This is a genomic window from Micromonospora sp. GCM10011541 (assembly GCF_042650725.1).
Classification (GTDB): Bacteria; Actinomycetota; Actinomycetes; order Mycobacteriales; family Micromonosporaceae; genus Micromonospora; species Micromonospora sicca.
The window spans coordinates 168,769-282,177 of record NZ_JBHSBP010000009.1 but is presented as its reverse complement, the minus strand read 5'-3'; the positions used below and the strand labels follow the sequence as shown (position 1 = coordinate 282,177).

The window sequence follows — 113,409 nt, the reverse complement described above, 5'->3', positions numbered from 1 at the left end:
CGTACCCGCTCGCTCGAAGGAGGTCACTCGCGGCCGTGCGGAGCTGGGTCACCATCGCGTCGCCGTACGAGTTCAGGCCTCGTGCGCGGGCCTGGCCGGCCAGGCGTGCGGCGTCCAGGACCGCCTGGCGTGTCTGCTCCGGTGGCTGGCCCCGCCGGGTTTCCTGATGCAGTAGCTGGACCGCCTGGGCGAGCCGCTCCAGGGCGGCAATGAGTTCCTCCGGTGCTGGCTCGTCGTACTGCAGGCTGGTGGTGGCCCAGCGGACCAGCTCCCGGCACTCGAGCGCCACCCGGTCAAAGTGCTGCATGCCACGCCGGTAACGCTCCACATCCTGTCGGCGACGCCAGCGCGGCGGCGAGATGGTCACCACCTCCTTGGCACCAGCCAGTGCCTCGTGCAGCCGGGCGAGGTCGGGTTCCATGCCGCGGAGTTGGTCGAGTGCCCGCATCGCGCGGTCCGGGTCGCGCTGTCTCAGTGCGTGTGCGATCTCCCGAAGCTGCGCGCCGAGCGTTTCGACTACCGGTGCGGCGGTGCGGTCGAGAACGCGCATCGGGTTGATTGGCAGCAGAAGGGCGCCTACCACCAGCCCCACGACGCTGCCCACCACGGCGTCGAGGATCCGGGGCAATTCGAGGTCTCGTGAGGTCGGTGACAGCGTGGCGATCAGTACCGCGGTACTGCCGGCCTGGGCCACCACCGCGCCACTTCGTCCGGTCAGCAGCAGTGCGACGGCGATGGCCAGCGTCACCACCAAGCCGATCTGCCAGGGCCCGAACCCGATGTAGAGCACCAGAAGATCGCTGAGTAACAGGCCCAGCCCGACGCCGAGCATCAGTTCGAACGTACGTTTGGCACGCTGCCCGAGGGCGGCGACGATCGTGCCGACCGCCGCGCTCGGCGCGAAGACCGGCGCTGGCCTGTCCAGCACCTCGTGGGCGATCGCCCAGGACAGCGCAGCAGCGAGCCCGCACTGGACGGCGACGACCAGGATGATCTCGAGGTGTCGCAGCCGTAGCCTGCCGGCCTCACCACCGCGGCGTCGGGCCCGCGCCGTCATGTCCTTGGCCTGCTCGGTAATGGTGTCGGGGCCGGGCCGGTCGTCCCGATCAGCGCCCATGACCGGAGTTACCCCGCTCGTTTCTTCCGAATCCCAGGGCTCAGCGGGTTTGTCGTCAGCGGGCAGCTCGGCATCAGAGCGACTCGCACGCGCGATGGCACCGGTCTGAATGTATTCCTCGCCTTCGTGAGCTCACGCGGCTCCCACCACCTTCGGGTAGGTCTCGGACGGGTCCCGCGACAGCGCGGCCTTCAGGGCGACGCTGTCGGCGTCGGCGAGGACCTCGAGCCGACCGGCATCGACCCCGTCGAGGGCAGCCCGGGCGACATCCTCGGGTCGGTTCTTGGGCACGTCAAAGCCTGCCATCATGTCGGTGTCCGTGCTGGCCAGCACCAGCCCTGTCACCTGTGTGCCCTGCGAGGCCAGCTCGACCCGGACGCCGTTGGTGAGTGCCCACAGCGCAGCCTTCGACGCGCCGTAGCCGTTGGAGTGCTCGTATCCGAGCCACGCCATGACCGACAGCACGTTGAGGATTGCGCCGCCACCGTTGGCCGCGAGCACTGGCGCGAACGCCCGCACGACCGACAGTGTCCCGAGGTAGTTGGTGTCCATTTCCCGGCGGATGTCGCTCAGGTCTCCGGTCACCAGGGGCGCGTACGTGGTTACGCCCGCGTTGTTGATGAGCAACGTCGTATCGGACGCGACGCGGGCGGCTTCGGCGACCTGCTCCGGGGTGGTGATGTCGAGCCTGAGCGGTACGACGCCGGGAAGATCGATCTGTTCGGGGTGGCGTGCTGCGGCGTAGACCTTGGACGCGCCCCGGTCGACGAGTTCTTGAGCGAGAGCGCGGCCGATGCCGCGGTTCGCGCCGGTAACGAGGGCGACGGATCCTTCGATTTGCACGGGAATTCCTCCATGAGTCAGCCCGGCGGGCTCGGCGGGGCCCCAGGACCGGGACGCGATATACGCTAGAACCTGACGTTGGCGTCAAGGGCAAGTCTGGTGTGAGGAGGGGAACAGTGCGTATCGGCGAGGTGGCGGCCGCGGCGGGCGTGAGCACCCGGGCGCTGCGTTACTACGAGGAGCACGGCCTGCTCAGCTCACAGCGCAGCCCGAGCGGGCAGCGGCACTACAGCGAGGACGCGGTCGAGCGGGTGCGCTGGATCCAGGCGCTCTTCGCCGCTGGCCTTTCCAGCAAGGCGGTCGTCGAGCTGCTTCCGTGCGTCCACATCGGGATCGCCACCAGCGCGATAATCGAGCGTCTCGAAAAGGAGCGCGCCCGCATCGACGCCCAGGTACGCGACCTGTCCGCTACCCGCGACCGGCTCGACGAGATCATCGCGGCCGCTCACGACCACCATCGCTGACCCGCCCGCGACAGGTCTCACGCTCAGGTCATCGGACCCCTCTTCGAGAAGGCGCTCACCCAGACGTCGGCCCTGGGCGACGGTGACCTGCTGATCGTCCTCTCCCACCCGATCGCGCTCGTCGTGCTCGCCCTGGCCGTCCTGTTGGTCGCCGGACCGACGCTGGCGAGGTTGCTACCGCGCAACACGCCGGCCGAGGAGCGCGAGCCCGCCGGTGTCTGACGGACCGTCCCGGGATCGCGGGCAGCGATCCCGGGACGCACCCTTGGGTCGTAACCCGTAGCGGTGTCCGGACTGACCTGATCCGCTGACGTGACCTGACTCGTCGCCCGACAGGCTCGCCGGAGAGTGCTGGCAGGGCTCAAAGCCAGGGTGGTGGGCCCTCGAAGGTGAGGGTGTGCACGTCGAACAGGACCGCCGCCTCCACGCCCAGCGCCGGCCCGCCCTGGCGGGCCGCCCAGGTGAGGAACGGCCCGGGTTCGGGGCCGGCCACGCCCAGGCCACTGGTGTACTCGGCGTGCGCAGCTAGCGAGGCGATACCGCGCTGCAGCGGCGCGCCGGTGACGTCCACGCCGTGCGTGGGGCGCTCGGCACCGGCGAAGCAGACGTAGCGCACGCCGCCCCAGGGCGGTAGCCCCTCGTCCACCAGTTCTGGGAAGATCCACCGGTTGCCCGCGTCCCGGGCGGCGTCCAGCGTGGCCAGTCCCACCGCCCGGTGGTCGGCCTGGTTGGTCATACCGCCCACCATGCGGACGGTGAAAGCGCCCGAGACGATGACGTCGGGACGGTGCCGGCGGATCGCCCGCGCGATGTCGCGGCGCAGGCCTGGACCGTACTCGACGACGCCATCGCGGTGGTCGAGGAACTCCACGACCTCCACGCCGACCTCCCGGCCCGCGGCGCGCTGCTCCTCCTCGCGCAACGGCGCGGCCTGGTTCGGGTCCATGGCGTCGATTCCTGCCTCGCCCCGGGTGGCCAGCAGGTAGGTGACCTGCTTGCCCTGCGCGGTCCAGCGGGCGATCGCCGAGGCCGCGCCGTACTCGATGTCGTCCGGGTGTGCGACCACCGCGAGGCAGCGGTCCCAGTCCTCCGGCAGTGCCGGTAGAAGCTCGTCCACGGTCCACACCGTATCCGCCTGCCGCCGATCAGTCACCGGCCGTGTCGGCAACACTGACATCCGTCCAGCAGGCGATAATGAGCGGGTGGATCCCAGCCGGCTGCACCCGCAGGCGCGGGCGGCGATGCAGGTCCAGCAGCGTGTCCCGCTCACCCGGGCGACCCTGCCGGCGGCACGGCTCAGCATGGTCCAGGCGACTCCGGCCGAGGTGGGCAGCGGACCGGCGATCCGGTCCGTGGTGACCGTCGACGCCGGCGGCGTGCCCGCCCGCCTCTACCGCGACGGCGATCACGACGCGATGCCGGTGGTCCTTCATGCCCACGGCGGGGGCTGGGTGATGGGCAGCGTGGACACCCACGACGGGCTGTGCCGGCACCTGGCGGCCGCGTCCGGCTGGGCCGTGCTCTCCGTGGACTACCGGCTCGCCCCCGAGGATCCGTACCCGGCCGCGGTGGACGACATGGCGCGCGCGCTCACCTGGCTGCGCGGGCCCGGGGCGGCTCGGCACGGCCTCGACCCGGCCCGGATAACGGTGGCCGGTGACTCCTCGGGAGGGCACCTGGCGGCGGTGACCGCTCGGCGCGCCCGGGATGCGGGCATCCGTCTTGCGGGACAGATCCTCATCTGCCCGGTCATCGACCCCGCGGCCGACTATCCGCCCCTGGACGAGTACGGCCTCGACCGGGAGGAGATGCGGTTCTTCTGGGACGCGTTCGCCCCACCCGGCGTGGACCGTACCCAGCCGGATCTGGACCCGCTGCGGGCCGACCTCACCGGCCTGCCCCCCGCCGTGGTCATCACCGCCGAGCTCGACCTGTTGTCCGCCGAGGGTGAACGGTACGCGGCCAGGCTGCTGGCGGCCGGCGTTCCCGTCACCGCGACCCGGTACCAGGGGCTCATCCACAACTTCCCGCGAAAACTTGCCCTGTTCGACGCCGCCCATATCGCCCTGGCCCAGTTGACCGCCGCGCTGAACCGTTGGTGAAAGGGTGCGGACATTGCGGGTGTCGAAAACCCTATCCGGGCAGGTCAAGCGAAGATCAGTCGAGTGGGATGGCGCCGCGAAGGCGCAGCCCGGGTTGGAAACCGGTTCGTGTCGATCCTCGGACACCAATCAGAGTAGAAGCAAAAGGGCCGTTGACCTGGCGTTACTCAGGTGAGCGGCCTTGATCGTTTCTCGGGCTGTTGCCGCCTGGGCTCACTGTGGGCTCACCAACCTGGACGAGGATCGCCCACGGCGGTGGACGACGTCGGCCGCCGAGTCGCCGCCGAGAACCGGGCAGGGCCAGGGCCGGGTTGGCGGGTACGTACGGGCGGTGTGACATCCATCGCCCGTGGGTAGGCCCGGGTGAGCCTGAGACGTTGTCCGGCACATGCCGGAGACGGATGTGGTGGTTATCGGGGCCGGACAGGCGGGGCTGTCCAGCGCGTACCACCTGCGCTCCTCCGGTCTTGACTTGGCCGTCCTGGACGCCAACCCGGCACCCGGCGGGGCGTGGCAGCATCGGTGGCCGACGCTGCGCATGGCGACCGTGCATGGGATCTTCGACCTGCCCGGCATGCGCTTCACGCCTCCGCCGCTGGACGAACCAGCCGCTGACGCGGTGCCGGCCTATTTCGCCGCCTTTGAGAGGGAATTCGGCATCGACGTGCAGCGGCCAGTCGCCGTTACGGCCGTCCGGAACGCTCGCGACGGACGACTCCTGGTCGAATCCGACAACAGCACCTGGATCACCCGGGCACTGATCAACGCCACTGGAACGTGGACCAGGCCGTTCGTGCCGTACTACCCGGGACAGGAAACGTTCCGCGGGCGGCAGCTGCACACCGCCCACTACCGGGGGCCGGCGGAGTTCGCCGGGAAGCGGGTGGTTGTCGTCGGGGGCGGAACGTCGGCCGTGCAGCTCCTGGTCGAGATCGCCGACGTCGCGGCGACGACGACCTGGGTCACCCGCCGGCCGCCGGTGTTCCGGGACGGGCCGTTCAGCCCGGACTACGGACGCGAGGTGGTCGCCAAGGTGGAGGCACGGGTACGGGCCGGACTGCCCCCGGGAAGCATCGCCAGCGCCAGCGAGCTGTCGTGGACACCGCAGCTGCTCGAAGCCCGGGAACGCGGTCTCCTCCTACGCCGGCCGATGTTCGACCGGATCGTCCCCGACGGCGTCCAGTGGCGCGACGGCGCGGCACAGGACGTGGACGTCATCCTCTGGTGCACCGGCTTCCGCCCGGCGCTCGACCACCTGGCCCCGCTGCGGCTGCGAGGGCCCCGCGGCGGCATCGTCGTGGACGGCACCCGGGTGGTCGCCGACCCCCGGATCCACCTGGTCGGCTACGGGCCGTCCGCGAGCACAGTCGGCGCGAACCGCGCCGGGCGGGCAGCGGTCCGCGAGCTGCGCGCGCTTCTGGCGCCCGCCCCGGCCTGACCGAACGGCGACGGTGGATCCGTCAAGGACAGGTGCGGCTGGCGACGGACTGGACCTGCGCGCGTTCGGGCAGGCGCCCGACACAAGCCCTGTAGGTGCCGAAAACACCGTCCGGGCAGGTCAAGCGCGCGTCGTTGTTATTCGTGGTGGAGGCCGCCGAGTCGGTCTCGTCGTCGGATGCTCGGGCAACCCGGTCGGGCGTGTCAGGCCCAAGCAGAGTGGCTGTCAGCCGAGCGGGATGGCACCGAGAAGCCGCCATCCGCGTTGGGAATCGGTTAGTGTCGATCGATCCTCGGTCACAACTTAGTACATGATCCACCGTCTGGGCCGGGACAGCCAGCACCAGCGGGACCCGTCAGCGGGTGATCCGCCGGGGCCGGCCGGGCGCGCCGCCCGGCTTCGGCCGGTAGGCGGGTAGCCCGATGGCGATGGCGAGCATGCAGGCCGCACGGGTGTCGAACGCATCCGAGACGTCCTGGTCGCAGAAGGTCAGGCCGGTGCCGCCGTGACCGAGGGTGAAGGCGGCCAGTTGCAGGCGGCCGGCGGCCACCTCCGCCTCGAACTGGGCGACCCGGTACCCGCGCTCGCCGTACCCGCCGAGCACCTGGTCGAGATCGGCGCAGGCGAAGTCGGTGTACGCCGAGTCGCCGCCGAGCGGCTGGTCGAGGCAGAGCCCCTGGCTCAATGTTCGAACCTTGGGATCCGGCGCCGGCCGGCGCAGCTGCGGCGGGCCGTCGACCTGCTGGTACAGGCCCGGCTCCGTGCCGTGCACCGCGTGGACTGCGACCTCGTGGGAGAGCAGGGTGGTCCCGGTCGGGATCGCGTCGGCGGGGACCGCTCGGGTCGCCGCCGCCATCGCCCAGTGCAGCAGCTCGGCGGGGGCGAGTTGGCGGCGCATGCGCCGGGTGGAGCCGCGGCGCAGGATGACCGACTCGATCGGCTCGCTGCCGGCCCCAACCGGTGCATCGACGGTGTCGGTGGCGCGGGGCAGGCCCGCGACGGCGGCCGCCCGCCAGCCGGTCACGTCGTCGCCCGTGGTGAGCTCACCGGCCTGCTGCACCCGGTTGACCAGCGGGAAGTCGACCGGCGCGGGGGAGAGCGGCGTCGGCGGGAACGGCGGCGGAGGTAGCTCGACCGGCTCGGCGGCGGCGGTCGCGGCGGGCCGGCCGCAGGTGATCACCGCCACCGGGACCTCCGTCACGCCGTCGACGCCGAGCAGGCGAGACACGGCGGCGTCGACGAAGCCTAGCCGTACCCGCGCCGGTAGCCCGTGGCCTTCGGCGACGGCGAGCAGATTCGCCAGCATTGTCCCGGCGTCCCAGTAGACGTGCCGCCAGCCCCGTTCGGCGTACTTCCACGCGGTGCGCCACGGGAGGCCGGTGACGACGAGGGCGAGCGGGCTGGCCGCGACGTCTGGGTCGGCGGTGGCGTCGGCCAGCGCCCGGCGGTGGTCCCCGGCCGCGAGTACCTCCAGGCCGAACACCTCCGGCGCGAAGTGGTACAGCCCGGCGTCGAGCCCGGCCACCTCGCCGGCCACCGCGTACATCTCGAGGGGGTGAAGATTGCCGGCGGAGGGGGCGGCCCTGAACCAGAGGTTGTCTCCGGCGGTTCGGGTGACGCCGGCCGAGTAGAACAGCAGTCGGGCGAGGAGTTCGCCGTCGATGGTCGGGTCGCTCGGCGGTACCCGTCCGGACAGGGTCGCCGCGGCCGGCGCCCCGGTCGGCGGCAGGTCGCGGGGCAGGGGGTGCATCGGCGCCCCGAGATGGCGTTTGAAGGGCTGGGGCCGGTTGCTCGGGTCCATTGGGACGAACCCCGGGACACCCGGCGGCCGGCCGCCGCGACATTGGTTCGTTTGGTGGTGGTAGAGCCGGGTCACCTCGCCGGTGCACATCCGCCGGGCATACCCGCCGGCGCCCGGCGTATGCCCGAACGAGCGCGGTGCCGGGCGCGGCAGCCGTCCGCGGCCCGCACCCGCCGCGCAGCCGTCTTATCTCGGTGCTGTCGCCGGGCGCTGCGGCAGGCACACCTCCCAGCCGGAGGTGGTGAGGTTCGGCACCGGAATCCGGTGCCAGTCCTTGGCCCAGTCGGGCGGGGCGGAGCCCTCGACCAGCAGGGCGAAGCGTCCGGTCGCCGCGGCGTGCCGCAGCTGCGCGATGCTCGCGTTGCGGTTGTATCCCCGGTCCTCCAGCGCACGGCAACCCGCGTAGTAGGCGATCGGGATGGCCTCGTGGCCGGAGATCACGCACGGCGGTCGCACCCCGTGCGACCGCAGGGTCTGGACGAGGCGGGCCCAGTCGCCGCGGCTGCGGACCTGCTCCGTCACGACGTGGTGCAGGATGCCGGCCTGGATGGCGAGGTGGCCGGCGAAGCCCAACGCAACCACGGCGGCAACGACCCGCCGCCACTGACCGACGGCCGTGGAGAACAATGCGGCGAGCCCCGGGATGGCGCAGACCAGAGCAACGGCGTAGGCCGGCAGCAGGAACCGGGGTGCGGAGTATCCGATCAGGAACAGGTACGGGAAGGCCATGGCGGCGGCGACCACGAATGGCAGCCATGCCGTCCGTGCCATGCCCGCCAAGTGAGCCGCCCGGACAGCCAGTGGCACCAGCACCGCCAGCGCCAGCCACCACAGCACCGCCGGCCACCGCACGGGGCTGTCGCACGGGCGGCACAGGATCGGCCCGTCCAGGGTGCTGATCACGTGCCCGAGGGAGAACTGCAGCTTCGTGCCGCCCTGCACCTGACCGGCCTGACAGATGCGTTCCAGGAGCCCGCCGTAGCGCAGCTCGGCCTCGACCGCCCACGGTGCGCCGCCCAGCGCGAGGCCTGCGACCACCGCCGCGGTCAGCCGCCACCGCCGGAACGCGGGCACCGCGACGGCGGCGGCGAGCAGCGGGGCCCGAGCCAGAAGGCGTCGGCCGGACGCATCAGGGCGGCCACGGCGAGGGCGGCGACGAGCCCGAGGTACGCCCCGGGCCGGGCTGGCTCGGCCGTGGCCAGCAGGAAACATCCGACCGCCGCCACCGCCGCCACCGCCGCCACCGCCGCCATCGCCGTGTAGTGGTTGGGCATTGCGGCGTTCGCGTAGAACAGGGCGGTCCAGAGGCTTGCGTACAGCCCGGCGGCGATCGCGGCGGCGCCGGGCCGCCGGGACACCCGCGACCACACCCAGAACGCCAGCCCGAGCGACGCCGCCGCGGTAACGGTGAGGAACAGCCGGAGGACCACGGTGGAATCGAGCCAGGACGCTACGGGCCACACCAGCAGGGTCACGCCCCGGGCGCGCGGTGCGCTCATGAACGCCGGCGGCGCATGGGTGCCGTGCTGGCTCACATAGTCGACGTTTTTCGGTGATCTTGCACCACACGCCACTGGCACCGCCAACGACTGGGCGGCGTCGCCTCACCTCTAACGTGCCGAAGTGGGGTCACACGGCGGCGCGCTGGCGGTAGCGGGCCATTTTGTCGCGGCTGCCGCAGACCTCCATGGAGCACCAACGGCGGCTGCTAGCCCGCGAGGTGTCCAGGTATAGCAGCGTGCACGTGTCGCTGGAGCATTTCCGCAGGCGGTTGGCGTGGGGGCCGGCGAGCAGGTCGACGCCGTCGCGAGCCACGGACGCCAGCAGCCCGCCGGCGGTGGGTTCCACGAGACGTTTCGCCAAGCCGTCCGCCGTGAGCCGGACCGCGGGTGGCGCCTTGGCCGCCCAGCGGTTCACCACATCGATGGCTCGCCGGTCCAGCGGTTCCTGGAAGACCCGGCCACGCATCAGCCGGTAGAGGGCTTCGCGCAAGTCACGGGCGCTGCGGAGGGTCGAGGCGGAAACCGGCACGGTGATGTCGGCCAGACCCGCCTCGATGAACCAGCGCGCGAGGTCGGCCGGGGCAGGGATGCGTTCGACGCTGGGGTCGCGCCACCGCAGGCCGTGGGTCGCGGTGAAGTCGACCGAAACCCGCCCGCCGACGAACCGGAAGGCCGCCTCATCCTGAAACACCGCTCGATGATACCGGTTCAACCGGTATCACAGATCACTCCACGCGCGCTGTTGAGTTACCGGCTCGACTAGTAACGTCTCGACGCATGAGGATTCTTGTCGTCGGGGCGGGCGCGACCGGAGGCTACTTCGGCGCCCAGCTCCAGCAGGCCGGCCGGGACGTCACCTTCCTCGTCCGACCCAAGCGCGCCGACGTGCTCCGCGAGCGCGGGCTGCGAATCACCGGCCTGGGGACCGAGACCGTGCTCATGCCACGGCTCCTGACCGCCGCCGAGATCGACGGGCATTACGACGTCGTTCTCGTCTCGGTGAAGGCCACCGCGCTGCCGGCGGCGATCGACGACGTCGCCGCTGCGGTCGGCCCGCGTACCACGGTGATCCCGTTCTTGAATGGCATGGCCCACATGGACGCGCTGAACGAGCGGTTCGACGTGGACGCCGTGCTCGGCGGCGTAGTCCGCGTCCTCACCACGCTCGACGCCGAGGGTGACATCGTCCGGCTGGGCACCCTGGCCGATATCCTCATCGGCGAACAGCAGGGTGGCACGTCGCAGCGCGTCGAGCAGATCGCTGAGGTGCTGTCCGACGCGGGCTTCGACTTCTCCGTCTCGCCGGACATCCGCGGAGCCATGTGGCACAAGTGGGTCTTCATCAGCACGCTCGGCGCCCTCAACGCCCTGGTACGCGGTTCGGTGGGCGACGCCGTGGCAGTCCCCGGAGGCGACCGCCTCGGCCCGCAGATCGCAGCCGAGGCCGCGGCCGTCGCCGCAGCGGCCGGGTATCCGGTGCCGAAGCAGGTCCTCGACAACGTCCAGGCCTTCGTGACCCGGCCCGGTTCGGCCGACACCGCCTCGCTCTACCGGGATCTGATCGCCAGGCAGCCGACCGAGGCCGAGCAGATCTTCGGCGACCTCACGGCGCGGGCCCGTGCGCTCGGCGTACCCACTCCTCTGCTGGACGCCACGACGGTGGCTCTGCGCGTGCACGAACAGCGCCTCAGCTGCGGATAGTGTGCTGTCATCCAGGCTCAGCCGCCGCTTGGCCTACGTCTGTCGCCCCTCGCTAGGGGGTCAGACGTCGCGCCAATGATGCTGTCTGTGGCGGTGCTGGGGCGCAGAGCAGCGCCATCCAACGGTTCGGAGTACGGGTGTCCTGCGCCTACCTGGCCGGTACGCCCTCACGAGCCTGATCGGCGGCGTCGCCGTCCATAGCCTCGGGGCATCGCCTGCGTGCCAAGGTCGAGATCCTGCCGGCCCTTATGACTGGCGCCGCCGTACCGATCCGCAACCAGGGCACGGCGAGCGGCGGATCCCCGGCGCAAATGACCGGACCCGCTCCGACAACCGAGCCACCCTCGCTGAAGCCCTCCATGCTCGACCTTTGCGTGGACCCCCTACGGCTACCGCTAGTGGAGGCGCTTCTCTTTCCATCAGCAAATCCTTGAGGTGCCAGCTACTTCGCTTGCGTCGCCCCATCCCTCATGCAGCAACCGCTAGCCGTTGCCCGGATGCGAGATGTGTGTTGTGTCCGAGCGGCGACCGGCACTCAGATCTGGGGGATGACGTGCTGGGCGAGTTCGGTGAACTTGCTTTGCGGCACGATCGTTGGGCCGGTGAACAACAGCAGTCGCAGCTCCTTTTCGTAGGGCACGGCGACGGCCAGCACCCGAGCGCCGTCGCTCTCATAGGTAACGGCGTCCGTGCCAAGATCTTTGATCCTGGTCGTCTTCGCGCCGCTCCCGTTGGCGATGGCGTCGATCGACTCTCGCACGGTGTCGGCCCGATCCGGGTTGACCTGCACAATGAAGGAGAGTGCTTCCTGGCCCTCGCGGCCGTAGGCACAGGAGTACCTGCGCCTTGTATCGGTCTCGTCGACCGGCTGTTCCTTGGCGCTCAGCTTCGTGTCGGCGGATCCGCCGAGCACCTTCACGGTTATTTCGGCGGGCAGCAGCTTGCAAGCAGAGGTGATCTCCGCGAGCCGAGCCGGTGCGCTGACTTGCGGCGCGCTCGACGTTGGCGCTTCCCAGGCAACCCCAGCATCCGCCTGCTGCCCGCCACTGCCGCAGGCCGACCCGGTGAGCAGCACCGCTGCCATCGCCGCGGCCATCTCGGCCGAACGACGGGTCCTGCCTCGCTTCATCAACATCGTGCACCTCCTGATCTTCAGGGGGCTGACTCTAACGAGTTCGACCTGTGGGAACAGAAGGAGTTTGTGGCAATGCTCACGAAATTCCCCAATGGCTCCGAGAGTCCACGATCACTGCCGAGGGATCGCACGTGAAAGCCGCTCGCGAACGCCTCTGGCAGCGGCAGAAGCGGATGTTTGCAAGGGTGCGTCTCCGTGTGCGTTGCGCTTCGCCTCGATAGCCCGCTTCTGTCGATCGTGTTGCCGCGTTCTGAGGGGAGCGGCACGAGCGTGGGCAGGAACCCTTCCTACTTGTCGTGCTGTCGGCGCACCATCTCGCTGATCCAGATGGGCGCGAAGGGAGACGTGCAGTTCGGGGGAGTCGGGTAGTCCTTGAGCACCTTCAGGCGCTCACCGATGTCGATTGCACGGGCGCGGTGCTCGGCGTGCTCGATCCCGATCTGAGCCAGGCAGTGGTTCATCGCCCACTGCAGGCGGTCCGGGGCGTCTTTCATCTCCGACTCGATGACGTCGAGCAGTCCTGCGAGGTCGAGGCCCTCGGGCTTCTTGGCCACGCGTTCGGTGGTCAGCGCCCAGCCGGCACTCGCGACCACTGGATCCGGATCGGCGGACCAGGCCAGGCGCAGCTGTTCGGAGTGCGGGTTCTTTTTCACCACGTAGTTCACGAGCCAGTCGTGCACCTTGGGGGTGCGTGCTTCGCGCAACATGACGTCCAACTCGTCACGCTCGAACGCCTTCGGGCGGCAGATCAGGATCGCCAGCAGTCTCGCCGCGGTGTCATCCGTCTCCCAGAGCTGACACGCGAGTTCCTGCTGCGTCCTCAGCCGCTTCGCGAGCGCACGCAGTTTGCTGAGGTTCACACCGTGATCGTCACCGTGTTTCTCGTTCACCTCGCGTGTCTTCGGGTCCTCAAGCTCGGCCAGCTCGGCCATCACCTCGGCCACCGTCGTCTCGGCCACCTCAGCCTCCTGACCATCACGTGTGAGATTCAGCCTACGAGGAAAGCACGGGTGAACCAGGTGATCAGCAAGCGCATGGTCAAGGCCACTATCCGCTATTCGATAAAGTCGCGCGGTCAGCGGCTAGATGTATTGCCCGGCACCGTTGTTGATGCGGCTGATGGGTGGTTGGCCGCCGGGTGAGGTGTGGCTGCGGTGGTGATTGTAGGTGTGTAGCCAGGAAGGTAGGGCGTCGGCGCGGTGCTGGTTGCTGGTGAACGGCTGGGCGTAGGCCCATTCGTCGCACAGGGTCCGGTTGAAGCGTTCGGCTTTGCCGTTGGTCTGGGGCCGGTAGCGGCGGGTGAAGCGGGCGTGGGTGCCGAGGGCGGCCAGGGCGTCGCGCCAGGCGCCTGCGCGGCGGTAGGTCAGGCGTTGTCGGTGATGACCTGTTCGATGCGGCTGATGCCGTGGGCGGCGACGTGATCGGCGGCGCGGCGCAGGAAGCCGGCACAGGTGTCGGCTTTCTCGTCGGGGTGGATTTCGGCGTCGGCGAGGCGGGTGTGGTCGTCGATGGCGCGGTGGACGTAGTCGAAGCCGACGCGGCCGCTTCAATCGTTGCCGGGGTCTTGCCGGGCAGCCGGCGGGCGACGCTGGGCCGGTCGCGTAGACCGGCCTCACCCTCGGCCCGCCAGCGGGCCAGCCATTTGTAGCCGGTACCGAATCTGCCGAAAGTAGTGCGCTCGGCGCGGGCTAGCTGACCCGGCGCTGGACGCGCCACAGGCCGACCGCCGCGAGCAGCGCGCTGATACCGAGATGCAACGCCAGTTCGATCCATTGGAAGGGCCAGAAGCGCCCGTTGGGCTGGTAGGCCATGTCGACGTGGAGGTCGAGCTTGCCGAGACACACCGCAGTGTCACCGAACCTGCCGGTGGCACCAGTCTTCGGGGCGTTGTTGAAACACTCGTCAAAGGCGGCGTCGGACAGCTGCCGGCCGTCAGGTGTCAAGAGCCTGCTGGTGTTCGTGACCCAGGCGTCCGGTATCTCTACCCCTTTGACGACCGGCCCGCCGGTGATGCTGCCCAGCGCCCGGGCCTGGTTGATGGTGTCGGCACTCATCGATACGGTGACCCGCTCGGCGGGCATGTAGTTCGGTCGCAGCAGGTTCGGTACGGCGACCTGCACCGCGATCACGGCTAGGAACACCATCGCCATCGCCGGCAGGGTGCGGCGTACCAGCAGCCCGGTGACGGCGCCGAGCGTGAAGCCGAAGACGGCGTACCCGATTGGCGCGACACCACGCGCGCCGAACAGGATCGCGCTGAACCGGTCGCCGGCCACCTGGTCGACCGGAACCGCTGCCCACGTCAACAGCGCGCTGAGCGTACCGGCGACGGCCATGCTGGCAAGGCCGAGGACCGTCAGCTTGACCGCGAGCCAGCGGCGGCGGGGCACACTTTGGTTCCACACCAGCCGATGGGTACCGGTCTCCAGTTCCCGAGCGATGAGCGGCGCGCCCCAGAACGCACCGACGAGCGCGGGTACCAGACCGAAACCGGCGGCGAGGAACAGCATCGTCTGCCCGTACTGGCTCGGAAGCTGGGATGTGTCGCGCACGGCACGGATGTCCCCGCCGAGGCGCACCAGGTAGATGGCGGTCAGGACCAACAGGAACGCTCCGACGAGCGCCTGGATACGGAACTGCCGCAAGCTCATCCTGATCATCGCGCCACCGCCGCACTCGCGCGGGGCGCGGCACCCGCTCCGGCGGCCCGCGACATGTAGGCGAGGACCAGTTCCTCCAGCGTGACCGGCTCGGCGTCCCGCGCCGCGGCACCGTCCCGTGCCGCCGCATCGCCCCGGACCAGGGCGCGGCCACGCTCCGCCCAGATAACCTCGACCGCGGCGGCCATCCTGGCCGGATCGCCAGCGATCCTGTGGTGCGAGGCGAGCAGATCCCGTACCGGACCGGCGATCTGGATGCGCGAGTCGCAGAGTACGACGAGGTAGTCACAGACCTGCTCGACATCGCTCAACAGGTGCGAGGAGAGCACGGCACTGGCGCCGAGTTCGCCCACGAACTCCACGAGACCGCGCATGAAGCCTTTGCGCGCCAGGGGATCCAGCGCGGCGGCCGGTTCGTCGAAAATGAGCAGCTCGGGTCGTTTCGCAGCGGCGATGGCCAACGCGAGCTGCGCGCGCTGGCCGCCGGACAGCCGGCCCGCCTTCTGCGCCGGGTCGAGGCCGACCTCGGCGATGCGCCGCTTGGCCAGCGCCGGGTCCCAGGACGGGTTCAGCCAGGCACCCATCCTCAGGTGGTCGGCGATGCTGAACGAGGCGTACACCGGAGTGTCCTGGGCGACGAAGCCGACCCGGGCCAGGTGCGCCGCGTTGGCTGCCGGTCTGGACCCGAGGACGGACAACGTACCCGCAGTCGGTGCGAGCAGGCCGCAGGCTAGCTGGAGGAGTGTGGACTTACCGGCGCCGTTCGGGCCGACAAGCCCGACGACATGCCCGCGCGGGATCATCAGGTCACAGTCAGTCAATGCCGTGCGGCGGCCGTACCGTTTGGTCAGCCGCTCGGCGTGCAGTACGAGTGGTGTTTCCATAGGCTCATCCTGCGAACGGCGGGCGCGCCGGGCATCGGTCCAAAGCAGGGGCTGGTGCGCAGACGACCCTACTTTTGACCGGTTCGCGCGAGCCGGCGATTTCCTAGCGTCCTCGGCATGAACACGACACACCGAACGGCAATGAACGCGGTACTGGGGCTGGTCTTCGTCACCGGGCTCGGGCTCACGGCGTATCTGATCGCGGACAGTTGGGGCGGGCTCAATTGGTTGTTCGACTTCGTGGCCGGGGTGGTTGCAGGGCTGCTCGCGCTGCTGCGCGGGCCGCAGCGGACCTGGCCGGTGGCGGGGGGACTCGCGGTCGCGGCGGTGGCGATCGTGGTGGCCCGGGTCGCCGACCTGCCGCAGGAGCCTGGACCGGTCACCGCGCTGGCGCTTGCCGTACTCGTCGGCTCGGGGATCCGGACGCTGCCGGGACCGCGCGCCGCGGCCGTTGCGGCCGGCGGGTTCACGGTGGTGGTGGGCACCTGGCTGACCGCGCTTCCGGACGCGGCGGGCTTCACCGTGGTGACCGTCGTGAACACGGTCACCTGGTTGGTTGCCGTGGCGCTTGGGATCGCCCTGCGTGCGGCCGGGCGGGCCTCGTAGCTTGAACAGGGTGAGCATCTGGGACCGGCTGTTCGGGGTCGCGGCCACGGCGGGACTCGCCGTGGTCTTCCTCGCCGCGATCGGCATTGAGGCCGTTGCGATCGCGCAGACGTGGGGCGCCCGGTACTGGCTCGCGGGCGGTGCGGCCGCCGTCGTGGTCTGTGTGTTGACGCTGGTACGGCGGCGGCAGCGGGCGTGGGCGGCTGTCGCCGGTCTCGGGACCGCTGGACTGGCCATCGCGGCGGCCCGGGTGTTCCACCTCCCGACCGAGCCGGGACCGGCCATGGCGCTGGCGCTCGCCGTACTCGTCGGGTCGGCGGTGCGCGCGCTGCCTGCCGTACCTGCTGGTGCGCTCGCCGCCGGAGGGCTCGCGGTGGTCGGCGGCGCCTATCTCGCCGCCCGGCCGCAGTCCTCGGGCGCCTCGGGGGTCGTGGCGATGAACGCCGCGGCCTGGCTCGGCGCGGTCGGGGTCGGGCTGGCGCTGCGGCTGCTGGACGACCGGGCGGCGGCCACCGCGGAGAAAGTACGCCGGGACGAGCGGCTGGAGCTGGCCCGGGAACTGCACGACGTGGTGGCCCATCACATCACCGGCATGCTGATCCAGGCGCAGGCCGCCCACGTCGTCGCGCGTAAGAACCCGGGGCAGGTGGCAGGGTCGCTGACCGGGATCGAGGCCGCCGGCACCGAGGCGCTGCGCGCCATGCGCGGCGTGGTCGGGCTGCTACGCGACGTTGAGGACGCGCCGCCCGCCTCGGCCGGGCCGGAACAGCTCGGCGTACTCGTCGAGCGCTTCAACCGGCAAGGCCCGCCGGTGCGCCTACGGGTACCCGACGAGAGCGCGGCATGGCCGCCGGAGGTGACCAGCACCGTGTACCGGATCGTCCGGGAGGCGCTGACGAACGTGGCCCGCCACGCGCCGCACGCCCACGGCGTCACCGTCACCGTCGACCAGAACCCCGCTGGCGTCACGGTCGAAGTGGTCGACGACGCGCCGCCGGGCCCCGCCCGCGCCTTTCCCCGCGGCGGGTACGGCCTCATCGGCATGCGCGAACGCGTCGAAACCCTCGGCGGTACGCTGCACACCGGTCCCCGCCCCGACGCCGGCTGGTCGGTCCTGGCCACCCTGCCTATCCACGATGGACTGTCACGAGGACGATCCGCGTCCTGCTCGCCGACGACCAGGCGATGATCCGTAGCGGCCTGAAGCTCATCCTCGAAGACCAGCCGGACATCAGCGTCATCGCCGAGGCGTCAGACGGTGTCGACGCGATCGCGCAGGCCCGCCAATTGCGTCCCGACGTCTGCCTGGTGGACATCCGGATGCCCCGGCTCGACGGCATCGAAGTGACCCGGGCATTGGCCGGGCCCCGCGTACCCAACCCGATGCGGGTCATCGTGGTCACCACGTTCGACCTCGACGAATACGTGTACGGCGCGCTACGCGGCGGCGCGGCCGGCTTCATCCTCAAGGACGCCGGCCCGGCCCTGCTCGTCGAGGCGGTACGCGCCGCCCACAACGGCGATGCGCTCGTCTCCCCGTCGATCACCGTACGGCTGCTACGCCACCTGACCACGCCGAAACCAGAACCCGACAAGTCGCTGCCGTCGTTGTCGGAACGCGAAATCGAGGTGGTCCGGGAGATCGCACGCGGCCGCACCAACCTGGAGATCGGGGCCGAGCTGTTCATCTCCCTGAGTACGGTCAAAAGCCACGTCTCGACCATCCAGACGAAACTCCGCCTACGCAACCGCACCGAGATCGCCGTCTGGGCCTGGGAGCACCGGATCGTCGAAACCGCTTGAACGGCAGACAAGCAGCGGCATCGCGCGGACGGATGGGAACTGCCCGACGGACCTCCACTCGGGAACGGACCTGGTGTCCGTCTCAGTATCCGGATCTGCCGCCAACCGCGTCACCCAACGTAGGTGCATGGACGCTGGTGTTGACATGCTGGGTGAGAAGTGGACCCTGCTGATCCTTCGAGAGGTCTGGTACGGCGCAGCCCGCTTCAGCGACTTCGAACGCATCTTTGGGATGCCCCCGCAATCTGCTCGCTGAGCGGCTCCGCAAGCTCGTCGAGCACGGCATCCTGTCCACCGAGCCATACCAGGAGGCAGGCTTTCGCAGCCGACTCCGGTACGTGATCACACCCAAGGGGACCGATCTGGCGCCGGCAGTGCTAGGACTGATGCAGTGGGGCGACCGATACCGCGCCGACTCGGCGGGCCCGGCCATCATCACCCGCCACGACAGGTGCGGCGCCCAACTCTCCGTGCAGGTCCGATGCGAGCACGATCACCACGTCCAGGCGAACGACACCCAAGCCGCACCTGGCCCAGGCTTTCGAATGAAGGCGGACCAGTGATGCGACCAGCGCTGGACAGGCGCGCGCCGGATCTACTCCCATCCGGTCTGGACGTCGGCGCCGAGCCCGACGGCTCGACGTCCAGGACCTGCCTCACTCGTTGAGCGAGGTGGCGAAATCCGGCCACAGCAGTCGGCGGGTGGTTGGGATGGGAGATCAGGATTGGGTGCGGCAGAAGACGAGGCGCGTTCAGCCAGGAGTGTCGAGCGAACAGAGACGTTCAGCGACGCGGTGCTCGCCATCATCATCACCCTGCTCGTGCTCGACCTGAAGCCGCCCCAGATCAGACCCGGCCACCTGTTGCGGGGGCTGCTCGAAGAATGGCCGGCGTACCTGGCGTACGCCACGTCGTTCCTCAACCTGGCAGCGATCTGGCTGGCACATCGCTACGTGTTCGAGCGCATCCGGGCGACCAGCCCGCCGCTGAACTGGGCCAACCTCGCCATATTGTTCAGCTCAGCGCTGGTACCCTTTCCGACCGCCGTGGTCGCCCGATTCCTGAAGGCGGGCAATCAGGGCGACATCCAGACCGCAATCGCCCTCTATGCCCTCGTCGGCGCCCTGATGCTAATCAGCGCGTGGATCTTCTACCAGTACGCCGTCCGGCACCCCGAGTTGATCCATGCGGGCGGCGGCAAGTACCTCCGGCAGGAGCGGACCAAGGCACTGATCGGCACCGCGCTCTTTCTCGGTGGGGGCCTACTCGGGTACGTCTCCCCTTGGATCGCGTTTGCGCTCTTTCTCGCCGTACCCCTCTACACCGGCATCACGACCCCTCGCTAGTACTCCAGCCGTAGATCTTGCTCTGGGCAGGTCCGGCAAGTGAGACGGCACAGGCAGCGTCCATCACGGGTTGCTGTGTACCGGTCAATGGTCGAAGCGCAGATGATGCGCGGTGAGTGGATTGGCCTTGAGCGGGCGCGGATCACGCTGGGGACCATGTGGAGCGGTGGATCACCCAGCAGCCGAGCCTGCGCCCCCGGACTGCGGCGCTCTACCGATGGCTGCTCGGCAAGCACATCGCGCCGTACCTGGGCGCAGTGGAGCTAGGCCGGTGGACAAGCCGATGACCCCGGCTAGGCCTCATCAGAGGCGTCGAGTGGCTTGCGCCAGACCGACACGTGGCTCTCGCTGTCGGACGTGAAGGGCGCCCCGTCCCAGTCCGCCACACGCTGCTCCAGCGTCAAGCCGGCCAGCCGCGCCATGAGGTCGCACTCGGCGGGCCAGATGTAGCGGAAGTTGCTGTAGCCGTAGCGCGTGCTCCCATCGTCCAGCCGCCGGTAGTGGTGAGAGGTCCCCTGCTGCGTGACCATGTCGTAGGTGTCGAAGCCGACGTGCCGGTCGGTCACCTCGAACGGCACCGCCGACTGCCCCGGGGGGAACCACCGGATGCCCGGCACCCACAGCTCGACGACGAAGCGACCCCCCGGCGACAGGTGCCGGGCGGCGTTGCGGAAGCACCGCACCTGCTCGTCCTGGGTGCACAGGTTGCCGATGCTGTTCCACACGACGTACACGAGCGAGAACTGGCCGGGGACGGTCGTCGTGGCCATGTCACCGATGACGACCGGCAAGTCCTCCGCGGGCACCTTGCGCCGCAGCCGGTCGGCCATCGGCTGCGACAGCTCGATCCCGGTCACGGAGATGCCTCGGGCGGCGAGCGGGATCGCCACCCGGCCCGTGCCGATCGCGAGCTCCAGCGCGGGGCCGGAACCCGCCAGCCGTGCGAGGAAGTCCACGGCGGGGTCGAGCACGTGGGGTGCAAACATCTCGGCCGAGATGTCGTCGTACCGCTCCGCGGTGTCCTCGTCCCAAAGGTCGCTGCTCGTCACGGGCACGAGCCTGCTTGCCTCCCTGCGCTCACGCTACCCATTTACGAAGGGGCGGCGTGCGTCCACTTGGGCAAGCTTGGTCACGCCATCCAAACTCATTCGTTCATGCCGCTGACCGCGCGACTTCGCCGGACGTAGTGCGGCGATGTAAGGGTGGCTTTGGGGGCCCATGGCCCTCGAGCTCAGGACCTAACTCCCGGTCTCGGATGATCGGTCGGCCGTGAGACGCCCGAGGAGCTCGACGAGTCGGGTGAGGTCGGCGGTCGACCAGTCCTGCGTGCGGGTGTAGAACTCCTTGCCGCGCTCCTCGAGCGTTGCCGAGACCCGTTGCCGACCTTCTGGGCTGAGTCGGACGATGATGCTGCGCCGGTCGTCCGGGGCCGGTGAGCTGTCCAGCAAGCCGAGTGATCGCATCTTGCCGATCAGGCTGCTGGTGGAGCTGCGGTCCATTCCGACGGCCTCGGCGACCTCGCTGGGCCGTGCTGGCCCGAAGGCGTAGAGCCAGCGCGCGATGTGGAACGCGGCCGGTTGCAGGTGCGGATGGAAGTGCGCGGCGCTGCGTTCGCTCAACGCCCGGGTCGCGCTGATGAGGGCGTTGATCCGCTCACCGAGAGCCAGCTCGATCTTGTGCCGGCTCTCGTCCACGGGTGAGGTAGTTTGCATATCTCCACCATATCAGGCTACGGTAATGGGCATCGGCAAACTACTTCGAGCGGAGATGGTCGTGGCCACGGCTCTTCGTCGTATCATTGTTCCGGCTGCAGATCCAGCATCTGTCAGCAACCATGGTCGGTGTGCGGCAAACCGCCAGCCGTCTTGGGCCACCCTCGGAGTCGCCGTGCTCGGCAGGTTCATGGCCGTCGCCACCAGCGCACACTTCAGCGATCTTCTTGACCACTCGGGTCTGCCTACCGCGCTGACCCCGGCCGCTCAAGCGATTCGGCAGGGACCGCCGTCGCTGGCGGCGTCGCGCCGAATCCCGAGGGAGCCACCCCAACTCGCCGCCGCCCTGACCGACTACACGAACATGTCGTTCCTCGCCGGCAAGCAGACGACCCTGCTGGTCGGCGCCGTCATATAGCCGCTGCCGCGCGCTCATTGCCCTGGCCGTTCGCCGGCGCGCCCGCCATCAGCGGGCCGCCGACGCCGTCGAGGCCGACCACCCCTTCGTCACCGGATGACCCAGCGCCGACAAACCTTGGAACAGGACCGTCATGGAACCCACGATCGTCGTCACCGGCGCCACCAGCGGACTCGGCCGCCTGGCCGCCATCAAACTCGCCCAACAGGGCGCCCGCATCATCATCACCGCCCGCAGCCAGCAGAAGGCGGAACAGACCTGCCAGGAGATCGGCACCGACCGCGTGGACGCATTCCTCGGCGACTTCACCCGGCTCGACGACGTCCGGCGTATCGGCCACGAGATCGCCGACCGCTACGACCACATCGACGTACTCGTCAACAACGCCGGCATCCACGCCTTCCAGCCACGCACCACCCCCGACGGCTACCCCGAAATGGTGGCCGTCAACTACCTCGCCCCCTGGCTACTGACCCACACACTGCTGCCCGCACTTCAGCGAGCCCCCGCCGCCAGGATCGTCAACGTCGCGTCCGAAGCTTCCCGCCGTCACGGAACGCTCCGGATCCCGCAGGATCTCACCGACACAAGCCCGTTCAGCGCGCGCGGGTCATCCGAGCGCTACGGCAAGACGAAACTGCTCGACATCATGTTCACGATGAAACTCGCCCGCCGTCTCGCCGGCACCACCATCACCGCAAACTGCCTCGACCCCGGCTTCAACACCACCGGCCTCGGCCGCGAGCTCCGCTTCGCTGGCATCCTCCGAAAGGTCCTCACCCGGCTCAGGATCGGCGACCCCGCGCGCGGCACCGGCCTCATCGTCGCCCTCGCCACCGACTCCCGCTTCACCGGACGCACTGGCGGCTACTACACCGTCCGCGGAACCCGCCAGATTCAGCCCACGCCACCAGGGAACGACCCGAGCGCGCAGGCCCAACTCTGGTACGAAACCCAGCAACTCCTCGAACCCGTAGCCAGGTAGGCCTCGGCGGCGATGCGCGCGCCCCAACCGTGAGGAACCGCGTCCCGCACGGGTTGACGTCGATGAGGCAGCGGTCGTCGTCCCCGATGCGGGGCCAGGGCGCCGGGAACCGGGCGGCGGGAGCGTCGTCGCCGGCGAGGAGCATATCGAGGCCGTACGCCGACAGCTCGTCGTCCCGGCGGATCACGACGAGCCGGCGGTGCGGCCACCGCTGGACGGCGGGCGTGTCCGCAGTGTGGGCGACACCCGGTACGCGAGGAGCGTTCGCCGGCACGCGGAAGGACGCCACGAGGCGAGGGCTGATGCTCAAGGAGCATCCTGCCAGCCCTCTACGACAGTGCGGCCCTCGAGAGTGCCGCTCAGCGGGCCTTCTTCGTCGCCCGCTTGCGGGGCGGCGTCAACAGGTCGGCGACCGCCGCGATCGCGGACGGCACTATGCGGTAGTACGCCCAGACGCCCCGCTTCTCGCGCTCGAGCAGGCCGGCCTCAGTGAGGATCCGAAGGTGATGACTCACGGTCGGCTGGGAAAGACCAAGCGGCGCGGTGAGGTCACTCACGGACGCCTCGCCCTCCGGAGCGGACTGGATCAGACTGAGCAGTCGCAGCCGGGCCGGGTCGGCGAAGGCCTTCAGCACTCCCGCGAGCCGCTCGGCATCGGCACGCTTAATCGGCTCGCCAGCAAGCGGCGAGATAGCAGGCATAGTCGTTTTCGTAGTTCCCACGTCTTCCATCGTTCCACCAACACCATCGATGGGCCGGTGGAACCGGAACCAGTACCCCGATGGCGACCGCGAGGCCGGATGCGAGGAGGGCTGGGGGCCGGGGCGGCGAGGTTACGAGCAGCCGCTGCCCATTCTCAAGGCGTCATGCACGCTGGGACCGCGTGACACGTTCGTGTCAGCGTCGCCACCCTGATGTTGGAACAGATGTGCGAGCGGGGATGAAGACCGATAGAGGACGGGTCGTTGCAACCTCGTGGGCCGAGGGCGTCCGCTCGTACGGCGACGGAGTGACGATCGATCTGCGTACGGCGAACAGCGAGCTGCTGCGCACCACCGGATGTGAACCGGGCGACGCGAACCGGACGGTGCGCCAGGCGGCCGGCGCGGGCGAGGCGGAGCTTCCCCGGCCGATCTGCGGCTGTACCGGCCGCCGCCGCAAACCCCACGCGGAAAGCTCCAACAACAACCGGTGCAGCCGATTGATGGTCTGCGTCCGTGCCCGGCCAAGCTCGTCGCGGCGGTCGACCAGCATCCCCATCACGACCAGGTCCGCATCGACCTGAACCGACACGAGATTCGGGGTGCGCAGCGCGACCATCGCGACTGCGCATCCACCGGGTCGGTCTTGCGGCCGTTGCCGGTGGCGAACACCGGCACCTGCGCCGACAGCTTCGCCGGCACGTCGAGCGCCGTCTCACCGTCATGCACCAGCCGGTGGGCGACGTGCTAGGAGAGCACCTACTTCGATCAGGCGCCGTAGTCCTTCGGGTGCGTCGGTGCTGGACACCTAATCGGTTGGCACCTCACCGCCTAACCGCATTACCGTGCCGGCCGTGCCCATCCATGATGACGAGATCCGAGCCACCGTCGGGCAGGTGCGCCGCCTGGTGGCGGCCCAGTGCCCGCAGTGGGCCGACCTTCCCGTGACACCCCTACCCGACGAGTGGGAGGGCACCGACCACGTACTCTTTCGGATCGGCAACGAACTCGTCGCCCGTATGCCCAAGATTGCCTCGGCGGTCGACCAGGCCGATTCCGATGCGCGGTGGCTGCCCTTGCTGGCCGCCCACCTGCCCGTGCGGATTCCAGTTCCGCTTCAGGTGGGCGAGCCGGGCGCGGGGTACCCGTGGCGGTGGACCGTGGTGCCGTGGGTCGTGGGGAACACGCCTCCCAGGCTTGGCTGCGACGACGTACGCCTGGCCCGCGATGTGGCAGCCTTCGTTCGCGCCCTGCACGGGGTGGACCCGGCCGGCGGTCCGCTCAAGCCACCGGGTTCCCGCGGGTCCGCCCTGCTCCACGCCGATGAAGGCGTCCGCCGTGTGCTGCCCCGGCTCGCCGAACATGACGACGGCTTCGATGTGACCGCGGCCGAGGCGGCCTGGGACGCCTGCCTGGCTGCTCCTGACTGGGACCGGGACCCCGTATGGATCCACGGTGATCTGCAGCCGGGCAACCTGATCACCGACCGCGGCCGACTGGCCGCGGTCATCGACTTCGGCGCACTCGGTGTCGGGGATCCGGCGCCGGACGTGGCTCCGGCGCTATGGACCTTCACCGGAGCGGCCCGAAAAGCCTACCGAGAGGCAATCGAGTACGACGACGCCACCTGGCGCCGCGCCTGCGGCTGGGCCCTCGCACCGTCACTGACCGGCATCGACTACTACCGGCACACCTTCCCGCGAATGGCCGAGCACGGCCGCCGAATGGTCCGCGCAGTGATCGCCGAACTGGCGTGAGTGCCACGACCAGCCGACTGGCTACGCGCTGTGCGTGTCCCCACAGCTGAGACTCCGATCCCATCGACAGTGCGCTGACCAGCGCTTTCTGCTCGGTGACCTCTGCGGCGGGCCCGAAGAGGTCAGGTCGGCATGAACGCGGCGAGCCGACGGGCGGCCTCGGTGAGGCGGTTGCGGCCGGGCGTGGCGGCGAGCGCGGCCAGGCCGGGCAGGTCGGCGGAGTGGCCGCCACGAGGAGCGGCGTTGGCGGCGAGGTCGACGAGGTCGGCCAGACCAGGGCGCGGTCCGGCGGGCAGGAGGACCGGCAGCGCCGCGGACGTCACCTGCCAGACCGTATCGCGGGCGCCGGCCTTGAGCGCCTCGGCCAAGGGCTGGACGATCCGCTGCAGCACGATCCGGTCTGCCGTGGCGAGTGTCCCTACCTCCGCCCCGATACCCGTGCTGTCCCAGCCCGGGCGGGCGGCGAGTTCGATGAGCGCGTCGCCGGCCGCTAGCCGCACGGTTTGCCGGTGGTTGGCGAGCGCGTACGCCATGGTCAGGGACATCGCCGGGCCGGCCGGGCCGTCGGCCGCCGCGAGCCCCGCGAGGAAACCCGTGCCGGGGTTGCCGCGGTCCACGATGGCGGCGGCGAACGGCTGGAGGTGCGCGGCCATTGCCTCGCGGTGCGACGGTGCGATCATCGGCCACAGGGCCACGGCTGTTGCGTTCCGGGCGGACCTGGCCCGGTCGGCCGCGCTGCGCGGATCGGCGAGTTCGGCCGGCAGGCCGGCCGGGTCCAGCATCGCGATCCGCCGGCTGGAGACGTACGGTTGGTGCCCGACCTCCTCGACCCAGGTCCGCGGTTCGGCGGGAGTGGCCAGCCAGCCGGCGAACCGGCGGCCGGCCGGCGAGACCAGGCGCGCGGCGGTCGCCCGGGAGTACCGCTCGGGCGTCCGCGAATCGTGCCACGCGATGTTCCAACCGCGCTGTCCCCGTGGCCAGCCGGATGAACGAAAGTCATCCCCAATCCGGGGTGTTCGGCAATTCGTCTGGTGCGCAAGATGATGCGCGTAGCCGCGCCGCCACTGAGGACACACGAGCAAGAATGGTGACATAGGGCCGGCGGGCAGATGGTATTCGAGCCGCAGGCGCAGCAAGTAGCCGAGATGAAGGCGTCGCCGGCTCGCTGTCGACCGGACGTAACCTTCACGTTGCGCGGCTGGACCACCGACAGCTCCTGGTCCGTCGTGTATGTCCGCTTCACGCTGAGCGACCTGGAGCATCTCTCCGTTGGGAAGATCCTCGTGCGAGAGCCTGGCACAGAGCCGAGAGTGGTCGGCGAGCCCGAGTTCGACGCGTTGATCTGTGACTGACACCTGCTGGTCAGCGTCCGCTCATGGCCGCTGTCCGTCGCGTTGGTAGCGCCTGGCGCCGTGCGCTGTCATGCCGAGACGAGGATCTGGGGGCGGGACCCGTAGCAGTGCCGGGACAATCGTACGGGTCTCCGAGCGATTCAAGCAGGTTTCCGGCCCCAGGACGAGATCATGGGCGAGGTGGCGAGGTCGAGAAGCCCCGCCGCGACGTTGTCGAGATGCCGGTCGACTTCTTCGTCGGTAGCCAGGCCGGCGGCGACCAGCCGGTCGCGGACCTGCGCCACGGTGGCCTGCTCCAGCAGGGTGCAGCCAGCGCCGGTCATCGGGAAGAAGGCGTCGGCTTCGACGTCGACGAGTCCCGCGCCGCGCAACAACCGAGGCAACGTGCGCCCGTAGGACAGGTCGACACCACGCTGAGCCATCAGCGTGCGGAAGTCGCGCTTGAGTTTGTTGGCCAGCTGCTGGGCCGGTCCCGACTCGTCCGGGCAGACCAGCGGCTGCATCATCGGGTCGGCCTCCTCCACCAGCAACCAGCCGCCGGGCCGCAGCGCCGAGATCATGGCGGCAAGCGCCGCGGCACGCTGTGGAACGTGCACCAGGACGAGGCGCGCGTGCACCAGGTCGAATCCATCCCCTGGCGGCGGCTCGACGCCGACGTCGTGGCGGCGGATTTCGTAGCCGGCGTCGGCGGCAGCGGTCATCCACGAGACGTCGATGTCGGTGGCAAGCACGTGCCCCGCCGGGCCGACGCGCGCGGCGAGCCAGGACGGCACGCTGGGGCCTCCGGCGCCGACTTCCCAACACCGCCAGCCTCCCGCGATGCCGAGCGCGTCGATGTGCCGAAACGTGGAAGGGTTGAACAGCGCCGCCAGGGCGCCAAAGCGAGTCCCCGCTTCCGCCTGCTGATTGTCGAGCAGATAACCGCTGTCATTGGCCACGTCCGCATCATCCCTCTCGCTGATGTCCGCGTTGGCGCGGACTCGTGGTTCAGGTTCGAGTGGTTGGATGACGCCGCGACGCTCCATGAGCAGGACCGAGCAGGTTGGCGCCGACGCCGTTGCAGACGCCCCAGTCGTTCGACTCGAGCATGGCGGTCTCGACGGTTGAGGATGGGCCGATCGGCCGGTCAGGCCGGTGGCTCGGGGACCAGAAGGTAGTTTCCCTGTCATGAGTGAGGACACCTTCCGCTCGGTGGAGATCGAGCGCACCAGCCTGGGGAAGTACGTCGCGCGGAATGTCCGCGGCGGATCGTTGTCGATGGGCACGGGCGAGGACGCCAGCTTCACGCCGGTGGAACTGCTTCTGGCTGCCATCGGCGGCTGCACTGCGATAGACGTGGACCACATCACCAGCCGCCGCGCCGAGCCGACTCAGTTCTCCGTCGAAGTCACTGGCGACAAAATCCGGGACGAGGTCGGGGGAAACCGGATGCAGAACCTCAGGGTCGAGTTCACCGTGACATTCCCGGTGGGCGCGGACGGCGACCGGGCGCGCGAGGCGCTGCCCCGGTCGCTGCAGCAGTCGCACGAACGGCTCTGCACCGTCTCCCGTACCGTCGAACTTGGCACTCCCGTCTCGATCGTCGAGGCTGCCGGTTCCACCGGGGACTGAGGTCTCCGGGCGTCACCCGGGATTTGCGGGCGGCGCGTTCGATCTCATGGAGCGAGTGCCCGCCCAGTCCGCGGCTGCGTCGCCGGTCGCGGCGGCTGCCCTGGCGCTGACTTCGGCTCGACTATGACGGCCCAATTGTGGCAGTGGTCGTTCACCGGCCGACCGCCTTCTGGCTGGCGGGGATGAGCCGCTCTGGTGCCGGCGGAAGGTCGTGGCGCCCGGCGTCCAGGTCGGTGAGGTCTCCGGCGGCGTTGATGAGGCCGATGTGCGAGAACGCCTGAGGAAAGTTGCCCAGGGCTTCCCCGCTGTACGGGTCGATCTGCTCGGCGAACAGGCCCAGGTCGTTGACCCGGTCGGCGAGCCGCTCGAAAAGCCGCCCGGCCCGGTCGCGCTCGCCGGCCAGCGCCAGGCAGCTGACCAGCCAGAAGGAGCAGATCACGAAGCCGGCGGGGTCGCCCTGCCAGCGGCGCAGCAGGCCGTCGTGGGACAACCTCTCCTCGATCATCCGGATGGTGGAACGGATTCTCGCGTCGTCGGCGGGAAGGAAGCCGACCATCGGCATCAGCAGCACCGACGCATCCAGTTCATCGGTGTCGAAGGCCGCGGTGAATGCCGCCTGCCGGTCGCTCCAGCCCCGGGTCAGCACGGCTCGTCGTACCTCGTCCCGTGCCGCTGCCCACCTGGCGACGTCCGCCTCGGATCCCAGGTGAGACCCGAAGCGGACGGCTCGGTCCAACGCCGTCCAGCACTGCACCTTCGACGACACGTAGTGGCGTTCGGCGTCGCGTGCCTCCCACATCCCGGCGTCCGGCAGGTGCCAGTCCCGCGCGGCCCGCTCGGTCATCGCGCGCAGCAGTTGGCGGATGTCCGGCGGCATCGGGTCGAGGTGCTCCCGCATCAGCCAGGCAGCGCTGAGCGGCTCACCGTGGACGTCGTTCTGCCGTTGTCGCCAGGCGTCGTTGCCGACCAGTACCGGTCGGCTGCCGGAGAAGCCGGCCAGGTGCTCGAGGTGGTGTTCGGTGAGGTCCCGTTCGCCCTCCACCCCGTACATGATCGGCACGATGCCCTCGTTCATGCCCATCGACCGTGTCAACCACCCGACGTGCAGGTTGAGCTCGTCGGCGCAGGCCACGCGCCAGAGCGCCTCCAGGGTGAAGCTGAAGTCGCGTACCCAGCCGTAGCGGTAGTCGTAGTTGCGCTCGCCGCCCAACTCCTCGGGCAGGGACATCGTCGGGGCGGCCACCACGGCACCACTGGGCCGGTAGGTCATGCCCTGCACCACCAGCGCGCTGCGTCGCACCTGCTCCGGGTAGAGGCCACGGTAGTCGTGCAGGCCCATCCAGGAGCGCCAGCCTGCGACGGCATTGTCGATCACCTGTTCGGCATCGAGCACCGCTGGCGGGCCGGCGCCGTACGCCGGCGCGTACCCCAGGGTGAAGTGACGCGTCTCGCCGGCTCGTACGGTGAACGACCCGAACGCCTCCCCGACCTCGCACACCAGTGGGATGGACGCGCGCAGATCCAGCCGGGCCGACGCGGCACTGGCGACCAACGCGTCGTCCTGCCGTACCAGCTGGGGGACCATCCGGCCGTACTCGAACCGTGGCCGGTAGTGCAAGCGCAGCGGGACCTCGCCGGAGAGTCCCCGCACTACCCGGGCCAGCACCCTCGGCGAGTGCAGACCGACCTCATGGCCCCGCGCACCCGGTTCGAGGGCCAGCGCGTCGGTCACCGCCACGCTGCCCGTCGCGGTGGTGAAGACGGTACGAAGCACGAGCGTATCGGTCAGGTAGGCCCGGTCCGTGCTGAACCTACCCTCGGGACGGATCACCCAGTGCCCGGCGTCATCATCAAGCAGGCGGGCGAACACCGACGGAGCGTCGAAGCGCGCAGGACACCACCAGTTCACCGACCCGGTGCGGTCCACCAGCACCGCGCTGCGACCATCGGCCAAGAAGCCGTGCTCCGCGATCCGTCCGCACCCCATGGAACGGACTACCCGAGCGGAACGCAGTGACACCGCCACGTCACGCCTCCCTCGAACCGCAGTCCAAGCGTGAAAGCGCACCTGGCTTTGGCCGCCGGACCGGTCCTGCGGCCCAGCGACGGGCGGGGCGCCGTGCCGGGCCGGTCCAGCCGACGGGCGCGCCGCCGGCCACCAGCTGGCGGGCAGGGTACGCCGGCAACGGCAGAAGTCCGGCCGTCCCGTCGGTCAGGCCGGTGAGCTATCGCCACGCCGTCGGACCCGGCCGGGACCTCCCGACACCGCACCGATCCTCAGACCCCTCGGCTGAGTGCCGGCCGGCACACCCGGCGGGGTCGGGGTGCGGGCCGACGCTTTCGGGTGCCAGACTGCGAGGCCGGGGCGACCAGGCGGGACACGTGCGGATCGGTCCGACCGTCGGAGGCCGTGAGCCGGGAGGGAACGCATCGTGGGTGACCAGACCAAGCCCGAGCCGGAGCCGCAGGCCGTGACCGCGGCGATCGACCCTGCCGTGCCACCGAGTGGCCCGGGCTGCGTGGAGTGCGAATCCTCCGGCGGGTGGTGGTTCCACCTGCGCCGCTGTGCGGCCTGCGGCCACGTCGGCTGCTGCGACTCTTCGCCGAGCCAGCACGCGACCGCTCACGCAGCCGCGACGGGTCACCCGGTCATCCAAAGCTTCGAACCCGGCGAGTCGTGGTTCTGGGACTACTCCAACGACCAGTTCTACGGCGACGGGCCGGAGCTGGCCGAGCCGCACTGGCACCCGCTCGACCAGCCCGCCCCCGGTCCCCGGGGGCGGGTACCGGAGGACTGGAAGACCCGGCTGCACTGACTGTGACCTGCCGGTCCGGTCAAGTCCCCGGACCCCGATGGTGTCCGGGCACGGACCTCCGGCCCGTACACCGCCCGACCGGCGCCCCGGTCGCCTCGCCCACGCGACGACAAGATCAACGCAGCCTGCATCTCTTGCTAATCGCGCGTGATTATCTCCGCGGCCTCGATCTGCGGTTACAGCAGCCACCGCCGGATGCCGCGCCGTCCGTCCCGTGCGACCTACGGAGGTCGGATAGTTCGGGGTAAGTCGGCACATGCAGGCGATCCGCCGCTGGCGAACGCCTGAACCAGCCAGCCTTGACCCAGAGCGCTCGGGCGAGAGCGAGATCGGGTCCGCTCATCTGCCGCCGACCGGGTCCGGCTGGGGCGTGGCTCAGACCCGGGGGATCAGCACGCTCAGGCAGGTGACGCAGCCCTCGAGCTTCTCGTACTCGCCGATGTCGACGATGACCGGCGTGAAGCCGAGGTCCGCTACGAGCGCCGCGGTGCGCGGCGCCGACGCGGCCAGCAGCACGAGGTCGTCACCGAGTGGCACGACGTGGCAGCCGGCCTCCTCGTCGACCGTGCGCATGGGCTGCCGGAGCGCGGTCGCGTTGAGCAGTTCCGGCAGCGCGAGCAGGGTGCCGTCGGGCAGTGCGGTCACGGCCGACTTGAGATGCAGCACGTCGCGCAGCGGGACCGGGATTACCGTGCGCCCGCGGGTCGCCAAGTGGGCGCGCAGCTGGGCGAGGCCCTCGCCGTTGGTGCGGCCGCCTCGGCCCACGTACACGGTGGTGCCGATTTGCAGCACGTCGCCGCCGTCCAGCGTCCCGGGGGCCTCGATGCGTACGACCTCCAGCCCGGCCTCGCGTACCGCCTTCTCCGTGCCGGGGATCTCCGGACGGCGCTGTGGCGCGCCCGGCCGTGTGATCACCGCCAGGCCATCGCAGACCACGACGGTGTCCTCGACGAACACCGAGTCGGGGCAGTGATCGGCGGGGGCGACCTCGCGCACCTGTTAGCCGGCCTCGGCGAGCGCGGCCCGGTACGCCTCGTGCTGACGCCGGGCCTGCGCGACGTCCACGTCGCTGCGCTCGATGTGGGTGACCAGCCCCTCGGCCAGCCGGTCGCTGGGTCGCCGGACCAGGGCAATGCCTTGCGTCATGCCACCAGTCTGCATGCGCCTGTCAGCCAAGCTCAAGCAGGGCAGGCAGCAGCTCGCGCTGCGCCCGATTGAGGAATGCAGAACTGCCGCTCGTTGCCGCCCTGCACGAGGCGACGTTCAGCTGCGTCCGACGCACCGCTCCCACCTCCTGCTCGGGTCCTGTCTCCACTCGTCAGAATGCGTGCAGGGGCCGCCCGCGGAACAGCGCCCGGTAGGAGACACAGCATCGCCGGCTTCGGATCCCACCGGGAACGGCTTGGTCGTGACAACCGCCGCCTCCGAGGTGGCTCGATCGAGGTGTACGCCGGGAGCCGGCATCGGTCGGCGCTCCGCCCGCTTCGCGATTCGAACTTTGTCTGGGAGCGGTTCGACGGCTGACTGAGTGACGATCGAGAAGCACCAGGCCGGACGTCGGTGCCTGGATGGTGGCGGTGTGTCGGCCGGGGGAGAGGGCTCGGGCGAGCCACGGGTCGAGTTGTTCGAGGATGTGGTCCTCGCGATGCCTTCGGGGCCCCAGCCGGGCGCGCTCGGCTTGCCGGAGAAGCCGGAGCCGGGCATCGACGGGATCACCAGGAGGGACCCGGGTCAGCACGCCCCCGGCCTAGAAGGCCATCAAGACCATCCGGAGAGATCTCAGGGCCGGGCATAATCATGCTCTGGACCGTATAGAAATTGGGGCCGAACCTCCGATTGGCCGCCGTATTGTCTAGGCAGCCACCCAACTCCGGAGGAGCGCCCATGGCCCTGCCCGTCGTCCACTCGCTGCCTCGGCAGATCCGCGAGTACATCGTCGAGGGGATCGTCAGCGGGCGCTGGAAGCCGGGCGAGCGGATCGTGGAACGGCGGATCGCCGTGGAGCTGGAGGTCAGCCAGACGCCCGTCCGGGAGGCGCTGCGCGAGTTGGAGGTGCTGCGGCTGATCGAGTCCGCACCCAACAAGGGCGTACGGGTACGCAATCTCTCCGCGGCCGACCTCGAGGAGATCTATCCCGTGCGTGCGGGCCTCGAGCAGATCGCCGCTTCGCTTGCCGCGCCACGACTGGGCAAGGACGTCTCCGTCCTGGAGCCCGAGGTCGCCGCGCTTCACGAGGCCGATCGCAGGAGTGATGCCGAGGCCCAGGTACGTCATACGGTCGCCTTCCATCGGGAGTTGGTGCGCGCATCCGGGAACAGCGTGCTGCTGCACACCTGGGAGTCACTCGGTATCGAGGTCTGGACGACCCTCTCCATCCGGTGGCTGGGCACCCGCCAGCAGTCGTACGCGGAGGAGCACGAGGCCATCGTCGAGGCCTTTCGGCGACGGGATCCCCGGGTCGACGAGTTGGTCAAGGAGCATGTGCTCGGTTGTGCACCCCAAGTCTGATTTCGCGGCCTGGGATGCGACTTCCGTGGCCACTGGAAAGCTTGCTCGCGGCCCTTTGATCGATCATCGATCAGAACTATAGTGGCATCGGACCTCCATCGGCCCGAGCTGTCCCGGCCGGCAGGTCCCCTGTCTCACCGTCTCGACCTCCCGCTCAGCGGACGAGAGGTCCGGAACCGTCGGAAGGCGGCGACCATGACCGACATCGGGCGAAAGCAGCCAAGCGCACTCGATCAGATCCCGGACCGCGACCCCGAGGAGACCGCCGAGTGGGCCGCCTCTCTCGACGCCGTCACCGCGGCAGCCGGCCCGCACCGCGCCTCGTACCTCCTGCGCCGCACTCTTGAACACGCCGAGGGCTCCGGGCTCGCGCTGCCGAAGTTGCTGGAGACCGAATACATCAACACCATCCCGACCGCCGCCGAGCCGGATTTCCCCGGCGACGAGGAGATGGAACGGCGCATCACCGCCTACAACCGGTGGAACGCCGCCGCGATGGTGACCCGGGGCAGCCGCTACGGACTGGGCGGCCACATCGCCACCTTCGCCTCCGCCGCCTGGCTCTACGAGACCGGCTTCCAGCACTTCTTCCGCGGTAAGGAGGCCGACGGCTCCGGCGACCAGCTCTACCTCCAGGGCCATGCCTCCCCCGGCATCTACGCCCGCGCCTTCCTGGACGGACGGCTCACCGAGGGCCACCTCGATCGGTTCCGGCAGGAGGCTGGCGGCGATGGCCTCCCCTCCTACCCGCACCCGCGCCGGCTGCCGTGGCTCTGGGAGTTCGCAACGGTGTCGATGGGCCTGGGCCCGCTGTCGGCGATCCACCAGGCGCGGTTTAACCGCTATCTGCAGCACCGTGGCATCAAGGACACCTCCGCCTCGCGGGTGTGGGCGTTTCTCGGCGACGGCGAGATGGACGAGCCCGAGTCGACCGCCGCACTCGCCCTCGCTGGTCGCGAAGGCCTGGACAATCTCACCTTCGTGATCAACTGCAACCTGCAGCGGCTCGATGGACCGGTGCGCTCCAACTTCAAGATCGTCCAGGAGCTGGAGGCCCAGTTCCGCGCGGCGGGCTGGAACGTCGTCAAGTCGCTCTGGGGCTCGGCCTGGGACGACCTGTTCGCGCTCGACACCACGGGCGCGCTCGTACGCCGGCTGCGCGAAATCCCCGACGGGCAGTTCCAGACGTACGTGGCCCGGGATGTCGGCTACATCCGCGACCACTTCTTCGGCGCCGACCCGGCGCTCGTCGAGATGGCGAAGGTGCTGACCGACGCGAAGATCGCCGAGTGCTTCCACGCCTCGCGGGCGGGCCATGAACCACGCAAGGTGTACGCCGCCTATCGGGCCGCGGTGGAGCACCGGGGCGCGCCAACCGTGATCCTCGCCCAGACGGTCAAGGGTTACACGCTCGGCCCCGGATTCGAGTCGCGCAACGCAAACCACCAGATGAAGAAGCTGACGGGTAACGAGTTCCGCGCGCTGCGCGACCTCCTCGAACTCCCCATCCCCGACAGCAAGCTCAACGATGAGTTGGTGCCGTACGCCCACCCCGGCGCCGACTCGCCGGAGGTCCGTTACCTCCACGAGCGCAGGGCCGAGCTGGGCGGGCCCGCCCCGGCTCGCCGGGTCCACCCGGTGGTGCTGCCCGAGCCGCCCGCCAAGCCCTTCGAAACCTTGGCCAAGGGGTCCGGTAGTCAGGAGATCGCAACAACCATGGCCTTTGTCCGCCTGGTCAAGGATCTGATGCGGGATCAGGAGACGGGCAAGCGTTGGGTGCCGATCGTTCCAGATGAGGCGCGTACCTTCGGCATGGAGTCGCTCTTCCCCACCGCCGGGATCTACTCGCCGCGCGGACAGACCTACGACCCGGTCGACCGCGACACGCTCCTGTACTACAAGGAAGCCACGAACGGCCAGATCCTCCACGAGGGAATCACCGAGGCCGGTTCGATGGCCGACTTCACTGCCGCCGCCACGTCGTACGCCATCCACGGCGAGCCGATGATTCCCTTCTACATCTTCTACTCGATGTTCGGCTGGCAGCGGACGGCCGACCAGATGTGGGCGCTCGCCGACCAACTCGGCCGCGGCTTCCTCATCGGCGCCACCGCCGGCCGTACGACAATGACCGGCGAGGGCTTGCAACACGCGGACGGCCATTCCCACCTGATCGCTTCCACCAATCCTGCGGCGGTCGCCTACGATCCGGCCTTCGCATACGAGGTCGCCGTGATCGTCCGCGACGGTCTGCGCCGGATGTACGGGCCGGACGCGGAAAACGTCTTCTACTACCTGACCGTCTACAACGAGGCGAAGACCCAGCCGCCCATGCCGCCGCGCGCGGCCATCGAGGAGGGCATCCTCAAGGGCCTCTACCGGTTCCAGGAAGCCAATGCCCAGGAGTTGGCGGCGGACGCCCCGCGTCTGCAGCTCCTCGCCTCCGGCACCGCCATTCACTGGGCCCTGGAGGCCCAGCGACTCCTCGCCAGCGACTGGAGCGTGGCGGCCGACGTGTGGTCCGCCACCTCCTGGAGCGAACTGCGCCGCGACGCTCTGGACTGTGACGCGGCGCAGCTCAAGGGCGAGGACCGGATCCCTTACGTCACCCGGGTGCTGGCCGGCGCCCCCGGCCCCGTGCTCGCCGTCAGCGACTGGATGCGGGCGGTCCCGGACCAGATCGGCCAGTGGGTGCCGCAGGACTGGCACTCGATCGGCACGGATGGCTTCGGCCTCTCCGACACCCGGGAGGCCGTCCGTCGCCACTTCGGGGTTGACCCGCAGTCGGTCGTGGTCGCGGCGCTCGCAGCCCTGGCCCGGCGCGGCGAGGTCAAGCCCGAGACCGTACAGGAGGCCCGGAAGCGCTACGGAATCGCCTACGACCACTAACCCGGTTTAGGGCTTGTTCGTCCAGGGCGTGCCCTGTCGATCATGGCAGCCAGATGATGGCGGCGATGAGGACCAGGCTGGTTCGGCAGAGGAATGCCGTTTGGCGTACGGATCGCCAGGTCACGCCACTGGGCCGGGGATCGGCACGTCGTCCTTCGATACGGTTTTCTCTACGGTCAAGGCACCGCGATCGGGCCGGGTGGAGAATGGGCGACAGGGGTCGCGTCGGGCGACGTGCCGATTGTCGGCGAGGGCAACGGCCGGTATCCGTTCATTCACGTGCGCGACGCGGTGTCGGCCACCGTGCAAGCGGTCGACAGGGGAAGCCCCGGTATCTACAACGTAGTGGGGGACGAGCCCGCCCCTCAGGCTGAGTGGCTTCCCTACCTGGCCGAAATCCTGGACGCCCCTCCGCCGCGGCGCGTCTCCAAGGAGGAGGCCGAGGAACAGATCGGCGTTCAAGCCGTGTACTACGGCACCCAGCTCCGCGCGGCCAGCAACGCCAAGGCCAAGTCTGCGTTGGGGCTGAACCTCGAATACCCGTCATGGCGGGCGGGATTCCGAGAGCTGTTCAGCTGATCGCCTTGCCCCAAACGCTCTACGTAGGGGGCTGATGACGATCAACCCGGTAGCTCCCCCTTGCTACCGGAGCGAACCATCTGACGGATGTCCGTCGGAAGTGCCGCCTGAAGGCGGTTCATGATGCCGCCCTGCGTCGCCTCGCCGACGACTTCTAGGACGACCCGAGCCGCAAACGCCGCCTCCGGCCGGTCCATTCCCGCGCGATCGGCCACCCGACCGACGAACTCGTCCCTGTCGAACCGGGCACCCCTGCTGGGCGCCCCGGCGGTCTGCCGCAGGTATTCGCCGATCTCGCGAGGAAGTTCAGCGGCGAGGTTGTCGGCTAGTCCTTCCGGAACCCGCTCGCCAAGCGTCTGCAGTGTGGCGCGGATGGCGGACGTCGCCTCACCGATATCGGCGAGTCGCGCCTTCGCCTGGACCTGACCCACAAGCTCGTGATGTTGCACGTTGGCCACCTCCCACGTCTGCCTCAGCGACGATCACTCTCCGCGGTCACCAGGCGGCACGACCGTCCGCAGCCTGACCCTCAGCAGCTCGGTCACCAGGGCTGTGCCCGCGCCGTCGCGAATACCCCTCCGGATGCTGACGACCGCAGGTCGATGGTCAGCTCTTGGCTTCCCGCTTCGCCATCTGGGGTTCGGCGCCCTTGCCGACCTTGCGCAGGGCCTCTCGCAGCTGGTCCTCGGTCATCTTCGAGTTGCCCTCGATGCCCGCGTCGTGGGCGCGCTGGCGCAGTTCGTGCAGCTGCTCGCGATCGGCCATGTCAGCCTCCCCTATGGCGCGTGTCCTGGCCCGGGAACGGGCCCTGCTGACCGGGTGACTTCCCCTGCGCGCGCTGACCTAACACCAACGGAACCATCAGCGCACTTGTGCGGGAGGGCGGGTTGCCGGCGGCGCTTGCCGCCCGGAAACGCCCGCTTGCGGGCAGTCCGGTGGTGGCGCCTCGATCCAGACGTCGGCGTCTCGCCGCTGGGCGAGACGCCGATCCGGGTCAGGTCTGATTGCCGGGCAGGTTCTTGTAGTCCTGCGGACTTACCCCCTTCGGCTTCGGATCCTTCTGGGTTTGGCCGCCACCGCGGTTGACGTTGGTCGACCCGCCGAGCGCGTCGATCATCTCGGCCTTGTTCATCTGGTCGGTGTTGTCGATGCCAGCTCGCTGAGCCTCCTTGCGCAGCTGGCCGGTGGTCATCTCCGCACGATCGCGTGCCATGGGATCCTCCCTCGGGTCACTGGACCGACTGCAGCGCGCGGTAGGCGCCGGCGGGGTCGTCGGTGAAGCGTTCGCCCTTTTGGTCGAGCCTGCGGAAGCCGTCCAGCAGTTGCCGCGATTCAGCCTCGCTGAGCTCGTTGTCCGCCTGCTGGTCGCGGCTGAGACCGCCTTCGAGCCGCCGCACGATGTCGCTCCAGCTGTTCCAGTCACCGCGCCGGTAGACGACCTCGACGTCTGACTTCTGGTAGTCCAACTTCGCCTCCCTGGTCCTGGGCTCGGTCGCTGCGCGCTTACCCGGCCTCGGCCATACCCAACGCGGCGCTCACACGAGGACGAGCACCTCAAGCGATTGGCTGACGCGGTGCCGGCGAACGTCATCAACATCGCCCTCGACGACCTCGGCGACGACGAGTGGACCACGCGGACGGGCACGCACGCCGAGACGGCGCGGGCTGCCGTGCGACCGACCGAGCCGCCGGGCAGCTCATGCATGATCGTCGTGGCTACCGACGCGCCCCTGGACGCCCGACCCCAGGAACAGCAACTAGCCTGCGCAGATGCGACACACCCTCGCACCTGGCGATGAAACCCTGCACGGCCATTTCTCCCCCGACTTCCCGCCGGTGCTCACCATCGACCCCGGCGACACCGTCACCTACCGCACCCTGGACTGCTGGTGGTCGGCCGGCCCGTACCCGGGCGGGCGGAACCGGGAACGGCCCCGGGCACCGCAATACCAGCCCGACCACGGACACGCGCTGATCGGTCCGGTTGCGGTCCGCGGCGCCCGAGCCGGCCAGACCATCGAGGTACGCATCGACGCGATCGTCCCGGGCACCTGGGGAACCACCGTGGCCGGCGGCTGGCCGAGCGGCTTCAACCAGCGGTACGGCGTCGAGGAGGAAGGGGTGGTGCACGCCTGGGAACTGGACCCGGTGGCCATGACCGGCCGCAACCAGCAAGGCCACACGGTGGCGCTGCGTCCCTTCATGGGGGTGCTCGGCATGCCGCCGGCCGAACCGGGGCGGCACTCGACGATCCCGCCCCGACCCTGTGGCGGCAACCTGGACTGCAAGGAATTGACCGCCGGCAGCACCCTGCTGCTGCCGATCCCGGTCGACGGGGCACTGTTCTCAGTCGGGGATGGGCACGCCGCGCAGGGGGACGGGGAAATCGGCGGCACCGCGATCGAGTGCCCGATGGACGAGGTGACCCTGACCTTCGACGTCCGCGACGACTTCCCGGTCACCGGGCCCGTGGCCCGAACCGCGGACGCCTGGCTGACACTTGGCGTCGGCGCGACCCTCGACGACGCCACGTTCATGGCCCTGAACTCGATGCTGACCCTGATGCAACGGTGGTACGACATCAGCCGCCCCGACGCCGTGGCGCTGGCCAGCATCGCGGTCGACGTACGGGTTACGCAGATCGTCAACCAGACCGTCGGCGCGCACGCGGTGCTCCGCGACGGCGCGCTGCGCTGAGCCGACACAAGGGCCGCGAGTCCGACGAGCCGTTCACCGAGGCGGTACGGGAGCTGGTGGAGCGCCTCGGCAAGCCGACGGATCCGACCGTCGCGCCGACGTAGCGGGTTACTGCTTGCGGGCCGCCTGCGCGCGCCAGTCGTCGAGGCGCGTACCGGCGACGCGGGCACCGTCGGCGGGAACGAGTGAGCGTTCGCCCAGCGTGGCGCCGAAGTACCGGGCGGCGGGGTCGGTCACCACCGAACGCGGGTCGTGACGGGCGCCGAGAACGGATCGGCCCAGCTCGTCGAGGCGGAACTGCTCCGGCCCGGCGACCTCGACCACGTCGTTCTTCGGCGCACCGACCGCGACCTCGGCCACCGCTGTCGCGACGTCGTCGGCCGCCATCGGCTGAATGAGCACCGACGCGAGGCGTACGGTGTCGCCGTCCGTGGCGGCGTCGACGATGCCCTGGACGAACTCGAAGAACTGCGTGGCGCGCACCAGCGAATACGGGATCCCGGACGCGACGATGAGCTTCTCCTGGGCGACCTTCGCCCGCATGTACCCGCTGTCCGGAAGCCGGTCGGCGCCCACGATGGAGAGCGCCACGTAGTGCCCCACCCTGGCGTCCGCCGCGGCGGGGAGGAGATTCCGGGTGGACGTCTCGAAGAACTCCAGCACGGCGGCGTCCTCGAACGAGGGAGAGTTCGACACGTCGACGACGACGTCGGCGCCCTCGAGCACCTCGCCCACGCCTTCGCCGGTCAGCGTGTTCACGCCGGTCTTCGGTGACGCCGGCACCGCCTCGTGGCCCTGCGCACCGAGTCTGTCCACGAGCTTGGAGCCGATGAGGCCGGTGCCGCCGATGACGACGATCTTCATGATCGAACCACTTCCTGTCTGCCGGTGATGGGCTGGGTCGCGTTGCCAACCAGTTCGACGGAAACAGGGCACCGATCCGTGACAGGTGCACCGACGGCAGTTGACGGAGTTGGCCCGGTGGAAGGTCTCACGGGCCGAAACCAGCCTACGCACCTGCGGGTACGTGGCGTGGAGACATCATGCCTCATGAATGCGTACGGTGGGCGGCATCGCGCGTTCCGGGCGGCTCGGTCTCGCCCGGTCCCTCGACCGACGCCCCGGGTCTACGCTGGCCTGGTGCGGATCCGCATCGAGGGCCACGACCTTCCCGGGCGCGATTGCGGCAGCAGCGGCGACTTCCCCGGCTACCGCAACATCCATGTCGGCGTGCAGCGGCGCGACCAGCCGACCCGGTGGCTCGACTTGCAGCCGGGCGACGCCGCGGCCGTGACCTGGGACCTGGACTGCACTGCCGCGACCGTCACCGACGGAAGTCTCGATGTGCGCGGGCCGTACATCCAGGGCGGACCTGGTCGGCGCTTCATCTACCTGTCCTGGGGCGAGATCGACGACACCGGCACGTTCACCATGTTCCGGCGGGCCAAGCTGTGGCTGGACGGTGTCGAGGCAGCCACCGCGCAGGCGGCGGTCGGTGCCGGCAGCCTGACGGCCAGGCTGGGCCTCACCGACGCCAGAGGTCACCCGCTGTGCGCCGCCGTTCGACCGCCGAAGGTCACCTGGTCCGCCACCTAGGGTTGTCGGGGCCGGCTGGTCGGATCGGTGTCACGGGTGCAGCACCGCCTTGATCACCCCGTCCTCGCGGCGGTCGAAGCGCTGGTACAGCTCGGGTGCGTCGTCGAGGCTGCCGTGGTGGGTGACGATGACGCCGGGCCTGGCCCGGCCGGAGACCACGAGGTCGCGCAGCAGCCGGGTGTAGCGGCGGTCGTGGGTGCGGCCGAACCGGACCGCGACGCCCTTGCCGAAGAGCGTCCCCCACGGGGCGACCAGGTCTTCGTGGGTCGTCGCGCCGGGGCGCGGGTGCAGGTCCTTGTCCGGGTACACCCCGGCGACGGCGATCGCGCCGGTCGGGTTGACCAGCCGTGCCGCGTCGGCGATCACCTGGTCGGGGCGTTCCTGCTCGGGGCGTTCCCGGTCCGCGGCCTGGAACCCGACCGCGTCGACCACCTTGTCGACCCCGCCCAGCTTGTCCTCGCCGAGGGGCAACCCGGCTCGGGCCCTGTCCTCCCGGATCTGCTCCACCGGGTCGCCGCGGCGGAAGTCGATCGGGACCGCCCCGATCTCGCCCGCCTTGTCCAGCCGGGCGTCCACCCGGTCGACGCAGTACACGACGCGGGCGCCGCGGAGCAGGGCCGAGTAGGCGCTGAGCAGGCCGATGGTGCCGCCGCCGAACACGGCCACCGTGTCACCGGGTTCCACCCCGGCGAGGGTGGCGGCGGCGTGCCAGCCGGTGACGAACGCGTCGGCGAGCAGCACGAAGTCGTCCTCGTGCGCGTCGCCGGGCTCTCCGGGCACCTGCAGGCAGTTCGCGTCGGCCCACGGCACGCGGAGCAGGTCGGCCTGGGCGCCGCGGTAGGGGCCCATCCCGGCGTATCCGTAGGCCGCTCCCGGCCCCTCGGCCCGCGCACGTAGACAGGCCGCGGAGAGCCCCCGGGCGCACATCGCGCACGTGCCGCAGAACAGATGGGTGGGGACCACCACCCGCATGCCCGGTCGGACGGTCTGCACCGCGCGGCCCACCTGCTCGACCACACCCAGGGGTTCGTGGCCGAGCACCAGGCCCGGGTCGGCTCCGGTCCGCCCGTCGTACATGTGCAGGTCCGTGCCGCACAGGGCGCTGGAGGTGACCCGCACCAGCGCGTCGGTCTCCGCCTCCACCGTCGCGTCAGGCACCTCCCGCACCCCGACGGTCCGCACGTCCTCGTACACCACGGCTCTCACTCGTGCCCCCCCTCCGGTCGGTGATCGGGGCCATCCGCCGCGCCAGGCCGGCGGCGACGACCACGACATTGATGACCGATGCCGCCGCCAGGGCGGGCGCCCAGATCGGCGCCACGCGCAGCACCAACGCGCCGAGCAGGGCGCCGCCGAGCAACACCGGCCCGCCGGCGTACCCGGGGTGCGCTGCGCTGCTCATCCAGCCGCCGCGACAGCGAGGAGGAGCACCGCCTCGGCCGGCGCGACCATTCCGGTCCGGCGGCGCCAGCCCGGCCTGGCGTGGCGCAGGTACCGCCTGCCGCCGGCCACGCCCACCGCGTAGCCGCCCACCGCCGTCGGCCCGCCAGCAGGGGAGTCTCCGCCGTGGCGACCGCATGGCCGAACTGCACCAGATCGCCGGTGATCACGCTGGCGAAGAAGCCACCCAGTCGAGCCAGTCAGAACACGTCGAGGCAGCCGGACGCGGCGGCGAGCACCACCAGCAGCCGCAGCACGCTTCTTCCCACGCCGCCGACGTTCATGCCGCCGCGCACCTCCGCCGCCTGGGCGGACCGGCGCAGTTCCGAGCGTCCGCCGTCCGGGGGAAGTGGCGCCCGCGCCGCAGCCGACCGGGGACCGGGCGGCGGGGAAGGCGGCGGGGCCGGGGCTGCTGCTGGGCGCGTGGGGTGTGGTGTACGGCGACATCGGCACGAGCCCGCTGTACGCGCTGAAGACGCGCCGCCAGTCGTGCCGAGTTCCTTCAGTTGCCGGAGCAGCACACCATCGTCCGCAGCGCCGAAGTCCCCGTCTGAGCGCCTAACGCTTCTTCTTCCGGGCTGCCCGCCGAGCCGCCGGCCGCGGGGCTCCAGCATCGACATCGGGTCACCTGATCCATAGACTCCGGTCTTTCTGGTATCACGAGTCCAGGGAGGACCCACGTGTCGAGCGAAACCCGACCGCACGCCGTCCCGCCGCTGCCGTCCCGCCTCGCGGCCGTGGCGATGGTTTCCGCCGCGCTGGTCGCCGCCGGTGGCGCCACCGCGACCGCGGCCCCGGCCGCCGCACCGGCGCCCACGAAGGGCCCGTGCGGGTACACGCCGACGCCGGACGAGCCGGCGGCCCGGCCGGTGCCGCTGCCGCCGGACCCCCGACGCACGCCCGATCGCGACACGGTCCGGGTCACCCTGCGGACCAGCCAGGGCCCGATCGGGCTGACCCTCGAGCGGGAACAGGCCCCGTGCACCGTGCAGAGCTTCCTGCACCTGGCCCGGCACCGGTTCTACGACCGGACCCCGTGCCACCGGCTCACCGCGTACCCGACGCTGAAGGTGTTGCAGTGCGGCGACCCGTCCGGCACCGGCGAGGGCGGGCCCGGCTACCGGTACGCGGACGAACTCCCGACCGACCTGCCGCCGGCGCCGACCGACCCGACCGGAGTCCGCCGGCTCTACGCCCGGGGCACCCTGGCGATGGCAAACGCCGGCCCGGACACCAACGGCAGCCAGTTCTTCCTGGTCCAGTCCGACTCGGCGCTGCGCCCCAACTACACGGTCTTCGGCGCGGTCGACGAGGCCGGGCTGGCCACCCTGGACCGGATCGCGGCCGGCGGGATCGCCGCCACGCCGGAGGCCCCGGCGCCGGTCGACGGCGCGCCGGCCCTGCCGGTGGAGATCTGCCGGGCCAACCGAGGCCGCTGAAACTTCACCCGGCGGGGGCGGGCCACCGTCCCGCCGGGCGTCGTGGCGTCCATAGTGCGGCAATACGACCCAGAGGGTATGACCTATTCAATCGACAGACCTCAATATGATGTCCGCATCGTGAATCAGGTGCGCATCAGGCGTACCGGTCCTGATGCGGAGGAACACATGGTTCGCTGGCGTACCCTCACCGGCCTGTTGGCCGCCGCGCTGGCCGCGGTGACCGCGGGCAGCCTCACCCTCGCCGCGCCCGCCGCCGCGGGCGGCGGTACGGCGACGCCGTACGTCGTCGGCGGCACCCGCGCCGCCCAGGGCGAGTTCCCCTTCATGGTGCGGCTCTCGATGGGCTGCGGCGGGGCCCTGTACAGCTCCCGGCTGGTGCTCACCGCGGCGCACTGCGTGGGCGCCACCGGCACCAACACCAGCATCACCGCGACGCTCGGCGTGGTCGACCTCCAGTCGCCGAGCCGGATCACCGTCCGGTCGAACTACGTCTACCGGGCCCCCGGCTACAACGGCAACGGCAAGGACTGGGCGCTGATCCGGTTGGCCACCCCGGTCACCGGGCTGAGCACGCTGAAGATCGCCAACACGACCGCCTATGACAACGGCACCTTCACCATCGCGGGCTGGGGCGCCGCACGCGAGGGCGGCGGGCAGCAGCGGTACCTGCTCAAGGCGACCGTCCCGTTCGTCAGCGACTCCACCTGCAACGCCAACTACGGTGGCGAGATCATCCCCGCCGAGGAGATCTGCGCCGGCTACGCCAGCGGCGGCGTGGACACCTGCCAGGGTGACTCGGGCGGGCCGATGTTCCGCCGCGACGCCGGCAACGCCTGGATCCAGGTCGGCATCGTCAGCTGGGGCAACGGCTGCGCCCGGCCCAACTACCCGGGTGTCTACACCCAGGTGAGCTACTTCGCCTCGGCGATCGCCTCGGCCGCCGCGAGCCTCGGCGGCTGACCGTACGACCGATCGGGCGGCCCGGCCGGCGACCAGCCGGGCCGCCTTCGCGTGCCGGCACCGACGACGCGCCCCTCGCGCCACCGCCATCCGACTCCCGGCGCGCGACGTCGGGGATACCGTGGTGGCGCACGGACCGCTGTGACCTCCGTTACCTCCTGGCCAACCGGGAATCAGATCACCGGATCTGGATTTGGACCCAGATGTGACTCCTGCCCAATTCCCGGCCCGGCCGCGCGACGACCGGTCGGAGACGACCCGATGACCGCCACCGTCGACGCCCCCGAGAGTCCGGCGGTCCCGCTGACGCCGGGTGACCTGATGAGCCCCCGGCAACGCCTGCGGCTCGTCCTCGTGCTCGGGTCGCTGATCGCGGTGGGTCCGCTGACCATCGACATGTACCTGCCCGCGCTTCCCGCGATCGTCGCCGACTTCCAGACCACGTCGGCGGCGGTCCAACTGACCCTCACCGGCACGCTGGCGGGCCTCGCCCTCGGCCAGTTGCTGATCGGCCCGCTGTCGGACGCCGTCGGCCGGCGCGCGCCGCTGATCGCCGGCATCGCGCTGCACGTCGTGGCGTCGGCGCTCTGCGTCGTCGCACCCAACATCGGGGTGCTCGGTGGACTGCGGGTGGTGCAGGGCCTCGGTGTCGCGGCGGCCTCGGTGGTCGCGATGGCCGTGATCCGCGACCTGTTCAGCGGCGCGGCCTTCGCCAAGCTGCTGTCCCGGCTGCTGCTGGTCATGGGGGCGGCGCCGATCCTCGCTCCGACCCTCGGTGGCGGGCTGCTGCGCTGGACGGACTGGCGCGGCGTGTTCGTCGCCCTGGCCGCCTTCGGTGTGCTGCTCGTCGCGGTCGCCGCGCTCGGCCTGCCCGAGACCCTGCCGGCCGACCGGCGCCAGCGCGGCGGGGTGGTCGCGACGGTGATCGTGTACGGCTCGCTGCTGCGCGACCGTACGTTCGTGGGCCTGGTTCTGGTCGCCGGGCTGGCCATGGCGGCGTTGTTCGCCTACGTCGCCGGGTCGTCGTTCGTCCTGCAGCAGCAGTACGGGCTGGACGAGCAGCAGTTCGGGCTGGCCTTCGGGGTGGGCGCGGTCGGGCTGATCGCGGCGACCCAGTTCAACGTACGGCTGCTGCGCCGCCACTCGCCCCAGCGGATCCTCGTCGCCGCCCTGGGCGTGGGGACCGGGGCCGGTCTGGCGCTGCTCGCCTTCGCCGCGACCGGGCTCGGCGGGCTGCCGAGCCTGCTGGTGTCGTTGTGGGTGGTGCTCGCGGCGGCCGGTCTCGCGATGCCGAACGCGCCGGCCCTGGCCCTGTCCCGGCACGGGGAGGCGGCCGGTACGGCCTCCGCTCTGCTCGGCGCCGTGCAGTTCGGGGTCGGCGCGCTGGCCGCGCCCCTGGTGGGCGTGCTGGGCACCGGCGCGGTGGCGATGGCCCTCGTCGTCGCGGGTGGCATGGTGGCGGCGATGGCGGTCCTGCTCGTGGTCGTGCGGCCGGCCCGGCTCGCCGACCTCGAGCCGGACGCGGTGGTCGTGGCAGCGCACTGACGGGCGGACCCGCGCCGACAGGGTGCCGACCGGTACGAGATGGGCCGGAACGCCCGGTCACCCGAGCGATCCGGCGCCCCGCAGCACCGCGCCGGAGACCAGGCCGTGCCCGTCCGGCACCTCCGCCGCGTCCTGCTGATCAGCCGAGCCGCGGCCCCGTTGATGCCGATGACCCCGGAGTGCCGGGGACCTTCGATGACGTAGGTGGACAGCCGAGCACCGTTGTCGATGTCGACGATGTCGACCTTCGCGCCGGGCAGCAGACCGGCCGCCTCCATGAGGTCCGCGCTGACGGTGACTGCGATGCTCGTCCACGCCGCCGACACCACTGTCCGATGTGTACCGGAAGGGCCCGGCGAGCATGCTCTCGTCCGTCGCTCGGCCCGCTGCGAAATGCGGGCAGCAGCGTAGCTCAGCACCGCGAATTTCGTGCGACGCGAGTGGTTTCCGACGCAACCGATTCCGGGACGAGGCGGCTGAGCAGGTCGAACTTCCTGTTCTGGGTGGTATCAGACACGGTCTATCCACTCGCGGGATTCCGTGGCAGTATCCGTCGCAGGGATGCAGTCGCATCGATTCGATCTATGCGGCTGCGTCGATTTTCCTCGCAATGCCGCGGGCGCGTGCCTGTCTGGGGGGAGGCGTGCTGGTCATGCTCCATGCCATGATCCAGTTTGAGGTGCGGCTGCGCACATCGGCCGGGCCGTCCGAGCTTCGATGACCCCTCGGCACATCGCGGTGGTCGGCAGTGGAGCCCTCGCCCGCGCCCTCGCCCATTCGCTGGCCGCGCTCGCGCCGTCCGGTCCTGCCGCCCGGTCCGACGTACCGGTCACGATCACCCTGCTTGCCCGCGACGGTGGGGCGGTCGCCGGGCTCGCCCGCATCTGCCGGGCCCGGGCCGCGGTCAGCGGCAACCGGGTCTCGTTCACCGCCGAGCCGCTGGCCGACGAGGTCGAGACGCTGCGCCGGCTCCGGCCCGACGTGCTGGTCTGCTGCGCCTCCGCGCAGTCCCCGTACGAGCGCGTGACCGCGCCCTCGGCCTGGACCCGCCTCATCGCGGAGGCCGGGTTCGGGGTCACCCTTCCGCTGCAGGCCACGCTCGCCGTGCGGCTGGCCCGGGCGGTGGCCCGGGTGAGCCCCGGAACCCGATTCGTCAACGGCGCCTTCCCGGACGTGGTGAACCCGCTGCTGGCCGCCCTGGACCTGCCGGTGCTGTGCGGGATCGGCAACGTGTCCACCCTCGCGGCCTGCCTGCGGGCCGGTTTGAACCTGGCGGCCGCCGACCGGCTCGCGATGCTCGGCCACCATGTGCACCTCGCCGCCCCGACGGATCCGGCCGACGAGGTGATGGCCTGGTCCAACGGCAGCCCGGTGACCGGCGTGACCGCGCTGCTGGCCGCCGATCGGGCGCTGCCTCGCCGGGAACTCAACGCCGTCGCCGGGCACGCCGCGGCCCGGTTGCTGCTCGATCTCGTCAGCGGCACCGAGATCCACACCAACCTGCCCGGGCCGATGGGGTTGCCCGGTGGGTATCCGGTCCGGATCTCCGCCGGGACGATCGCCCTGGACCTTCCCGCGGGCATCACCCGCATCGCCGCCGTCGACTGGAACCTCCGGGTCGGGCGACGCGACGGTGTGCAGGTGGTCGACGGGCGGATCGAGTATCCGCCGGCCGCCGCCGCAGCGATCGCCGACCACCTGCCCCACATCGCGGACGGGTGGACGCCTTCGGCCCTCGACCAGGTCACCGAAGAACTCACCGCGCTACGAGGACGGCTCAGGCTGGCGCCACCCGCGCCCGCCCCCGCCCGGCTGGCCTGACCAAGGAGACCAGATGCTGTCCACGCCGCCCGTCGTCAACGCCCGCAACCTGATCGTCGACTACTACGACTTGATTCCGGCCGCCGCCGCCCGCTGCGGCGCCGCCCCGGGAGGTGGGGCCGGAACGCCCGGCTTCGCGCCCGGCTTCGACCTGCCGGCACTGACCGACGACATCCGGGAGTTCTTCGCCGCGGCCACGGCGACCTGGCGTCCGTTGGGGGAGTACCAAGGCCACCCGATCCAGCTCATGGACCTCACCGGCAACCCCGGCACGCACACCACGAAGACGTTCGCCTCGATGCTGATCGTGGCGCGGGCGGTCGAGCACATCCGGCGGACCGGGGAGTCGATCTGCATCTTCACCCCCACCTCCGCGAACAAGGGGATCGCCCTGCGGGACGCGGTGGGGCGGGCGTTGGCGGCCGGTCTGGTCAAACCCGACCATCTGTCGGTGGTCGTCCTCGCTCCGGCGTCCACCCGGCACAAGTTCCGGTCCGACCGGTTGGCCGGCGATCCCGCCCTGCGCCGGCTGAGCCCGCTGCTGCGGTTCACCGGCGGCGCCGCCGAAGGCGTCAAGGCGCTCGGCCGGGCGTTCGTCGACGGGTACGCCGCCGAGGCATACGACAAGCATGGCCTGAACCTCTGGTACTCCCTCGACCTGCGCAACTACCTGGTGGCCGACGCCGCCCGCGCGGCGTTCGAGGCCGACGCGTCGCCGACCTCGTCGGCCGGACCGCGCTGGCACGCGCATGCCGTCTCCAGCGCCTACGGGCTGCTCGGCTACAACCTCGGCCGGGACGTGCTCGAGGCGACCGGTCGGGCCGAGCCGGCGGACCGCCCCGGCTTCCTGCTCGTGCAGCATCTCGGCACCCCGGACATGGTGCTCAACCTGCGGCACGGCAGCTTCTCCCGGTCGCACCTGCCCCGCTACCAACGGGACCAGGCGGGCGGCGGGTGGACCCAGCGGGAGGATCCGCACTTCCCCGAGGTCACCGACGACCCGGACGAGATCCTCGACCCGACCTTCTACACCCACGAGCCGGTCACGTCGCCGGCCATGAACGACCTGATCCGACGGTTCGGTGGCGACGGCATCGTGGTGTCCCGCCGCGAATGCGTGCGGCGCTACCCGATGCTGCGGGACTGGTTCGCCGCCGGCAGCCGCCCGCTCCCCGAGGACCCCGCGCAACTGCGCGAGTGGTCGATCGTGATGGCGCTGACCGGCGTGCTCGGCGCGATCGACCGGGGGATCGTACCGGCCGGTCACGAGATCGTGCTGCACGGCTCCGGCTGCTACACCAGCGCCGACTACGTCACGGCCGAGCCGGACGCGGAGGTGTCCACCGTAGACGAGGTCGCCGCGGCAGTCCTCGGTGGCCGCTGATGGGGCCCACCACCACCCCGCTGGTGTCAGGCCCGGTCACGACCGCCGAGCCGGCGCCGACTGAGCACCCTTCGTCGGTCGTGCTCGACGCCGGGCTGAGCGCGCGGCTGACCGACCTGGCCGCCCGCCACGGCGTACCGCGGGAGGTCGCGGCGGTGGTCGCGGCGGCCCTGCTGGTGCGGCGCTGGACCGGCCGGGTCATGGTCCCGGTCCGCTGCCCGGACACCGGGTACCTGCTGGACCTCACCGGCGACCGGCCGGTCCGGGAGGTGCTGGCCGGCGCGGCCGTGTCGATCCGGCGGACGAGCCGGACCGAAGATTGCGCCGCGCCGTCGGCCGGACCGGCGGAGCCGTCGTCGGCTCCGGTCGAGCCGTTCGCCGACGGGATCGAGCTGGCGACCCGGACCGACGTGTCGCGGTGGGAGATCCGGCTCGGCGACTGCCCGGCCGAGCTGGTCGAGCCGCTGCTGGCCGACCTGGTCACCCTGCTCGCCGCGCTCGCCGGCGACGACGGTGTCTCCACCGGACACCTGCTGCCGGTCTCGGCGTACGAGCGGCGCCGGGCGTCCCGGTGGGCCGAACTGCACGGCGGGGCCGCCGGCGCCCGACCTGAACGGGCGCCCGGGGACACCATTCCGGCCGCGTTCGCCGCGCAGCTGCGTCGGACGCCGGACCACCCGGCGGTGCTCGCCGACGACGGGTGCCTGACCTACCGGGAGTTGGCGTCCGCGGTGGTGGCCACCGCCACGGTCATCCGGTCCACGGCCGGGACGCGACCGGGGGGCCAGGTCGCGCTGCTCTGCCGGCACGGCGCCGGTACGGTGGTCGCGCTGCTCGCGGCGCTCGCGGCCGGCCGGGCGTACGTCCCGCTCGACCCGGCCTTCCCGGCCCACCGGCTGGCTCGCATCCTCGCCGACAGCGATGCGGACGTGCTGCTCACCGACGCCGGACACGCCGGTCAGGCGGACCGGTTGCGGGAGCTGGCCGGCCGGCCCGGGCTGCGCATCGTGCCGGTGGCGCCGGCGGTCGGACCGGCCGACCTGGCCGACCTGGCCGCCGGGCTGGCCACCCCGGCCGGTCCGGACGACCCGGCGTACCTGCTCTACACGTCCGGGTCGACCGGCGCCCCGAAGGGGGTCGTGCAGAGCCACCGCAACGTGCTGTTCGGCGTCGGCAACCACATCCGCAACTTCGCCCTGACCCCCGCCGACCGGACCAGCGTGCTCACCTCGTTCGGCTACGACATGGCGGTCACCGACACGTTCAGCGCGTTGCTGTCCGGCGCCGCCGCCGTGCCGGTGGACATCCGCAGCGAGGGCCTCGGTCACCTCGCCCGCACCCTGGCCATGCGGGGCGTGACCGTCTACCACTCGACGCCGACCGTCTACCGCTACCTGTGCGCCAGCCTCGGCCCGGACGCCACCCTGCCGGCCATCCGCGCCGTGCTGCTCGGCGGCGAGGAGGTGACCCGGCACGACGTCGAGCTGGCCCGTCGCCACTTCGCCCCGGACGCCGTGTTCGTGAACGGTTACGGCACCACCGAGATCAGCTTCGCCGCGCAGGACCACCTGCCGGCCGACGCGCCGCTGGCGCACGCGGTCGTGCCGATCGGGCATCCGCTGGACGGCATCGACGTCCTGCTGCTCGACCCGGCGGGCCGGCCCACCTGCCTGACCGGTGAGGTGGTCGTCCGCTCGGCGCACGTGGCGCTGGGCTACTGGCGGTTGCCCGAGCTGACCGCCGGCCGGTTCGGCGAGCACGACGGGGTGCGGACGTACCGGACGGGGGACCTGGCCCGGCGGCTGCCGGACGGACGGCTGGTCTTCCTCGGCCGGGCGGACCGGCTGGTGAAGATCCGCGGGCACCGGGTCGAGCTGGGCGAGGTCGAGGCCGCCCTGGCCGCCCTGCCCGGCGTCGGGCACGCCGCCGTGGTGGCCCGGCCCCGGACCGGCGGGGCCGGCGCGGGCGACAAGGAGATCATCGGGTACGTCGTGCCGTCGCCCGACGCGTCGGTCGACCCGACCGCGCTGCGGGCCGGCCTGGCGATCCGGCTGCCGGACTTCATGCTGCCGCGCACCGTGGTGGCGGTGGACGCCCTGCCGATGGGCGTGACCGGCAAGCTGGACGTCGCCGCCCTTCCGCCGCCGCCACCGGGGCGGTTCGCCGACGCGGCCGGCCAGGACCCGCTGGAGACGATCATCGCCGCGAGTTGGTGCGAGGTACTCGGCCTCGACCGGGTCGGCCGGGAGACGGCCTTCGTCGACCTGGGTGGCCACTCGCTGCTGATGGCGCTGGTGCAGCAGCGCCTGGAGGCGACGTTGAACCGGCGGGTCCCGCTGGTGCGGCTGTTCGAGTTTCCCACCGTCGCCGGGCTGGCCGCTCATCTGCGCGCCGGTGAACCGGTCGACGGGCCGGGAGCGGAGGACGACGCGCTGCTGCGCGCCGCCGGTCGGATGCGCCGACGCCGCCGGGCGCGGTCAGGGGAGACAGTGTGAGCGCGAGGAGTGAGCCGGGTTTGCGAGCCCCGCAGCCGCGAACGAACGGCAGGGCGGCATGATGGACGACGACCGGATCGCGATCGTCGGGCTGGCCTGCCGGGTGCCCGGCGCCGAGGGGCCGGCCGAGTTCTGGGCGAATCTCACCGGTGGGATCGAGGCCGTACGGCGGTTCTCCGCCATTGAATTGATCGCGGCCGGGCTGCCCGCCGAGACGGCCGAGGACGCCAGCTTCGTGCCCGCCTTCGGTCGGCTGGCCGGGCTCACCGACTTCGACGCCGCTCTGTTCGGCTACTCCGCGGCCGACGCCGCCCTGCTGGATCCGCAGCACCGGCTCTTCCTCGAGGTGGCCTGGTGGGCGCTCGAGGACGGCGGTCACGGCCGGCCGGACCCGGAGACCCAGGTCGGCGTGTTCGCCGGCTGCGCCGCCAACCGCTACCTGCGTCATCATCTGCTCGGAAACCCGGCCGTGCACCCGGCCGGCAGCCTGCTGGAGGACTGGGACGAGCTGCTGGCCGGCGGCACCTGCGACTACCTGCCGAGCCGGGTGGCGTACGCGTTGGGCCTCACCGGTCCGGCGGTCGCCGTGCAGACCTCCTGCTCGTCGTCGCTGGTATCGGTCTGCCAGGCGGCACAGAGCCTGCTCGACTACCGGTGCGACCTGGCGATCGCCGGGGGCGCCGCGGTGGTGTCCACCCGGCAGGTCGGCTACCGGCACCGTCCCGGTGGCACGCTCGCCGCCGACGGCGTCTGCCGCCCGTACGACGCGGACGCCTCCGGTCAGGTGTTCGGCAACGGCGCCGGGGCGGTACTGCTCAAGCGGCTTGCCGACGCGGTCGAGGACGACGACCACATCTACGGGGTGCTGGCCGGCTGGGCGGTGAACAACGACGGCGCGGCCCGGGCCGGTTTCACCGCCCCGGGCGTCACCGGGCAGGCCGCGGTGGTGGCGGAGGCGCTCGCCGCAGCCGGTTGGCAACCGACCGACGTCGGCTTCGTCGAAGGGCACGGCAGCGGCACCGCGATCGGCGACGCGCTGGAGATCGAGGCCCTGACCCGGGCCTTCCGGATGCACACCGACCGGTCCGGGTACTGCGTCCTGGGCTCGGTGAAGTCCGGCATCGGCAACCTGGACGCCGCCGCCGGGGTGGTCGGCCTGATCAAGGCGGTGCTCGCCGTAGGGCACGGGGTCATCCCCGGCACGCTGCACTTCAGGCGGCCCCACCGGGATGTCGACCTGGCGGCCACCCCCTTCGTGGTCACCGCCACCGAGCAGAAGTGGGCGGGTCCTCGGCGGGCCGGGGTCAGCTCCTTCGGATTGGGCGGCACCAACGCACACGTGCTGGTCGAGGAACCGCCGGTCCGCCCGGCGGCGGACGCGGCGCCACCCTGGGCACTGCTGCCGCTGAGCGCGGCCGGCCCGCGGGCGCTGCGCCGGCTCGCCGGGCGGCTCGCGGACCACCTCGACACCCGGTCCGGTGCGTCGCTGACCGACGCGGCGTACACCCTGGCAACCGGCCGGCGGCGGCTGCCGCACCGGGCCGCCGTCGTGGCCCGGGACCTGTCCGGGGCGGTGGCGGCGCTGCGGTCGCTGGCCACCGGCCCCGAGCCCGCGGAGGGCCGGGTGGTCGCGTCGGTGCCCGCCGACGCCCCGGCCGAACTGGGCGACCGGGCCGGCGAGTGGCTGCGCGGCGGTGGGGTGCCCGCGGCCGCCGGGCGGCGGGTGCCGCTGCCCGGCTACCCGTTCCAGCGCGACCGGCACTGGATCGAGCCACTCGAGGCCACGCGGCTGACCGGGGCCCGGCCATGAGCCGCGCCGACGCCCGGACCGACCCGGCAGGCGGCCCCATGACCGGGGCAGCACAGTGGTTCGTCAGCCTGGGCCGCCCAGCCGACGCCGGCCCGCTGCTGCTCTGCCTGCCGCCCGCCGGGGCCGGCCCGAGCAGCTTCCGCGACTGGCCGGCGGCCCTGCCCGCCGGCGTGGGACTCGCCGTGCTGGCCCTGCCCGGGCGGGAGGCGCGGATCACCGAACCGCCGGCCTTCGACCTGGACCAGGTGGTCGAGGCGGTCCGGCAACGGGCCGACCGGCCCTACGCGATGTACGGGCACAGCATGGGCGGCCTGCTCGCCTTCGAGGTGGTCCGCGAGCTGCGCCGCCGGGGCGCCCCGCTGCCGAGCCGGCTCTACCTGGGTGGGAGCCGGCCCCCGCACCTGCCGAAGACGCTGGCCCGGTTCGCCGACCTGCCGGACGACGAGTTCCTGGCCCGGATCGCCGAGCTGGGTGGCCTGCCGCAGGGGGTGCGGGACCTGCCGGAGCTGCTGGATCTGATCCTTCCGGCGCTGCGGTCCGACTTCGACTGGCTCAACCGGTACACGTACCGACCGGAGGCGCCGGTGCCGGTGCCGCTGGTCTGCCTGGCCGGCACCGACGACCGGGACGCCGACCCGGCGACGATGGCCGACTGGGCCGGTCACACCGCGACCGGCTGCACCGTGCGAACGATCCAGGGTGGACACCTCTTCTTCGCCGAGCGGGCCGCCGAGGTGGCCGCACTGGTCGGCACCGACCTGCTCGCGGCGACCGGCACCGCGCCGACGGCCCGGGCCGGCACCGCGCCGACGGCCCGGGCCGGCACCGCCACCGCCGTGGCCCCGGCCAGGGTTCCGACCGGCCGACGGACGCCGGTGGAGGAACGGCCACTGCGGCCGGACCCGGCGGCCGAGCACCTGATCCCGCTCGGCAGCGGTGGTTGGCGGGTGTGGCGCGAGGGCGTGCTGCGGGCCGCCGGCTTCCCGGCCGACGGGGTGCTGCGGCTGACCGCGCCGGAGTTGGCCGCGGTGGCGGACGCCCACCTGGACGGCACCGTGACCGCGGCCGAGCTGCTACCGGTGCTGGGAGCCGCGGTGGCCCAGACCAGCAAGACGATCTACGACCTGGCCGGCGATCCGCTGTTCCGCGAGGCGGTGACCTGGCAGAACCTGAACGCGCTCACCGCCCTGGACTCGGTGCGCCGGGGCGGCCCGGACGAGCGGAGCCACGACAAGCGGCGGGCCCGCGAGCAGGCGATCGGCCGGTACTGGCAGCGGTACACGGCGAAGAACGACACCATCGGCTTCTTCGGGCCGATCTGCTGGGCGGCGCTCACCCGGCGGACCCCGACGACCACCATGACCGCCGGCCCGGCGCTGGTCCGGCGCCGGATGGTCGCCTTCGAGTGGCGGGCGTTGGCGGCGTTCGGCGACCGGATCGCCGCCGACCCGGCCGTCCGCCGCTGGCTGCCGGCCGGGCTGCACGCGCCGTTCCGGCTCGCCGACGAGCGGCGGGTGTCGCGCCCCGCGGCGCCGCCGGTCGTGCTCAGCCCCGCGGAGGCGGCGGTGGTCGCCCGGTTGGACGGCCGGACGCCGGTGGTCGAGATCGCTCGGCACCTGGTGGCGGAGGAGCCGACCGCGCGACGCGGACTGCGCAACGTGGACAACGTCTACCTGTTGCTGGACCGGCTGGTCGAGCGCGGTCTGGTCTGGTGGGGCGTCTCCCTGCCGATGAGCGGCGCGGCGGAGGGCCGACTTCGCGAGGTGATCGCGGGGGTCGGGGAGGCGGACCTGCGACGGGCGGTCGAGGCGGACTTCGCCCGGCTGTGCGCGGCGCGGGACGAGGTCGCGGCGGCGGCCGGCGACCCGGACCGGCTGCACCCGGCGCTGCGGGCCCTGCACGCCGACTTCACCGAGCTGACCGGCCAGTCCGCCACGCACCGGCCGGGGGAGACGTACGCCGGCCGGGCCGTCTGCTACGAGGACACCGTCCGGGACCTCGACGTGACACTGGGGGCGGCGGTGCTGGACACGGTGGCCGCGCCGCTCGACGTGCTGCTGCGGGCGGCCCGCTGGTTGACCGTGGCGATCGCCGAGGCGTACGGAGTGGCGTTCCGGGGACTCTACGAGGAATTGGCCGCCGAGGCGGGCGACCGCGAGGTGAACTTCGCCGACTTCTGGTACCTGGCCCAGGGGCCGCTCTTCGGCACCGGGGAGCGGCCGATCGACGCGGTCTCGGCCGAGCTCGCGACGCGGTTCGCCCGGTTGACCGGGCTGGACGACGACCCGGCCGGGGACAGCCGGCTGATGCAACTGTCCGCCGCCGACCTGGCCGCCCGGGTCGACGACCTCTTCCCGGCCGACCGTCCCGGCTGGTCGGCGGGCCGGATCCACAGCCCGGACCTGCAGATCTGCGCCGCCGACGTCGAGGAGATCGACCGGGGTGCGGCGACCGTCGTGCTCGGCGAGCTGCACACCGCGTGGGCCACCCTGGACAACTCCGTGTTCGCCTCCGGTCACGACGCGCCCGAACGGCTGGCGGACTGGCTCGCCACGGACCTCGGCCCCGGCCGGGTACGGCTGCTCTTCCCGCCGTCGATGCCCCGGCACACCGCCCGGGTGACCTTCGCCCTGCAGCACCGGACGGACGTCCAGCTCGCCTTCGTGCCGGCACCCGGCGCCGATCCGCGGTGCGTGCCGATCACCGCCCTGCGGGTGCGCGCGAGCGGCGGGGAGCTGGTGGTCGACGGGGCCGGGCACGGGCCGTGGCCGCTGCTGGAGGTGTTCAGCGAGCTGCTGTCGATGCACGCGGCCGACGGCTTCAAGCTCGTCACCGCCCGGCCGCACACCCCCCGGATCGTGATCGACCGGCTGGTCGCCGTCCGCGAGACCTGGCGGACGAACATCGACGAGTCCGGCTTGGCCGGCGCCACCGGAAGCCTCGGTCGGTACCTCGCCGTACGGCGCTGGCGTCGGTCGTTGGGACTGCCGGAACGGGTCTACGTGAAGCTCTCCACCGAGACGAAGCCGTGCTACGTCGACCTGTCCAGCCCGATGTTCGCGTCGTCCCTCTGCGCGATGGTCCGGGCGGCGCGGCAGCAGGCCGGCGGTGCGGCGGCCATCTTGGTCAGCGAGGCGCTGCCCGGCCCGGAGCAGGCCTGGGTCCCCGACGGTCAGGGCCGCCGGTACCAGTCGGAACTGCGCATCCAGGTGGTCGATCCGGCGCTGCCCGCGACGATGGAGGTAACCCGATGACCGGGCCCGAGGCGCTCACCGGCACCCGCGGCGGGCCGGACGCGGGCGGTCGGGACGGCGCGGCGCCGTACGCCGTGGGGCCGGACCTGGAGTACCCGGAGGCCACCCTGGCCGACCTCATCCTCGCCGCCGCCGCCCGCCGCGGCCCGGCGGTCGCCGTACGGCAGTGGCACGAGGTGCTCAGCTACACCGAGCTGGTCGACCGGGCCGCGGCCTTGGCGGCCACCCTGCGCGGTCACGGCGTCGGCCCGGAGACCCGGGTCGGCATCTGCGCCGGGCGGCGGCCGGAGCTGCTCGTCGCGGTGCTCGGCGTGCTGCTGGCCGGCGGGTGCTACGTGCCGCTGGACCGCACCCACCCGCGACGGCGGATCCGGGAGATCGCCCGGGACGCGGGGCTGTCGGCCGCGGTGGTCGACAAGGCCGGCCGCGAGGCGCTGGCGGACCTGGACCTGCGGCTGGTGGACATCCCCGCCGAGCCGGCCGGTACGCGGCCGGCCGCCGTGGCCTGCCCGGCCCGGCCGGACAACGCCGCGTACGTGCTCTACACCTCCGGGTCGACCGGTCGGCCGAAGGGTGTCGTGGTCAGCCACCGCAGCGTCGTCGCGCACGTGACGGCGTTCGGGGCGTACAGCGGCGCGGACGAGAGCTGCCGGGCCTTGGGCTTCGCCCCGCTCGGCTTCGACGCGTCGGTGCAGGACCTGTTCATCCCGCTGGTCGCCGGCGGCGAGATCGCCCTGGTGCCGGACGCGGACCGGGTCGACCCGGTCCGGCTGCAGCGGTTCGCCGAGGCGCACCGGGTGACCTGGGGGTGCCTACCGGCCGCGCTGCTGCCGCTGCTGGATCCCGACCGGCTGCCGCACTGGCGTACGGTCTTCACCGGGATCGAGGCGCCCGCCCCCGAACAGGTCGAGCGCTGGACCGGGTCGGCGGATCGCCCGACCCGCTGGTTCTCCAACGGCTACGGCCCCACCGAGGCCACGGTCTGCGTCACCGGCTATCTGGCGAGCGGGCCCTGGGATGGGCCGGTACCGATGGGCCGGCCGTTGGCCAACCACCGGATCCACCTGGTCGACGACGATGGCGAACCGGTGCCACCTGGTACTCCCGGCGAGGTGCTGATCGGCGGTGTCGGCCTGGCCCGCGGCTATCTCGGTCGGCCGGCCCTGACCGCCGAGCAGTTCGTTCCCGACCCGTTCTCCGGCGAGCCGGGCGCGCGGTTGTACCGCACCGGCGACCGCGCCGTCTGGCGTCGCGGCCACCCTGGCCGGGGTCTTCACCCTGCCTGACGCGCTGCGGGTGGTCGCCGCCCGGGGCCGGCTGATGCAGTCGATGCCGGCCGGCTCGATGCTCGCCCTCGCCGCCGACGAATCCGAGGTGGCCGCTCTGCTGCCGGACGGGGTCACGATCGCCACGGTGAACGGGCCGGGCACCTGCGTGGTGGCGGGCGAGACCGCGGCGGTCGCGGCGTTCGCCGACAGCTTGCCGGGCAGGACCAAGAAGCTGCGGACGTCGCACGCGTTCCACTCGCCGATGATGGACCCGATCCTGGCCGAGTTCACCCAGGTGGTGGCCGCCGTCCCGCTCGGCCCGCCGCGAACCCGGTTCCTGTCCAACGTCACCGGCACCTGGATCACCGACGAACAGGCGACCGACCCCGGTTACTGGGCGGCGCACCTGCGCCAGCCGGTCCGGTTCGGCGCCTGCGTAGGGACTCTGCTGGCCGAGGGGCGCTGGTCGCTGGTCGAGTGCGGTCCCGGCCGGCAGTTGTCCGGCCTGGCGCGGATGCAGGTGGCCCGGGCCACCGCGCCGGCGCAGCGGGCGCTCACCCCGCTGGCGAGCCTGCCGGGGCCGGGCGAATCGACCGGCGATCTGACCACGCTGTCCAGCTCGATGGGCGCCCTGTGGGTGCGTGGCGTGCCGGTGCGTCCGCTGCCCAGCGAGGACGACGGCCACCCCGGGGACGGTCCGCCCGCGCTGTTCCGCGTGCCGCTGCCGGTGCACCCGTTCGAGCGCAAGCGCTACTGGGTGGATCCGGACCCGGAGCAGCCGGTCGTGCCGGTCGTCCCGCCCAGCGGGCCCCGCGCGCTCGCGGACTGGTTCGCGGTGCCGACCTGGCGCCAGGCCGCGCCCGACCCGCGTACCGGGCCGATCGGCCGTTGCCTGGTCTTCGTGGACGGGCCACGCGGCGACGAGTTGGCCGGTGCGTTGCGCGACGCGGGTGCCGACCTGGTCGAGGTGCGGCCGGGACCGGCCTTCGCTCCGGCGCCGCACGGCTTCCGGCTCCGGCCGGGCGTCCGTGAGGACCACGACGCCCTGGTCGGCGCGTTGTCCGCGGCCGGGGTGCCGGGGCGTATCGTGCACGCCTGGGCGCTGGACGGCGAGCCCGCCGGCACCGACATCGCCGCCGCCTGGGCCGGCCAGGACCGCGGGTTCTTCAGCGCGCTGCAGCTGGTCCAGGCGCTCGCCGGGACCGGGCTGACCGCCGGCGAGGAGGCCGCCGAGCCGATCCGGCTGGACCTGGTCACCGCGGGCGTCGGCGACCCCGCCGGCGGCGACCTGGTCCGCCCTGAGCACGCCACCCTGGCCGGGCTGGCCCGGGTGCTGCCGATGGAACAGCAGGGGCTGAGGGTACGGCTGATCGACGCCGATCCGGCCACCACCGACCCGTCGGCGCTGGTGGCCGAGCTGTGCCGGCCGGCCGACGGCGGGCCCGCCGAGGTGGCGTTGCGCGGGGCACGTCGCTGGGTCACCGGGTTCGAGCAGGTCAGCCTGGAGGGTGCGGAGGAGCCCGGGGTGCTGCGCGAGGGCGGCCGTTATCTGATCACCGGCGGCCTCGGCGGGATCGGCATCACCCTGGCCGAGGATCTCGCCGCGCGGAGGCGGGCGCGGCTGGTGCTGCTGGCCCGGTCCGGGTTGCCGGCCCGCGAGGAGTGGGACAGCTACCTGGCGGTGCACGGCAGCGACGACCGGGTGGGTCGGGCCATCGCGGCGATCCGCCGGATGGAGAGCGGCGGGGCCGAGGTGCTGGTGCTGGCCGCCGACGTGACCGATCCGGCCGACCTGCGCCGGGTACGCGACGACGTCGAGGCGGCGTTCGGCGGGCTGGACGGCATCGTGCACGCCGCCGGCCTGCCGGGCGGCGGGCTGGCCGAGGTCAAGGAACGGGCCGAGGCCGAGCGGGTGCTGGCGCCGAAGCTCGCCGGCACCCTCGCGCTGGCCCAGGTCTTCGGTGACCTGCCGATGGACTTCGTCGCGCTCTGCTCGTCGATCACCTCGGTGGCCGGTGGTCTCGGCCAGGTGGACTACTGCGCGGCCAACACCTTCCTCGACGCGTACGCCCGGGCCGGCCATGGTTGGCGCGCCCCGGTGGTGGCGCAGAACTGGGGCGGCTGGGCGGAGGTCGGGATGGCCGTCGAGACCACCTCGGCCACCCTCCGCGCGGCGGGCCGAGAGACGGTCACCGGGCCGGTCGACCACCCGATGCTGACCACCCGGGTCAGCGGTCCGGATCAGATCGTCGTGCACGGGGTGGTGTCGGCCGCCAGCCAGTGGGTGCTGGACGAGCACCGGATCGGGGGCGTACCGGTGGTGCCGGGCACCGGGCACCTGGAGTGCGCCCGCGCCGCCGTCGCGAGCGGTGTTCCGGCGCCGGGCGCCGGGCAGGTGGTCGAGCTGACCGACGTGGCCTTCCTGGAGCCGTTCGCGGTGCCGGACGGATCGGTGGCGCAGTACCGGGTGGAGCTGTCCACCGAGGACGGTACGTTCCAGGTCCGCAGCCTGGCCGCGGGCCGGACGCGGACCCACGTACGCGGATCGGCTGGCTGGACCGCGGCGGGCGACGCCCCGGTGCTGGACCTCGCCGCGGTGCTCGGCCGGTGCCGGCGGATCGACGACCGCCGGCCGCGGACCGGGATGGTGACCTTCGGGCCGCACTGGGACGTGCTGCGCGAGCACTACGTGGGCGACGGCGAGGAACTGGCCCGGATCGAGACTCCCGCGGCGTCCGCCGGTGACCTGGCGGCCTGGGGGCTCCAGCCGGCGATGCTGGACGTGGCCACCGCGTTCGGCCGCGGCCGGGGCGAGGGCAGCTACCTGCCGCTGTCCTACGGCCGGGTGGTCGTGCGCGGCGACCTGCCGGGCAACTTCTACAGTCACCTGCGGCACCGGGCCACCACCACCGACGACGTCGTCGTGGCCGACCTGTCGCTGGCCGACTCCACCGGCCGGGAACTCGTCGCGATCAGCGAGTTCGTCCTGCGCCGGGTGGACCAGGCGGCGGTGACCGGCGACCTGGTCGCACCGGCGGCCGGCCCGGTCGCCGGACGGCCGGCCGGGCCGGTGGACCCGGCGCCGGCCGGCCCATCGGGAGAGATCAGGCCGGCGGACGGGGCCGAGGCCTTCCGGCGGAGCCTCGGCGCGGGTCTCGGACCGCAGGTGGTGATCACCACCCGGCCGGTGGAGGACATCCTGCGCCGGACCCGCCAGCGGGCCATCGACACCGACCCGGACGAGCCGGACGGGCCCGCCGCGCCGGCCACCGGTGGTGCCGGCCCTGCCGGCGGGCTGGCGGCGGCCATCACCGCCGTGTGGCGGGACAACCTCGGCGTGGACGACATCGGGGTGGACGACGACTTCTTCGAGCTCGGCGGCAACTCGCTGGTGGCGGTCCAGCTCATCGCCTCGATGCGCAAGGCGGTCGGGGTGCGGCTGCCGATGCGCAGCCTGTTCGAACGGCCCACCATCGCCGGACTGGCCGCGTTGATCGAACAGCTTCGGGCCGAGGCGCCCGCGGAAACCCCCGCCGCCGACCCGGCGGCCACGACCATCCCACGGCTGCCCCGCGGGTGAGCGCACAGAAGGAGGACCAGGTGACCGAATCGGCCGCAGCCGGGCTGCCGTTGACGATCGAGAGCGACGGCACACCCATCGTGGAGCTGGTCGAGGCCCGACGCGCGGAGATCCGTGCGGCCCTGGTCGAACACGGCGGGGTGCTGCTGCGCGGCTTCGACGTCGGCGGCGTCGACGGGTTCGACCGGGTGGTGCGGGCGCTGGCGGGCAGCCCGCTCACCTACACCGAGCGTTCGTCGCCCCGCAGCACCATCAAAGGGCAGGTCTACACGTCGACCGACTATCCGGCGGACGAGGAGATCTTCCTGCACAACGAGAACTCGTACCAGGCGAGCTGGCCGCTGACCCTCTTCTTCTACTGCATCCAGCCGCCGACCTCGCTGGGCGCGACGCCGCTGGCCGACGTCCGCCGGGTGTACCGGGAAATCGACCCGGCGGTCCGCGAGGAGTTCGAACGGCGCCGCTGGATGCTGGTCCGCAACTTCCACGGCGACTTCGGCACCCCTTGGCGGCAGGTGTTCAACACCGACGACCGGGACGAGGTGGCGGGCTACTGCGCGGCGAACGGGATCGAGGTGGAGTGGCTCGGTCGGGACGGGCTGCGTACCCGGTCGGTCCGCGACGCCGTCCACCACCGGCCCGGCAGCGACCTGCCGAGGTGGTTCAACCACGCGACGTTCTTCCACGTGTCAACGCTGGCGAAGGACCTCCAGGAGGGCCTGTTGGCGATGTTCGGCGAGGACGGCCTGCCGACCAACACCTACTACGGCGACGGCGAGGCGATTCCCGACGACGTGATGGACCACCTCCGGGCCGCCTACCGGGCGGCGACAGTGCGCTTCGACTACCGGGCGGACGACGTCCTGGTGGTGGACAACATGACCGCGGCGCACGGCCGGGAGCCGTTCACCGGGCCCCGCCAGATCGCGGTCGCGATGGCCGAGCCGTACAGCCCGACCAGCCAGCAGAATTCGATCGAGCAGCAGGAGCAGTGATGGCCGAAGACCGTTTCGTCGTGGTGCGCAACGACGAGGAGCAGTACTCGATCTGGTCGGCCGACCGGGAGATCCCGGCCGGCTGGCAGGACGCCGGGTTCACCGGCTCCAAGGCCGACTGCCTCGCGCACGTGGACGAGGTGTGGACGGACATGCGCCCGCGCTCGCTGCGTGAGTCGACGCGATGACGGAGGCCCGTGAGTGGACCTTCCCCGCCTCGTACGCCCAGGAGCGGGTCTGGTTCGCCAACCAGCACGACGTCGGATCACCGGTCCACAACGTGTCCAGCCCGTGGACGTTCCCCGCCGGCCTGACCCGGGAGCAGGTCACCGCGGTGTTCGCCGAGGTAGTCGCCCGGCACGAGACGCTGCGTAGCCACCTGCGCCTCGACGACGGCGCCCTGCTCCAAGCGGTGCGCGCGGTCGAGCCGATCGAGCTGCCGGTCGACGACCTGCGCGAGCTGCCCGACGACGAGCGGGCCGGCCGGGCCGCCGAGATCGCCGAGGAACTGGCCCGGACCGCGATCCCGCTGGACCGGCCGCCGCTCTGGCGAGCCCGACTGGTGCGGCTGGGTGACACCGCCTGGCGGTTGCTGCTGGTGCTGCACCACGCCGTGTTCGACGCGCACTCGGTGGCCGTCTTCCGGGGCGAGATGGACGCCCTGTCCCGGGCCGCGGTGGCCGGTACGGCGGCCGTGCTGCCCGAACTGCCCATCCAGTACGCCGACTACGCGGCGTGGCAGCGCGAGCAGTTGGCCGGTGTCGGGCTGGAGACCCGGCTCGCGTTCTGGCGGGACCGGCTCGCCGACGCCCCGCCGGTGATCGACCTGCCGCTGGACCGCCCCCGACCGGCCGAACTCGGCTTCGCCGGGGACGAGGTCCGCTTCACCCTCCCGGACGGGCTGCTCGACCGGGTCTCGGCGCTCGGCCGGGGGGCGTCGGCCACCCCGTTCATGGTGCTGCTGACCGCGTTCTCCGCCCTGCTGTCCCGGCTGTCCGGCAGCCCGGACGTGGTGGTCGGAGTCTCCACCACCGGGCGGGACCTGCCCGAGCTGGCCCCGCTGATCGGGATGTTCGTCAACCCGATCGCGCTGCGCTGCGACCTCGACGGCGATCCCACCTTCACCGAGCTGCTCGGCCGGGTCCGGGACGCCCTGATGGACGCGATGGAGCACGGCCAGACCCCGTTCCAGATGGTCGTCGAGGCGGTCGCGCCGCAGCGGGACCCCGCGGTGCAGCCGATCTTCCAGGCGGCGATCAACTACGTGCCCGACACCGGCTTCGACCCGGTGCCGCTGGGCACCACCAAGGACGACCTCGCCTTCGATCTGGCCAGCGGTACCAGCCGGCTGCTCTACCGGACGGCGCTGTTCGACCGGTCCACCGCCGAGGCGATCGTCGACCGGTACGTCCGGCTGCTCCAGGCCGCGGTCGCCGACCCGGGGCTGCGGGTCTCCGCGCTGCCGCTGCTGACCGACGTCGAGCGGGCGCTGGTGGTGGGGGAGTGGAACGACACCACGCGCCGCATCGCCGAGGGCACCGTTCCGGCACTGGTCGAGGAGCAGGTCGGTCGTACGCCGGAGGCGACCGCGCTGATCTGCGACGGCGCCACCATGACGTACGCGGAGCTCGACGCGCGGGCGAACCCGCTCGCCCGGACGCTGATCGCCCGTGGTGTCGGCCCGGAGTCGCTGGTGGCGTTGGCGCTGCCGCGCTCGCCGGAGCTGGTGGTCGCGGTGCTGGCCGTGCTCAAGTCCGGTGCGGCGTACCTGCCGATCGACACCGGCTACCCGGCCGAGCGGATCGCCTGGCTGCTCGACGACGCGGCGCCCGCGCTGGTGCTGACCACGGCGGACACCGCGGCGCTGGTGCCCGGCGAGGTGCCGGTCCTGGCCGTGGCCGCCGACGTCGACGCGCCGTTGACCGACGCCGACCGCGTGCCGGTGACCGACGCGGACCGGGTCGCCCCCCTGCGGCCGGGACACCCGGCGTACGTGCTCTACACCTCCGGGTCGACCGGCCGCCCGAAGGGCGTGGTGGTCGAACACCGGTCGGTCAACGCCTACCTCGCCTGGGCCCGGCACAGCTACCCGGGACTGGCCGGCACCGCGCTGCTGCACTCGCCGATCTCCTTCGACCTCAGCGTGACCGGGCTGCTCGGCCCGCTCACCGCCGGTGGCGCCATCCGGCTGGCCGCGATCGACGCGCCCGCGGCCCGGGCCGGCGGCCGGCCCACGTTCCTGAAGGCGACGCCGAGCCACCTGCCGCTGCTGGACGGCGAGCTGTCGCCCACCGCGGACCTGGTGCTCGGCGGTGAGGCGCTGGCCGGCGAGCCGCTCGCGGCCTGGCGCGCCGCACACCCCGAAGTCACGGTGATCAACGAGTACGGGCCGACCGAGGCCACGGTGGGCTGCGTCGCGGCCCGGATCGAGCCCGGCGAGTCGCTGCCTCCCGGCCCGGTCGCCATCGGCCGGCCGATCTGGAACGTCGAGGTGTACCTGCTCGACCCGGCGCTGCGGCCGGTGCCGGTCGGCGTGGCCGGGGAGTTGTTCGTCGCGGGCGATCAGGTGGCCCGCGGCTACCTGCGCCGGCCGGCGCTCACCGCGGAGCGCTTCCTGCCCTGCCCGTTCGGCGCGCCGGGCCAGCGGATGTACGCCACCGGCGACCGGGCCCGGTGGCGGGCGGACGGGACCATCGAGTACCTCGGCCGGACCGACCATCAGGTCAAGGTGCGCGGCCACCGGATCGAACTCGGGGAGATCGAGTCGGCCCTGCTGGCCCGGCCGGACGTGCACCGTGCGGCGGTCGTGGTCCGCGAGGACGACCAGGGCGAGCCGTACCTGGTGGGCTACGTCGTCGGTCCGGCCGAGCGGGACGTCCTCGCCGCGGAGCTGGCCCGGACGCTGCCCGCCCATCTGGTGCCGGCCGCCATCGTCGCGCTGGACGACCTGCCGCTGACCGCGAACGGCAAGCTGGATCGGGACCGGCTGCCGGCGCCCGAGCAGGTCAGCCAGGCCTACGTCGCGCCGCGGACCGACGCCGAGGCGCTGGTGGCCGAGGTCTTCGCCGAGATCCTGCAGGTGGAGAAGGTCGGCGCGCGGGACGACTTCTTCGCCCTGGGCGGCAACTCGCTGCGTGGGATGCGGGCGATGGCCCGGATCCGGTCCGAGGTCGACCTCGACGTGCCGATGCGGGCGTTGTTCAGCCACCCGGTCGTCGCCGACCTGGCGGCCCAGCTCGAACAGCTGATCGCCGCCGAGGTGGACGACCTCTCCGACGCCGAGGTGGCCGCGCTGCTCTCGGCCGAGGAGGGAACGACCCGATGACCGCCCGGACCGAGGCGGCTGACCGCGACGCCGGTCGCGACGCGCTGATCGCCCGGCGCCTGCGGCGCCGCGCGGCCGCACCCACCGCCGGGATTCCCCGCCGGCCCGACGGCACCGACCCGCCGCTGTCGTTCGCCCAGGAGCGGGTGTGGTTCATGGAGCAGATCGCTCCGGGTCAGGCGGCGTACCTGATGGCAGTGCCGCTGCGGGTGCGCGGCCCGCTCGACGTGGATCGGCTGCGCGCGGCGCTGGACGGGCTCACCCGGCGGCACGAGTCGCTGCGGACCCGGTTTCCGGGGGACGCCGACGGGCGTCCGCTGGCGCTCGTCGAGGACGCTGTCGAGGTGCCGCTGCGGATCGTCGAGGCGGCCGACGAGAGCGCCGCGCAGGCCCTGGTCGACCGGGCCGCGGTGGAACCGTTCGACCTGGCCGCCGGCCCGCTGCTGCGGGCCCTGCTGGTCCGGGTGGCCTGCGACGATAAGCCGGCCTCCGCGCCGCAAGACGGCACTCCGGACCGGATGAACGTCGTCGACGACCACGTGCTGCTGCTGACCCAGCACCACATCACCTCCGACGGCTGGTCGGTCGACGTGCTGCTGCGTGACCTGATCGCCCTGTACCAGCAGTCGGAGCAGCTGCCCGAGCTGCCGATCCAGTACGGCGACTTCGCGCACTGGGAGGCCCGGACGTTGGCCGGCCCGCAGGTGCGGCGCCACCTCGACTACTGGACCGCGCGGCTGGCCGGGGTGCCGCCGCTGGAGTTGCCGCTCGACGCTCCCCGCCCGGCCACCCAGACCTACCACGGCGACTTCGTGGAGTTCCGGGTGAACCGGGAGGTGGTCGACGGGTTGGCCACCCTGGCCCGGGAGGCCGGCGGCACGCTGTTCATGGCGCTGCTGGCCGCGTACCAGGTCCTGCTGGCTCGGCACTGCGGTCAGGACGACTTCGCGGTCGGCGTCTCGGTCGCCGGCCGCTCCGCCCCGGAGCTGGAGAACGTGGTGGGCATGTTCATCAACATGCTGCCGATGCGGGCCGAGCTGGCCGGCGACCCGACCTTCACCGAACTGCTCGGTCGCACCCGCCCGGCGGTGCTGGACGCCTTCGAGCACGCCGACGTGCCGTTCGCCCGGGTGGTGCAGGAGCTGGGTGTGCCGCGCGACGTCAGCCGCTCGCCGGTGTTCCAGGCGATGCTCGTCCTGCAGAACTACGAGATGGGGCGGTTCGCGGCGGCCTCCGGCCGGGCCGACGTGGAGTTCGACTGGACCCCGATGGAGCTGCGGGCCACCCGGTTCGACATCGAACTGCACCTGGTCGAGGTCGGCAGCGGCCTGCTGGGCAAGTTGGTCTTCAACACCGACCTGCTCCACCGGTCCACCGTGGAGCGGATGGCGGACCGGTTCGGCGCGCTGCTGCGGTCCGTCGTCGTCGCGCCGGAGTCGCCGGTGTCCGGGCTGGAGGTGCTGGCCGACGGCGAGCGCGCGCTGGTGGTCGACGCCTGGAACGCCACCGCCACCCCGTTCCCCGAGCACGCGACGCTGCACGGCCTCGTCGAGGAGCAGGTGGCCCGGACGCCGGACGCCGTCGCGGTCCGGTTCGAGGGGCGCTCGGTGTCCTACGCCGAGCTGAACGCGGTGGCCAACCGGATCGCACACCGGCTGCGACGCGCCGGGGTGGGCCCGGAAACCCTGGTCGGGGTGTGCGCGGAGCGGTCGGTCGAGCTGGTCGCGGGGCTGCTCGGGGTGCTCAAGGCCGGCGCCGCCTATCTGCCGCTGGACCCCGAGTACCCGGCCGACCGGCTGGCGTTCATGGTCGCCGACGCCGCCGCCCCGGTGGTGCTGCTGCAGGACCGGCTGCGGGGGGTGCTGCCGGACACCGGCGCGACGGTACTGGCGCTCGACGACGAGTCCGAGTGGCGCGGTGAGTCCGGGGACGACCCGTCGCCCACCGCCACCGCCGGCAACGTCGCCTACGTGATCTACACCTCCGGCTCCACCGGGCGGCCGAAGGGGGTCGCCAACACCCACCGGGGCATCGTGAACCGGCTGGACTGGATGCAGCGGACGTACCGGCTCGGCGCGGACGACGCGGTGCTGCAGAAGACACCGGCCAGCTTCGACGTGTCGGTGTGGGAGTTCTTCTGGCCGTTGCAGACCGGTGCCCGGCTGGTGTTGGCCAGGCCCGGCGGGCACAAGGACGCCGCCTACCTGCGCGATCTGCTGATCGCCGAGCGGGTGAGCACCGCCCACTTCGTGCCGTCGATGCTGACTGCCTTCCTCGCCGAGGAGGGCGTCGAGGCGTGTGCCGGCCTGCGCCGGGTGATCTGCAGCGGCGAGGAACTGCCGCTGGCGTCGGCCGTCGAGTTCTCCGGTCGGCTTCCGGACTGCGAACTGCACAACCTGTACGGGCCGACCGAGGCGGCGATCGACGTCAGCTGGTGGCCCTGCCGGCCGGCGGAGCTGGCGGGGCTGACCAGTGTGCCGATCGGTGGCCCGATCGCCAACCTGCGCCTGTACGTGCTCGACGAACGGCTCAACCCGGTGCCCCCCGGGGTGAACGGTGAGCTGTACATCGGCGGCGTCGGCCTGGCCCGCGGCTATCATCGCCGGCCCGCGTTGACCGCCGAGCGGTTCGTCCCGGACCCGTTCGGCCCGACCCCGGGAGCCCGGCTGTACCGGACCGGCGACCTGGTCCGCTGGCGGCCGCCCCACGGCTCGCGGCGGCCCCCCGGGGCGTCCGAGGCCGCACCGGCGGGGGCGGGCGGGATGGCTCCCCCGACGGCCGGGGTGATCGAATTCCTCGGCCGGATCGACCACCAGGTCAAGCTGCGCGGCCTGCGGATCGAGCTCGGCGAGATCGAGAGCGCGCTGCGCGAGCAGGACGGCGTGGTCGAGGCCGCGGTCGTGGTCCGCGAGGACACCCCGGGCGACAAGCGGCTGGCCGCCTACCTGGTCGGCCCGGCGTCGGCCGCCGAGCTGAAGGCGGCGCTGAAGCAGCGGCTGCCGGAGTACATGGTGCCGGCGGCGTTCGTGTCGCTGGACGCGTTGCCGCTGACCACGAACGGCAAGCTCGACCGCAGGGCGTTGCCCTCCCCGGTGGCGTCCCGTGAGTCGGCCGCGGAACTCGTCGAACCCCGTAACCCGACCGAACGGACGCTGGCCCGGATCTGGTCGGAGGTGCTCGGCGTGCCGACGCTCGGCATCGACGACGACTTCTTCGACCTGGGCGGGCACTCGATGCTGGCCACTCAGGTCGTCGCGCGGATCCGCAAGGCCGAGCTGGCCGGCCGCCCGGTCGGCGTGATGGACCTGTTCCAGAACCGGACGATCCGCGATCTCGCCGGGTTCATCGACGGACCGGCGCAGCACGACGGGCCGCGCCGGCTGCTCTACGAGCTGACCAGGCCAATCCCGGCGGACCGGCGGACGCTGACCTACGTATGCGTGCCGTACGGCGGCGGCAGCGCCATCGTCTATCAACCGCTGGCCGACGCGCTCCCCGACGGCGTCGCGCTGTACTCGGTGGCGATTCCGGGGCACGACGTCGGCCTCGAAGAGGACGCGGTGCCCCTGGACGAGCTGACCGGTCGGGTCGCGGCCGAGGTGCTGGAACGGATCTCCGGCCCGCTCGTGCTGTACGGGCACTGCGGCGTCGGCAGCGCGATCGTGGCCGAGGTGGCCCGCAAGATCGAGGCGGCCGGGCGGGACCTGGAGGCGGTGTACATCGGCGCGATGTTCCCGTTCGCCCGCCCCAAGGGCGCCTTCTCGGCGATGCGTATCCGGCTGGAGGCGTTGCGGAGCAACAAGCACTACGCGAGCTGGCTGAAGGGCATGGGGGTCGACACCGACGAACTCGACCCCGAGCAGGCCGACCGGATCATCAGCAACATGCGGGCCGACTCGCGGGCCTCCGAGGAGTACTTCACCGGGCTGCTCGACCGGCGGGTGGAGAAGCTCCGGGCGCCGATCGTCTCGGTGGTCGGCTCGGCGGACCCGGTCACCGAGTACTACGCCGAGCGGTACGCGGAGTGGCAGTTCCTCAGCGACACCCTCGGCCTGGTGGTGCTGGACGAGGCCGGGCACTTCTTCCTCAAGCACCGGGCCGACGAACTCGCCGAGATCGTCACCGCGACGCATCCGGCGCTGGCCGCCGGCGACACGACCGCGCTGGAACCCGAGGCGCGCGGGGCGGACGCGGCCTGGGCGCTGCGCGACTGGCAGCACCTGGACGCCGACCAGGCCACGAAGACCGTCAAGCCGAGCATGGGCCGGTTCCTGGCCGTCTCGCTCGGTCAGCTCGTCTCCACCACCGGTTCGGCGTTGACCAGCTTCGCGCTGCCGATCTGGCTCTACACCCGGACCGGCTCCGTCACCGACCTCGGCTTCCTCTGGGCGCTGGCGTTGCTCTGCGGGGTGCTCACCCTGCCGGTCGCCGGCGCGCTGGTCGACCGGGTCGACCGGCGGCGGATCATGCTGGTCGCGAGCTGCGTCTCGGGTGCCTTGCAGCTGATCCTGGCCGGGCTGCTCTGGTCCGGACATCTCGCGCTGTGGGAGATCTACGCGCTGGTGTCGCTGAGTCAGGTGGCCGCCTCGTTCCAGCGGATCGCGTTGCAGTCGGCGGTGCCCCAGCTGGTGCCGAAGCGCTATCTCGGCCACGCGATGGGCATCACCCAGCTGACCAACGGGTTCGCGCTGCTGCTGATGCCGGTGATCGCGGCCGGTCTGCTCGCCGCGATCGAACTCAAGGGCATCCTGCTGATCGACGTGGCGAGTTATCTGTTCGCGGTGCTGACCCTGCTGTGCATCCGCTTCCCCGACTCGCTGGGCTGGCGGCCCAGGGAGCCGCTGCCGGTGGCCATCGTCAACGGGCTGCGCTACTCGTGGAACCACCGCGGATTCCGACTGATGCTGGGCTACTTCGCGCTCGGGAACGTGTTCCTCGCTCCGGCGCTGGTGCTGACCACCCCACTCGTGCTTTCCTTCGGGACGGTGGCCCAGGTGGCCCAGGTCGCCGTCGCGGAGGCGCTCGGCGCGATCGCGGGCGGCACGTTGATGGCCGTCTGGGGTGGCCCACGGCAGCACCGGATGATCGGGGTGCTGATCGGCAACTTCGGCACCGCCGCGGGCTGTGCGCTGGTGGGGGTCCGCCCCTCGATCGTCGTGGTGACGGTCGGACTGTTCCTGATGACCGCGGCGATGGCCACGGCGCAGGACATCTATGCCACGATCGTGCAGGTCAAGGTGCCGCAGCGCTATCACGGACGGGTGTTCGCGCTGAACCAGACCATCTCCTGGTCCACCCTGCCGATCGGGTTCGCGCTCCTCGCCCCGTTGGGGACCGCGCTGTTCGAGCCGATGCTCGCCCCCGGCGGAGCGCTCGCCGGCTCGGTCGGCGCGGTCATCGGGGTCGGCCCGGGACGTGGAATCGGGTTCGCGTACCTGGTGTTCGGGTTCATGCTCGCGCTGGTCACCGCCGGTGGTTTCCTGATCAGGGCGTTGCGCCGGTTCGACACCGAGGTGCCCGACTCGCTGCCCGACGACCTGATCGGCGCCCAGGAGCGGGCGCGGCGGCTGGCCGCGGCGAAGGTGGAGGACCGAGAGCCGGCCGTCGTGGCCACCGGAGGTTGAGTTGGCTGAGTATCCGCAGGAGGTCACGCAGCGCTTCCAGGGCACCCCCGAGCGGTCGGGCTGAGCGCCGGCGTGGAGTGCCGGACGCGAGGGCGACGATCCGGCGGACCCCTTCTACTACGTCGTCATGCGCGACCCGGAGGGCAACGTGTTCTGCGTGAGCTGACCCTCCGATCCATGGGCCCACCGCGCCCGCGCGAGCTGAAGCCGCGATCCCGTCAGTGCGGCGGCTCGCGGCGCAGATCGTAGGTCAGTTCGGCGATCTGGCCGTCCTGCACCATCCGGGTCAGTCGCACCTGGGAGGACAGGAGCCGGCGGGGCAGCAGCGGCGCGCCTCCGCCGAGGAAGACGGGCGTGACGCCAATGATGATCTCGTCGAGCAGCCCGTGGTCGGCGAAGGCTCCCACCAGCTCACCCCCGCCGACCAGCCACACGTTGGCCTCCTGTGCGGCCTCGACCATCGCGACATGGACCGGGCCCACGTCGCCGGAGACGAACGTCAGGTTCGCACCCGGTATCGCGGGCAGCTCACGATGGGTGAACACCCAGCAGGGCGTGTCCCCGTAGTAGTCCTGCCACTTCTGGGGCTGCTCCAGCAGCCGGTCGTGGCCGAGCACCCACTCGTAGGTGGTCGCGCCCATGCACATGGCACCCACCCCGGCGAAGAACTCGGCGAACCGGTCAGGGCCGGTGCGTTCGACCTCGAACAGCCAGTCCAGCGAGTTGGCCTCGTCGGCGATGAAGCCGTCGGCGCTGGTCGCCGTGTAGTACTGGGTCTTCGTCACCGGCTCACCATGCCACGCCCGTACGACTTCAGGCCTGGGCGATCTGGTCGCCCCAGCGCTTCCACGCGTCGTCGACGACGGCATCGACGCCGCGGGCGACCGCCCGCAGGTCCGCCGCGGTGAACGATTCCTCGTGACCGGCGCGCCACCGGACGGCCCGGTGGGCCAGGGCTTCCCAGTCGGGGAAGGTCTCGGCGAGGTACGTCGCGGCGCCGGCCTTCGAGGTGATGTCTTCGTGGGCGAGCGTGTAGTGCAGCCGCGCCGGACCGAGGACGCACCACGCGACGCCGGATGCGTCCACCGGGGTGTCGGCGGGCAGTTGGGCAACGGCCTGAACGACGCCGGTCGCCAGTGGCCGCCAGTAGTCACGAAGGTTCTCGAGGTTGTACCGGCGCAGCGCCGCTGAGTCGACGGGTATGCCGAGTTCGTCGACCTCCACCCCGCGAACCCGGATTCCGTAGCGCCGCAGGGTCAGCCAGAGCACGGGAGTCAACTCCCCGCACGGCTTGTCAATCCGGAACTCGCCGTCGACCACGAACGGCACCACCCGACGATCGACGGGGAACTCGTCGAACGTCGCCCGATCGAGGTACACGCCGTCCAGGTGCGGCCTGGCCGGCATGCCCTCGTGAACCTTCGCCAGCGCAGCCAGGTCACCTGGGCTTGCGACGCGCGACGTCACGATGACCGTGTCGACGTCGCTGGCGTCGGGCACCCGGGCTCCGAGTGCCGCCGAGCCGACGACGTAGAGCCGCTCGACGAAGCCCGGCAGCGCCTCGTCCACCGCCCGGAGGTACGCGTCCGTCAACTTCCGGATCATGCGCGCACCGTATCAGCGGGCCCCGGTCATCTCCCGGACGCGCGGGATGACCTGGGTGCCGTAGAGCTCGATGGCGGTCATGAGTGCCTCGTGTGAGAGGCCGCCCATGCCGTACTTCAGCTCGAAGCGGTTAGCGCCGAGGACGGTGAGGTTCGCCGCGATCTTCCGGGCGACGGTCTCCGGCGATCCGACGTAGAGCGACCCGTGTGGCCCGATCTCGTGCAGGAAGGATTCCTTGGTCGGCACGGCGAATCCGCGCGTCCTGGCGACGCGGCGGATGACCTCCTGGTAGCGCGGCCAGAACTCCGCGCGGGCCTGCTCGTCGGTGGCGGCGACGTGCCCGGGCGAGTGCACTCCGACCGGTCGCGGGGCCTCTCCGAGCTGCTTCAGGGCCTGCTGGAAGAGCTGGGAGAACGGGGCGAAGCGCGCCGGGGACCCACCGATGATGGCGAGCATCAGCGAGTATCCGTACCGGGCGGCGCGGATGACCGACTGGGGGTTGCCGCCGACGCCGATCCACGCCGGGAAGGGTCCGGACTCGGTGTGCGGCACGACGTCCTGGTTGTGCAGCGGGGCGCGCATCGTTCCTTCCCAGGTGACCGGCCCGCCCTTGAGCAGCTCGGCGAAGAGCTGCGCCTTCTCTTCGAAGAGCTGCTCGTAGTCGGACAGGTCGTAGCCGAAGAGCGGGAACGAGTCGATGCTGGATCCCCGGCCGAGGATGACCTCCGCCCGACCGCCGGAGATCGCGTCGAGGGTGGAGTAGCGCTGGAACACCCGGACGGGATCGTCGGAGCTCAGCACCGTGACCGCCGACCCGAGGCGGATCCGGGTGGTCCGCGCGGCGATGGCGCCGAGTACCACGTCGGCGGCCGAGAGCGGAAAGTCGTCGGTGTGGTGTTCACCGATCCCGAAGAAGTCCACCCCGACCTGGTCCGCGAGGACGCCCTGCTCGACGAGGTTGCGGATCGTCCGGGCGTGGGACAGGGGGCGGTCGTGGTCGTCATGCGTGACGTCGCCGAAGGTGTCCAGGCCGAGCACGAGTGGGAACGTCGTGGGTTCGGCGGCGTCCGCCCGTACGGCGTCCGAGGGTGCGGTGGTCATGGTGAGCCCTTCTGTGCTGATTGCGGAATGGGGTTCGGTTGTGTGGCTCAGGCGGCCAGCGCCTGCTCGAAGTCGGCCCGGCGCAGCGACACACCGAAGACCGGGCCGCCCGGTTGGAGGAGGCGTCCGGCCCGCAGGCTGTCCAGCGGGACGACGTCGTAGCCGATGCCCTCGATGACTTCCGCCACGGTCTTCACCGCGCCCGGGTCGTCGCCGGCGACGCCGAGCGCGCGGCGCTCCGGCGAGCCCGCCGGGCGGCGGTCGTCCTCAAGTTCGTGGTAGCCGATGTGGTTGAGGGTCTTGACGACCGTCGACCGGGCGAGCCGGCGCTGGACGATCTCGCTGCTGCCGTACCGGGGGTCGTCGAACATCTCCTGAACGCCGTCGACGGGCGGCCAGTAGTTCATCGTGTCGACGACGAGCTTGCCGGCCACCAGGGCGGGGTCGAAGGCCGCGAACCTGTGCAGCGGGATGGCCAGCACCACGACATCGGCGTCCTCGACGGCATCCGCCGGCCATCGCGGCTCGGCCCCCGGTGCCAGTACCTGGGTGATGAGGGCGATCTTCTCGGGGTCGCCGGAGGCCGCGATCGTGACGGGGTGGCCCGCGGCGAGCGCGACGCGGGCGATCACCGGACCGGTGTGGCCCGCGCCGAGCACGGCGATCCGCGGCGGCTGTGGCGTGGGCGGCAGGCTGGCCGTCATGGCCGTTTCTCCTCAACACGAGTGGTCGGTTCCGGGTGAAGATGGCTCTGCAGCGCCCGCAGTACGTCGGCGAGCGCCTCGACCTGCTCGGGCGTCAGGGCGTCGGTGAAGTGCCTCTTGATGGCCCTCAGGTGGGGGAGGGTCGCGCCGGAGAACATCCGGGCGCCGTCGTCCGTGAGCGAGACCTCGGAACCGCGGCTGTCGGTGGCGCAGTGGTTCCGGCCGATCAGGCCGCGCCGCTCCATCCGGTTCAGGTGATGGGAGAGCCGGCTCCGTTCCCAGCCGATGATCGCGGCCAGCTCCGACGATCGCAGCCGCCGGCCCGCCGCCTCGCTCAGCGCGAGGAGCACCTGATAGTCGGCCGGTGAGAGGCCCGAATCCTGGAGCAGCTGCGCGCCCAGGATCCGCCGGAGTTCGGCGGTGGTGTCGATCAGCGTCCGCCAGACCGTCAGTTCGCTGCTCGTCATCCGCCGCCCGGCGACCGGAGTCGCAGCGTGGCCGTCGTCACTCATTCGCTGTCACCTCATCTCCTTGACTGGTCAAGTATAGGCATATGATTGACGCATCAACATTGACGCGTCAATCACACTTCGGGGAGCTGACGATGACCAGTACGCGCGCTCGACGCCCGCCGGCAGCGCGGCTTCCCGGAGACCACCCGTGACTACTTCGAACACGAGGTCGAGTACGGCTCCCTCTACGTCTTGCTCGTCCGAGACGGTCGCCCGACGCATCGCCAGGACCATGACCACCCTCGACGCGAACCGCTTCGACTTGAAGTACGGCATGGGCCCGATGCCGCACGCCGTCCTCATGGAGAACCTCCGTCTGTTCGGCACCGAGGTCGCGCCCCGGGTGCGCGAGCAGCTCCAGCAGCGGTAGCCGCAGGAGAAGTGAACCCCGGCCGTCCGTCCCGCGGGCCGTTTGGACCAGGTGCGGACGGGTACGGCCGACCGGGCACCGGGACACGGAGGGCGGTACGACGATGAACACTGGTCGACTGGGTGACGTGCTCGTCGGCGCGGCGGGCAACGTGGCCGGTACGGTCGTCGATCCGCGGAAGGGACTGAGCCAGCTCCGCTCGGCGGTCTCCGGGCGGACCCTGGCCACCGTGGCGGCGGGCCTGGTCATCGGCTTCCTGGTGGCCCGGTCACGGCGCCGGGGTTGACGCCCGCCGCCCGGCGCACCGCCGAGCGGGGGATCAGGGGTGGGCGGCCAGCAACCGGGTGATCTCCGGGGCAGCCGGGTGTTCCGGCGCGACGGTGAGGAAGCGTCGCAGGGTGCGCGGCGCCTCGGCGGGGCGGGTACGCCGCTGGGCGAGGCCCAGCACGAGCAGCCCGTCCGGGGAGTCCGGGGTGTGACCCAGCACCTCCTGCGCGGCCTGCGCCGCCCCGGCCGCGTCCCCCGCCCTGAGCAGGGCGAAGGCGAGACGCAGCCGGATCGTGTCGTCGGGGCGGTCGCGCAGCGCCTCCCGGTACAGCTGCGCGGCGGCGTCGTACCGGTCCTGCGCCTCCAGGTCGCGTGCCAGCCCGACCGCCACCGCGACCGGATCCGCCGGCGGCGGGTCGGACCCGGGCCGTTCGAGGCCGCGGGCGGCGACGGCCACCGACACCACCACGGCGATCAGCCCCAGCGCGGACCACCGCCAGGCCCATTGGGCCGCGCCGGGTGCCGGCCGGGCGGCCGGTCGCGCCGCCGGCAGGTCATCGGCGCGCCGGGGCCACAGCGTGCGCCGGGCCGCGTAGCCCGCGGCCAGCAGGGCGAGCGCGGGTACGGCCCAGAGCAGCAGCTCCACCCCGCGGGTCGGCGGATCGGCCAGCACCTCCGGGCCGTAGCGTTGGACGAACCAGCGCCGGATCTCGTCGCGGCTGCGCCCCTGGGCCACCTGGTCCGCCACCGCCTGCCGCATCGCCGCCGCGATCGGGGATCGGGAGTCCGCCACCGACTCGCCCTGACACGCGGGGCAGCGCAGGTCGGCGGCGACCGAGCGGACCGGGTCGTCCCGGCCGGTGTCGCCGGCCGACCGGGCCAGGCCCGCGCCGGCCGCGGCGAGCAGGGCGACGAGGACCAGCGCCGCCGCGACCGGGCGCCACCTCATCCGGCCAGCAGCGGCGCCACCCGCTGCTCCAGCCACTGCCGGGTCACCACACCTCGCTGCCGGTCCACGATCCGGCCGTCCCGGTCCACCACGAAGGTCTCCGGCACGCCGCGGACACCCCAGTCGACCGCCCGGGTGCCGTCCGGGTCCGGCAGCACGGTCAGCCCGGTCGCGCCCGTCTCGGCCAGCAGCGCGCGGACGGCTTCGCCGCCGTCGCGGACGTTCAGCCCGACCAGCCGCAGCCCCTGCGGGGACCAGCGCCGCCCGGCGTCGACCAGCAGCGGCAGTTCGTCCCGGCACGGCCCGCACCAGGAGGCGAAGACGTTGACCAGCAGCACGTGGCCGTGGGCGTCGGCCAGGTCGAACCGGCCACCGTCCAGGGTGGGGCCGGACAGTGCCGGGGCCGGCACGGGCGGCCCGGCGGTGCCGGCGCCGCCACCCGGTGGCGTCGGCACCGACCGCAGGCCGAGCGCCACCACCACGCCGACGACGACGGTGACGGCCAGGACCAGCACCGGCCAGACGGGTACCCGGCGGGGCCGCCGGCCCGCGGCGCGGATCATCCCGCGGCTCCGGCGTGGACGCCGACGGACGCCGGTCGGGCCTCCTCGCCGGGCGTCCCGGCCCGTCGGCGCGGGCGGGCCGCGCCGATCGCCGACCCGAGTCCGCCCACGGCCGTCAACGCGCCGCCGGCCCAGAGCAGGCCGACCAGCGGGTTGACCGCGAGCCGCAGCGTCGCGCTGCCGTCGTCGGGGGAGACCGCGATCAGGGTGACGTAGGTGTCCCGGAGCAACCCGGTCTCGATCACCGGCACCGTGACGGCGGTGTCCCGGGCCGGGTGGTAGCGCAGGGCCGGGGTGACGGTCCGCTCCGCGCCGCCGGCGCCGGAGAGCCGGAGCCGGGCGTGCACCGCCATGGCGCCGCCGTCGCCCCTCCGGTCCACCCCGACCAGGCGGACGCTCACATCACCCACCCGCAGACTCTCGCCGGCCCGGACGGTCCGCTCGGCGTCCCGGCCGTACGCCGAGGATCCGGCGACGCCGACCGCGACCAACGCGATCCCGGCGTGCGCGACGAGCCCGGCGAGCCGGCCCCGGGCGGGCCGGCGGAGCCGGTCCGGTTGTTCCCCGGCCAGGCCGGTGAGCACGAACGCGGCGGTGCCGAAGGCGGTGAGCGCGGGCAGGCCGGGCCGGCTGAGCAGACCCACCACGGCGACCGTGGCCAGCGCCCCGCCGGCCGGTACGGCGAGCCGCCGCAGCGCCCCGCCCCGGTCGCGGACCCGCAGGGCCGGCGTCACCCCCATCGCCAGCAGCACCACGATCGCCAGCGGCACCGCCGTGCGCTGGTAGTAGTCCGGGCCGACCGAGGTGCGGACGCCGCCGAGCGGGCCGGAGAGCAGCGGGAAGATCGTGCCGATCAGCACCACCGCCGCGATGGTCACCAGGAGCACGCCGTTGACCAGGACGGCGGTGTCGCGGGACAGCACTGGCGACGGGGTGCGGCCCGCCGGCTCGGGGGCCCGCCACCCGGTCAGGACCGTTGACGCGACGACCGCCAGCAGCACGAAGCCGAGCAGCATGGGGCCCAGCGGCGAGTCGGTGAAGGCGTGCACGCTGGCCACGGCGCCGGACCGGGTGAGGAACGTGCCGAGCAGCACCAGCACGAAGCTCGCGCAGGCCAGCACCAGGTTCCACCCGGCCCGGCGGGCGCCCCGACCCGGGGCGGTGTGCAGGAACGCGGTGGCGGTCAGCCAGGGCAGCAGCGAGGCGTTCTCCACCGGGTCCCACGCCCAGTAGCCACCCCAGCCCAGCACCGCGTACGACCACCAGGCGCCGAGCCCGATGCCGGCGGTCAGCGCCGCCCAGGCGGCCAGCGCCCAGGGCCGGGCCACCCGCAGCCAGCCGCCTCCCTCCCGCCCGGCCGGCCGCGCGGCGAGCGCGAAGGCGAACGGCACGACCAGGCCGATGTAGCCGGCGTAGAGCAGGGGAGGATGCACCCCCATCGCCGGGTGCTGCTGCAGCAGCGGGTTCGGCCCGGGACCGTCGGCGGGCACCGGATCCACCGCGCGGAACGGGTTCGCGGCGAAGCAGGACAGCGCGAAGAAGAACACGGTCACGGCGCTGACGACCGCCATCGCGTACGCGTGCAGCCGGGCCGGGTACCGCCGGCCGGCGAGCAGGACCGCGTACCCGCCGAGGACCAGCAGCCAGAGCAGCAACGACCCGTCCAGGGCGGACCAGAGGCTGGTCACCGTGTAGTACAGCGGCACCCGGCGTCCGCCGTTCTCGGCCACGAACCGGACGCTGAAGTCGTGCCGGAGCAGGGCCGCCTCCAGCACGCCGCAGGCGACGGCAGCGGCGGCCAGGGTCGCGGCGGTGGCCAGTCGGGCCGGTCGGGTGGGCGCGCCGAACAGGGCCACCCGCAGCCAGAGCAGCGCGGTCAGCGTGGCGCAGAGCAGCCCGACGGTGAGGCTCGACGTGCCGAGCTCACCGAGCATCGACCGGCTCCACCGGGGCGGTGGACGGGCGGTACTCGTTGCCGTGCCGGACCACGACGTGGTCGGCGCGGAACGTCCCGTCCGCCGACAGGGTGCCCTCGACGACCGCCCCCTCGCCCTCCCGGAAGGTCCCCGGCGGCCCGCCGCGCTGCTCGACCGTGATCGCCTGGCCCCCCTCGGCGAGGCGGAACACCACCAGGTCGCCGTCGCGGCGCAGCGACCCGGGCACCACCTCCCCGCCGAGGCGTACCCGGTCCCGAGCCGCGTCCGGGTCGCGCAGCACCTCGCCCGGGGTGCGGTAGTAGGTGAGGGTGCCGCGCAGCGCGCCGGTCACCAGCAGCGCGCCGGCGGCGAGGAGCACGACGACGACTGCGGCCCGGCCGGTGCGGCGGCGGTTCATCCGACCCGGGCCGGGACGCGGTCGGACGTGCGGGGGGCGTCGGCGGCGAGCCGGCGCTCCAGCCGGACGACCCGGTGCAGCAGGACGCAGAGCGCGGCGAGCGTCGCGGCGGCGACCGCGAGCAGCAGGGCGAGAGCCATCCGGGAGTCGATCGGCGGGCGCTGCGGGGCGAACACGGTCGCCTGCTGGTGCAGCGACCGCCACCAGACCACGGAGAAGTGCACCACCGGAACGAGCAGGAAGCCCGCCATGCCGACCAGCGCCGCCGGGCGCGCCACCCGGTGGTCGTCCCCGTCGCGCCCGTCGGTCCGTTCGCCGAGCGCGCGGCGCAGGGCCAGATAGCCGGCGTACGCGAGCAGCAGCAGTGTGGTGCTGACCAGCCGGGGGTCCCACGCCCACCAGGTGCCCCAGACCAGGTGCCCCCAGAGGGAGCCGGTGGCGATGGCGACGGCGGTCAGCATCACCCCGATCTCCGCGCCGGCCCGGGCGAACCGGTCCCAGCGCAGGTCGCCGCCGAGGAGGTAGGCGCCGCTGGCCGCGAGCACCACGGCGAACGCGGCGTAGCCGACCCAGGCGGCGGGGACGTGCAGGTACATCAGTCGCTGCGCCGAGCCCTGCACCGCGTCGGGTGGGGCGAGCCAGCCGCCCGCCACGGTCGCCGCCGTGGCGAGCCCGGCGGCGGTCCAGGCCATCGTCCGGCGGCCGGCGGCCGCTCTGGCGGTGTCCGCGACGAGATCCACCGTGGAGGCTCGCATGATCTCCCTGTCCGCGCCCGGGCGCTTGCCGGCTGGGTTCGCTGCGCGTTCACCATAAGCTCCTCAACCGCTCGTACTCCCCATATCCGGCAAAAGCGTTGGAACCGTCCGGAACCGTCTAATGTCCCTCCCGGTGGAGAAGACAGCGGGCCTGAGCATGGGCGCCGCCCGGCATGCCCGGCGGCGTGGGCTGCCGCGCCGTCTTCCGGTGCTGGCCACGCTGTCCGGCCCGCTCCTGCTCGCCGGCTGCGCCGGCGACGCACCGTCCGCCCTGAATCCCGGCGGGGCCGGGGCGACCCGCGTCGCCGGCCTCTGGTGGCTGCTCTTCTGGATCTCCGTGGCCGTCTTCGCCGAGGTCATGGCCCTGCTGGCCTGGGCGCTGGTGTTCCGGCGGGGCAACGCCCGGGTGCGGCACGGTCAGCCGCTGCGCTTCGTCACGATCGCCGGCGCCGGCCTGCCGTTCGTGATCCTCGTCGCCGTCTACGGCGTGGGCCTGCGCGACCTCGCCGCGCTGGGCGACGGTCCCGGGCCGGACGCCCCCACCGTCGAGGTGACCGGCCACAAGTGGTGGTGGGAGGTGCGCTACCCGGGCGCCTCGGGTGCCACCGCCAACGAGATCCACATCCCGGTGGGGGAGCGGGTCAAGGTACGGCTGCGCACCGACGACGTGCTGCACAGCTTCTGGGTGCCGCAGCTCATGCCCAAGACGGACCTGATCGCCGGCGAAACCCGGGAGACCTGGCTGCGGGCGGAGCGGCCCGGCAGCTACCGGGGCCAGTGCGCCGAGTACTGCGGCACCCAGCACGCCCACATGGCCTTCCTGGTGGTGGCGCAACCCCGGGCCGACTACGACACCTGGCTGGCCCACCTGAACGCACCGGCCCGGGCGCCCCGGACCGACGCCGAGCGTCGGGGTCAGCAGGCGTTCGTGCAGGGCACCTGCGCGGCCTGTCACGCGGTCCGGGGCACCACCGCCCAGGGGCGGGTGGGACCCGACCTGTCGAACGTCGGCTCCCGGTGGAGCATCGGCGCCGGCGCGGTGCCCAACGACGCCGGCCACCTCGGCGGCTGGATCGCCAACCCCCAGACGGTCAAGCCCGGCAACGCCATGCCCCCGCAGCCGGTCGACGCCGCACAGTTGCCCGATCTCATCGCGTACCTGCGGTCGCTGGAGTAGGTCGGGAGGGAGCAGCGATGTCCACGACCACCACACCGCCGCCCGGCGTCAGTTCGCAGGACCTGGCGCGGCTGGCGGAACACTGGGGCGAGCCTCCCTCGCTGCGGGGCTGGTTCAGCACCGTCGACCACAAGCGGATCGGCCGGCGCTACCTGGTCACCGCCGGGTTCTTCTTCGTCCTCGCCGGCCTCAGCGCCCTGGTGATGCGCACCCAGCTCGCCCGGCCCGAAGCCGGCGTCGTGTCGCCGCAGGAGTACAACCAGCTCTTCAGCATGCACGGCACGGCGATGATCTTCCTGTTCGCCACCCCGATGCTCTTCGGCTTCGGCAACTTCCTGGTGCCCCTGATGATCGGTTCCCGGGACATGGCCTTCCCGAGGTTGAACGCCTTCGGCTACTGGGTCTTCCTCTTCGCCGGGCTGTTCATGTGGGCGAGCCTGCCCTTCGGCGCCGCCCCCAACAACGGTTGGTTCGCCTACGCCCCGCTCAACCAGGAGCAGCACAACCCTGGCCTGCACATGGACGTCTACGCGCTCGGGCTGCTCTTCCTCGGCATCTCCACCACCGCCGCTTCGATCAACTTCATCGTCACCGCGCTCAAGCTGCGCGCCCCCGGGATGTCGCTCAACCGGGTGCCGCTGTTCGTCTGGGCGATCGTCGCCACCGCGTTCATGGTGATCTTCGCGTTGCCGGCGCTGAACGCGGACAATATGATGCTCTTCCTCGACCGCCGGTTCGGCACCCACTTCTTCGACCCGTCCGCCGGTGGAAACGTGCTGCTCTGGCAGCACCTCTTCTGGATCTTCGGCCACCCCGACGTCTACATCATCGTCATGCCGGCGCTGGGCATCGTCTCCGCCGTGCTGCCCGCGTTCACCCGGCGCGGCGTGGTCGGCTACCCGCTGATCGTGCTGTCCATCGTGTCGATCTCGATCATCTCGTTCGGGGTCTGGGTGCACCACATGTTCGCCACCGGGCTGCCGCAGTTGTCGTACAGCTTCTTCAGCGCGGCCAGCACGATCATCACCATCCCGTCGGGCATCCAGATCTTCGCCTGGCTGGCCACCATGCTGCTGGGCCGGCTCGTCCTGCGGGTGCCGCTGCTGTTCGTCATCGGCTTCGTGGTGACCTTCGTGCTGGGCGGGTTCACCGGCGCGATGTTCGCGGTGACCGCGTTCGACCAGCAGGTCACCGACTCCTACTTCGTGGTGGCGCACTTCCACTACGTGCTGATCGGCGGGGCCGTCTTCCCGATGCTCGCCGGCGTCTACTACTGGCTGCCGAAGATCACCGGGCGGATGTACCACGAGCGGTTGGGCCGCTGGGCCTTCTGGCTGGTCTTCGCCGGCATGCACGTCACGTTCTTCCCGATGCACCTGTACGGCCTGTTCGGCATGCCCCGGCGGGTCTACACCTACCGCAGCGAGCCCGGCTGGGACGGGTGGAACCTGGTCAGCACCCTCGGGTCGTACCTGCTCGCCGTCGGACTGCTGCTCGTGCTCGTCGGCGTGGTGCACGCGGTCCGTCGCGGCCGGCCGGCGCCGCCGGACCCGTGGGAGGGCGACAGCCTGGAGTGGTCCACGGCCTCGCCGCCCGAGCCGTACAACTTCCCGGCCCTGCCCCGCGTGCACAGCCTGCACCCCGCGTGGGACGAGCGGACCGCCGAGTCCCTGGGCGCCGGCGCCACCGCGGACCGCATCCTCAGCGACGGGCGGCGCACCCTGGTCACCAGCGAGCTCGACGCGCAGCCCGAACGGGCGGTGCAGATGCCGGAGTCCACCCTCAAGCCACTCGTGCTGGCCGGCGCGCTGCTGATCTTCTTCACCTCGATGCTCCTCGCCTGGTACCCGGCGGCGGCGGTCGCCGCCCTGGCGGTGGTCGCGACCATCGCGGTCTGGCTCTGGCCGCCCCGCCGTCCCGACGAGGAACTGGGGGTGACCGGGTGAGCGACCGTGGTGGGGTCGTCGCGGCGGCCACCGGCGCCGAGGCGCTGAGCACCGAACTGCCGGTCGGCCGGTCCGCCGGCTGGTGGGGCATGGTGATGTTCGTGGCGACCGAGGCCACCCTCTTCGCCTGCCTGCTCGGCAGCTACTTCTACCTCCGCTTCCAGTACGGCCCGACGTGGCCGCCCGCCGGCATCGAGGCCCCGAAGCTGCTCACGCCCCTGGTGATGACCGCGGTGCTGGTGCCCAGCAGCCTGCCGGTGGTGTGGGCGGAGCGGGGCATCCGAAAGGGCCAGCGCTGGCGACTGCAGTCCGGGCTGGCCGCCACCATGGTGCTCGGGGTGACCTTCCTGGCCCTGCAGGCCGGCGAGTACGTCGAGAAGCTGACCCAGTTCACCATGACCACCGACGCGTACGGCTCGCTGTTCTACCTGATCACCGGCTTCCACGGGCTGCACGTCCTGGTCGGGCTGACCATGATCGGCTGGCTGCTGGCCGCCTCCCTGCGCGGCGGCAGCTTCGGCTCCCACCGGCACGAACGGGTTCGCAACGCCGCGATGTACTGGCACTTCGTGGACCTGGTCTGGGTCGCCATCCTGTTCACCATCTACCTCTCCCCGCGGCTGTGATGACCACCCGACCCGGTCCGCACGCGCGCCTGACCGGCGGGCTGCTGCTCTGGTACGGCGTGCTCGGCGGCGCGGTGGCCTGGGGGGTGCACGTGTTCGCCGCCTGGGGCCTGGACGAGCTCGCCTGCGCCGCCGGCTCCGAGCGCGTCGCCGCCGTACCGCTCTGGCAGGCGGTCGGGCTCGCGGTGGTGATCCCGGCCCTGTTCACCGTGGGGTCGCTGCTGGTCGCCGCGCTGGTGTGGCGGCGGACCCGGCGGGCCGGCGAGGACGACCGGGCGTTCGGCCGGTCCCGGATGCTCGCCGTGGTCGGCGTCTGGTCCAACCTCCTGTTCCTGGCCATCATCGTGCTCGGCGGGGTCGCCGTGCTGGTGCTGCCGCCATGTCAGGGCTGACCGCGTACCGGGCCCACCAGCCCGGTCAGGATCCGGTGGCCGAGGGCCTGCTGACCATGCTCGCGGTGGTCACGCTCTGCCTGCTGGTGGCCGGCTACGGGCGGGGCGTCCAGGAGCTGTGGGCCCGGCGCGGCGTCGGCCGGGTCGTGCCCGGCTGGCGGGTCGCCGCGTTCGGCGTCGGGGTGCTGACGGTGCTCGCCGCCGACCAGGGTCCGGTGCACGAACTGGCCGAGTCCTCGTTCGCCGGGCACATGGCGCAGCACATGCTGCTCCTGCTGGTGGCGGGGCCGCTGCTGGCGGCCGGCGCGGCGGGGCTGCCGCTGAGCCTGGCCGCCCCGGCGCCGCTGCGCCGGCTGCTGGCCCGATGGCGGGTGGCGCCGGCCGTGCGCCGGTTGCGCCGCCCCACCGCGTACGCCCTGCTGGCCGGGGGCGGACAGACCGTGGTGCTGTGGTTCTGGCACCTGCCGGGGCCGTACGCCGCCGCGGTGGACCGGCCCGCCGTGCACGCCGCCGAGCACCTCGCCCTGCTGGCGGCGGCCTGGCTGTTCTGGGTGCCGGTGGTGGGCCCGCCGCGCCACCGCGCGCCCGCCCCGGTGACGGTGCTGCTGCTGGCCGGCGCCATGTTGCCGGCCTCGGCGCTCGGTGCGGTGCTCACCTTCGCCCCGGCCCCGGTCTATCCCGACCGGATGTTCGGCGCCGACCCGCTGGCCGACCAGCAGCTGGCCGGCCTGCTGATGTGGGCGCCGATGGACCTGGTCGTGCTGGTCGTGGCGCTGACCGTGTTCCTGCGCTGGCTGCTGCGCATGGACCGTGACCGGCCCGACGCCCTGATCGGTGGCCCGGTGCGCCGCGGCGGCGGCCCGGTGGCGACCGGGCCTGGAACGGAAGGGATGGTGCGATGAAGCTGCCCGCTCGGAGCTGGGCGTTCGGGGTGGCGCTGACGGTGCTGTCGGTCGCCGCGGTCACCGGATGCGCCTCGGCAGCGCCACCACCGCCGCCCGAGGTGCGTGCGGGACGGCCGGACCGGGGCGCGGAGCTGATCGCCCAGTACGGCTGCGGGTCGTGCCACACCATCCCCGGCGTCAGCCGCGCCGACGGCCTGGTCGGGCCGCCGCTGACCCGGTTCGGCGCCCGCTCGTACATCGCCGGTCAGCTGCCCAACAACGCCGACAACCTGCGCCGGTGGATTGCCGACCCGCAGGCGGTCGAGCCGGGCACCGCCATGCCGAAACTGGGTGTCACCGCCATCGACGCGCAGGACATCGCCGCCTACCTGTACACCCTGGACTGACCGATGCGGCGACCACGAGCGGCGACGGTCCGGCCCTTGCTGCATCCGCGCCGGGCCCTCGCGGTGGGCGCGGCGCTGGTGCTCGCCGCGGGCCCGGTGGCTCTCGCCCCCGCACGGTCACCGGCGGCCTCGGCGCCCCCGACCGCCGGCGCGCCGGCCGCCGACGACCGCGGCACCCAGCTCTACCTGGAGCACTGCGCGAGCTGCCACGGCGAGCGGGGACAGGGTGCCCAGCGGGGGCCGTCCCTGGTCGGCGTCGGCCCCGCCTCGGTGGACTTCCAGCTCTCGACCGGACGGATGCCGGTCTCGCGCGAGGTGCAGCAGGCACGCCGCAGGGACCCGGTGTTCTCGGCCGCGGACATCTCGGCGCTGGTCGACCACGTCGCCAGCTTCGGCGGCGGGGGGCCGCGGATTCCCCGGGTCGCGCCGGGCCACCTGGGCTCCGGCCGGGAGATCTTCGCCGCCAACTGCGCACCCTGCCACGGGGCGACCGGCGCGGGCGCCGCGCTGACCAACGGCTGGACCGCGCCGCCCCTGTACGACAGCACCCCCGTGCAGGTGGCGGAGGCCGTCCGGGTCGGTCCCGGCCTGATGCCGGTCTTCCCCAGCCAGGTGCTCGACGACCGGCAGGTCGACGACCTGGCCGCCTACGTGCAGCGGCTGCGCGGCGAGCGGCTGGACCGGGGCGGCAACCCGCTCGGCCGGCTGGGCCCGCTCGCCGAGGGTCTGGTCGCCTGGCTGGCCGCGCTGGGTCTGCTGGTGGCCGCCGCCCGGTGGCTGGGCCGGAGGGCGGGAGAGTGAGCGCCCGGGGTCCGTCGGCGACCGAGCGGGCGGCGAGCCGCCGGATCGTCGCCGCGTTCGGCGCCAGCGCCGCCGGGGCGGTGGGCTTCGCGGTGACGTACGCCCAGGGCGGCAACACCCGGTGGGAGGGCGCCTGCCTCGCGGTGGCGTTCGCCGGGCTGGCCGTGGGCCTGGCCGTCTGGGCGCGACGGCTCGTGCCGGTCGGCGGGTACGTCGAGGAACACGAGGGCTTCACGCCACCTCCGACGGAGCAGGCGATGACCGCCGCCGAGCTGACCGCGCCGGACAGCCCGGTCCGCCGGCGCGGCCTGCTCGCCGCGCTCGGGCTGGCGTTGACCGCGCTCGGCGCCGCGGCGCTGTTCCCGCTGCGCTCCCTGCTGCCGTTCGACCGGGCCCGCCCGGAGCGGGCGCTCAAGGACACCCCGTGGGGGCCCGGCGTACGGCTGGTCGACGCCGCCGGACGGCCGGTGCGGCCGCAGGACGTGCCCGCCGACAGCATGGTCGCGGTCTTCCCCGAGGGCCACGTCGACACCGGGGACGCTCCCGCCTTCGCGGTACGCCTCGAACCGCAACGCTTCTCCCGGCCGCCCGCCGGCGGCCACCTCGACGGTCTCGTCGTCTGGTCGCTGCTCTGCACGCACGCCGGCTGTCCGGTCCGCACCTACCTCAAGGGCACCGCACGCGTGCTCTGCCCCTGCCACCAGTCCTCGTTCGACCTGCTGGCGGGCGCCCGGCCGGTGGCCGGCCCGGCGGCCCGGGCGCTCCCCGGCCTGCCGATCGAGGAAGGCCCGGACGGGTTCCTCCACGCCACCGGCGACTTCACCACCCCGCCCGGCGCCGGCTTCTGGGACTCGCCGTGATCACCGACCGGCTGGCCCGGGCGCTGGACGACCGGCTGCGGCTCTCCCCGATCGCCCGCCGGGCGATGGCGAAGGTCTTCCCCGACCACTGGTCGTTCATGCTGGGCGAGCTCGCGCTCTACTCGTTCGTGGCGCTGCTCCTCACCGGCGTCTACCTCACCTTCTTCTTCGACGCCAGCAACGCGGACCGGGTCTACCACGGCGAGTACGCGCCCCTGGAGGGCCGCACCACGTCCGCCGCGTACGCCTCCACCGTGCGGCTGAGCTGGGACGTCCGGGCCGGCCTCCTGATCCGGCAGACCCACCACTGGGCGGCGCTGGTCTTCGTCGCGGCGATCGTCCTGCACCTGGCCCGGATCTTCTTCACCGGGGCGTTCCGCAAACCCCGCGAGCTCAACTTTCTGATCGGCGTGACCATGCTGACCCTCGCCCTGGCCAACGGGTTCACCGGCTACTCCCTGCCGGACGACCTGCTCTCCGGCGTGGGCCTGCGGATCCTCACCTCGGTGGTGCAGTCGATCCCTCTGGTCGGGGCGTGGCTGGTCGCCCTGGCCCTGGGTGGGGAGTTCCCCTCCGACGCGATGATCCCCCGGATGTTCGTCACCCACGTGCTGCTCGTGCCGGCGGTCCTGGTCGCCCTGATCTCACTGCACCTGGGCATCCTGGTGCGGCAGAAGCACAGCCAGTTCCCCGGACCGGGGCGCACCGAACACAACCTGGTCGGCTCCCGGCTGTGGCCGAGCTACACGCTGCGCTCGCTCGCCCTCTTCGCCTGGCTGCTGGCGGTGCTGTTCGCCCTCGGCGGCCTGGTCCAGATCAACCCGGTCTGGCTCTACGGCCCGTTCGAACCGGCCCAGGCCACCTCACCCGCGCAGCCGGACTGGTACGTCGCCTGGGGCGACGGCGCCCTGCGCCTCTTCCCGTCCTGGGAGTTCCGGATCGCCGGGCACCTGGTGCCGGCCGCGTTCTTCCCCGGCGTGGTGCTCGGCGGGGTGACCTTCCTCGCCCTGTACGCCTGGCCGTTCGCCGAGCGGCTTCGCACCGGGGACCGCCGGCAGCACCACCTGCTCGACCGGCCCCGCGACCATCCGGTCCGCCTCGGCGTCGGGGTCGGTGCGCTGACCTTCTACGCGGTGCTGACGGTCGCCGCGGGGGACGACATCATCGCCCGGCTGATCCGGGTGCCCGTCTACGACCTGCTGTCGCTGTTCCGGGTGCTGGTGTTCGTCCTGCCGCTGCTCGCCGGGCTGGTCGCGTTCCTGGTCGCGCGGGCGCTGCGGCGCGGCGACGCCGCCGGTGTCGGCGAGCTCACCCGGGCGGACCTGCGCCGGGCCGCACACCGCTCGGTCCGGCCGCCCGAAGCCGATTCCGGTGAGTCGGAGACGCCCGCCCGGGACCGGCCGGGAGAGCGGATCGAGCTGTGGCCGGAGGGCGACCTGTGGCGGTGGCGCTACCGGGACGAGGACCGGCAGGTCGTGTTCACCGGTAGCCGGGCGGTGCGGTCGGAGGAGGAGGCCGCCTCGGCGGCCCGGCTCGCGTACCCCGGGGTGGACCGGGTCGTGGTGCCCGGACCGCCCCCGGCCCCGCCGCCCGGTCCGGTCCGCGTCGCCCTGCGGCGGTGGGGCCGGGCGGCGGCCGCGGGGTCCCTGCTGCTCGCGGCCCTCCTCGACCGCCGACGGGACCGGCGGCGACAGGAGCGTGAGCGGGCGGAGCAGGCGTCATCGCCGGAGGCCGCGGACCAGGCGTCCACCGGTGGCGGGCGGACATGAGACTTCAGGAGATCCAGATCAGGAGGCGTGACGTGCAGGAGATCGTGGGCGAGAGCCTGGCCCGGCGGCTGGTGGAATGGGGCGTCGACACCGTCTTCGGGCTGCCCGGTGACGGCATCAACGGCCTGATGGAGGGTTTCCGCCGGCAGCGGGAGAAGCTGAAGTTCGTGCTGGTGCACCACGAGGAGGCGGCCGCCTTCATGGCCACCGGCTACGCCAAGGCCACCGGGCGGCTCGGCGTCTGCGCCGCGACCTCCGGCCCGGGCGCCATCCACCTGCTCAACGGGCTGTACGACGCCAAGCTCGACCACGTGCCGGTGCTGGCCCTCACCGGCATGCAGGAGAGTTCGGTGCTGGGCTCGCACTATCAGCAGGAGGTGCACACCACGCTGCTCTACCAGGACGTGGCGGCCTACAACCTGATGGTCACCAACCCACAGCAGATGCCCGGGGTGGTCGACATCGCCATCCGCCACGCCCTGGCCGAGCGGACCGTCGCGCACCTGACCTTCCCGAACGACGTGCAGGTCGCCCTGGCCGGCGACGACCCGTACCGGCACGTCAGCCCGGGGGAGCCGCCGGTGAGCAGCCCCGTGCTGACGCAACCCCCGGTGCCGGCGGCGCAGGCCGACCTGGCCCGGGCGGCGGATGTGCTCAACGGCGGGAAGAAGATCGCGATGCTGGTCGGGGTGGGGGCGCGCGGCGCCCGCGACGAGGTGCTCGCCGTGGCGGAGGCGCTGGCCAGCCCGATCGTCAAGACCCTGCCCGGCAAGCTGGTGGTGCCGGACGACCACCCGCTCACCACCGGTGGCCTCGGCCTGCTCGGCACCAGGCCGAGCGAGGAGTTGATGGAGGAGTGCGACACCCTGCTGATGGTCGGCACCTCCTTCCCGTACGGGAAGTACCTGCCGTCACCCGGGCAGGCGCGGGTGGTGCAGATCGACATCGACGGCAGCCTGATCGGCCTGCGGCTGCCGGTGGACGCGGCGGTCAACGCCGACGCGCGGCTCGCGCTGCAGCAACTGCTGCCGATGCTCCAGGCCCGCACCGACCGGTCGTTCCTCACCAGGTACCAGCAGGAGCGGGACAGGTGGCGCTCGGACATGGTCGCCCTGCAGGATCCGACCCGCGACCCGATCGCCCCGCAGTACCTGATCAGCTGCGTGGACGAGGCGGCCACCTCGGACGCCATCCTGACCTGCGACTCCGGCACCATCGCCACCTGGGCCGCGCGGCACTGGACGATCCGCGGCGGCCGGGAGTTCTACCTCTCCGGCAACCTGGCGACCATGGCGCCCGGGCTGCCGTACGCGATCGCGATCCAGCACGCGTACCCGGGCCGGCAGGTGATCGCGTTCGTCGGGGACGGGGGGTTCGCCATGCTGATGGCCGAGTTCCTCACCGCCGTGCGGCACAACCTGCCGATCAAGGTGGTCGTCAACAACAACAACTCGTACGGCCAGATCCTCTGGGAGCAGATCCTCCTCGGCTACCCCGAGTACGCGGTACGGCACCGGCAGCCGGAGGCGGACTTCGCCGCCTGGGCGCGGGCCTGCGGCGGGTACGGCGCCAAGGTCACCGACCCGAAGGCGCTGCCCGGGGCGATCCGGGAGGCCCTCGCGCACCCCGGCCCGGCGCTGGTCGACTGCGACGTCAACCCGAACGAGCCGCCGATGCCCGGCAAGGTGCGGTACGACCAGGCGAAGAACTTCATCGAGGCGTTCCTGCGCGGCCAGCCGCACCGGACGAGCACGTTTGCGACGGTGGCCCGCGACAAGATCAACGAGCTGCGGTCATGAGCGAGCGAACCAGCGTGGTGTCCCTGCCGGAGCCGGTGCTGCGCCCGCCCGAGCCGGCCGGCGACATCGACCTGGCCGCGCTCGCCGCGGACCTGCGGGCCGAGGTGGACGGGGAGGTGCGCTTCGACGCCGGCTCCCGGGCGGCGTACGCCACCGGTGGCTCCAACTACCGGGAGGTGCCGCTCGGCCTGGTGGTGCCCCGTACCGTCGAGGCGGTGGTGGCGACGATCGCCACCTGTCGGCGGCACGGGGCGCCGGTGCTCTCCCGGGGCGGCGGGACCAGCCTGGCCGGGCAGGTCACCAACGTGGCGGTGATCATCGACTGGTCGAAGTACTGCAACCGGTTGCTGGAGGTCGACCGGGAGGCGCGGACCTGCCTGGTCGAGCCGGGCATCGTGCTCGACACGCTCAACGACCTGCTGGCACCGGAGGGGCTGGAGTTCGGGCCGCGGCCGTCCACCCACGATCACTGCACCATCGGCGGGATGATCGGCAACAACTCGTGCGGGTCGGCCGCTCAGCGCAGCGGCAAGGTGGTCGACAACGTCGTCGACCTGGAGGTGCTGCTCTACGACGGCACCCGGATGTGGGTCGGCGAGACCACCGAGGAGCGGTACGCCGACATCCAGCGGCGCGGTGGCCGCCCGGCCGAAATCCACCGCCAGTTGCGGACGCTGCGGGACGAGTACCTGGCGGAGATCCGCACCCGCTACCCGGACATCCCGCGCCGGGTGTCCGGCTACAACCTGGACAGCCTGCTGCCAGAGAAGAACTTCCAGGTGGCGTGGGCGCTGATCGGTTCCGAGGGCACCCTCGTCACCGTGCTGCGGGCGCGGCTGAGGCTGCTACCGGTGGTCCGGGCCAAGTCGCTGGTGTTCCTGTCCTATCCGGACATCGCCGCCGCGGCCGACGACGTACCCCGGATCCTGCCGTACGGCCCGGTCACGCTCGAGGGCATCGACGACAAACTGATCAACTTCGAGAAGCGCAAGCACCTGCATCCGGAGGCCCTGCACAAGCTGCCGGAGCGCGGCGCCTGGCTGATGGTGCAGCTGGGCGGCGACACCGTCGAGGAGGCGAACGCCGCCGCCGAGCGGCTGGTGACCGCGCTGCGCGGCGACGGCGCCACCGGCGTGCACCGGTTCGACGACGAGGCCGACGAGGAGCAGATGTGGCTCCTGCGCGAGTCCGGGCTCGGGGCCACCGCGCGCGTACCGGAGGAGCCCGACACCTGGGAGGGCTGGGAGGACTCGGCGGTCGCCCCGGACAGGCTGGGCGACTACCTGCGGGACCTCGATCGTCTCTTTCGGGAGTACGGCTTCGGACAGGCGTCGCTCTACGGACACTTCGGGCAGGGCTGCGTACACACCAGGATCCCGTTCCAGCTGACGACCGCGGACGGGGTACGCCAGTTCCGCTCGTTCGTCGAGCGTGCCGCCGACCTGGTGGTGTCCTACGGTGGCTCCTTCTCGGGAGAGCACGGCGACGGGCAGGCCCGTGGCGAATTGTTGGTGAAGATGTTCGGCGATCGGCTGATCCGCGCGTTCGGGCAGTTCAAGGCGATCTTCGACCCGGACGACCGGATGAATCCGGGCAAGGTGGTCGCCCCCTACCCGCTGGACAGCCACCTCCGACTCGGCGTCGACTACCACCACGGCGAGGTGGAGACAGAGTTCCGCTACCCCGACGACTCCGGCAGCTTCGGTCGGGCGGTGCTGCGCTGCGTCGGGGTCGGCACGTGCCGGCGGCAACACGGCGGGGTGATGTGCCCGTCCTACATGGTCACCCGGGAGGAGGAGCACTCCACCCGGGGCCGGGCCCGGTTGCTCTTCGAGATGCTCGACGGCACGGCTCGGGGCGGCACCATCGGTGACGGCTGGCGGTCCGAGGCGGTCCGCGACGCCCTCGACCTCTGCCTGGCCTGCAAGGGATGCAAGGCGGACTGCCCGGTCAACGTGGACATGGCGACGTACAAGGCGGAGTTCCTGTCCCACCATTACCAGGGCCGGTTGCGGCCCCGCGCGCACTACTCGATGGGCTGGCTGCCGGCGGCGGCGGTGGCCGCCGGGCGCGCCCCCCGGGTGGTGAACGCGCTGGCCCACGCGCCCGGCCTGAGCCGGCTGGTCAAGCTGGCCGGCGGGATCGACCAACGCCGGGACGTCCCGGTCTTCGCCGCCGAGCCCGTCCAGCGCTGGTTCGCCCGGCGGACGCCCGGTGGGAACGGCTCCCGCGGCGAGGTGCTGCTGTGGCCCGACACCTTCACCAACCACTTCCACCCGGGCGTGGCGCAGGCGGCCGTCGAGGTGCTGGAGGCGGCCGGCTGGCGGGTACGGGTGCCGGAACAGCCCGTCTGCTGCGGGCTGACCTGGATCTCCACCGGGCAGCTCGGCATCGCCAAGAAGGTGCTGCGGCGGACCGTCGAGGTGTTGCGACCGCACCTGCGCGCCGGCACCCGGGTGGTGGGTCTCGAACCCTCCTGCACGGCCGTGTTCCGCAGCGACGCCTACGAGCTGTTCCCCGCCGACGAGGACGTCACCCGGCTGCGCGAACAGACGGTCACCCTGGCCGAGCTGCTGCACCACCACAGCCCGGGGTGGCGCCCGCCGTCGCTGCCGGCCCACGCGCTGATCCAGACCCACTGCCACCACCACGCGATCCTCGGCACCGCCGCCGACCGGGCCGTGCTGCGGGACGCCGGGGTGCGGGCCGACTTCCTCGACTCGGGCTGCTGCGGGTTGGCCGGCAACTTCGGCTTCGAGCAGGGGCACTACGAGGTCTCCGAGGCCTGCGCCGAGCGGGTGCTGCTGCCGGCCCTGCGGGATGCCGCCGACACCGACGTCATCCTCGCCGACGGCTTCAGCTGCCGTACCCAGGTCGAGCAGGGCGCCTCCGGCGGCCGGACGGCGATCCACCTGGCCGAGCTGCTCCGCGCCGGCCTGCACGGTGACGAGGTGTCGACCCGGCCGGAACGCCGGTGGGCGCAGCGCCCGGCGCGGCCGTCCAGGACCGCGCGGGTGCTCGCCGCCGGGGTGGTCGGCCTGGCCGCGTTCGGCCCGGTGGCCGCGCTCGCCGTGCGGGCCGTCCGGAAGACGCGGTGACCGACGATGCGCCTGACCGCGGCGGCGTACCGGGTGCCGACCGACGCGCCGGAGGGCGACGGCACCCTCGCCTGGGACAGCACCACCATGGTGCTGGTCCGGGCCGAGGCCGACGGGCAGGTCGGGGTCGGTTGGACCTACGGCCCGACGGCGGTGGTCCCGGCGGTGACCGAGCTGCTCGCCCCGGTGGTCGCCGACCTCGACCCGGACGACGTGCCGGCCGCCTGGTCGGCCATGCAGCGACAGCTGCGCAACGCCGGTCGGCCCGGGGTCGCCGGGCTGGCACTGTCCGCCGCCGACTGCGCGGTCTGGGACCTGAAGGCCCGCCGGCACGGGCTGCCGCTGGCCCGGCTGCTCGGCACCGCCCGCCGGCAGGTTCCGGTGTACGGCAGCGGCGGCTTCACCACGTACGACGCCGACCGGCAGCACCGGCAGCTGGCCGGCTGGGTGCACGACGAGGGCATCCCCCGCGTGAAGATCAAGATAGGTGGGTCGTGGGGGAGCGAGGTCACCCGCGACCTCGCCCGGATGGCCGCCGCCCGGCGCACCATCGGCGAGGCCGAGCTGTACGTCGACGCCAACGGCGCCTACCAGCGGAAGCAGGCGGTCCGGGTGATGCGGTCCGCCGCCGACCTCGACGTGCGCTGGTACGAGGAGCCGGTCAGCTCCGACGACCTGCCGGGGCTCGGGCTGGTCCGCGACCGGGTGCTGCCCGACGTGGCGGCGGGGGAGTACGGCTACGACCTGGCCTACTTCCACCGGATGGCGCCGTACGTCGACTGCCTGCAGATCGACGTCACCCGGTGCGGGGGGATCAGCGAGTTCCTGCGCGCCGCCGCGGTGGCCGCCGCCGCGGGGCTGGAGGTGTCCGCGCACTGCGCGCCGCACCAGCACCTGCCGGTCGCCGCCGCGGTGCCGAACCTGCGGCACGTGGAGTGGTTCCACGACCACGTGCGCATCGAGTCGATGCTGTTCGACGGCGCCGTCGGGGCGACCGGCGGCGTCGCCCCGGTGAACCTCGACGCCCCGGGCAACGGACTCGACCTGCGGGCCGCGCTGGCCGAGCCGTACCGGGTGGCCTGATGTGGGAACAGGAGGAGACGGATGAGAGTCCAGGAGGTGCACCACCAGACCCGGCGGGTCCTGGTGGTGGTCTGCGACAAGGGCGAGGAGGCGGTGGCCGCCATCGGCCGGGCCCTGACCGCCCAGGGCGTACGGTCGGGCCAGGTGACCGCCGTCGGCGGGTTCTCCGCCGGCGAGGTCGGCTACTTCGACCGGGACCGGCGCGACTACCTCCGGATCCCGATCGGCGGGCAGGTCGAGGTGCTGTCGCTGCTCGGTGACGTGGCCGAGCGGGACGGCGAGCCGGTGCTGCACGTGCACACGGTGCTCGGTCGACCCGACGGCAGCACCCTGGGCGGGCATCTGCTGCGCGGCGAGGTGTGGCCGACCCTGGAGGTCCTCGTCACCGAGGTCGCACCCGAACTGGCCAAGCGGGTGGACCCGGAGACCGGCCTCGCCCTGATCGCGGCCACCCCGCCGCGCTGACCGGCTCGACCCGCTGCCACGAGGGGCGTCACCGGACCGTCACCGGACGGCCACGAGTTTCGGCGCCCGGTGACGCCGGAGTGACGTCGATCCAGCAGACTCACAGCTGAGGTCAGCGGTCCTTGCGCAGCTCAAGCCCCAGCCCATCCGATCCTGGTGCAGGTCGGATGGCCGATCGTGCACCGACGCGGCGCGGCATCGGTGACGACGTTCGTGGGGCTTCGCGGGATCTCGTGACGGTCCGGTCCGCCGGTCCGCCCCGACAGCGGTGTCGCGGACCGGCCATTCCGCCAGGGCGGCCTTCGCCCACCAGGGTCCCGGTGCAGGGGGGTCGATCGTGATCTCTGAGGAGAGCACGCGATTGTCCACGACAGGCGGCATCGGACCGGTGTCCGGCGCCGAGCCGAAGATCCGGCTCCTGCTGCTCGGTGGCTTTCGGCTGCTGCACGGCGGCCGGGCCGTGGTGGTGCCGCGCGGCCTGCAACGCGGCATCGCCCTGATCGGCCTGCGGCCGGCTGCCACCCGTACCCAACTGGCGCGCCTGCTGTGGCCGGACGGGTCGGAGGAGCGCGCGCTGTCGTCGTTGCGGACGGCGCTGTGGCGGCTGCGCCGCGATCCGCTCTGCCCGGTGATCACCGACGGCGACACGGTCCGGCTGCACCCGAAGGTCGACCTGGACGTCGACGAGCTGACCCGGGTGGCCGCCCGGGTGAGCCAGGGCGGCGACCCGCGGCCGGCGGCGGGGGTCCTCGCCGCCGGGCGCCACGACCTGCTGCCCGGCTGGTACGACGACTGGGTGCTGGTGGAGCGGGAACGGCTCAGACAGTTGCGGCTGCACCTGCTCGACGAACTGGCCCGGGCCCACCTGCGCGTCGGCGAGCACGGCGAGGCGTTGCAGGCGGCGCTCGAGGCGATGGCGGCCGACCCGTTGCGGGAGACGCCGCACCGGCTGGTGGTCGAGGCGCACCTGGCGGAGGGCAACGCGTACGAGGCGCTGCACGCCTTCTTCACCTACCGCGACCTCCTGTCGCGCGAGCTGCAACTCGCACCGTCCGCGGCGATGTCCGCGCTGATCAGCGACGTGCTCGCGCCGATCCACGCGCCGGCTTAGCGGCCGCCGGCCGGACCTGGACCCGTCCCCGCGCCCCGCCGGACCCGCCTCTCGTGGTCTCCCTGGCTCCACTGTGCCCGGACCCGTTCCGCCGCCGTCAACGGCCGGGGACTCGGTGCCGGTCGTCGGTGACGGCGGCGTGACGCGACGTCCGGCAGGGTCGCAGGACGACGTCGTCGTGGTCCGGGCGACACCGGTCGGGGACCTCGCCGGCACCACGAGCAAGAACCTCCGCCGGAATCAGGAAGGAGTTCCGTGATGGTCCGCAACCTGCTGCTCATCGTTCGCGAGTCCTGCCGGATGGCTGTCGACGCCTTCCTGGTCGGTGCGCGCGGCTCAAGCGCGTTCATCAGCCCGATCGTCTCCCGCCGGCGTTCGAAGGGAAATCCATGATCAGGACGATGGTCCGGATCCGCGCGCGCCCGGGGCGCGAGCACGCCGTGGAAGCCGCGTGGCGAACGGCCGCCGGGCAGATCAGCCGGCTGGCCGGGAACCTGCGGCGGGAGTTGCTGCTCGACGCCAACGATCCGCGCTCGTTCGTCGTCGTCACCGAGTGGGCCGACGAGTCCGCGCTGCACGACTACGAAACCGGACCGGTCGCCGCGCGGTTCGCCGACACGGTCCGTCCACTGTGCGAGGCGTCCGGGCCGGCGAGCCGCCGGGTGATGCGCGGCCCCGAGGGCACCGGCTCGAAGGTCTTCGTGGATGTCGAGCTCACCGTGCCGGCCGACCGGCTGGCCGAGTTCGAGCGCGGGTACGTCGAGGTCACCGCACGGATGGCCGAGGTACCCGGGTACCTGCGCGAGGACCTGCTGCGTCAGCCCGGCTCGGACGTCCACCACATCTTCGCCGAATGGCGCAGCGAGACCGAGTTCTACCGCTGGATCGGCAACCCGGCACACGCCCAGGAGGAGGCCGGTCCGATCGCGCCGTTCCTCCTGGACATCCGGCGCCGCCTCTTCCACGACGTGGCTCATCCCGAAAGCAGGCGAGAACCGAGCACGGGCAAGGAGATCGACGTGCACACCACAACGGACGTACTCATCGTCGGGGCGGGGCCCACCGGGCTGACCGCCGCCGTCGAGCTGGCCCGGCGCGGCATCGAGTGCCGGGTGATCGAGAAGCAGGCCACCCCGCCCGCCCAGGCCGACAAGGCGATCGGCATCCACTGCCGCACGATGGAGATCTGGGCGGAGCAGGGCATCGTGCGCGACGCGATGGACGCCGGGATCTGGCTGACCGGGAACATGGTGTTCGTCAACGGCGTGCAGACCCACCGGATGAGCTGGGAACTGCCGGAACTGCCGTACGCGCACCTCGGCCTGCCGCAGTACGAGACCGAGCGCATCCTCACCGAACGGCTGGCCACCCTCGGCGTGCGCCCGCAGCGCGGCGCCGAGCTGATCGCGTTCACCCAGGACGACGGCGGCGTGCTGGCCACGGTGGCGACCGCCGGCGGCGAGGAGACGGTACGCGCGAAGTACCTGGTCGGCTGCGACGGCGCGCACAGCAGGGTGCGCGAGCTGCTCGGGCTGACGTTCTCGGGAGGCCTGGGCCGGTTCCCGCAGCTGTTCATGCTCGGGGACGTGGACGTGGACTGGGACATGCCCGAGGGTCACCTGCTCCGGTTCATGCACGAGACCGACGGCCGGATGGACGGGATGCTGGTCTGCGTCCCGCTGCGTGGCGAGTCCCGGTACCGGATCGCGACGCTGGCGCCGCCCCGGTTCTTCGCCCAGACCGGCGGGCAGGACGCCCCGCCCGGGTTCAGCGAGGAGCTGGCCGAACCGACCCTCGCCGACGTCCAGGCCGCGATCGACCACCTGGCCCCGCCCGGCACGCGCGCGTCGAACCTGCGCTGGTCGTCGGTGTTCCGGATCAGCCACGGGATCGTCGACCGGTACGCCGCCGGCCGGGTGTTCGTGGCCGGCGACGCGGCGCACCTGCACCCACCCGCGGGCGGCCAGGGCATGAACACCGGGATCCAGGACGCCTGGAACCTGGCGTGGAAGCTGGCGCTGGCGGTGCGGGGGCTCGCCGCGCCCGGGCTGCTGGACAGCTACGAGACCGAGCGGCGGCCGGAGGGCGAGGAGATCGTCGGGCGCGCGGTGCGGATGGCGTTCACCGACGAGCTGGACCGCAACGACCTGAAGCGTCAGTTCCTGCAGGAGATGTCCATGCTGCTCAGCTACTCGGACAGCCCGCTCGTCGGGGAGTCGCTGTCCGCGCCGGACGCCCTGCGGGCCGGCCCCGGGCCCGGCGACCGCGCACCCGACGTCGGCGGCCTGCGCCGGCGGGGTGTCGGGCATCCGCTGCGACTGCACGACCTGACCCGCGGCACCCGGCACACCTTGCTGGTCTACGCCGACGGCTCGGCCGACGAGGCGACCGTGGCCGCGGTGGGCAAGCTGTGCGCCGACGTGCGCCGGCAGGCGTCCGGACAGATCGACGTGTACCTGCTGCTCAGCCCGGACGGCGACGCGCCGGGGCTGCTCGACCCGCCGGTGGTGCGGGACGCCGGGGGCGAGTTCCGGGCCGCGTACGGCGTCGCCGGCAGCGCCCTGTACCTGGTCCGCCCGGACGGGCACGTCGGGTTCCGCAGCCAGCCGATCGACGCCGACGCGCTGAGCAAGAACCTGCAACTGGTGTTCGGAGGCGCGCGATGACCACCGTACGGACCGTGCTCGCGATGCGTACCCGGGAGGGCTGCGAGGAACGGTTCGAGGCGGAGTGGCTCTCGGCGGCCGAGGAGATCAGCACGCTGGACGGATGCCTGCACCAGGACCTGGTCCGCGATGCCGACGACCCGCGCAGCTACCTGATCATCAGCGACTGGGCGGACCGCGAACGGCTGGACGCCTTCGGCCGCAGCGAGCACCGTGACCGGCTGCTGCGCATGATCCGCGAGCTCCGCGAATCCGCGCAACGGCACACCTACCAGGTCCTGCACAGCGTGCGGAGCGAGCCCGAGGAGTCCCGATGACCGACGATGCCGTACCCGCGTCGGAGCTCTACACCGACGAGTTCGCCGCCGACCCCTATCCCACCTTCGCGTGGCTGCGGGCGGACGCCCCCGTCTGCCCGGTCAGTTCGCCGCGGTTCGACTCCTACCTGATCACCCGGTTCGACGACGCCAAGGCGGCGCTGACCGATCCCAGGCTCTCCAAGGACCTGTACGGCCCGGACCAGCACTACCTCCGGATCTTCGGGCCGAACTCGGAGGGGTTGAACAAGAACATGCTCAACTCGGACCCGCCGGAGCACACCAGGCTGCGCCGGATCGTGTCGCAGGCGTTCGCGCCGCGCCGCATCGAGGCGCTGCGACCCCGGGTGGCGCAGATCGTGGACGACCTGCTCGACAAGATCGTCCCGCAGGGTCAGTCCGAGCTGATGCACGAGTTCGCGATTCCGCTGCCGATGCGGGTGATCGGCGAGCTGATCGGGATACCGGAGGCCGACCACGACCGGGTCCTCGACTGGACGCAGGTGATCAGGACGTCCGGGTCGTCCGGCCGTAGTCCGCAGGAGGACCGGGCGGCCGTGCAGGAGGCCCAGCTGCGGCTGCACCACTACTTCGTCGACCTGGTGCAGGCCAAGCGCGCGCATCCGGCCGACGACATGATCAGTGCGCTGATCGAGGCCTGCGACCACGACGGGAAGCTCTCCGAAGCGGAGCTCGTCACCACCTCGTTCCTGCTGCTGTTCGCCGGGCACCAGACCACCGCGGACTTCATCGGCAACGCGACGGTGGCCCTGCTGACCAATCCCGACCAGCTCGACCTGCTGCGCGCCAAGCCGGAGCTGCTGCCCGCGGCGATCGAGGAGCTGCTCCGGTTCGACGGCCCGTTGCCGGTGGCCAGCCCCAGGATCGCCACCGAGGACGTCGAGTACCAGGGCGTACGCATCCCGCGCGGGTCGATCGTCGGCGTGGTGATCAATTCGGCGAACCACGACCCGGAGCACTTCGCCGACCCGGACCGGCTGGACCTCTGCCGCGAGCGCGGCCCGCACATCGGCTTCGGTCACGGTGTCCACTACTGCCTGGGGGTGTCGCTGGCCCGCATGGAGGCACAGATCGGCATCGGGGCGCTGCTGCGCCGGCTACCGGAGCTGCGGCTCGGGGTGCCGGCCGCCGAGCTGCGCCGGCTGCCGGCGGCGTCGCCGTTCCGTGGCCTGCTGGAGCTTCCGGTCCGCTTCACCGCCTGATCACCTCCGCCCCATCCGCACCCGTCCATCCGATCCCACCCAAGGAGCAGTCATGGTCTTCCGAAACGTGATCGTCTGTCACATGGTTCCGGGCAGTGAGAACATCGTCGGCGACGTCTTCGGTTACTACGACAAGACGACCCGGCCGCAGGACCTCGGGGTGATCGGGCGGATCCTGCTCTCCCACGAGGACCTCTACATCCACGTCATCGAGCGCGAGCAGGACCCGAAGGTGTCGGGCCAGACCCGCGGGCTGCCCGCGTTCCAGAAGATCGCCGAGGCCATCGCCCCGTACGTGACGCCGTACCCGAGGTACTGGAAGAACCCCTCCGACTCCGTCGCCAAGGAGTTCTACCGCTGGCTGCCGGAGGGGGAGGCGTCGGCCGACCCGACGCTGACCGTGATCATCGGTCGGATCAAGCCCGGCGCGGAGGCCGACGTCGCGCGGATCTTCGCCGAGTCCGACGCCGGCTCGCTGCCGGCCGAGCTGGGGGTCACCGGGCGCTGGCTGTACTCGATCGACGACGTCTACGTCCACCTTCTGGAGCAGGACGCGGCGATCGCCGAGGCCACCCGGAACAACCATGACGACAAGCCGGTCTTCGCCAAGATCATGGAAGAGCTCAGCCCGTACATCAGCCCCTACAACCCGGACGCCTGGCACGGCCCACAGGACGCGGTGGCCAACGTGTTCTACCGCTGGCGGGCCGAGGACTGAGCGGGTACGCGCGGCCGGGCCGGTCGGCCCGGCCGCGCCGACGGTGGATGTCAGATGTTGGCCGAGTCCGCCGGCACGTCGGCCGGCAGCGACGGCGCCCCGGTCGCCGGCGCCGTCCGCGGGCAGCTGAGCCCCAGGGTGTATGCGGTCATCGACAGCGACCCGTACGCGTACCCATCGACCAGCACCTCCGGGCGGCCGGCGGTGGCGTCGGCCAGCCCCGCCAGGTACAGCAGCGGGATGAAGTGGTCCGGCGTGGGCACGGCCAGGTCGTAGTCGCGGTGGCCGTCGAGCCGGGCCGCCTCGGTCGGCGCGTCGAGCAGGACCTCCCGGGCCGCGTCGTCGAAGCGCCGCGCCCAGTCGAAGCCCTCGTCGGTCAGCCGCGGGTCCACCCCGCCCAGGTTGTGCACCACGTTGCCGCTGGCCACGATCAGCACCCCGCGTTCCCGCAGCGGCGCGAGCCGGGCCCCCAGGTCCAGGTGGTAGTCCAGCCCCTTGAACGCGTTGATGCTCAACTGCACCACCGGGATGTCCGCCTCGGGGAAGGCGTGCGTCAGCACCGACCAGGTGCCGTGGTCGATGCCCCAGGAGTCCACGTCGGCGCCGACCCAGGTGGGGTGCACGGCGTCGCTGATCTCCTCGGCCAGCTCCGGCAGTCCCGGCGCCGGGTACTCCAGGTCGAACAGTTGCCGGGGGAAGCCGTAGAAGTCGTGGATGGTGCGGGGGCGGGGCATGGCCGTGACGGCGGTGGCGCCGATGTACCAGTGCGCGGAGACCACCAGGATCGCCCGAGGTCGCGGCACGGCCCGCCCGAAGTCGCGCCAGGAGGTGGTGTAGCGGTTGACCTCCAGGGCGTTCATCGGGTTGCCGTGGCCGAAGAACGCCGCGGGCATCACCGTGTCCGTCGTCAGGCTGCTCATGCCGCTCCCCCGGGGCCGACCGTGCCCCCCGAGGCTAAACCCGAACGCCCGCCTGTGTCCCGTCTCCCCGCGGGCTCCCACCTCGACGCTGCTCGGGTCCGGCTGGGGCGGACACGGAAGGTAGCGCAGGCGCGGTCCTACTCCGGCATACCGGCTTGAGGATGCCAGGCTTCCGGCGTCTTCCCCATCGCAGGTGCGGGCCGTTAGGGTGGCCGAGTGACGGTGTTCCGGATCGGCGAGGCCGCCGAACTGCTCGGGGTCAGCCCCGACACGGTCCGCCGCTGGATCGACGCCGGCCGGTTGGCCGCCAGCCGGGACGACCACGGTCACCGGGTGGTCGACGGCGTCGACCTGGCCGCGTTCGTCCGCGCCCCGGGGCACCCGGAGCTGTCGTCCGCCCGCAACCGGCTGCGCGGGATCGTCACCGCGGTGGTCAAGGACACGGTGATGGCGCAGGTCGACATCCAGGCCGGGCCGTTCCGCATCGTGTCGCTGATGAGCCGCGAGGCCGTCGACGACCTCGACCTGACGGTCGGCTCGGTGGCCGTGGCCGTGATCAAGTCGACGACCGTCGTGGTGGAACGCGCCACCGCCCCCAGGGGAAGGACCAGCCCGTGACCGTACGGTGGATCCCTGCCGCCCTGGCCGGGGTGGCCGCGCTGACCCTCGGCCTGGCCGGCTGCGGCGGTGACGACGCGCCCGCCGGCACGGCCGGCGGCGGGCGGGTCACCGTCTTCGCCGCCGCCTCGCTGACCGAGACGTTCACCCGGCTCGGCAGGGACTTCGAGGCCGCCCACCCCGGCACGAGGGTCACCTTCAACTTCGCCGGCAGCTCGGCGCTGGCCACCCAGATCTCCCAGGGCGCCCCGGCCGACGTCTTCGCCGCCGCCTCACCCGCCACCATGAAGACGGTGACCGGCGCCGGTGAGGCCGCGGCGAGCCCGGTCACCCTCGCCCGCAACCAGCTCGTCATCGCCGTGCCCAGGGGCAACCCCCGGCGGATCGCCGGGCTGCCCGACCTGACCCGGCCCGGGGCGAAGGTCGCGCTCTGCGCCGAGCAGGTGCCCTGCGGAGCGGCGGCGCGCACGGCTCTCGACGCGGCCGGCGTCCGACTCACCCCGGCCACTCTGGAGCAGGACGTCAAGGGCGCGCTGGCCAAGGTGAAGCTCGGCGAGGTCGACGCCGCGCTGGTCTACCGCACCGACGCGCGCGCCGCCGCGTCCGACGTGGACGCGATCGAGTTCGCCGAGTCGGACCGCGCGATCAACGACTACCCGATCGTCGTGCTCAAGCGGGCCGGCGACCCGGCGACCGCCCGCGCCTTCGTCGACCACGTCCGCTCCGACGCCGGGCGGGCGGTGCTCACCGCCGCCGGGTTCCAGCCCCCGCAGGCGTAGGTGCGGACCCGCGACACCGCCGCGCGGGCGGCCCGCCCGGCGCGACGCCGGCCCCGGGTGCCCCTCGCGCTGCTGCTGCCCGCCGGCCTCGGGCTGCTCTTCCTCGTCCTGCCGCTGGTCGGGCTGCTCGCCCGGGCGCCGTGGACCACCCTGCCGCAGCGGCTGGCCCAGCCCGGCGTGCTCACCGCACTGCGGCTGTCCCTGCAGACCGCCACCCTCGCCACGCTGCTCTGCGTCCTGCTCGGCGTACCCCTGGCCTGGCTGCTGGCCCGGGTCGAGTTCCCCGGCCGGCGGCTGGTCCGGGCGCTGGTCACCGTCCCGCTGGTGCTGCCCCCGGTGGTCGGCGGGGTGGCGCTGCTGCTGGTCTTCGGGCGCCGCGGGCTGCTCGGGTCCTGGCTGGACGCCACGTTCGGGGTGACCCTGCCGTTCACCACCGCCGGGGTGGTGCTCGCCGAGGCGTTCGTCGCCATGCCGTTCCTGGTCATCGCTGTCGAGGGCGCGCTGCGCGGCGCGGACCCGCGCTACGAGGAGGCCGCCGCCACCCTCGGCGCCGGGCGCTGGACCACCTTCACCCACGTCACCCTGCCGCTGGTCGCCCCCGGCGTCGCCGCCGGGGCGGTGCTCTGCTGGGCCCGGGCCCTCGGGGAGTTCGGCGCCACCATCACCTTCGCCGGCAACTATCCCGGCCGGACCCAGACCATGCCGCTCGCCGTCTACCTCGCCCTGGAGACCGACCTGCCGGCCGCGATCGTGCTCAGCCTCATCCTGCTCACCGTCTCCGTCGCCATCCTCGCCGGGCTGCGGGACCGCTGGGTCGGCGCCCCGTGACCGCCCCGCCCCTGCTGGACGCGCACCTGGTCGCCGACCGGGACGCCTTCCAGCTCGACGTCCGGCTGCGGATCGCCGCCGGTGAGGTCGTCGCGCTGCTCGGCCCGAACGGCGCCGGCAAGACCACCGCGCTGCGGGCGCTCGCCGGCCTGCACCCGCTGGCCGCCGGGCACCTCACCCTCGACGGCGTCGACCTCGACCGCCCCGACCGGCGGCGCTGGGTGCCGCCGGAGCGGCGTCCGGTGGGCGTCGTGTTCCAGGACTATCTGCTCTTCCCGCACCTGAGCGCGCTGGACAACGTCGCGTTCGGGCCGCGCCGGCAGGGCGCCGACCGGTCGGCCGCCCGCGAGCGGGCGCGGGGCTGGCTGGACCGGGTCGGCCTGGCCGAGCAGGCCCGCCGCCGGCCCCGGCAGCTCTCCGGCGGGCAGGCCCAGCGGGTCGCCCTCGCCCGGGCCCTCGCCGTCGACCCCACCCTGCTGCTGCTCGACGAGCCGCTCGCCGCCCTGGACGCGGGCACCCGGCTGGACACCCGGGCCGAGCTCCAGCGGCACCTCGGTGGCCACTCCGGCGCGACGCTGCTGGTCACCCACGACCCGCTGGACGCCTTCGTGCTCGCCGACCGGCTGCTCATCGTCGAGCACGGGCGGGTGGTCCAGGAGGGGGACGCGGCCGGCGTCACGGCCCGGCCGCGCACCGACTACGTGGCGCGGCTGGTCGGGCTCAACCTGCACCGCGGTCGCGCCGACGGGCACACCGTGCGGGTCGGCGAGCTGACCCTCACCGCGGCGGACCGGGTCGTCGGGGACGCCTTCGTCGCCTTCCGGCCCGCCGCCGTCGCCCTGCACCCGGCCCGGCCCGACGGCAGCCCGCGCAACGTGTGGCCGGCCACCGTCACCGGGGTGCAGCGGCACGGCGACAACCTTCGGGTCCAGCTCGACGGCCCGATCACCGTCGCGGCGGACGTCACCCCGGCCGCGGCGGCCCACCTGCGGCTCGCCCCCGGCCAGCGGGTCTGGGCGGCGGTCAAGGCCGCCGAGACCCACGCCTACCCGGCGTGAGCGGCGCCGGAGCGGTCACCGGCCGGGCTGCGGACCGAAGGCGGTGAGGAAGCGGTCCCGGAAGGTGTCCATCCGCCACACCGGGGCCCGCGGCCCGGGGCGCAGCCCGTCCTGCCAGCCCCAGCCGGCGATCCGGTCGAACACCTTCGGGTCGTGCGCCACCACGGTGATCGGCACGTCCCGGCTGGCGCCCTCACCGGTGATCGCCGTCGCCGGCTGGTGGTCGCCGAGGAAGACCAGCACCAGGTCGTTTCCGCCGTACGCCAGCACGTAGGAGACCAGGGTGTCCAGCGTGTACTCGATCGAGTGCCGGTAGTCGGCGCGGATCTGGGTGGCGTCCCGCTGCACCACGTCCCGGCTGCCGCCGCTGCTGGTGGACGCCTGGTGGAAGATGGAGCCGTCGCCGACCGCGTCCCAGCCGACCGGCTTCGGGATGACCGACCAGGGCGAGTGGCTGGAGACCAGCGGGATCTCCGCCATCAGCGGGGCGTGCGGCTTCGCCCGCTCCAGCCGCTGGAAGGTGGCCAGGGTGTACTGGTCGGGCATCGGAGCGTAGCTGAACTTCGGGCCGCGGTAGCCCAGCTTCTCGGCGTCGTAGTAGCGGTCGTAGCCGAAGAACTTCCCCTCCGGCCAGGGCTGGGTGGCCGCCGGCATCACCCCCACCGTCTGCCAGCCGGCCCGGTGGAACGCGCCGTTCAGGGTCAGCCGGTCCCCGGCCAGCAGGTCCCGGTGGCGCTGGTCGTTGTCGATCCAGAGCCCGGACAGCAGGGTGCCGTGCGCCAGCCAACTGCCGCCGCCGAACGTCGGGGAGGTGAGGAAGCCGCTGCGCGCGTCGTACCCGGCCGCCCGCAGCCGACGGTAGCCGGCGTCGAGCACCGCGTCGACGTGCGGCGCGAACTCCGGGTCCTCGACCGCGTCCCGGCCGTAGCTCTCCACGAACGTCACCAGCACGTCCTTGCCGCGCAGCCCGGTCAGCAGCCGGTCGCCGGGGACGTCCCGGAAGGCGTCGGCGGCGGCCTCGCCGGCGAACGCCTCGCGGTCCCGCAGCCCGGCCCGCACCTGACCGGCGTGCGCGGCGACCAGGGTGGTCGCCTCCCGGTCCGCCACCGGCACGCCGGGGGAGACCCGCACCCCGAACACGGCGCAGGCCAGCCAGAGCACGGCCAGTGCCGCGACGGCGCGGACCGTGGCGGTGCGGTGTCGGACCACCAGCCGGGTCAACCGCAGCACCGACAGGGTGAGCAGCACGAACAGCGCGCCGGCGAGGAGCAGCACGCCGGCCGCGGCGGCGACCGCGCCGCCCCGGCCGACCGAGTCGGTGAGGAAGCCGAAGCCGTCGTCGAAGAGCCCCCAGTCGAGCAGTACGTCGAACGGCCGGTCCCGGGCCACGAAGAAGCCCATGTCGAGGAGCTTGAGGACGGTCAACAGGCCGAGCGTCAGACCGAGCGCCACGGCCACCGGACGGCGTACCCGGGCCGGCAGGACGAGCAGCAGCGCGACGGCGACCAGCCCCTCCACCGGAATCCGCAGGAACGCGCCGGGGCGGAGCCGGCTCAGCTGGTCCGGCGCCACGAGCGCGGCCAGCACCAGCACCGCCGCGAGCCCGGTGACGACTCCGGCCAGGATGCGGCGGCCCCGGGGCGTGACCACCGTCGAGGGGGCGGCTTCGTCGTCCGGCGGTTCCACCGCCGTTCGACGGAAGCGCGTGATGAGTGACAACTCCTCGGTCCTTCCCTGCGTGCCCGGGGTGGCGGCGGTCGTGCCGGCTCAGACCGGCTGGTGGGCCGTCCACCGGCCCGTGGCCGGCTCGCCGGAGACGGCGACGTGGGTGGCGCGGGTGACGGTGACCCGCATCGCGCGCGGCACGGTGACGTGCCGGACGGCGATGTGCGGGACGCTCGCGTGCCGGACGGCGACGTGCGGAACGGTCGCGGGTCGGACGGCGACCTGCGGGAGGCTCGCCTGCGGGACGGTGACGGTGACGGGGCGGTGCCGCCACAGCCAGGCGACGTCGTGGCCGAACGACTCGACCAGGATCGCCAGCGCGCCCGCCACCAGCACGGTCGTCGCCGGCGGCGGCAGCGCGGCGGCGGCCGCGACGGCCAGCACGACGCCCTGCGCGGCCGCGACGACCTTGCGCCAGTACCGCGGCGGCAGGGTGCCGCGCATCCAGGGCAGCAGCCAGCCCGCGGCGACGAAGGCGTACCGCATCCCGCCGGCGGCCAGCACCCAGCCGCCGACGGCCGGCGTCAGGTGGACGCTGAGCACCAGGATCAGGAACGCGTCGACCTCCATGTCGAACCGCGCGCCCAGGTCGCTCGCGGTCCCGGTGCGTCGGGCCACCCGACCGTCGACCGCGTCGAGGGCCAGCGCCACGGCGGTGAGCGGGACCAGCACCGCCACCGACGCCGGCCGCCCCCAGCCGTCGACCGTCAGGGCCAGCACGCCGCCGACCAGGACCGCCCGGGTCAGGGTCACCCGGTCCGCCGGGCCGAGCGCGTCCCTCCCGGCCGCCCGCAGGCCGCGCCGCAACAGACCGCACAGGGCCGCGCCGTACGCGAGGCCGGCCAGCCAGCCCGGCGCGCCGAGCCCGACCGTGCCGGCCAGCCCGGCCAGCAGGACGAACTGGGCGATCAGCCCGAGTAGCGGCCCATTTCGAACCGTGGACACCCTGCCTCCGTGTCTATGATCGACAACCCTGCCAGTCAACACGGGTAATACGGCCGTCCGGTTCGGTCCGGATGCGGAAAAGAGGGAATTTCGTGACCCGCGACGCCCGCGCCTTCTGGCTCCGCGTCCCCGGCGAGGGCGAGATCCGGTCGCTGACCCTCCCGGCCCCCGGCTCCGACGAAGTGCTGGTCCGCACCCGTTACTCGGGCGTCAGCCGGGGCACCGAGACCCTGGTCCTCGCCGGCCGGGTCCCCGCCGACCAGTACGCCACCATGCGCGCCCCGTTCCAGGAGGGCGACTTCCCGGCCCCGGTCAAGTACGGCTACCTCAACGTGGGCGTCGTCGAGGAGGGGCCCGAGGCGTTGCGCGGGCGGACCGTCTTCTGCCTGTACCCGCACCAGACCGCGTACGTCGTGCCGGCCGAGGCGGTGGTGGTCGTACCGGACGGGGTGCCGGCGGCCCGGGCGGTGCTGGCCGGCACGGTGGAGACCGCGGTGAACGCGCTCTGGGACGCCGCGCCGCTGGTCGGCGACCGCGTCACCGTGGTCGGCGGCGGCATGGTCGGCTGCTGCGTCGCCGCCCTGCTGGCCCGCTTCCCCGGGGTACGGACCGAGCTGGTCGACGCCGACCCGGCGCGGGCCGCGGTGGCCGCCGCGCTCGGGGTCGACTTCGCCCTTCCCGCCGACGCCGCCGGCGGGCGGGACCTGGTGGTGCACGCCAGCGCCAGCGCCGACGGCCTGCAACGGTCCCTGGACCTGCTCCGCCCGGAGGGCACCGTGCTGGAGCTGAGCTGGTACGGCGACCGCCCGGTCACGCTCCGCCTCGGTGGGGCGTTCCACTCGGGACGACTGCGCATCCACAGCAGCCAGGTGGGTACGGTGTCGCCGCGGCGGGCCGACCGGAGCTACCGCGACCGGCTGGCGCTGGCCCTGGACCTGCTCGCCGATCCGGCCTTCGACGCGCTGCTCACCGGTCGGTCCCGGTTCGCCGAACTGCCCGACGTGCTCGACCGACTCGGCACGGGCCGCCTGCCCGCGCTCTGCCACCTCATCACCTACGACGGGGAGTGATCCGTGTTCAGCGTGACCGTCCGTGACCACATGATGGTCGCCCACAGCTTCACCGGCGACGTCTTCGGGCCCGCCCAGCGGCTGCACGGCGCCACCTTCGTCGTCGACGCCACCTTCCGCCGCCCCGACCTCGACGCCGACGGGATCGTCGTCGACATCGGCCGGGCGACCGAGCAGCTCAAGGCCGTCCTGGGCGAGCTGACCTACCGCAACCTGGACGACGAGCCCGACTTCGCCGGGGTGAACACCACCACGGAGGTGCTGGCCCGCACGGTCGCCGACCGGCTCGCCGAGCGGGTGCACGCCGGCCGGCTCGGCGACGGCGCGCGGGGCCTGGGCGGCATCACCGTCACGCTGCACGAGTCGCACGTCGCCTGGGCCAGCTACGACCGGTCGCTGTAGCGGATGACCACGCTGCACGTGGTGCTGCCGGGCGACATCGACGACCCGGCCAGCCCCAGCGGCGGCAACGGCTACGACCGCCGGGTCTGCCAGGGGCTCGCCGCGGCCGGCTGGACCGTCCGGGAGCATCCCGTGCCCGGCGACTGGCCGCGACCGGGGGCGGGGGAGCGGGCCGCCCTCGCCGGCGTCCTCGCCGGGCTGCCCGACGGCGCGCTGGTGCTGCTCGACGGGCTGGTCGCCTCGACCGTGCCGGGGGTGCTGGCGCCGCAGGCCCGCCGGCTGCGCCTGGTGCCGCTCGTGCACCTGCCGCTGGAGACCGACGCCGAGGCCGCGGCGCTGGCCGCCGCCACCGCCGTCGTCACCACCAGCGAGTGGACCCGCCGCCGGCTGCTCGACCGGTACGCCCTGCCCGCCGATCGGGTCCGGGCGGCCCCGCCCGGGGTGGACCCCGCGCCGCCGACCCCCGGCTCGGCGGCCGGCGCCGCGCTGCTCTGCGTCGCGGCGGTCACCCCGCACAAGGGCCACGACGTGCTCGCCGCGGCGCTGGCCACGGTCGCCGACCTGCCCTGGACCTGCGACTGCGTGGGCGCGCTGACCCGGGACCCCGACTTCGTGGACCGGCTGCGCCGGCAGCTCACCGACGCCGGCCTCACCGGCCGGGTCCGCCTGCTCGGCGCCCGCACCGGCGTGGCCCTGCGCGAGGCGTACGCCCGCGCGGACCTGCTGGTGCTCGCCTCGCGCGGGGAGACGTACGGGATGGTGGTCACCGAGGCGCTGGCCCGGGGCGTACCGGTGCTGGGCACCGACGCCGGCGGGCTGCCCGAGGCGCTCGGGCACGCCCCCGACGGCAGCCGGCCCGGCCTGCTCGTGCCGCCCGACGACCCGGACGCGCTGGCCGGCGCGCTGCGCGGCTGGCTCACCGACCCCGCGCAGCGGGCCCGGCTGCGGCGATCCGCCCGGGACCGGCGGGACACCCTCACCGACTGGGCGGTCACCTCGACCCGCCTGGCGGCCGCACTGAAGGAGACCACGGCGGCATGACCACCCAGCTCCCGCCCGACTTCGCGGACTGGCTGCGGCTGCGCGAGCCCGCCGACGCCGCGGCCCGCGCCACCGACCTGGTCGCCCGGGTCCGCCGCCGGCTGACCGGTGACCGGTCGCTGGTCGTGCACGACCTGGGCACCGGGACCGGTGCGATGGGACGCTGGCTGGCGCCGCTGCTGCCCGGGCCGCAGCACTGGATCCTGTATGACCGGGACGCCGACCTGCTGGACCGGGCCATGGCCGACCTGGTGGACGCCGCCGCCGACGGCAGCAAGGTCACCGTCGAGACCCGGCGCGCCGACATCACCCGGCTGACCGCCGCGGACCTCGCCGGCGCCGGCCTGGTCACCGCCTCGGCGCTGCTGGACATGCTCACCGCCGCGGAGGTCGAGCGGGTGGTGGCGGCGTGCGCCGGGCACCTCACGCTGTTCATGCTCACCGTGGTCGGCCGGGTCGAGTTCACCCCGGCCGACCCGCTGGACGCGGAGTTCGCCGCGGCGTTCAACGCGCACCAGCGCCGTACCGTCGACGGCCGCGCCCTGCTCGGGCCGGACGCGGTCGCGGCCACCCGGGCGGCGTTCGCCCGGCGGGGCATCGAGGTGCTGGTCCGGCCTAGCCCGTGGCGGCTAGGCCCGGAGCAGGCGACGCTGACCGCGGAGTGGCTGACCGGCTGGCTCGACGCGGCCGGCGAGCAGCGGCCGGAGCTGGCCGCGCCGGCCGGGGCGTACCGGCGGCGGCGGCTGGCCGAGGCGGCCGAGGGGCGGCTGCGGGTGCTGCTGCACCACGCCGACCTGCTGGCCGGCGGGTGAACCGGACGGCCACGCCGTACGTGAGACCGGGTGGACAGAGGGAGGACCGCTTGTCGCACGCGACCATCGCCGCGCCCGTCGTACCCCCGGTGGCGGCCGCCGCGTCCCCGGCCGCGGCCCGGTCGCCGTGGGCCTGGGTCCGCACGCTCGGTGGGCTGGGGGTGCTCGCCGCCCTGGTCTGGTGGGTTGGCACCGGGCCGTTCCTCGACGGGCTGCGGCTGATCGACGGCCGGGCGCTCGCCGCGGCCCTCGCCATCGGCCTCGTCACCACCGTCTGCTGTGCCTGGCGGTGGGCGCTGGTCGCGGGCGGCCTCGGCGTGCGGCTGCCGATGGGCGCCGCGGTGGCGCACTGCTACCGCGCGGTCTTCCTCAACTCGACGCTCCCCGGCGGGGTGCTGGGCGACGTGCACCGGGCGGTGCGGCACGGCCGGGACGCCGGCGACGTCAGCCGGGGCATCCGCGCGGTGGTCTGGGAACGCACCGCCGGGCAGGTCGTCCAACTGGTCATCGCCGTGGTCGTGCTGGCCGCGCTGCCCTCGCCGGTCCGGCCGTACCTGCCGGCGGTGGCCGGCGCGCTGCTGGCCGTCGGGCTGGGCCTGGTCCTGCTCGCCCGCCGGGCGCCGCGCTCCGGCGCCTCCCGGTGGGGGCGGGCGCTGCGCACCGCGGTGGCCGACGTCCGGTCCGGACTGCTCGCCCGGCGTACCTGGCTGGGCGTGGTGGTCGCCTCCGCCGTGGTGGTCGCC

Annotated in this window: 104 protein-coding genes and 5 pseudogenes (2 of these 109 cut by a window edge); 66 read left to right on the top strand and 43 right to left on the bottom strand. The window is 72.6% G+C overall.

The features are described from left to right. Both ACFOYX_RS04185 and ACFOYX_RS04180 read right to left on the bottom strand, forming a co-directional pair. Positions 1-1,117 carry the 5' portion of an FUSC family protein gene (locus tag ACFOYX_RS04185; protein ID WP_322439578.1) on the bottom strand. The gene continues 56 nt to the left of window position 1, outside the view, so 1,117 of the gene's 1,173 nt are visible here — the first part of the coding sequence; the start codon lies at positions 1,115-1,117; the stop codon falls past the left edge of the window. A gap of 132 nt (positions 1,118-1,249) precedes the next feature. After that, entirely contained in the window at positions 1,250-1,960 is a 711-nt protein-coding gene (locus ACFOYX_RS04180) for an SDR family oxidoreductase (protein WP_322439577.1), read from the bottom strand. 116 nt (positions 1,961-2,076) lie between these two features. Between ACFOYX_RS04180 and ACFOYX_RS04175 the strand changes: the two genes are divergently transcribed. Continuing rightward, positions 2,077-2,424, top strand: coding sequence for a MerR family transcriptional regulator (locus tag ACFOYX_RS04175; protein ID WP_322439576.1), 348 nt, complete (start codon positions 2,077-2,079; stop codon positions 2,422-2,424). 361 nt (positions 2,425-2,785) lie between these two features. Here the strand turns inward: ACFOYX_RS04175 and ACFOYX_RS04170 are convergent, their stop codons facing one another. Further along, positions 2,786-3,541, bottom strand: a complete 756-nt coding sequence (locus ACFOYX_RS04170; RefSeq protein ID WP_322439575.1) for a PIG-L deacetylase family protein — start codon at positions 3,539-3,541, stop codon at positions 2,786-2,788. 85 nt (positions 3,542-3,626) lie between these two features. Between ACFOYX_RS04170 and ACFOYX_RS04165 the strand changes: the two genes are divergently transcribed. Both ACFOYX_RS04165 and ACFOYX_RS04160 read left to right on the top strand, forming a co-directional pair. After that, the gene (locus ACFOYX_RS04165) at positions 3,627-4,526 is read left to right on the top strand and encodes an alpha/beta hydrolase (protein ID WP_322439574.1); all 900 of its coding nucleotides are present in this window, start codon (positions 3,627-3,629) and stop codon (positions 4,524-4,526) included. Positions 4,527-4,914: 388 nt separating this feature from the next. Continuing rightward, entirely contained in the window at positions 4,915-5,964 is a 1,050-nt protein-coding gene (locus ACFOYX_RS04160) for an FAD-dependent oxidoreductase (protein WP_322439573.1), read from the top strand. A 355-nt stretch (positions 5,965-6,319) separates the two neighbouring features. On the opposite strand, the gene ACFOYX_RS04155 is transcribed toward ACFOYX_RS04160, so the two are convergent. From ACFOYX_RS04155 to ACFOYX_RS04140, 4 genes are all read right to left on the bottom strand, one after another. After that, on the bottom strand, positions 6,320-7,765 hold the full coding sequence (locus ACFOYX_RS04155; RefSeq protein ID WP_322439572.1) for a SagB family peptide dehydrogenase: 1,446 nt from the start codon (positions 7,763-7,765) through the stop codon (positions 6,320-6,322). A gap of 186 nt (positions 7,766-7,951) precedes the next feature. Beyond that, complete coding sequence (locus ACFOYX_RS04150; RefSeq protein ID WP_322439571.1) at positions 7,952-8,839, bottom strand: hypothetical protein; 888 nt, start codon at positions 8,837-8,839, stop codon at positions 7,952-7,954. Continuing rightward, entirely contained in the window at positions 8,812-9,300 is a 489-nt protein-coding gene (locus ACFOYX_RS04145; RefSeq protein ID WP_322439570.1) for a hypothetical protein, read from the bottom strand. The genes ACFOYX_RS04150 and ACFOYX_RS04145 overlap by 28 nt, the downstream gene beginning before the upstream one ends. Positions 9,301-9,394: 94 nt before the next feature. Then, positions 9,395-9,958: a CGNR zinc finger domain-containing protein gene (locus ACFOYX_RS04140; protein WP_377533813.1), complete on the bottom strand. Its 564-nt coding sequence runs from the start codon at positions 9,956-9,958 to the stop codon at positions 9,395-9,397. A gap of 86 nt (positions 9,959-10,044) precedes the next feature. Here ACFOYX_RS04140 and ACFOYX_RS04135 point away from each other — a divergent pair, with 86 nt between their 5' ends. After that, complete coding sequence (locus tag ACFOYX_RS04135) at positions 10,045-10,968, top strand: ketopantoate reductase family protein (RefSeq protein ID WP_322439568.1); 924 nt, start codon at positions 10,045-10,047, stop codon at positions 10,966-10,968. Between the two features lie 535 nt (positions 10,969-11,503). Here ACFOYX_RS04135 and ACFOYX_RS04130 read toward each other — a convergent pair. After that, positions 11,504-12,103 (bottom strand): hypothetical protein, encoded by a 600-nt coding sequence (locus ACFOYX_RS04130; RefSeq protein WP_322439567.1) that lies wholly within the window; start codon positions 12,101-12,103, stop codon positions 11,504-11,506. Between the two features lie 287 nt (positions 12,104-12,390). Next, entirely contained in the window at positions 12,391-13,062 is a 672-nt protein-coding gene (locus ACFOYX_RS04125) for a DNA alkylation repair protein (protein ID WP_322439566.1), read from the bottom strand. Positions 13,063-13,113: 51 nt separating this feature from the next. On the opposite strand from ACFOYX_RS04125, the gene ACFOYX_RS04120 reads away from it, so the two are divergent. Continuing rightward, the gene (locus ACFOYX_RS04120; RefSeq protein ID WP_322439565.1) at positions 13,114-13,245 is read left to right on the top strand and encodes a hypothetical protein; all 132 of its coding nucleotides are present in this window, start codon (positions 13,114-13,116) and stop codon (positions 13,243-13,245) included. Here the strand turns inward: ACFOYX_RS04120 and ACFOYX_RS04115 are convergent. The 4 genes and pseudogenes from ACFOYX_RS04115 to ACFOYX_RS04100 all read right to left on the bottom strand — a co-directional run. Then, a pseudogene (locus tag ACFOYX_RS04115) lies at positions 13,186-13,640 on the bottom strand (integrase core domain-containing protein); the annotation flags it as partial. The gene ACFOYX_RS04120 and the pseudogene ACFOYX_RS04115 overlap by 60 nt on opposite strands. A 71-nt stretch (positions 13,641-13,711) precedes the next feature. Continuing rightward, positions 13,712-13,819: pseudogene (locus ACFOYX_RS04110) on the bottom strand (hypothetical protein); the annotation flags it as partial. After that, complete coding sequence (locus tag ACFOYX_RS04105) at positions 13,792-14,754, bottom strand: ABC transporter permease subunit (protein WP_322439564.1); 963 nt, start codon at positions 14,752-14,754, stop codon at positions 13,792-13,794. The gene ACFOYX_RS04105 and the pseudogene ACFOYX_RS04110, both read right to left, overlap by 28 nt. A 5-nt stretch (positions 14,755-14,759) precedes the next feature. After that, complete coding sequence (locus ACFOYX_RS04100) at positions 14,760-15,647, bottom strand: ABC transporter ATP-binding protein (RefSeq protein WP_322439563.1); 888 nt, start codon at positions 15,645-15,647, stop codon at positions 14,760-14,762. A 117-nt stretch (positions 15,648-15,764) separates the two neighbouring features. Here ACFOYX_RS04100 and ACFOYX_RS04095 point away from each other — a divergent pair, with 117 nt between their 5' ends. The 5 genes and pseudogenes from ACFOYX_RS04095 to ACFOYX_RS04075 all read left to right on the top strand — a co-directional run bounded on the left by ACFOYX_RS04095 (position 15,765) and on the right by ACFOYX_RS04075 (position 19,402). After that, complete coding sequence (locus tag ACFOYX_RS04095) at positions 15,765-16,253, top strand: hypothetical protein (protein WP_322439562.1); 489 nt, start codon at positions 15,765-15,767, stop codon at positions 16,251-16,253. Positions 16,254-16,263: 10 nt separating this feature from the next. Next, positions 16,264-17,442 (top strand): histidine kinase, encoded by a 1,179-nt coding sequence (locus tag ACFOYX_RS04090; RefSeq protein WP_322439561.1) that lies wholly within the window; start codon positions 16,264-16,266, stop codon positions 17,440-17,442. Further along, a complete protein-coding gene (locus ACFOYX_RS04085; protein ID WP_322439560.1) occupies positions 17,439-18,056 on the top strand; it encodes a response regulator transcription factor in 618 nt (205 codons plus the stop codon). Before ACFOYX_RS04090 ends, ACFOYX_RS04085 begins: the two co-directional genes overlap by 4 nt. A gap of 127 nt (positions 18,057-18,183) precedes the next feature. Then, a pseudogene (locus ACFOYX_RS04080) lies at positions 18,184-18,619 on the top strand (winged helix-turn-helix transcriptional regulator). A gap of 162 nt (positions 18,620-18,781) precedes the next feature. Next, positions 18,782-19,402: a TMEM175 family protein gene (locus ACFOYX_RS04075; RefSeq protein WP_322439558.1), complete on the top strand. Its 621-nt coding sequence runs from the start codon at positions 18,782-18,784 to the stop codon at positions 19,400-19,402. 293 nt (positions 19,403-19,695) lie between these two features. On the opposite strand, the gene ACFOYX_RS04070 is transcribed toward ACFOYX_RS04075, so the two are convergent. Further along, positions 19,696-20,451, bottom strand: a complete 756-nt coding sequence (locus tag ACFOYX_RS04070; RefSeq protein WP_322439557.1) for a class I SAM-dependent methyltransferase — start codon at positions 20,449-20,451, stop codon at positions 19,696-19,698. Between the two features lie 189 nt (positions 20,452-20,640). After that, positions 20,641-21,114 carry a MarR family transcriptional regulator gene (locus ACFOYX_RS04065; RefSeq protein ID WP_322439556.1) on the bottom strand — a complete coding sequence of 158 codons (474 nt, stop codon included), beginning with the start codon at positions 21,112-21,114 and terminating at the stop codon, positions 20,641-20,643. Positions 21,115-21,289: 175 nt separating this feature from the next. On the opposite strand from ACFOYX_RS04065, the gene ACFOYX_RS04060 reads away from it, so the two are divergent. Both ACFOYX_RS04060 and ACFOYX_RS04055 read left to right on the top strand, forming a co-directional pair. Next, complete coding sequence (locus ACFOYX_RS04060; protein WP_322439555.1) at positions 21,290-21,532, top strand: hypothetical protein; 243 nt, start codon at positions 21,290-21,292, stop codon at positions 21,530-21,532. 133 nt (positions 21,533-21,665) lie between these two features. After that, entirely contained in the window at positions 21,666-22,517 is an 852-nt protein-coding gene (locus ACFOYX_RS04055; RefSeq protein ID WP_322439554.1) for an SDR family NAD(P)-dependent oxidoreductase, read from the top strand. A 359-nt stretch (positions 22,518-22,876) separates the two neighbouring features. Here ACFOYX_RS04055 and ACFOYX_RS04050 read toward each other — a convergent pair whose 3' ends face one another. Both ACFOYX_RS04050 and ACFOYX_RS04045 read right to left on the bottom strand, forming a co-directional pair. Next, positions 22,877-23,248 carry a metalloregulator ArsR/SmtB family transcription factor gene (locus ACFOYX_RS04050; RefSeq protein ID WP_322439553.1) on the bottom strand — a complete coding sequence of 124 codons (372 nt, stop codon included), beginning with the start codon at positions 23,246-23,248 and terminating at the stop codon, positions 22,877-22,879. A gap of 166 nt (positions 23,249-23,414) precedes the next feature. Beyond that, a complete protein-coding gene (locus ACFOYX_RS04045; RefSeq protein ID WP_322439552.1) occupies positions 23,415-23,837 on the bottom strand; it encodes a hypothetical protein in 423 nt (140 codons plus the stop codon). A gap of 277 nt (positions 23,838-24,114) precedes the next feature. Here ACFOYX_RS04045 and ACFOYX_RS04040 point away from each other — a divergent pair, with 277 nt between their 5' ends. Continuing rightward, positions 24,115-24,975: an aminoglycoside phosphotransferase family protein gene (locus tag ACFOYX_RS04040; RefSeq protein WP_322439551.1), complete on the top strand. Its 861-nt coding sequence runs from the start codon at positions 24,115-24,117 to the stop codon at positions 24,973-24,975. Between the two features lie 122 nt (positions 24,976-25,097). Here the strand turns inward: ACFOYX_RS04040 and ACFOYX_RS04035 are convergent, their stop codons facing one another. Then, positions 25,098-25,757, bottom strand: coding sequence for a DUF6493 family protein (locus ACFOYX_RS04035; protein WP_322439550.1), 660 nt, complete (start codon positions 25,755-25,757; stop codon positions 25,098-25,100). Between the two features lie 327 nt (positions 25,758-26,084). Between ACFOYX_RS04035 and ACFOYX_RS04030 the strand changes: the two genes are divergently transcribed. Further along, positions 26,085-26,327, top strand: coding sequence for a hypothetical protein (locus tag ACFOYX_RS04030; RefSeq protein WP_322439549.1), 243 nt, complete (start codon positions 26,085-26,087; stop codon positions 26,325-26,327). Positions 26,328-26,467: 140 nt separating this feature from the next. On the opposite strand, the gene ACFOYX_RS04025 is transcribed toward ACFOYX_RS04030, so the two are convergent. Continuing rightward, positions 26,468-27,265, bottom strand: coding sequence for a methyltransferase domain-containing protein (locus ACFOYX_RS04025; protein ID WP_322439548.1), 798 nt, complete (start codon positions 27,263-27,265; stop codon positions 26,468-26,470). A 229-nt stretch (positions 27,266-27,494) separates the two neighbouring features. On the opposite strand from ACFOYX_RS04025, the gene ACFOYX_RS04020 reads away from it, so the two are divergent. Next, positions 27,495-27,938, top strand: coding sequence for an OsmC family protein (locus ACFOYX_RS04020; RefSeq protein WP_109802894.1), 444 nt, complete (start codon positions 27,495-27,497; stop codon positions 27,936-27,938). 151 nt (positions 27,939-28,089) lie between these two features. Here the strand turns inward: ACFOYX_RS04020 and ACFOYX_RS04015 are convergent, their stop codons facing one another. Beyond that, a complete protein-coding gene (locus ACFOYX_RS04015; RefSeq protein ID WP_322439547.1) occupies positions 28,090-29,925 on the bottom strand; it encodes a glycoside hydrolase family 15 protein in 1,836 nt (611 codons plus the stop codon). 445 nt (positions 29,926-30,370) lie between these two features. On the opposite strand from ACFOYX_RS04015, the gene ACFOYX_RS04010 reads away from it, so the two are divergent. Then, positions 30,371-30,754 carry a UBP-type zinc finger domain-containing protein gene (locus ACFOYX_RS04010; protein WP_322439546.1) on the top strand — a complete coding sequence of 128 codons (384 nt, stop codon included), beginning with the start codon at positions 30,371-30,373 and terminating at the stop codon, positions 30,752-30,754. A gap of 375 nt (positions 30,755-31,129) precedes the next feature. Here the strand turns inward: ACFOYX_RS04010 and ACFOYX_RS04005 are convergent, their stop codons facing one another. Together ACFOYX_RS04005 and ACFOYX_RS04000 are read right to left on the bottom strand one after the other, a co-directional pair. Beyond that, on the bottom strand, positions 31,130-31,750 hold the full coding sequence (locus ACFOYX_RS04005; RefSeq protein WP_322439544.1) for a N(G),N(G)-dimethylarginine dimethylaminohydrolase: 621 nt from the start codon (positions 31,748-31,750) through the stop codon (positions 31,130-31,132). 3 nt (positions 31,751-31,753) lie between these two features. Then, positions 31,754-31,900, bottom strand: coding sequence for a hypothetical protein (locus ACFOYX_RS04000; RefSeq protein ID WP_322439543.1), 147 nt, complete (start codon positions 31,898-31,900; stop codon positions 31,754-31,756). Positions 31,901-32,638: 738 nt separating this feature from the next. Here ACFOYX_RS04000 and ACFOYX_RS03995 point away from each other — a divergent pair. The 3 genes from ACFOYX_RS03995 (at position 32,639) to ACFOYX_RS03985 (ending at position 36,730) form a co-directional block, all read left to right on the top strand. Further along, complete coding sequence (locus tag ACFOYX_RS03995) at positions 32,639-33,262, top strand: GntR family transcriptional regulator (protein ID WP_109799618.1); 624 nt, start codon at positions 32,639-32,641, stop codon at positions 33,260-33,262. Positions 33,263-33,457: 195 nt separating this feature from the next. Continuing rightward, the gene (aceE, locus tag ACFOYX_RS03990; RefSeq protein WP_322439542.1) at positions 33,458-36,151 is read left to right on the top strand and encodes a pyruvate dehydrogenase (acetyl-transferring), homodimeric type; all 2,694 of its coding nucleotides are present in this window, start codon (positions 33,458-33,460) and stop codon (positions 36,149-36,151) included. A 93-nt stretch (positions 36,152-36,244) separates the two neighbouring features. Further along, positions 36,245-36,730, top strand: a complete 486-nt coding sequence (locus ACFOYX_RS03985) for an NAD-dependent epimerase/dehydratase family protein (RefSeq protein WP_322439541.1) — start codon at positions 36,245-36,247, stop codon at positions 36,728-36,730. A gap of 41 nt (positions 36,731-36,771) precedes the next feature. Here ACFOYX_RS03985 and ACFOYX_RS03980 read toward each other — a convergent pair whose 3' ends face one another. From ACFOYX_RS03980 to ACFOYX_RS03965, 4 genes are all read right to left on the bottom strand, one after another. Continuing rightward, positions 36,772-37,179 carry a DUF2267 domain-containing protein gene (locus ACFOYX_RS03980; RefSeq protein ID WP_322439540.1) on the bottom strand — a complete coding sequence of 136 codons (408 nt, stop codon included), beginning with the start codon at positions 37,177-37,179 and terminating at the stop codon, positions 36,772-36,774. Between the two features lie 157 nt (positions 37,180-37,336). Then, positions 37,337-37,495: a hypothetical protein gene (locus ACFOYX_RS03975; protein ID WP_322439539.1), complete on the bottom strand. Its 159-nt coding sequence runs from the start codon at positions 37,493-37,495 to the stop codon at positions 37,337-37,339. 229 nt (positions 37,496-37,724) lie between these two features. Beyond that, entirely contained in the window at positions 37,725-37,922 is a 198-nt protein-coding gene (locus tag ACFOYX_RS03970) for a hypothetical protein (protein ID WP_109799615.1), read from the bottom strand. Between the two features lie 37 nt (positions 37,923-37,959). After that, a complete protein-coding gene (locus ACFOYX_RS03965) occupies positions 37,960-38,196 on the bottom strand; it encodes a hypothetical protein (RefSeq protein WP_322439538.1) in 237 nt (78 codons plus the stop codon). A gap of 304 nt (positions 38,197-38,500) precedes the next feature. On the opposite strand from ACFOYX_RS03965, the gene ACFOYX_RS03960 reads away from it, so the two are divergent. Continuing rightward, positions 38,501-39,427, top strand: a complete 927-nt coding sequence (locus ACFOYX_RS03960; RefSeq protein WP_322439537.1) for an acetamidase/formamidase family protein — start codon at positions 38,501-38,503, stop codon at positions 39,425-39,427. Between the two features lie 108 nt (positions 39,428-39,535). On the opposite strand, the gene ACFOYX_RS03955 is transcribed toward ACFOYX_RS03960, so the two are convergent. Continuing rightward, a complete protein-coding gene (locus ACFOYX_RS03955; protein ID WP_322439536.1) occupies positions 39,536-40,291 on the bottom strand; it encodes an NAD(P)H-binding protein in 756 nt (251 codons plus the stop codon). 276 nt (positions 40,292-40,567) lie between these two features. On the opposite strand from ACFOYX_RS03955, the gene ACFOYX_RS03950 reads away from it, so the two are divergent. Beyond that, entirely contained in the window at positions 40,568-41,023 is a 456-nt protein-coding gene (locus ACFOYX_RS03950; RefSeq protein ID WP_322439535.1) for a DUF5990 family protein, read from the top strand. Between the two features lie 30 nt (positions 41,024-41,053). Here ACFOYX_RS03950 and ACFOYX_RS03945 read toward each other — a convergent pair whose 3' ends face one another. Next, on the bottom strand, positions 41,054-42,229 hold the full coding sequence (locus ACFOYX_RS03945) for a glutathione-independent formaldehyde dehydrogenase (protein ID WP_322439534.1): 1,176 nt from the start codon (positions 42,227-42,229) through the stop codon (positions 41,054-41,056). After that, positions 42,174-42,747: pseudogene (locus tag ACFOYX_RS03940) on the bottom strand (DUF1275 family protein). The gene ACFOYX_RS03945 and the pseudogene ACFOYX_RS03940 overlap by 56 nt, the downstream one beginning before the upstream one ends. Before the next feature lie 65 nt (positions 42,748-42,812). On the opposite strand from ACFOYX_RS03940, the gene ACFOYX_RS03935 reads away from it, so the two are divergent. The 4 genes from ACFOYX_RS03935 (at position 42,813) to ACFOYX_RS03920 (ending at position 46,410) form a co-directional block, all read left to right on the top strand. After that, positions 42,813-43,025 (top strand): KUP/HAK/KT family potassium transporter, encoded by a 213-nt coding sequence (locus ACFOYX_RS03935; protein WP_369292965.1) that lies wholly within the window; start codon positions 42,813-42,815, stop codon positions 43,023-43,025. 118 nt (positions 43,026-43,143) lie between these two features. Then, positions 43,144-43,902 (top strand): peptidylprolyl isomerase, encoded by a 759-nt coding sequence (locus ACFOYX_RS03930; protein WP_322439533.1) that lies wholly within the window; start codon positions 43,144-43,146, stop codon positions 43,900-43,902. Positions 43,903-44,070: 168 nt separating this feature from the next. Further along, positions 44,071-44,865: a trypsin-like serine protease gene (locus tag ACFOYX_RS03925; RefSeq protein WP_109801463.1), complete on the top strand. Its 795-nt coding sequence runs from the start codon at positions 44,071-44,073 to the stop codon at positions 44,863-44,865. Between the two features lie 321 nt (positions 44,866-45,186). Further along, positions 45,187-46,410, top strand: a complete 1,224-nt coding sequence (locus ACFOYX_RS03920; protein WP_109801481.1) for a multidrug effflux MFS transporter — start codon at positions 45,187-45,189, stop codon at positions 46,408-46,410. A 137-nt stretch (positions 46,411-46,547) separates the two neighbouring features. On the opposite strand, the pseudogene ACFOYX_RS03915 reads toward ACFOYX_RS03920, so the two are convergent. Next, a pseudogene (locus tag ACFOYX_RS03915) lies at positions 46,548-46,805 on the bottom strand (aspartate 1-decarboxylase); the annotation flags it as partial. Positions 46,806-47,127: 322 nt separating this feature from the next. Here ACFOYX_RS03915 and ACFOYX_RS03910 point away from each other — a divergent pair. From ACFOYX_RS03910 to ACFOYX_RS03860, 11 genes are read left to right on the top strand one after another with little or no spacing between them, the layout of a single operon-like run. After that, the gene (locus ACFOYX_RS03910; RefSeq protein ID WP_322439532.1) at positions 47,128-48,231 is read left to right on the top strand and encodes a potassium transporter TrkA; all 1,104 of its coding nucleotides are present in this window, start codon (positions 47,128-47,130) and stop codon (positions 48,229-48,231) included. Positions 48,232-48,244: 13 nt separating this feature from the next. Next, a complete protein-coding gene (locus tag ACFOYX_RS03905) occupies positions 48,245-49,615 on the top strand; it encodes a DUF6002 family protein (protein WP_322439531.1) in 1,371 nt (456 codons plus the stop codon). Then, positions 49,615-52,110, top strand: coding sequence for a non-ribosomal peptide synthetase (locus ACFOYX_RS03900; protein WP_322439530.1), 2,496 nt, complete (start codon positions 49,615-49,617; stop codon positions 52,108-52,110). Before ACFOYX_RS03905 ends, ACFOYX_RS03900 begins: the two co-directional genes overlap by 1 nt. Positions 52,111-52,168: 58 nt before the next feature. Next, positions 52,169-53,920, top strand: a complete 1,752-nt coding sequence (locus ACFOYX_RS03895; protein WP_322439529.1) for a type I polyketide synthase — start codon at positions 52,169-52,171, stop codon at positions 53,918-53,920. A gap of 38 nt (positions 53,921-53,958) precedes the next feature. Continuing rightward, entirely contained in the window at positions 53,959-57,174 is a 3,216-nt protein-coding gene (locus ACFOYX_RS03890; RefSeq protein ID WP_322439528.1) for a thioesterase domain-containing protein, read from the top strand. Continuing rightward, positions 57,171-58,460 (top strand): amino acid adenylation domain-containing protein, encoded by a 1,290-nt coding sequence (locus ACFOYX_RS03885; protein WP_377533812.1) that lies wholly within the window; start codon positions 57,171-57,173, stop codon positions 58,458-58,460. The genes ACFOYX_RS03890 and ACFOYX_RS03885 overlap by 4 nt, the downstream gene beginning before the upstream one ends. A gap of 10 nt (positions 58,461-58,470) precedes the next feature. Continuing rightward, the gene (locus ACFOYX_RS03880; RefSeq protein ID WP_377533811.1) at positions 58,471-62,022 is read left to right on the top strand and encodes an SDR family NAD(P)-dependent oxidoreductase; all 3,552 of its coding nucleotides are present in this window, start codon (positions 58,471-58,473) and stop codon (positions 62,020-62,022) included. Positions 62,023-62,042: 20 nt separating this feature from the next. Continuing rightward, positions 62,043-63,017 carry a TauD/TfdA family dioxygenase gene (locus tag ACFOYX_RS03875; RefSeq protein ID WP_322439525.1) on the top strand — a complete coding sequence of 325 codons (975 nt, stop codon included), beginning with the start codon at positions 62,043-62,045 and terminating at the stop codon, positions 63,015-63,017. Next, a complete protein-coding gene (locus ACFOYX_RS03870) occupies positions 63,017-63,205 on the top strand; it encodes an MbtH family NRPS accessory protein (RefSeq protein ID WP_322439524.1) in 189 nt (62 codons plus the stop codon). Before ACFOYX_RS03875 ends, ACFOYX_RS03870 begins: the two co-directional genes overlap by 1 nt. Beyond that, entirely contained in the window at positions 63,202-66,342 is a 3,141-nt protein-coding gene (locus ACFOYX_RS03865; RefSeq protein WP_322439523.1) for an amino acid adenylation domain-containing protein, read from the top strand. The genes ACFOYX_RS03870 and ACFOYX_RS03865 overlap by 4 nt, the downstream gene beginning before the upstream one ends. Next, positions 66,339-71,966 (top strand): non-ribosomal peptide synthetase, encoded by a 5,628-nt coding sequence (locus tag ACFOYX_RS03860; RefSeq protein ID WP_322439522.1) that lies wholly within the window; start codon positions 66,339-66,341, stop codon positions 71,964-71,966. The genes ACFOYX_RS03865 and ACFOYX_RS03860 overlap by 4 nt, the downstream gene beginning before the upstream one ends. 218 nt (positions 71,967-72,184) lie before the next feature. On the opposite strand, the gene ACFOYX_RS03855 is transcribed toward ACFOYX_RS03860, so the two are convergent. The 5 genes from ACFOYX_RS03855 to ACFOYX_RS03835 are packed head-to-tail and all read right to left on the bottom strand — an operon-like array spanning position 72,185 to position 75,888. Further along, positions 72,185-72,751, bottom strand: a complete 567-nt coding sequence (locus tag ACFOYX_RS03855) for a dihydrofolate reductase family protein (protein ID WP_322439521.1) — start codon at positions 72,749-72,751, stop codon at positions 72,185-72,187. A 28-nt stretch (positions 72,752-72,779) separates the two neighbouring features. Next, positions 72,780-73,571, bottom strand: a complete 792-nt coding sequence (locus ACFOYX_RS03850) for an aminoglycoside adenylyltransferase domain-containing protein (RefSeq protein WP_322439520.1) — start codon at positions 73,569-73,571, stop codon at positions 72,780-72,782. A gap of 12 nt (positions 73,572-73,583) precedes the next feature. Further along, complete coding sequence (locus ACFOYX_RS03845; RefSeq protein ID WP_322439519.1) at positions 73,584-74,672, bottom strand: LLM class flavin-dependent oxidoreductase; 1,089 nt, start codon at positions 74,670-74,672, stop codon at positions 73,584-73,586. Between the two features lie 47 nt (positions 74,673-74,719). Continuing rightward, on the bottom strand, positions 74,720-75,376 hold the full coding sequence (locus ACFOYX_RS03840) for an NAD(P)-binding domain-containing protein (protein ID WP_322439518.1): 657 nt from the start codon (positions 75,374-75,376) through the stop codon (positions 74,720-74,722). Beyond that, positions 75,373-75,888: a MarR family winged helix-turn-helix transcriptional regulator gene (locus ACFOYX_RS03835; RefSeq protein WP_109801478.1), complete on the bottom strand. Its 516-nt coding sequence runs from the start codon at positions 75,886-75,888 to the stop codon at positions 75,373-75,375. The genes ACFOYX_RS03840 and ACFOYX_RS03835 overlap by 4 nt, the downstream gene beginning before the upstream one ends. Before the next feature lie 232 nt (positions 75,889-76,120). Between ACFOYX_RS03835 and ACFOYX_RS03830 the strand changes: the two genes are divergently transcribed. After that, positions 76,121-76,258: a hypothetical protein gene (locus ACFOYX_RS03830; RefSeq protein ID WP_322439517.1), complete on the top strand. Its 138-nt coding sequence runs from the start codon at positions 76,121-76,123 to the stop codon at positions 76,256-76,258. A gap of 103 nt (positions 76,259-76,361) precedes the next feature. After that, positions 76,362-76,544, top strand: a complete 183-nt coding sequence (locus tag ACFOYX_RS03825; protein ID WP_146231038.1) for a hypothetical protein — start codon at positions 76,362-76,364, stop codon at positions 76,542-76,544. A gap of 33 nt (positions 76,545-76,577) precedes the next feature. Here the strand turns inward: ACFOYX_RS03825 and ACFOYX_RS03820 are convergent, their stop codons facing one another. Genes ACFOYX_RS03820 through ccsA form a run of 5 tightly spaced genes read right to left on the bottom strand, consistent with a single transcriptional unit; the run spans position 76,578 to position 81,126 of the window. Continuing rightward, the gene (locus tag ACFOYX_RS03820) at positions 76,578-77,474 is read right to left on the bottom strand and encodes a cytochrome c-type biogenesis protein CcmH (RefSeq protein WP_322439516.1); all 897 of its coding nucleotides are present in this window, start codon (positions 77,472-77,474) and stop codon (positions 76,578-76,580) included. Further along, positions 77,471-78,037 (bottom strand): redoxin domain-containing protein, encoded by a 567-nt coding sequence (locus tag ACFOYX_RS03815; protein WP_322439515.1) that lies wholly within the window; start codon positions 78,035-78,037, stop codon positions 77,471-77,473. The genes ACFOYX_RS03820 and ACFOYX_RS03815 overlap by 4 nt, the downstream gene beginning before the upstream one ends. After that, positions 78,034-79,971: a cytochrome c-type biogenesis CcmF C-terminal domain-containing protein gene (locus ACFOYX_RS03810; protein ID WP_322439514.1), complete on the bottom strand. Its 1,938-nt coding sequence runs from the start codon at positions 79,969-79,971 to the stop codon at positions 78,034-78,036. Before ACFOYX_RS03810 ends, ACFOYX_RS03815 begins: the two co-directional genes overlap by 4 nt. Then, positions 79,961-80,371, bottom strand: a complete 411-nt coding sequence (locus ACFOYX_RS03805; protein ID WP_322439513.1) for a cytochrome c maturation protein CcmE — start codon at positions 80,369-80,371, stop codon at positions 79,961-79,963. The genes ACFOYX_RS03810 and ACFOYX_RS03805 overlap by 11 nt, the downstream gene beginning before the upstream one ends. Beyond that, on the bottom strand, positions 80,368-81,126 hold the full coding sequence (ccsA, locus tag ACFOYX_RS03800) for a cytochrome c biogenesis protein CcsA (protein ID WP_322439512.1): 759 nt from the start codon (positions 81,124-81,126) through the stop codon (positions 80,368-80,370). Before ccsA ends, ACFOYX_RS03805 begins: the two co-directional genes overlap by 4 nt. 133 nt (positions 81,127-81,259) lie before the next feature. Here ccsA and coxB point away from each other — a divergent pair, with 133 nt between their 5' ends. The 19 genes from coxB to ACFOYX_RS03705 all read left to right on the top strand — a co-directional run bounded on the left by coxB (position 81,260) and on the right by ACFOYX_RS03705 (position 102,468). Then, complete coding sequence (gene coxB, locus ACFOYX_RS03795) at positions 81,260-82,303, top strand: cytochrome c oxidase subunit II (protein WP_322439511.1); 1,044 nt, start codon at positions 81,260-81,262, stop codon at positions 82,301-82,303. A gap of 17 nt (positions 82,304-82,320) precedes the next feature. Further along, positions 82,321-84,249 (top strand): cytochrome c oxidase subunit I, encoded by a 1,929-nt coding sequence (gene ctaD, locus ACFOYX_RS03790; RefSeq protein ID WP_322439510.1) that lies wholly within the window; start codon positions 82,321-82,323, stop codon positions 84,247-84,249. Further along, entirely contained in the window at positions 84,246-84,875 is a 630-nt protein-coding gene (locus tag ACFOYX_RS03785) for a cytochrome c oxidase subunit 3 (protein WP_322439509.1), read from the top strand. The genes ctaD and ACFOYX_RS03785 overlap by 4 nt, the downstream gene beginning before the upstream one ends. Beyond that, positions 84,875-85,267 carry a hypothetical protein gene (locus ACFOYX_RS03780; protein WP_109802777.1) on the top strand — a complete coding sequence of 131 codons (393 nt, stop codon included), beginning with the start codon at positions 84,875-84,877 and terminating at the stop codon, positions 85,265-85,267. The genes ACFOYX_RS03785 and ACFOYX_RS03780 overlap by 1 nt, the downstream gene beginning before the upstream one ends. Then, complete coding sequence (locus ACFOYX_RS03775; RefSeq protein WP_322439508.1) at positions 85,255-86,169, top strand: cytochrome c oxidase assembly protein; 915 nt, start codon at positions 85,255-85,257, stop codon at positions 86,167-86,169. The genes ACFOYX_RS03780 and ACFOYX_RS03775 overlap by 13 nt, the downstream gene beginning before the upstream one ends. Next, positions 86,166-86,558 carry a c-type cytochrome gene (locus ACFOYX_RS03770; protein WP_322439507.1) on the top strand — a complete coding sequence of 131 codons (393 nt, stop codon included), beginning with the start codon at positions 86,166-86,168 and terminating at the stop codon, positions 86,556-86,558. Before ACFOYX_RS03775 ends, ACFOYX_RS03770 begins: the two co-directional genes overlap by 4 nt. A 3-nt stretch (positions 86,559-86,561) precedes the next feature. Further along, positions 86,562-87,359: a c-type cytochrome gene (locus ACFOYX_RS03765; protein WP_322439506.1), complete on the top strand. Its 798-nt coding sequence runs from the start codon at positions 86,562-86,564 to the stop codon at positions 87,357-87,359. Continuing rightward, positions 87,356-88,219 (top strand): Rieske (2Fe-2S) protein, encoded by an 864-nt coding sequence (locus ACFOYX_RS03760; protein ID WP_322439505.1) that lies wholly within the window; start codon positions 87,356-87,358, stop codon positions 88,217-88,219. The genes ACFOYX_RS03765 and ACFOYX_RS03760 overlap by 4 nt, the downstream gene beginning before the upstream one ends. Then, on the top strand, positions 88,216-89,988 hold the full coding sequence (locus ACFOYX_RS03755; protein ID WP_322439504.1) for a cytochrome bc complex cytochrome b subunit: 1,773 nt from the start codon (positions 88,216-88,218) through the stop codon (positions 89,986-89,988). Before ACFOYX_RS03760 ends, ACFOYX_RS03755 begins: the two co-directional genes overlap by 4 nt. Before the next feature lie 32 nt (positions 89,989-90,020). Further along, positions 90,021-91,787, top strand: coding sequence for a thiamine pyrophosphate-dependent enzyme (locus ACFOYX_RS03750; protein ID WP_322439503.1), 1,767 nt, complete (start codon positions 90,021-90,023; stop codon positions 91,785-91,787). Then, positions 91,784-94,885 carry an FAD-binding and (Fe-S)-binding domain-containing protein gene (locus ACFOYX_RS03745; protein WP_322439502.1) on the top strand — a complete coding sequence of 1,034 codons (3,102 nt, stop codon included), beginning with the start codon at positions 91,784-91,786 and terminating at the stop codon, positions 94,883-94,885. Before ACFOYX_RS03750 ends, ACFOYX_RS03745 begins: the two co-directional genes overlap by 4 nt. A 6-nt stretch (positions 94,886-94,891) precedes the next feature. Beyond that, positions 94,892-95,968: an enolase C-terminal domain-like protein gene (locus ACFOYX_RS03740; RefSeq protein WP_322439501.1), complete on the top strand. Its 1,077-nt coding sequence runs from the start codon at positions 94,892-94,894 to the stop codon at positions 95,966-95,968. Positions 95,969-95,989: 21 nt separating this feature from the next. Beyond that, a complete protein-coding gene (locus tag ACFOYX_RS03735) occupies positions 95,990-96,433 on the top strand; it encodes a PPC domain-containing DNA-binding protein (protein ID WP_109802785.1) in 444 nt (147 codons plus the stop codon). A 361-nt stretch (positions 96,434-96,794) separates the two neighbouring features. Beyond that, positions 96,795-97,544, top strand: a complete 750-nt coding sequence (locus ACFOYX_RS03730; protein WP_322439500.1) for a bacterial transcriptional activator domain-containing protein — start codon at positions 96,795-96,797, stop codon at positions 97,542-97,544. A 258-nt stretch (positions 97,545-97,802) separates the two neighbouring features. Then, on the top strand, positions 97,803-97,937 hold the full coding sequence (locus ACFOYX_RS03725; RefSeq protein ID WP_255420207.1) for a hypothetical protein: 135 nt from the start codon (positions 97,803-97,805) through the stop codon (positions 97,935-97,937). Positions 97,938-97,945: 8 nt separating this feature from the next. After that, entirely contained in the window at positions 97,946-100,210 is a 2,265-nt protein-coding gene (locus ACFOYX_RS03720; protein ID WP_322439499.1) for an FAD-dependent oxidoreductase, read from the top strand. Then, positions 100,207-100,527 (top strand): antibiotic biosynthesis monooxygenase family protein, encoded by a 321-nt coding sequence (locus tag ACFOYX_RS03715; protein WP_322439498.1) that lies wholly within the window; start codon positions 100,207-100,209, stop codon positions 100,525-100,527. The genes ACFOYX_RS03720 and ACFOYX_RS03715 overlap by 4 nt, the downstream gene beginning before the upstream one ends. Next, complete coding sequence (locus ACFOYX_RS03710) at positions 100,524-101,750, top strand: cytochrome P450 (RefSeq protein WP_322439497.1); 1,227 nt, start codon at positions 100,524-100,526, stop codon at positions 101,748-101,750. Before ACFOYX_RS03715 ends, ACFOYX_RS03710 begins: the two co-directional genes overlap by 4 nt. Positions 101,751-101,802: 52 nt before the next feature. After that, positions 101,803-102,468: a TcmI family type II polyketide cyclase gene (locus ACFOYX_RS03705; protein ID WP_322439496.1), complete on the top strand. Its 666-nt coding sequence runs from the start codon at positions 101,803-101,805 to the stop codon at positions 102,466-102,468. Positions 102,469-102,518: 50 nt separating this feature from the next. On the opposite strand, the gene ygiD is transcribed toward ACFOYX_RS03705, so the two are convergent. After that, positions 102,519-103,388, bottom strand: coding sequence for a 4,5-DOPA dioxygenase extradiol (gene ygiD / locus ACFOYX_RS03700; protein ID WP_322439495.1), 870 nt, complete (start codon positions 103,386-103,388; stop codon positions 102,519-102,521). A gap of 216 nt (positions 103,389-103,604) precedes the next feature. On the opposite strand from ygiD, the gene ACFOYX_RS03695 reads away from it, so the two are divergent. Genes ACFOYX_RS03695 through ACFOYX_RS03680 form a run of 4 tightly spaced genes read left to right on the top strand, consistent with a single transcriptional unit; the run spans position 103,605 to position 106,671 of the window. Continuing rightward, entirely contained in the window at positions 103,605-104,006 is a 402-nt protein-coding gene (locus ACFOYX_RS03695; protein WP_109802791.1) for a molybdopterin-binding protein, read from the top strand. After that, the gene (gene modA, locus ACFOYX_RS03690; protein WP_322439494.1) at positions 104,003-104,785 is read left to right on the top strand and encodes a molybdate ABC transporter substrate-binding protein; all 783 of its coding nucleotides are present in this window, start codon (positions 104,003-104,005) and stop codon (positions 104,783-104,785) included. The genes ACFOYX_RS03695 and modA overlap by 4 nt, the downstream gene beginning before the upstream one ends. Next, positions 104,786-105,613, top strand: coding sequence for an ABC transporter permease (locus tag ACFOYX_RS03685; protein WP_322439493.1), 828 nt, complete (start codon positions 104,786-104,788; stop codon positions 105,611-105,613). After that, the gene (locus ACFOYX_RS03680) at positions 105,610-106,671 is read left to right on the top strand and encodes an ABC transporter ATP-binding protein (protein WP_377533810.1); all 1,062 of its coding nucleotides are present in this window, start codon (positions 105,610-105,612) and stop codon (positions 106,669-106,671) included. The genes ACFOYX_RS03685 and ACFOYX_RS03680 overlap by 4 nt, the downstream gene beginning before the upstream one ends. Positions 106,672-106,686: 15 nt before the next feature. Here the strand turns inward: ACFOYX_RS03680 and ACFOYX_RS03675 are convergent, their stop codons facing one another. Then, the gene (locus ACFOYX_RS03675) at positions 106,687-108,390 is read right to left on the bottom strand and encodes a sulfatase (protein ID WP_377533809.1); all 1,704 of its coding nucleotides are present in this window, start codon (positions 108,388-108,390) and stop codon (positions 106,687-106,689) included. A gap of 48 nt (positions 108,391-108,438) precedes the next feature. After that, positions 108,439-109,341 carry a CDP-alcohol phosphatidyltransferase family protein gene (locus ACFOYX_RS03670; RefSeq protein ID WP_377533808.1) on the bottom strand — a complete coding sequence of 301 codons (903 nt, stop codon included), beginning with the start codon at positions 109,339-109,341 and terminating at the stop codon, positions 108,439-108,441. A 92-nt stretch (positions 109,342-109,433) separates the two neighbouring features. Between ACFOYX_RS03670 and ACFOYX_RS03665 the strand changes: the two genes are divergently transcribed. The 5 genes from ACFOYX_RS03665 to ACFOYX_RS03645 form a co-directional block, all read left to right on the top strand. After that, a complete protein-coding gene (locus ACFOYX_RS03665) occupies positions 109,434-110,411 on the top strand; it encodes a zinc-binding alcohol dehydrogenase (RefSeq protein ID WP_322439492.1) in 978 nt (325 codons plus the stop codon). Positions 110,412-110,414: 3 nt separating this feature from the next. Beyond that, positions 110,415-110,813 carry a 6-carboxytetrahydropterin synthase gene (locus ACFOYX_RS03660; RefSeq protein WP_322439491.1) on the top strand — a complete coding sequence of 133 codons (399 nt, stop codon included), beginning with the start codon at positions 110,415-110,417 and terminating at the stop codon, positions 110,811-110,813. 3 nt (positions 110,814-110,816) lie between these two features. Next, positions 110,817-111,854 (top strand): glycosyltransferase family 4 protein, encoded by a 1,038-nt coding sequence (locus ACFOYX_RS03655; protein WP_322439490.1) that lies wholly within the window; start codon positions 110,817-110,819, stop codon positions 111,852-111,854. Continuing rightward, complete coding sequence (locus ACFOYX_RS03650) at positions 111,851-112,666, top strand: class I SAM-dependent methyltransferase (RefSeq protein ID WP_322439489.1); 816 nt, start codon at positions 111,851-111,853, stop codon at positions 112,664-112,666. The genes ACFOYX_RS03655 and ACFOYX_RS03650 overlap by 4 nt, the downstream gene beginning before the upstream one ends. A gap of 89 nt (positions 112,667-112,755) precedes the next feature. Beyond that, a protein-coding gene (locus tag ACFOYX_RS03645) for a lysylphosphatidylglycerol synthase domain-containing protein (protein WP_322439616.1) crosses the window boundary here: on the top strand, positions 112,756-113,409 show its 5' portion. The gene runs 300 nt beyond the window's last position; 654 of the gene's 954 nt are visible here — the first part of the coding sequence; its start codon is at positions 112,756-112,758; its stop codon lies off the right edge, out of view.

Bases quoted from the DNA above. Each gene is read 5' to 3' on its own strand.
- ACFOYX_RS04160 (WP_322439573.1), top strand. From the start codon at position 4,915: ATGCCGGAGACGGATGTGGTGGTTATCGGGGCCGGACAGGCGGGGCTG.
- ACFOYX_RS04155 (WP_322439572.1), bottom strand. From the start codon at position 7,765: ATGGACCCGAGCAACCGGCCCCAGCCCTTCAAACGCCATCTCGGGGCG.
- ACFOYX_RS04135 (WP_322439568.1), top strand. From the start codon at position 10,045: ATGAGGATTCTTGTCGTCGGGGCGGGCGCGACCGGAGGCTACTTCGGC.
- ACFOYX_RS04130 (WP_322439567.1), bottom strand. From the start codon at position 12,103: ATGTTGATGAAGCGAGGCAGGACCCGTCGTTCGGCCGAGATGGCCGCG.
- ACFOYX_RS04105 (WP_322439564.1), bottom strand. From the start codon at position 14,754: ATGAGCTTGCGGCAGTTCCGTATCCAGGCGCTCGTCGGAGCGTTCCTG.
- ACFOYX_RS04100 (WP_322439563.1), bottom strand. From the start codon at position 15,647: ATGGAAACACCACTCGTACTGCACGCCGAGCGGCTGACCAAACGGTAC.
- ACFOYX_RS04095 (WP_322439562.1), top strand. From the start codon at position 15,765: ATGAACACGACACACCGAACGGCAATGAACGCGGTACTGGGGCTGGTC.
- ACFOYX_RS04085 (WP_322439560.1), top strand. From the start codon at position 17,439: ATGATCCGTAGCGGCCTGAAGCTCATCCTCGAAGACCAGCCGGACATC.
- ACFOYX_RS04065 (WP_322439556.1), bottom strand. From the start codon at position 21,114: ATGCAAACTACCTCACCCGTGGACGAGAGCCGGCACAAGATCGAGCTG.
- ACFOYX_RS04055 (WP_322439554.1), top strand. From the start codon at position 21,666: ATGGAACCCACGATCGTCGTCACCGGCGCCACCAGCGGACTCGGCCGC.
- ACFOYX_RS04050 (WP_322439553.1), bottom strand. From the start codon at position 23,248: ATGGAAGACGTGGGAACTACGAAAACGACTATGCCTGCTATCTCGCCG.
- ACFOYX_RS04045 (WP_322439552.1), bottom strand. From the start codon at position 23,837: ATGGTCGCGCTGCGCACCCCGAATCTCGTGTCGGTTCAGGTCGATGCG.
- ACFOYX_RS04035 (WP_322439550.1), bottom strand. From the start codon at position 25,757: ATGCTGGACCCGGCCGGCCTGCCGGCCGAACTCGCCGATCCGCGCAGC.
- ACFOYX_RS04030 (WP_322439549.1), top strand. From the start codon at position 26,085: ATGGTATTCGAGCCGCAGGCGCAGCAAGTAGCCGAGATGAAGGCGTCG.
- ACFOYX_RS04020 (WP_109802894.1), top strand. From the start codon at position 27,495: ATGAGTGAGGACACCTTCCGCTCGGTGGAGATCGAGCGCACCAGCCTG.
- ACFOYX_RS04015 (WP_322439547.1), bottom strand. From the start codon at position 29,925: ATGGGGTGCGGACGGATCGCGGAGCACGGCTTCTTGGCCGATGGTCGC.
- ACFOYX_RS04000 (WP_322439543.1), bottom strand. From the start codon at position 31,900: ATGACGCAAGGCATTGCCCTGGTCCGGCGACCCAGCGACCGGCTGGCC.
- ACFOYX_RS03995 (WP_109799618.1), top strand. From the start codon at position 32,639: ATGGCCCTGCCCGTCGTCCACTCGCTGCCTCGGCAGATCCGCGAGTAC.
- aceE (WP_322439542.1), top strand. From the start codon at position 33,458: ATGACCGACATCGGGCGAAAGCAGCCAAGCGCACTCGATCAGATCCCG.
- ACFOYX_RS03985 (WP_322439541.1), top strand. From the start codon at position 36,245: ATGCCGTTTGGCGTACGGATCGCCAGGTCACGCCACTGGGCCGGGGAT.
- ACFOYX_RS03975 (WP_322439539.1), bottom strand. From the start codon at position 37,495: ATGGCCGATCGCGAGCAGCTGCACGAACTGCGCCAGCGCGCCCACGAC.
- ACFOYX_RS03970 (WP_109799615.1), bottom strand. From the start codon at position 37,922: ATGACCACCGGCCAGCTGCGCAAGGAGGCTCAGCGAGCTGGCATCGAC.
- ACFOYX_RS03960 (WP_322439537.1), top strand. From the start codon at position 38,501: ATGCGACACACCCTCGCACCTGGCGATGAAACCCTGCACGGCCATTTC.
- ACFOYX_RS03955 (WP_322439536.1), bottom strand. From the start codon at position 40,291: ATGAAGATCGTCGTCATCGGCGGCACCGGCCTCATCGGCTCCAAGCTC.
- ACFOYX_RS03925 (WP_109801463.1), top strand. From the start codon at position 44,071: ATGGTTCGCTGGCGTACCCTCACCGGCCTGTTGGCCGCCGCGCTGGCC.
- ACFOYX_RS03920 (WP_109801481.1), top strand. From the start codon at position 45,187: ATGAGCCCCCGGCAACGCCTGCGGCTCGTCCTCGTGCTCGGGTCGCTG.
- ACFOYX_RS03910 (WP_322439532.1), top strand. From the start codon at position 47,128: ATGACCCCTCGGCACATCGCGGTGGTCGGCAGTGGAGCCCTCGCCCGC.
- ACFOYX_RS03905 (WP_322439531.1), top strand. From the start codon at position 48,245: ATGCTGTCCACGCCGCCCGTCGTCAACGCCCGCAACCTGATCGTCGAC.
- ACFOYX_RS03900 (WP_322439530.1), top strand. From the start codon at position 49,615: ATGGGGCCCACCACCACCCCGCTGGTGTCAGGCCCGGTCACGACCGCC.
- ACFOYX_RS03895 (WP_322439529.1), top strand. From the start codon at position 52,169: ATGATGGACGACGACCGGATCGCGATCGTCGGGCTGGCCTGCCGGGTG.
- ACFOYX_RS03890 (WP_322439528.1), top strand. From the start codon at position 53,959: ATGACCGGGGCAGCACAGTGGTTCGTCAGCCTGGGCCGCCCAGCCGAC.
- ACFOYX_RS03885 (WP_377533812.1), top strand. From the start codon at position 57,171: ATGACCGGGCCCGAGGCGCTCACCGGCACCCGCGGCGGGCCGGACGCG.
- ACFOYX_RS03870 (WP_322439524.1), top strand. From the start codon at position 63,017: ATGGCCGAAGACCGTTTCGTCGTGGTGCGCAACGACGAGGAGCAGTAC.
- ACFOYX_RS03865 (WP_322439523.1), top strand. From the start codon at position 63,202: ATGACGGAGGCCCGTGAGTGGACCTTCCCCGCCTCGTACGCCCAGGAG.
- ACFOYX_RS03860 (WP_322439522.1), top strand. From the start codon at position 66,339: ATGACCGCCCGGACCGAGGCGGCTGACCGCGACGCCGGTCGCGACGCG.
- ACFOYX_RS03850 (WP_322439520.1), bottom strand. From the start codon at position 73,571: ATGATCCGGAAGTTGACGGACGCGTACCTCCGGGCGGTGGACGAGGCG.
- ACFOYX_RS03845 (WP_322439519.1), bottom strand. From the start codon at position 74,672: ATGACCACCGCACCCTCGGACGCCGTACGGGCGGACGCCGCCGAACCC.
- ACFOYX_RS03840 (WP_322439518.1), bottom strand. From the start codon at position 75,376: ATGACGGCCAGCCTGCCGCCCACGCCACAGCCGCCGCGGATCGCCGTG.
- ACFOYX_RS03835 (WP_109801478.1), bottom strand. From the start codon at position 75,888: ATGAGTGACGACGGCCACGCTGCGACTCCGGTCGCCGGGCGGCGGATG.
- ACFOYX_RS03830 (WP_322439517.1), top strand. From the start codon at position 76,121: ATGACCACCCTCGACGCGAACCGCTTCGACTTGAAGTACGGCATGGGC.
- ACFOYX_RS03825 (WP_146231038.1), top strand. From the start codon at position 76,362: ATGAACACTGGTCGACTGGGTGACGTGCTCGTCGGCGCGGCGGGCAAC.
- ACFOYX_RS03820 (WP_322439516.1), bottom strand. From the start codon at position 77,474: ATGAGGTGGCGCCCGGTCGCGGCGGCGCTGGTCCTCGTCGCCCTGCTC.
- ACFOYX_RS03815 (WP_322439515.1), bottom strand. From the start codon at position 78,037: ATGATCCGCGCCGCGGGCCGGCGGCCCCGCCGGGTACCCGTCTGGCCG.
- ACFOYX_RS03810 (WP_322439514.1), bottom strand. From the start codon at position 79,971: ATGCTCGGTGAGCTCGGCACGTCGAGCCTCACCGTCGGGCTGCTCTGC.
- ACFOYX_RS03805 (WP_322439513.1), bottom strand. From the start codon at position 80,371: ATGAACCGCCGCCGCACCGGCCGGGCCGCAGTCGTCGTCGTGCTCCTC.
- ccsA (WP_322439512.1), bottom strand. From the start codon at position 81,126: ATGCGAGCCTCCACGGTGGATCTCGTCGCGGACACCGCCAGAGCGGCC.
- ctaD (WP_322439510.1), top strand. From the start codon at position 82,321: ATGTCCACGACCACCACACCGCCGCCCGGCGTCAGTTCGCAGGACCTG.
- ACFOYX_RS03780 (WP_109802777.1), top strand. From the start codon at position 84,875: ATGACCACCCGACCCGGTCCGCACGCGCGCCTGACCGGCGGGCTGCTG.
- ACFOYX_RS03775 (WP_322439508.1), top strand. From the start codon at position 85,255: ATGTCAGGGCTGACCGCGTACCGGGCCCACCAGCCCGGTCAGGATCCG.
- ACFOYX_RS03770 (WP_322439507.1), top strand. From the start codon at position 86,166: ATGAAGCTGCCCGCTCGGAGCTGGGCGTTCGGGGTGGCGCTGACGGTG.
- ACFOYX_RS03765 (WP_322439506.1), top strand. From the start codon at position 86,562: ATGCGGCGACCACGAGCGGCGACGGTCCGGCCCTTGCTGCATCCGCGC.
- ACFOYX_RS03745 (WP_322439502.1), top strand. From the start codon at position 91,784: ATGAGCGAGCGAACCAGCGTGGTGTCCCTGCCGGAGCCGGTGCTGCGC.
- ACFOYX_RS03740 (WP_322439501.1), top strand. From the start codon at position 94,892: ATGCGCCTGACCGCGGCGGCGTACCGGGTGCCGACCGACGCGCCGGAG.
- ACFOYX_RS03735 (WP_109802785.1), top strand. From the start codon at position 95,990: ATGAGAGTCCAGGAGGTGCACCACCAGACCCGGCGGGTCCTGGTGGTG.
- ACFOYX_RS03725 (WP_255420207.1), top strand. From the start codon at position 97,803: ATGGTCCGCAACCTGCTGCTCATCGTTCGCGAGTCCTGCCGGATGGCT.
- ACFOYX_RS03720 (WP_322439499.1), top strand. From the start codon at position 97,946: ATGGTCCGGATCCGCGCGCGCCCGGGGCGCGAGCACGCCGTGGAAGCC.
- ACFOYX_RS03715 (WP_322439498.1), top strand. From the start codon at position 100,207: ATGACCACCGTACGGACCGTGCTCGCGATGCGTACCCGGGAGGGCTGC.
- ACFOYX_RS03710 (WP_322439497.1), top strand. From the start codon at position 100,524: ATGACCGACGATGCCGTACCCGCGTCGGAGCTCTACACCGACGAGTTC.
- ACFOYX_RS03705 (WP_322439496.1), top strand. From the start codon at position 101,803: ATGGTCTTCCGAAACGTGATCGTCTGTCACATGGTTCCGGGCAGTGAG.
- ygiD (WP_322439495.1), bottom strand. From the start codon at position 103,388: ATGAGCAGCCTGACGACGGACACGGTGATGCCCGCGGCGTTCTTCGGC.
- ACFOYX_RS03655 (WP_322439490.1), top strand. From the start codon at position 110,817: ATGACCACGCTGCACGTGGTGCTGCCGGGCGACATCGACGACCCGGCC.
- ACFOYX_RS03650 (WP_322439489.1), top strand. From the start codon at position 111,851: ATGACCACCCAGCTCCCGCCCGACTTCGCGGACTGGCTGCGGCTGCGC.